The organism is Halorubrum aidingense JCM 13560 (assembly GCF_000336995.1).
GTDB lineage: Archaea > Halobacteriota > Halobacteria > Halobacteriales > Haloferacaceae > Halorubrum > Halorubrum aidingense.
Genome location: NZ_AOJI01000026.1, coordinates 55623 through 164934, shown reverse-complemented (window position 1 = coordinate 164934; position 109312 = coordinate 55623). Strand labels below are relative to the sequence as shown.

At 69.0% G+C, this 109312-nt stretch carries 119 protein-coding genes (2 of these 119 only partly in view); 54 read left to right on the top strand and 65 right to left on the bottom strand.

Translation table 11 applies throughout. The features are described from left to right. The 3 genes from C461_RS11140 to C461_RS11130 all read right to left on the bottom strand — a co-directional run. On the bottom strand, nucleotides 1-939 hold the 5' portion of the coding sequence (locus C461_RS11140) for a site-2 protease family protein (protein ID WP_008001283.1). It extends 213 nt beyond the left edge of the window; 939 of the gene's 1152 nt are visible here — the first part of the coding sequence; it begins with the start codon at nucleotides 937-939; its stop codon lies beyond the left edge, outside the window. 211 nt (nucleotides 940-1150) lie between these two features. Continuing rightward, a complete protein-coding gene (locus C461_RS11135; RefSeq protein ID WP_008001282.1) occupies nucleotides 1151-1411 on the bottom strand; it encodes a DUF7123 family protein in 261 nt (86 codons plus the stop codon). 564 nt (nucleotides 1412-1975) lie between these two features. Continuing rightward, entirely contained in the window at nucleotides 1976-2830 is an 855-nt protein-coding gene (locus C461_RS11130; protein WP_008001281.1) for a molybdopterin synthase, read from the bottom strand. A gap of 148 nt (nucleotides 2831-2978) precedes the next feature. On the opposite strand from C461_RS11130, the gene pyrH reads away from it, so the two are divergent. From pyrH to C461_RS11110, 4 genes are all read left to right on the top strand, one after another. Then, nucleotides 2979-3698: a UMP kinase gene (pyrH, locus tag C461_RS11125; protein WP_008001280.1), complete on the top strand. Its 720-nt coding sequence runs from the start codon at nucleotides 2979-2981 to the stop codon at nucleotides 3696-3698. Next, nucleotides 3695-5419 (top strand): lysine--tRNA ligase, encoded by a 1725-nt coding sequence (gene lysS, locus C461_RS11120; RefSeq protein ID WP_008001279.1) that lies wholly within the window; start codon nucleotides 3695-3697, stop codon nucleotides 5417-5419. The genes pyrH and lysS overlap by 4 nt, the downstream gene beginning before the upstream one ends. Further along, a complete protein-coding gene (locus C461_RS11115) occupies nucleotides 5420-5656 on the top strand; it encodes a DUF7573 domain-containing protein (RefSeq protein WP_008001278.1) in 237 nt (78 codons plus the stop codon). A gap of 75 nt (nucleotides 5657-5731) precedes the next feature. Continuing rightward, nucleotides 5732-6679, top strand: a complete 948-nt coding sequence (locus C461_RS11110) for a sensor histidine kinase (RefSeq protein ID WP_008001277.1) — start codon at nucleotides 5732-5734, stop codon at nucleotides 6677-6679. Nucleotides 6680-6713: 34 nt separating this feature from the next. On the opposite strand, the gene C461_RS16205 is transcribed toward C461_RS11110, so the two are convergent. From C461_RS16205 to C461_RS11070, 9 genes are all read right to left on the bottom strand, one after another. Then, nucleotides 6714-6848, bottom strand: coding sequence for a hypothetical protein (locus C461_RS16205; protein WP_008001275.1), 135 nt, complete (start codon nucleotides 6846-6848; stop codon nucleotides 6714-6716). Between the two features lie 119 nt (nucleotides 6849-6967). Beyond that, entirely contained in the window at nucleotides 6968-7267 is a 300-nt protein-coding gene (locus tag C461_RS11105) for a DUF5808 domain-containing protein (RefSeq protein ID WP_008001273.1), read from the bottom strand. A 73-nt stretch (nucleotides 7268-7340) separates the two neighbouring features. After that, on the bottom strand, nucleotides 7341-8993 hold the full coding sequence (locus C461_RS11100) for a bifunctional N(6)-L-threonylcarbamoyladenine synthase/serine/threonine protein kinase (RefSeq protein ID WP_008001270.1): 1653 nt from the start codon (nucleotides 8991-8993) through the stop codon (nucleotides 7341-7343). 11 nt (nucleotides 8994-9004) lie between these two features. Further along, nucleotides 9005-9310 (bottom strand): 30S ribosomal protein S24e, encoded by a 306-nt coding sequence (locus C461_RS11095; RefSeq protein WP_008001267.1) that lies wholly within the window; start codon nucleotides 9308-9310, stop codon nucleotides 9005-9007. Between the two features lie 94 nt (nucleotides 9311-9404). Continuing rightward, the gene (locus C461_RS11090; protein ID WP_008001265.1) at nucleotides 9405-9983 is read right to left on the bottom strand and encodes a GTP-dependent dephospho-CoA kinase family protein; all 579 of its coding nucleotides are present in this window, start codon (nucleotides 9981-9983) and stop codon (nucleotides 9405-9407) included. Nucleotides 9984-10031: 48 nt separating this feature from the next. Then, nucleotides 10032-10229: a transcription elongation factor subunit Spt4 gene (spt4, locus tag C461_RS11085; protein WP_008001262.1), complete on the bottom strand. Its 198-nt coding sequence runs from the start codon at nucleotides 10227-10229 to the stop codon at nucleotides 10032-10034. After that, nucleotides 10229-10804 (bottom strand): DNA-directed RNA polymerase, encoded by a 576-nt coding sequence (locus tag C461_RS11080; RefSeq protein ID WP_008001261.1) that lies wholly within the window; start codon nucleotides 10802-10804, stop codon nucleotides 10229-10231. Before C461_RS11080 ends, spt4 begins: the two co-directional genes overlap by 1 nt. A gap of 21 nt (nucleotides 10805-10825) precedes the next feature. After that, nucleotides 10826-11260, bottom strand: coding sequence for a PIN domain-containing protein (locus tag C461_RS11075; protein ID WP_008001259.1), 435 nt, complete (start codon nucleotides 11258-11260; stop codon nucleotides 10826-10828). 1 nt (nucleotide 11261) lies between these two features. Next, complete coding sequence (locus tag C461_RS11070) at nucleotides 11262-12506, bottom strand: translation initiation factor IF-2 subunit gamma (RefSeq protein WP_008001257.1); 1245 nt, start codon at nucleotides 12504-12506, stop codon at nucleotides 11262-11264. Nucleotides 12507-12677: 171 nt separating this feature from the next. Here C461_RS11070 and C461_RS11065 point away from each other — a divergent pair, with 171 nt between their 5' ends. Beyond that, nucleotides 12678-13196 (top strand): DUF5810 domain-containing protein, encoded by a 519-nt coding sequence (locus C461_RS11065; protein WP_049906584.1) that lies wholly within the window; start codon nucleotides 12678-12680, stop codon nucleotides 13194-13196. 36 nt (nucleotides 13197-13232) lie between these two features. Next, nucleotides 13233-13670: a DUF5809 family protein gene (locus tag C461_RS11060; RefSeq protein ID WP_008001253.1), complete on the top strand. Its 438-nt coding sequence runs from the start codon at nucleotides 13233-13235 to the stop codon at nucleotides 13668-13670. Between the two features lie 104 nt (nucleotides 13671-13774). On the opposite strand, the gene dpsA is transcribed toward C461_RS11060, so the two are convergent. Next, entirely contained in the window at nucleotides 13775-14323 is a 549-nt protein-coding gene (gene dpsA, locus C461_RS11055; protein ID WP_008001251.1) for a DNA starvation/stationary phase protection protein DpsA, read from the bottom strand. A 230-nt stretch (nucleotides 14324-14553) separates the two neighbouring features. On the opposite strand from dpsA, the gene C461_RS11050 reads away from it, so the two are divergent. After that, a complete protein-coding gene (locus tag C461_RS11050; RefSeq protein ID WP_049906554.1) occupies nucleotides 14554-15918 on the top strand; it encodes a HEAT repeat domain-containing protein in 1365 nt (454 codons plus the stop codon). A 63-nt stretch (nucleotides 15919-15981) separates the two neighbouring features. Beyond that, on the top strand, nucleotides 15982-17814 hold the full coding sequence (locus C461_RS11045) for a phospholipase D-like domain-containing protein (RefSeq protein ID WP_008001247.1): 1833 nt from the start codon (nucleotides 15982-15984) through the stop codon (nucleotides 17812-17814). A 40-nt stretch (nucleotides 17815-17854) separates the two neighbouring features. Here the strand turns inward: C461_RS11045 and C461_RS11040 are convergent, their stop codons facing one another. Then, nucleotides 17855-19801 carry a DHH family phosphoesterase gene (locus C461_RS11040; protein ID WP_008001245.1) on the bottom strand — a complete coding sequence of 649 codons (1947 nt, stop codon included), beginning with the start codon at nucleotides 19799-19801 and terminating at the stop codon, nucleotides 17855-17857. Between the two features lie 198 nt (nucleotides 19802-19999). Between C461_RS11040 and C461_RS11035 the strand changes: the two genes are divergently transcribed. The 5 genes from C461_RS11035 (at nucleotide 20000) to C461_RS11015 (ending at nucleotide 23933) form a co-directional block, all read left to right on the top strand. After that, entirely contained in the window at nucleotides 20000-20521 is a 522-nt protein-coding gene (locus C461_RS11035; protein WP_008001243.1) for a Mov34/MPN/PAD-1 family protein, read from the top strand. Continuing rightward, nucleotides 20518-20961 carry an adenylyltransferase/cytidyltransferase family protein gene (locus C461_RS11030; RefSeq protein WP_049906553.1) on the top strand — a complete coding sequence of 148 codons (444 nt, stop codon included), beginning with the start codon at nucleotides 20518-20520 and terminating at the stop codon, nucleotides 20959-20961. The genes C461_RS11035 and C461_RS11030 overlap by 4 nt, the downstream gene beginning before the upstream one ends. Nucleotides 20962-21030: 69 nt before the next feature. After that, nucleotides 21031-22434 (top strand): heme o synthase, encoded by a 1404-nt coding sequence (gene cyoE, locus C461_RS11025; protein WP_008001238.1) that lies wholly within the window; start codon nucleotides 21031-21033, stop codon nucleotides 22432-22434. Between the two features lie 102 nt (nucleotides 22435-22536). Next, nucleotides 22537-23619 carry a sensor histidine kinase gene (locus C461_RS11020; protein ID WP_008001237.1) on the top strand — a complete coding sequence of 361 codons (1083 nt, stop codon included), beginning with the start codon at nucleotides 22537-22539 and terminating at the stop codon, nucleotides 23617-23619. 71 nt (nucleotides 23620-23690) lie between these two features. Continuing rightward, complete coding sequence (locus C461_RS11015) at nucleotides 23691-23933, top strand: SelT/SelW/SelH family protein (RefSeq protein ID WP_008001235.1); 243 nt, start codon at nucleotides 23691-23693, stop codon at nucleotides 23931-23933. Nucleotides 23934-23997: 64 nt separating this feature from the next. On the opposite strand, the gene C461_RS11010 is transcribed toward C461_RS11015, so the two are convergent. Both C461_RS11010 and C461_RS11005 read right to left on the bottom strand, forming a co-directional pair. Continuing rightward, complete coding sequence (locus C461_RS11010; RefSeq protein WP_008001233.1) at nucleotides 23998-26451, bottom strand: heavy metal translocating P-type ATPase; 2454 nt, start codon at nucleotides 26449-26451, stop codon at nucleotides 23998-24000. A 36-nt stretch (nucleotides 26452-26487) separates the two neighbouring features. Beyond that, entirely contained in the window at nucleotides 26488-26694 is a 207-nt protein-coding gene (locus C461_RS11005) for a hypothetical protein (RefSeq protein WP_008001231.1), read from the bottom strand. Between the two features lie 97 nt (nucleotides 26695-26791). Here C461_RS11005 and C461_RS15855 point away from each other — a divergent pair, with 97 nt between their 5' ends. The 9 genes from C461_RS15855 (at nucleotide 26792) to C461_RS10965 (ending at nucleotide 33098) form a co-directional block, all read left to right on the top strand. Continuing rightward, complete coding sequence (locus C461_RS15855) at nucleotides 26792-26968, top strand: hypothetical protein (protein ID WP_008001229.1); 177 nt, start codon at nucleotides 26792-26794, stop codon at nucleotides 26966-26968. 6 nt (nucleotides 26969-26974) lie between these two features. Continuing rightward, nucleotides 26975-27490, top strand: a complete 516-nt coding sequence (locus tag C461_RS11000; RefSeq protein WP_008001226.1) for a cytochrome c oxidase subunit II — start codon at nucleotides 26975-26977, stop codon at nucleotides 27488-27490. Further along, nucleotides 27487-29280: a b(o/a)3-type cytochrome-c oxidase subunit 1 gene (locus tag C461_RS10995; RefSeq protein WP_008001224.1), complete on the top strand. Its 1794-nt coding sequence runs from the start codon at nucleotides 27487-27489 to the stop codon at nucleotides 29278-29280. Before C461_RS11000 ends, C461_RS10995 begins: the two co-directional genes overlap by 4 nt. Next, the gene (locus C461_RS10990) at nucleotides 29277-29492 is read left to right on the top strand and encodes a hypothetical protein (RefSeq protein WP_008001223.1); all 216 of its coding nucleotides are present in this window, start codon (nucleotides 29277-29279) and stop codon (nucleotides 29490-29492) included. Before C461_RS10995 ends, C461_RS10990 begins: the two co-directional genes overlap by 4 nt. A gap of 145 nt (nucleotides 29493-29637) precedes the next feature. Continuing rightward, nucleotides 29638-29883, top strand: a complete 246-nt coding sequence (locus tag C461_RS10985; RefSeq protein ID WP_008001222.1) for a DUF7542 family protein — start codon at nucleotides 29638-29640, stop codon at nucleotides 29881-29883. 119 nt (nucleotides 29884-30002) lie between these two features. After that, nucleotides 30003-30245, top strand: a complete 243-nt coding sequence (locus C461_RS10980; protein ID WP_008001221.1) for a sulfurtransferase TusA family protein — start codon at nucleotides 30003-30005, stop codon at nucleotides 30243-30245. Nucleotide 30246: 1 nt separating this feature from the next. After that, nucleotides 30247-31392: an NAD(P)/FAD-dependent oxidoreductase gene (locus C461_RS10975; RefSeq protein WP_008001220.1), complete on the top strand. Its 1146-nt coding sequence runs from the start codon at nucleotides 30247-30249 to the stop codon at nucleotides 31390-31392. Nucleotide 31393: 1 nt separating this feature from the next. After that, nucleotides 31394-32059 carry a DUF1641 domain-containing protein gene (locus C461_RS10970; RefSeq protein ID WP_008001219.1) on the top strand — a complete coding sequence of 222 codons (666 nt, stop codon included), beginning with the start codon at nucleotides 31394-31396 and terminating at the stop codon, nucleotides 32057-32059. A 40-nt stretch (nucleotides 32060-32099) separates the two neighbouring features. Next, entirely contained in the window at nucleotides 32100-33098 is a 999-nt protein-coding gene (locus tag C461_RS10965) for a Gfo/Idh/MocA family protein (RefSeq protein ID WP_008001218.1), read from the top strand. Nucleotides 33099-33222: 124 nt separating this feature from the next. Here the strand turns inward: C461_RS10965 and C461_RS10960 are convergent, their stop codons facing one another. Next, nucleotides 33223-33810: a DsrE/DsrF/DrsH-like family protein gene (locus C461_RS10960; protein WP_008001217.1), complete on the bottom strand. Its 588-nt coding sequence runs from the start codon at nucleotides 33808-33810 to the stop codon at nucleotides 33223-33225. A 1-nt stretch (nucleotide 33811) separates the two neighbouring features. Next, the gene (locus C461_RS10955) at nucleotides 33812-34066 is read right to left on the bottom strand and encodes a sulfurtransferase TusA family protein (protein WP_008001215.1); all 255 of its coding nucleotides are present in this window, start codon (nucleotides 34064-34066) and stop codon (nucleotides 33812-33814) included. A 234-nt stretch (nucleotides 34067-34300) separates the two neighbouring features. On the opposite strand from C461_RS10955, the gene C461_RS10950 reads away from it, so the two are divergent. The 5 genes from C461_RS10950 (at nucleotide 34301) to C461_RS10930 (ending at nucleotide 38438) form a co-directional block, all read left to right on the top strand. Continuing rightward, entirely contained in the window at nucleotides 34301-35503 is a 1203-nt protein-coding gene (locus C461_RS10950; protein WP_008001213.1) for an MBL fold metallo-hydrolase, read from the top strand. A gap of 117 nt (nucleotides 35504-35620) precedes the next feature. Further along, on the top strand, nucleotides 35621-36103 hold the full coding sequence (locus C461_RS10945) for a YeeE/YedE family protein (protein WP_193365812.1): 483 nt from the start codon (nucleotides 35621-35623) through the stop codon (nucleotides 36101-36103). Next, nucleotides 36100-36558, top strand: a complete 459-nt coding sequence (locus C461_RS10940; protein ID WP_008001209.1) for a YeeE/YedE family protein — start codon at nucleotides 36100-36102, stop codon at nucleotides 36556-36558. The genes C461_RS10945 and C461_RS10940 overlap by 4 nt, the downstream gene beginning before the upstream one ends. Before the next feature lie 181 nt (nucleotides 36559-36739). After that, nucleotides 36740-38047 carry a M20 family metallopeptidase gene (locus tag C461_RS10935; protein ID WP_008001207.1) on the top strand — a complete coding sequence of 436 codons (1308 nt, stop codon included), beginning with the start codon at nucleotides 36740-36742 and terminating at the stop codon, nucleotides 38045-38047. Nucleotides 38048-38069: 22 nt separating this feature from the next. After that, nucleotides 38070-38438, top strand: a complete 369-nt coding sequence (locus tag C461_RS10930; RefSeq protein ID WP_008001205.1) for a thioredoxin family protein — start codon at nucleotides 38070-38072, stop codon at nucleotides 38436-38438. 132 nt (nucleotides 38439-38570) lie between these two features. Here the strand turns inward: C461_RS10930 and C461_RS10925 are convergent, their stop codons facing one another. The 10 genes from C461_RS10925 to C461_RS10880 all read right to left on the bottom strand — a co-directional run bounded on the left by C461_RS10925 (nucleotide 38571) and on the right by C461_RS10880 (nucleotide 46313). Continuing rightward, on the bottom strand, nucleotides 38571-38837 hold the full coding sequence (locus C461_RS10925) for an elongation factor 1-beta (RefSeq protein WP_008001203.1): 267 nt from the start codon (nucleotides 38835-38837) through the stop codon (nucleotides 38571-38573). A gap of 1 nt (nucleotide 38838) precedes the next feature. Beyond that, nucleotides 38839-39018, bottom strand: a complete 180-nt coding sequence (locus C461_RS10920) for an HVO_2753 family zinc finger protein (RefSeq protein WP_008001202.1) — start codon at nucleotides 39016-39018, stop codon at nucleotides 38839-38841. Between the two features lie 133 nt (nucleotides 39019-39151). Continuing rightward, nucleotides 39152-40387 carry a tripartite tricarboxylate transporter permease gene (locus C461_RS10915; RefSeq protein WP_008001200.1) on the bottom strand — a complete coding sequence of 412 codons (1236 nt, stop codon included), beginning with the start codon at nucleotides 40385-40387 and terminating at the stop codon, nucleotides 39152-39154. Nucleotides 40388-40556: 169 nt separating this feature from the next. Beyond that, on the bottom strand, nucleotides 40557-40751 hold the full coding sequence (locus tag C461_RS10910; protein ID WP_008001197.1) for a 30S ribosomal protein S17e: 195 nt from the start codon (nucleotides 40749-40751) through the stop codon (nucleotides 40557-40559). Nucleotides 40752-40845: 94 nt separating this feature from the next. Continuing rightward, entirely contained in the window at nucleotides 40846-41586 is a 741-nt protein-coding gene (locus tag C461_RS10905) for a DUF447 domain-containing protein (RefSeq protein ID WP_008001196.1), read from the bottom strand. Further along, nucleotides 41583-42545: a triphosphoribosyl-dephospho-CoA synthase gene (locus tag C461_RS10900; protein WP_008001194.1), complete on the bottom strand. Its 963-nt coding sequence runs from the start codon at nucleotides 42543-42545 to the stop codon at nucleotides 41583-41585. Before C461_RS10900 ends, C461_RS10905 begins: the two co-directional genes overlap by 4 nt. Then, entirely contained in the window at nucleotides 42542-43357 is an 816-nt protein-coding gene (locus C461_RS10895; protein ID WP_008001191.1) for a tRNA-dihydrouridine synthase, read from the bottom strand. Before C461_RS10895 ends, C461_RS10900 begins: the two co-directional genes overlap by 4 nt. Next, nucleotides 43354-44391 carry a 2-phospho-L-lactate transferase gene (cofD, locus tag C461_RS10890; RefSeq protein ID WP_008001190.1) on the bottom strand — a complete coding sequence of 346 codons (1038 nt, stop codon included), beginning with the start codon at nucleotides 44389-44391 and terminating at the stop codon, nucleotides 43354-43356. The genes C461_RS10895 and cofD overlap by 4 nt, the downstream gene beginning before the upstream one ends. Nucleotides 44392-44494: 103 nt before the next feature. Then, nucleotides 44495-45229, bottom strand: coding sequence for an inorganic diphosphatase (locus C461_RS10885; protein ID WP_008001189.1), 735 nt, complete (start codon nucleotides 45227-45229; stop codon nucleotides 44495-44497). Between the two features lie 163 nt (nucleotides 45230-45392). Then, complete coding sequence (locus C461_RS10880; RefSeq protein ID WP_049906581.1) at nucleotides 45393-46313, bottom strand: isoaspartyl peptidase/L-asparaginase; 921 nt, start codon at nucleotides 46311-46313, stop codon at nucleotides 45393-45395. A 111-nt stretch (nucleotides 46314-46424) separates the two neighbouring features. Here C461_RS10880 and C461_RS10875 point away from each other — a divergent pair, with 111 nt between their 5' ends. Together C461_RS10875 and icd are read left to right on the top strand one after the other, a co-directional pair. Continuing rightward, on the top strand, nucleotides 46425-47348 hold the full coding sequence (locus tag C461_RS10875) for a glycosyltransferase (protein ID WP_008001187.1): 924 nt from the start codon (nucleotides 46425-46427) through the stop codon (nucleotides 47346-47348). A gap of 107 nt (nucleotides 47349-47455) precedes the next feature. Continuing rightward, nucleotides 47456-48718, top strand: coding sequence for an isocitrate dehydrogenase (NADP(+)) (gene icd / locus C461_RS10870; RefSeq protein WP_008001185.1), 1263 nt, complete (start codon nucleotides 47456-47458; stop codon nucleotides 48716-48718). A gap of 525 nt (nucleotides 48719-49243) precedes the next feature. On the opposite strand, the gene C461_RS10865 is transcribed toward icd, so the two are convergent. Further along, nucleotides 49244-49657 carry an Lrp/AsnC family transcriptional regulator gene (locus C461_RS10865; RefSeq protein ID WP_008001183.1) on the bottom strand — a complete coding sequence of 138 codons (414 nt, stop codon included), beginning with the start codon at nucleotides 49655-49657 and terminating at the stop codon, nucleotides 49244-49246. Between the two features lie 96 nt (nucleotides 49658-49753). On the opposite strand from C461_RS10865, the gene carA reads away from it, so the two are divergent. Both carA and surE read left to right on the top strand, forming a co-directional pair. Then, nucleotides 49754-50815 (top strand): glutamine-hydrolyzing carbamoyl-phosphate synthase small subunit, encoded by a 1062-nt coding sequence (gene carA / locus C461_RS10860; RefSeq protein WP_008001181.1) that lies wholly within the window; start codon nucleotides 49754-49756, stop codon nucleotides 50813-50815. Nucleotides 50816-50963: 148 nt separating this feature from the next. Beyond that, nucleotides 50964-51860, top strand: a complete 897-nt coding sequence (gene surE / locus C461_RS10855; RefSeq protein ID WP_008001178.1) for a 5'/3'-nucleotidase SurE — start codon at nucleotides 50964-50966, stop codon at nucleotides 51858-51860. 43 nt (nucleotides 51861-51903) lie between these two features. On the opposite strand, the gene C461_RS10850 is transcribed toward surE, so the two are convergent. Next, the gene (locus C461_RS10850; RefSeq protein ID WP_008001176.1) at nucleotides 51904-52134 is read right to left on the bottom strand and encodes a hypothetical protein; all 231 of its coding nucleotides are present in this window, start codon (nucleotides 52132-52134) and stop codon (nucleotides 51904-51906) included. A gap of 306 nt (nucleotides 52135-52440) precedes the next feature. Here C461_RS10850 and C461_RS10845 point away from each other — a divergent pair, with 306 nt between their 5' ends. Next, entirely contained in the window at nucleotides 52441-54213 is a 1773-nt protein-coding gene (locus C461_RS10845; protein ID WP_008001174.1) for a glutamate--tRNA ligase, read from the top strand. Nucleotides 54214-54294: 81 nt separating this feature from the next. Continuing rightward, nucleotides 54295-54624, top strand: a complete 330-nt coding sequence (locus tag C461_RS10840) for a 4Fe-4S dicluster domain-containing protein (protein ID WP_008001173.1) — start codon at nucleotides 54295-54297, stop codon at nucleotides 54622-54624. A 388-nt stretch (nucleotides 54625-55012) separates the two neighbouring features. Here the strand turns inward: C461_RS10840 and tmcA are convergent, their stop codons facing one another. Then, a complete protein-coding gene (tmcA, locus tag C461_RS10835; protein ID WP_008001171.1) occupies nucleotides 55013-57355 on the bottom strand; it encodes a tRNA(Met) cytidine acetyltransferase TmcA in 2343 nt (780 codons plus the stop codon). A gap of 157 nt (nucleotides 57356-57512) precedes the next feature. Between tmcA and C461_RS10830 the strand changes: the two genes are divergently transcribed. Then, nucleotides 57513-57962: a UPF0179 family protein gene (locus tag C461_RS10830; RefSeq protein ID WP_008001170.1), complete on the top strand. Its 450-nt coding sequence runs from the start codon at nucleotides 57513-57515 to the stop codon at nucleotides 57960-57962. 25 nt (nucleotides 57963-57987) lie between these two features. Here C461_RS10830 and C461_RS10825 read toward each other — a convergent pair whose 3' ends face one another. Next, entirely contained in the window at nucleotides 57988-58713 is a 726-nt protein-coding gene (locus C461_RS10825) for a nucleoside phosphorylase (protein ID WP_008001169.1), read from the bottom strand. A gap of 188 nt (nucleotides 58714-58901) precedes the next feature. On the opposite strand from C461_RS10825, the gene C461_RS10820 reads away from it, so the two are divergent. From C461_RS10820 to C461_RS10805, 4 genes are all read left to right on the top strand, one after another. Beyond that, nucleotides 58902-59108, top strand: coding sequence for a hypothetical protein (locus tag C461_RS10820; protein WP_008001168.1), 207 nt, complete (start codon nucleotides 58902-58904; stop codon nucleotides 59106-59108). A 138-nt stretch (nucleotides 59109-59246) separates the two neighbouring features. Then, a complete protein-coding gene (locus C461_RS10815) occupies nucleotides 59247-60503 on the top strand; it encodes a polymer-forming cytoskeletal protein (protein WP_008001167.1) in 1257 nt (418 codons plus the stop codon). Nucleotides 60504-60613: 110 nt separating this feature from the next. Continuing rightward, nucleotides 60614-61957 carry a hydroxymethylglutaryl-CoA synthase gene (hmgB, locus tag C461_RS10810; RefSeq protein WP_008001166.1) on the top strand — a complete coding sequence of 448 codons (1344 nt, stop codon included), beginning with the start codon at nucleotides 60614-60616 and terminating at the stop codon, nucleotides 61955-61957. A gap of 159 nt (nucleotides 61958-62116) precedes the next feature. After that, nucleotides 62117-62572 (top strand): 30S ribosomal protein S19e, encoded by a 456-nt coding sequence (locus tag C461_RS10805; RefSeq protein WP_008001165.1) that lies wholly within the window; start codon nucleotides 62117-62119, stop codon nucleotides 62570-62572. Between the two features lie 345 nt (nucleotides 62573-62917). On the opposite strand, the gene ppc is transcribed toward C461_RS10805, so the two are convergent. Then, nucleotides 62918-65620, bottom strand: a complete 2703-nt coding sequence (gene ppc, locus C461_RS10800; protein WP_008001163.1) for a phosphoenolpyruvate carboxylase — start codon at nucleotides 65618-65620, stop codon at nucleotides 62918-62920. A 148-nt stretch (nucleotides 65621-65768) separates the two neighbouring features. Between ppc and C461_RS10795 the strand changes: the two genes are divergently transcribed. Next, nucleotides 65769-66602, top strand: a complete 834-nt coding sequence (locus C461_RS10795) for a hypothetical protein (protein ID WP_008001161.1) — start codon at nucleotides 65769-65771, stop codon at nucleotides 66600-66602. 114 nt (nucleotides 66603-66716) lie between these two features. Further along, nucleotides 66717-67073, top strand: a complete 357-nt coding sequence (locus C461_RS10790; RefSeq protein WP_008001160.1) for a hypothetical protein — start codon at nucleotides 66717-66719, stop codon at nucleotides 67071-67073. 47 nt (nucleotides 67074-67120) lie between these two features. On the opposite strand, the gene C461_RS10785 is transcribed toward C461_RS10790, so the two are convergent. From C461_RS10785 to C461_RS10770, 4 genes are all read right to left on the bottom strand, one after another. Beyond that, nucleotides 67121-67630 (bottom strand): hypothetical protein, encoded by a 510-nt coding sequence (locus C461_RS10785; RefSeq protein WP_008001159.1) that lies wholly within the window; start codon nucleotides 67628-67630, stop codon nucleotides 67121-67123. Continuing rightward, nucleotides 67627-68661, bottom strand: a complete 1035-nt coding sequence (locus C461_RS10780; protein WP_008001158.1) for a DUF7490 domain-containing protein — start codon at nucleotides 68659-68661, stop codon at nucleotides 67627-67629. The genes C461_RS10785 and C461_RS10780 overlap by 4 nt, the downstream gene beginning before the upstream one ends. Before the next feature lie 126 nt (nucleotides 68662-68787). After that, nucleotides 68788-69318 carry a DUF5817 domain-containing protein gene (locus C461_RS10775; protein ID WP_008001157.1) on the bottom strand — a complete coding sequence of 177 codons (531 nt, stop codon included), beginning with the start codon at nucleotides 69316-69318 and terminating at the stop codon, nucleotides 68788-68790. 86 nt (nucleotides 69319-69404) lie between these two features. Further along, nucleotides 69405-70202 (bottom strand): inositol monophosphatase family protein, encoded by a 798-nt coding sequence (locus C461_RS10770; protein ID WP_008001156.1) that lies wholly within the window; start codon nucleotides 70200-70202, stop codon nucleotides 69405-69407. Nucleotides 70203-70365: 163 nt separating this feature from the next. Here C461_RS10770 and C461_RS10765 point away from each other — a divergent pair, with 163 nt between their 5' ends. Further along, on the top strand, nucleotides 70366-70623 hold the full coding sequence (locus C461_RS10765) for a hypothetical protein (RefSeq protein WP_008001154.1): 258 nt from the start codon (nucleotides 70366-70368) through the stop codon (nucleotides 70621-70623). A 120-nt stretch (nucleotides 70624-70743) separates the two neighbouring features. On the opposite strand, the gene C461_RS10760 is transcribed toward C461_RS10765, so the two are convergent. Next, on the bottom strand, nucleotides 70744-71403 hold the full coding sequence (locus tag C461_RS10760) for a hypothetical protein (protein WP_049906547.1): 660 nt from the start codon (nucleotides 71401-71403) through the stop codon (nucleotides 70744-70746). A 23-nt stretch (nucleotides 71404-71426) separates the two neighbouring features. Continuing rightward, nucleotides 71427-72191: a hypothetical protein gene (locus C461_RS16100; protein ID WP_239639117.1), complete on the bottom strand. Its 765-nt coding sequence runs from the start codon at nucleotides 72189-72191 to the stop codon at nucleotides 71427-71429. A gap of 452 nt (nucleotides 72192-72643) precedes the next feature. On the opposite strand from C461_RS16100, the gene C461_RS10750 reads away from it, so the two are divergent. After that, entirely contained in the window at nucleotides 72644-73231 is a 588-nt protein-coding gene (locus C461_RS10750; RefSeq protein ID WP_008001148.1) for a DUF7344 domain-containing protein, read from the top strand. Between the two features lie 16 nt (nucleotides 73232-73247). Next, nucleotides 73248-73835: a hypothetical protein gene (locus C461_RS10745; protein WP_008001146.1), complete on the top strand. Its 588-nt coding sequence runs from the start codon at nucleotides 73248-73250 to the stop codon at nucleotides 73833-73835. Between the two features lie 21 nt (nucleotides 73836-73856). Here C461_RS10745 and C461_RS10740 read toward each other — a convergent pair whose 3' ends face one another. From C461_RS10740 to priS, 4 genes are read right to left on the bottom strand one after another with little or no spacing between them, the layout of a single operon-like run. After that, nucleotides 73857-75146, bottom strand: coding sequence for an MBL fold metallo-hydrolase (locus C461_RS10740; RefSeq protein ID WP_008001145.1), 1290 nt, complete (start codon nucleotides 75144-75146; stop codon nucleotides 73857-73859). Between the two features lie 25 nt (nucleotides 75147-75171). Beyond that, nucleotides 75172-75831: a DUF998 domain-containing protein gene (locus C461_RS10735; RefSeq protein WP_008001144.1), complete on the bottom strand. Its 660-nt coding sequence runs from the start codon at nucleotides 75829-75831 to the stop codon at nucleotides 75172-75174. Nucleotides 75832-75846: 15 nt separating this feature from the next. After that, on the bottom strand, nucleotides 75847-76887 hold the full coding sequence (locus C461_RS10730; protein ID WP_008001142.1) for a DNA replication complex subunit Gins51: 1041 nt from the start codon (nucleotides 76885-76887) through the stop codon (nucleotides 75847-75849). Next, nucleotides 76884-78047, bottom strand: a complete 1164-nt coding sequence (gene priS / locus C461_RS10725; RefSeq protein WP_049906577.1) for a DNA primase small subunit PriS — start codon at nucleotides 78045-78047, stop codon at nucleotides 76884-76886. The genes C461_RS10730 and priS overlap by 4 nt, the downstream gene beginning before the upstream one ends. A 192-nt stretch (nucleotides 78048-78239) precedes the next feature. Between priS and C461_RS15850 the strand changes: the two genes are divergently transcribed. The 3 genes from C461_RS15850 to C461_RS10715 all read left to right on the top strand — a co-directional run bounded on the left by C461_RS15850 (nucleotide 78240) and on the right by C461_RS10715 (nucleotide 80607). Next, entirely contained in the window at nucleotides 78240-78386 is a 147-nt protein-coding gene (locus C461_RS15850; RefSeq protein ID WP_008001140.1) for a hypothetical protein, read from the top strand. 439 nt (nucleotides 78387-78825) lie between these two features. Beyond that, nucleotides 78826-79101 (top strand): PadR family transcriptional regulator, encoded by a 276-nt coding sequence (locus C461_RS10720; protein ID WP_008001139.1) that lies wholly within the window; start codon nucleotides 78826-78828, stop codon nucleotides 79099-79101. A 165-nt stretch (nucleotides 79102-79266) separates the two neighbouring features. Then, nucleotides 79267-80607, top strand: coding sequence for an aminotransferase class III-fold pyridoxal phosphate-dependent enzyme (locus tag C461_RS10715; protein WP_008001138.1), 1341 nt, complete (start codon nucleotides 79267-79269; stop codon nucleotides 80605-80607). A 62-nt stretch (nucleotides 80608-80669) separates the two neighbouring features. Here the strand turns inward: C461_RS10715 and C461_RS10710 are convergent, their stop codons facing one another. Beyond that, complete coding sequence (locus tag C461_RS10710; protein WP_008001137.1) at nucleotides 80670-81338, bottom strand: non-canonical purine NTP pyrophosphatase; 669 nt, start codon at nucleotides 81336-81338, stop codon at nucleotides 80670-80672. Nucleotides 81339-81446: 108 nt separating this feature from the next. Here C461_RS10710 and C461_RS10705 point away from each other — a divergent pair, with 108 nt between their 5' ends. Further along, nucleotides 81447-82772 carry a 5'-deoxyadenosine deaminase gene (locus tag C461_RS10705; protein ID WP_008001136.1) on the top strand — a complete coding sequence of 442 codons (1326 nt, stop codon included), beginning with the start codon at nucleotides 81447-81449 and terminating at the stop codon, nucleotides 82770-82772. Between the two features lie 313 nt (nucleotides 82773-83085). On the opposite strand, the gene C461_RS15845 is transcribed toward C461_RS10705, so the two are convergent. Then, on the bottom strand, nucleotides 83086-83247 hold the full coding sequence (locus C461_RS15845; RefSeq protein WP_008001134.1) for a hypothetical protein: 162 nt from the start codon (nucleotides 83245-83247) through the stop codon (nucleotides 83086-83088). 147 nt (nucleotides 83248-83394) lie between these two features. On the opposite strand from C461_RS15845, the gene C461_RS10700 reads away from it, so the two are divergent. The 3 genes from C461_RS10700 (at nucleotide 83395) to C461_RS10690 (ending at nucleotide 86862) form a co-directional block, all read left to right on the top strand. Continuing rightward, the gene (locus C461_RS10700; RefSeq protein ID WP_008001133.1) at nucleotides 83395-84495 is read left to right on the top strand and encodes an NADH:flavin oxidoreductase/NADH oxidase; all 1101 of its coding nucleotides are present in this window, start codon (nucleotides 83395-83397) and stop codon (nucleotides 84493-84495) included. A 43-nt stretch (nucleotides 84496-84538) separates the two neighbouring features. Next, on the top strand, nucleotides 84539-85813 hold the full coding sequence (locus C461_RS10695) for a GNAT family N-acetyltransferase (protein ID WP_008001132.1): 1275 nt from the start codon (nucleotides 84539-84541) through the stop codon (nucleotides 85811-85813). Nucleotides 85814-85965: 152 nt separating this feature from the next. Beyond that, nucleotides 85966-86862, top strand: coding sequence for a DUF7547 family protein (locus tag C461_RS10690; RefSeq protein WP_008001131.1), 897 nt, complete (start codon nucleotides 85966-85968; stop codon nucleotides 86860-86862). Nucleotides 86863-86886: 24 nt separating this feature from the next. On the opposite strand, the gene C461_RS10685 is transcribed toward C461_RS10690, so the two are convergent. The 3 genes from C461_RS10685 to C461_RS10675 form a co-directional block, all read right to left on the bottom strand. Then, nucleotides 86887-87636, bottom strand: coding sequence for a sugar phosphate isomerase/epimerase family protein (locus tag C461_RS10685; RefSeq protein WP_008001130.1), 750 nt, complete (start codon nucleotides 87634-87636; stop codon nucleotides 86887-86889). 127 nt (nucleotides 87637-87763) lie between these two features. Next, the gene (locus tag C461_RS10680) at nucleotides 87764-88837 is read right to left on the bottom strand and encodes a methionine synthase (RefSeq protein ID WP_008001129.1); all 1074 of its coding nucleotides are present in this window, start codon (nucleotides 88835-88837) and stop codon (nucleotides 87764-87766) included. Beyond that, the gene (locus C461_RS10675; RefSeq protein ID WP_008001127.1) at nucleotides 88837-89838 is read right to left on the bottom strand and encodes a hypothetical protein; all 1002 of its coding nucleotides are present in this window, start codon (nucleotides 89836-89838) and stop codon (nucleotides 88837-88839) included. The genes C461_RS10680 and C461_RS10675 overlap by 1 nt, the downstream gene beginning before the upstream one ends. 111 nt (nucleotides 89839-89949) lie before the next feature. Here C461_RS10675 and C461_RS10670 point away from each other — a divergent pair, with 111 nt between their 5' ends. Then, nucleotides 89950-90876: an ABC transporter substrate-binding protein gene (locus C461_RS10670; RefSeq protein ID WP_008001125.1), complete on the top strand. Its 927-nt coding sequence runs from the start codon at nucleotides 89950-89952 to the stop codon at nucleotides 90874-90876. Between the two features lie 2 nt (nucleotides 90877-90878). Here the strand turns inward: C461_RS10670 and C461_RS10665 are convergent, their stop codons facing one another. From C461_RS10665 to C461_RS10640, 6 genes are all read right to left on the bottom strand, one after another. Continuing rightward, complete coding sequence (locus C461_RS10665; RefSeq protein WP_008001123.1) at nucleotides 90879-91544, bottom strand: HemK2/MTQ2 family protein methyltransferase; 666 nt, start codon at nucleotides 91542-91544, stop codon at nucleotides 90879-90881. Then, nucleotides 91541-92731: a mechanosensitive ion channel family protein gene (locus C461_RS10660; protein ID WP_008001121.1), complete on the bottom strand. Its 1191-nt coding sequence runs from the start codon at nucleotides 92729-92731 to the stop codon at nucleotides 91541-91543. The genes C461_RS10665 and C461_RS10660 overlap by 4 nt, the downstream gene beginning before the upstream one ends. 8 nt (nucleotides 92732-92739) lie before the next feature. Beyond that, entirely contained in the window at nucleotides 92740-93654 is a 915-nt protein-coding gene (locus C461_RS10655; protein ID WP_008001119.1) for a 16S ribosomal RNA methyltransferase A, read from the bottom strand. Between the two features lie 74 nt (nucleotides 93655-93728). Next, nucleotides 93729-94313 (bottom strand): DUF655 domain-containing protein, encoded by a 585-nt coding sequence (locus C461_RS10650; RefSeq protein WP_008001117.1) that lies wholly within the window; start codon nucleotides 94311-94313, stop codon nucleotides 93729-93731. A gap of 169 nt (nucleotides 94314-94482) precedes the next feature. Further along, nucleotides 94483-94839, bottom strand: coding sequence for an RNA polymerase Rpb4 family protein (locus C461_RS10645; protein ID WP_008001114.1), 357 nt, complete (start codon nucleotides 94837-94839; stop codon nucleotides 94483-94485). A 1-nt stretch (nucleotide 94840) separates the two neighbouring features. After that, nucleotides 94841-95134 carry a 50S ribosomal protein L21e gene (locus tag C461_RS10640; RefSeq protein ID WP_008001112.1) on the bottom strand — a complete coding sequence of 98 codons (294 nt, stop codon included), beginning with the start codon at nucleotides 95132-95134 and terminating at the stop codon, nucleotides 94841-94843. Nucleotides 95135-95353: 219 nt separating this feature from the next. Here C461_RS10640 and mptA point away from each other — a divergent pair, with 219 nt between their 5' ends. After that, entirely contained in the window at nucleotides 95354-96283 is a 930-nt protein-coding gene (gene mptA, locus C461_RS10635) for a GTP cyclohydrolase MptA (protein WP_008001110.1), read from the top strand. Between the two features lie 505 nt (nucleotides 96284-96788). On the opposite strand, the gene C461_RS10630 is transcribed toward mptA, so the two are convergent. From C461_RS10630 to C461_RS10620, 3 genes are all read right to left on the bottom strand, one after another. Beyond that, entirely contained in the window at nucleotides 96789-97595 is an 807-nt protein-coding gene (locus C461_RS10630) for a TrmB family transcriptional regulator (protein ID WP_008001108.1), read from the bottom strand. A 164-nt stretch (nucleotides 97596-97759) separates the two neighbouring features. Next, nucleotides 97760-99418 (bottom strand): DUF255 domain-containing protein, encoded by a 1659-nt coding sequence (locus C461_RS10625; protein WP_008001106.1) that lies wholly within the window; start codon nucleotides 99416-99418, stop codon nucleotides 97760-97762. A 201-nt stretch (nucleotides 99419-99619) separates the two neighbouring features. Beyond that, nucleotides 99620-99841: a hypothetical protein gene (locus tag C461_RS10620; protein WP_049906575.1), complete on the bottom strand. Its 222-nt coding sequence runs from the start codon at nucleotides 99839-99841 to the stop codon at nucleotides 99620-99622. Between the two features lie 412 nt (nucleotides 99842-100253). On the opposite strand from C461_RS10620, the gene C461_RS10615 reads away from it, so the two are divergent. After that, a complete protein-coding gene (locus tag C461_RS10615; RefSeq protein WP_008001097.1) occupies nucleotides 100254-101420 on the top strand; it encodes an asparaginase in 1167 nt (388 codons plus the stop codon). A gap of 59 nt (nucleotides 101421-101479) precedes the next feature. After that, complete coding sequence (locus C461_RS10610) at nucleotides 101480-102682, top strand: hypothetical protein (protein ID WP_008001096.1); 1203 nt, start codon at nucleotides 101480-101482, stop codon at nucleotides 102680-102682. 17 nt (nucleotides 102683-102699) lie between these two features. Here C461_RS10610 and C461_RS10605 read toward each other — a convergent pair whose 3' ends face one another. From C461_RS10605 to C461_RS10570, 8 genes are all read right to left on the bottom strand, one after another. Next, nucleotides 102700-103782: a carbohydrate kinase family protein gene (locus tag C461_RS10605; RefSeq protein ID WP_008001095.1), complete on the bottom strand. Its 1083-nt coding sequence runs from the start codon at nucleotides 103780-103782 to the stop codon at nucleotides 102700-102702. Further along, nucleotides 103779-104750, bottom strand: coding sequence for a ribose 1,5-bisphosphate isomerase (locus tag C461_RS10600; protein WP_008001094.1), 972 nt, complete (start codon nucleotides 104748-104750; stop codon nucleotides 103779-103781). The genes C461_RS10605 and C461_RS10600 overlap by 4 nt, the downstream gene beginning before the upstream one ends. Before the next feature lie 88 nt (nucleotides 104751-104838). Beyond that, the gene (locus C461_RS10595) at nucleotides 104839-105525 is read right to left on the bottom strand and encodes a class II aldolase/adducin family protein (RefSeq protein WP_008001093.1); all 687 of its coding nucleotides are present in this window, start codon (nucleotides 105523-105525) and stop codon (nucleotides 104839-104841) included. Further along, on the bottom strand, nucleotides 105522-106235 hold the full coding sequence (locus C461_RS10590; protein WP_008001092.1) for an HAD family hydrolase: 714 nt from the start codon (nucleotides 106233-106235) through the stop codon (nucleotides 105522-105524). Before C461_RS10590 ends, C461_RS10595 begins: the two co-directional genes overlap by 4 nt. Before the next feature lie 88 nt (nucleotides 106236-106323). Continuing rightward, on the bottom strand, nucleotides 106324-107196 hold the full coding sequence (locus C461_RS10585; RefSeq protein ID WP_008001091.1) for a CheF family chemotaxis protein: 873 nt from the start codon (nucleotides 107194-107196) through the stop codon (nucleotides 106324-106326). Beyond that, entirely contained in the window at nucleotides 107197-108405 is a 1209-nt protein-coding gene (locus tag C461_RS10580; protein WP_008001088.1) for a HEAT repeat domain-containing protein, read from the bottom strand. Further along, complete coding sequence (locus tag C461_RS10575; protein ID WP_008001087.1) at nucleotides 108405-109220, bottom strand: CheR family methyltransferase; 816 nt, start codon at nucleotides 109218-109220, stop codon at nucleotides 108405-108407. The genes C461_RS10580 and C461_RS10575 overlap by 1 nt, the downstream gene beginning before the upstream one ends. Then, a protein-coding gene (locus C461_RS10570; RefSeq protein WP_008001086.1) for a chemotaxis protein CheA crosses the window boundary here: on the bottom strand, nucleotides 109217-109312 show its 3' end. 2151 nt of this gene lie beyond the right edge of the window; 96 of the gene's 2247 nt are visible here — the last part of the coding sequence; its start codon lies beyond the right edge, outside the window; the stop codon is at nucleotides 109217-109219. Before C461_RS10570 ends, C461_RS10575 begins: the two co-directional genes overlap by 4 nt.

The following is a 109312-nucleotide window of genomic DNA, read 5'->3' as shown; positions in this document are numbered from 1 at the left end:
CGCGGCCAGCGAGAACAGCGCGCCGGGCACCAGTGCGGCCACGGTCTCCTGTCGGGGGCCGAGCATCGCCCGGACCATGTGGCCTCCGTCGAGCTGGCCGACCGGCAGGAGGTTGAGCAGGGTGAAGAACATCCCGAGCCAGCCGCCGATGACGACGGGGTGGGCGGTTCGGCTCGCGTCGGCGTACCCCGTCGGTTGGCCGGTGAGGTCGGCGATGATCTCCAACAGCGGGGGGTTGTTGAACCGGATCACCGTTCCCGAGGAGTTCGCCACCTCGGACGGAACCTGAATGGGATCGAGCGAGAGTCCGATCACGGTGACGGCGACGGTGGCGACGAGCCCCGCTATCGGCCCCGCCGCGCCGATGTCGAACAGCGCCTTCCGGGAGGGCATCCGCCCTCGCATCCGTATCACGGCGCCGAGGGTGCCGAACGGGAAGACGAAGGGAATGACGTACGGCAGCGAGACGCTCACCCCGTGATAGCGGCCCATCGCGTAGTGCCCGAGCTCGTGGATCATCAGTACGCCGAGGACGGCGGCCGTGAACGGCCACGCCTGCAGCATCGTCAGCGGATTCGCGCGAATCTCCGCGAACGGGACGTAGTACCAGCCGACGGCGCCGACGAACAGCGTCGAGAGCACCGTCGCGAGGAACATCCCGACGTTGACCCAGGGAATCCCGTCCCGGCCGCGGTCGAACGGCGTCGCGACGACCACGTGCCGCCCCGCGACGGTCTCGACGTCGACGTCGTAGCCGGCCTCCCGGAACGGCGGCACGATCTTCCGCAGCAGCGTTCGCTCCGGGACGTACGACTCGCCGACGTATCGCACGCGACCGCCTTCCACGCGAACGTCGTCGATCCTGAAAAACGTCTGGAGGGGATCGGGACGCGGGACGCGGGCCGCCTCCGACGCCGCCCCGTCCTCGTGTTCTGCCATCGCCGATCGTAACCCGTCGTCGAGTATAAACCCCGCGTCGACCGAGAGTCTCGTCGCAAGCGGGACCCGTGTTCAAAAACCTCGTTCAGAGATCGGCTCGCCACAACTCGCGTGCGGGGACCGCGTAATTCGCGCGGTTTATAGAGCGAGCGGCCGGTGCGATCCGCGTTCGTCGGCGATCGGGCCGGTGCAGTTCGCGTTCGATTCCGCTTCAGGCCGGCTCGATGCGCCACGTCGTCGCGCCCGTGTACGACCACTTCTCGACGGTGAGTTCCGTGGCGGAGTCGCGGAGCTTCACCATCAGGGCGCCGATCTCTTTGGGCGAGAGGTCGACATCGTCGGCGATGAACTTCCCTTTGAAGTACATCTCGCCGTCCTCGGCGCGGTCGAGCAGGTACCGCTTCAGCCGCTCTTCCTTGCTGAGATCGGCGGTCGGGTTCGCGTTCGTGGAGGGGTTTGCGGTCGCGCTCATGGTACACTCCCCGCTTGTCCTCGGAGGGTGTTATAAAGGACAGACCGTTGGGCGGTGTTCAGGGCGTTTTAGGATATTGATCGGCGCTAAAACGTGTCTGACGAATCGTTCACAACGGTTCTAAAACACGCTAGACGTTTTATAATCTTGTTAGAACCGTTCGATCGACGATCCGAGATGGGTCAAGCGCCGACGCTCCGTGGTCCGATAACCCCGAAGTAAGCCGGCAAAAAAGCCCGGTAATTGCGGTCGATCGGTTCGCCCGCGCGTCCCGTTCCGGTTCGCCCGCGCCTGCACACATCGATCGCTCGGAGAGTGGAACGCCGCTGACTACCGATGTACTTTCGGCTACCTTCCAGTCGGCTCTCGGCTGGCGTCCGGTCAGTATCCGATCAGCGCTAGGTTAGTATCCGGCCAGCGCTAGGTCAGTATCCGGCCAGCGCCTGGTCAGTATCCAGTCGGTCTCGGATCGGTGCCCGACCCGTATCGGGTTCACGCGACGTGGGACGCGACGTGGAACGCCACGCGGAACGAGCCTCCGACGACACCTACGTCGAGTGCGAGCTACGAATCCCGTCGGTGTACCCAGAACTCCTCGGCTTCCGTGGTCTCTTTTTTAAATATCGGCACCTCGTCTTTCAGCCGGTCGATCCCGTCTTCGACGGCTCGGAACGCCTCCCTGCGGTGCCCCGCGAGGACGACGACGAACACGATGTCCTCGCCCGCTTCGATCACGCCGGTCCGATGGTGCATTCGGACGTCGAACACACCGTCTCGCTCCGCGAGTTCCGCGCTGATCGCCTCCATGCGCTCCGCGGCGACCCCCTCGTACTTCTCGAACGCGAGGTGCGTCGTCCGGTCGTCGTCGGGGGCGTCGCGGGCGCGAACGCGCCCCGTGAACGTCGCTATCGCGCCCGATCGGTCCGCGTCTGCGGACGTCTCGACCCGCCGCACGAGCGTCTCCCTGGTGATCCACGGCTCCGCACCGTCGAGTTCGACGACGAGGTCGTCGACGTCGACCCCGTCGGCCGAGTCTGCCGTCGCGATCACCGTCCCCGGGACGGTCGCCGGATCCGCGTCCGCCCCGAGCAGCACCGTCGGCACGCGCAGGCGGGATTCACCGACCGCGACGAGATACTCGTGGTCGGGTGCGAGTCCGTCGAGGAGGTCGTCGAGTCCCTCGACGCGACCGGCGCCCGTCCAGTCCCCGCTCGGTGCGAGCGACAGCTCCGTGTCGGCGCCGGCCGCGATGTCGGCCGCCCGTTCCGGCGCGGCGACCCCGCCGTCGGTGGCGTCGGCGCCGGTGGCGCTGTCGTCGTCGGACCCGCACGCCACGACGGCGACCCGTCCGTCGAGCCGGTCCGCGAGCGCGTCCGCGAGGTCGGCCGCCGCGGGACCCACGATCGATATCGGTTGCATACCCGAGGGCGGGGTGCGAGCGGCTTAGGCGTTTCCCGCTGTGCCGTTCGCTGTGAGCCGATCCGTCGGCCGTCGATCGGCGCCGCCGATCGGCTCCGGCGTCCGGGCTTGATAATCCTTAAGACCGCGACAGCGATATTCGACGGTAATGAGAGTCGTCGTTTCTATCGGCGGGAGCGTGCTCGCGCCCGATCTCGATCCCGGACGGGTGGCCGCGTACGCCGAGGCGATCGAACGGGTGGCCGCCGACGGCTGCGAGGTCGGCGTCGTCGTCGGCGGGGGCGGGGTCGCGCGCGAGTACATCGAGACGGCGCGAGAGCTCGGCGCGAACGAGGTTGAGCTCGACCAGCTCGGCATCGGGACGACCCGGCTCAACGCTCGGCTGCTGATCGCCGCGCTCGAAGACCGCGCGAACGTCTCGCCGGCGACGGGGTACGACGAGGCCGCGGAGGCCCTCCGACGCGGCGAGGTGTCGGTGATGGGCGGCGTCACCCCGGGACAGACCACGGACGCGGTCGCGGCGGCCTTCGCGGAGTCGGTCGACGCCGACCTGCTCGTGTACGCGACGAGCGCCGACGGCGTGTACGACGCCGACCCCAACGTCGACGCCGACGCGAGCCAGTTCGCGGAGCTGTCGCCCGCGGCGCTCGTCGACATCGTGCTCCCGATGAGCCGGAACGCCGGCGCCTCGGCCCCCGTCGACCTGCTCGCCGCCAAGCTGATCGACCGCGCGGGAATCCGGTCCATCGTCCTCGACGGCACCGACCCGAGCGCCGTCGTCGACGCCGTGCTCCGCGGCGATCACACCGGGACCGACGTGGTCCCCACCGGAACGGACGAGCCGAGCTACTGGACGGGGGACACATGACCGACGACCGACCCGATCCGGCACACGACGACTCCCCGCACATCCTCTCTGCGCAGGGGCGAGAGGGAGACGAGGGTGCCGACGGCGATGCTGCGTCCGGCGGTGACGACGACTTCCACGCCTTCTGGGCCGACGTCGTCGCCGACGAAATCGAAGCCCGTCACCCCGACGACCCGATCGTCATCAAGGGCGGCGTCTCCCCGTCGGGCGTCGCACACCTCGGAAACTTCAACGAGATCATCCGCGGCTACTTCGTCGCGGAGGTGCTCCGCGAGCGCGGCCACGAGGTCCGACAGGTGTTCACGTCGGACGACAAGGACCCGCTGCGCAAGCTCCCCCGCAAGCTGGCGAACGCCGACGGCGAGATCGTCGGGCTCGGCGAGGTCGACGCGGGCGCACTCGGTCGCAACCTCGGCAAGCCGTACACGTCGATCCCGGACCCGTTCGGCGAGCGCGAGTCGTACGCGGCCCACTTCGCGGCCCTGTTAAAAGCCGACGCCGACCGCCTCGGCATCCCGGTCGAGATGGTGTCGAACACCGAGCTGTACGCCGACGGTGCGTTCGACGACGTGACTCGAACGGTGCTCTCGGATCTGGACGGCGTCCGCGAGGTGCTCGCGCAGTACCAGGACAAAGTCGACGACGAGTACGTCCCGTTCAACCCGGTCTGTTCAGAGTGCGGGAAGATCACGGAAACGGTCACCGCGATCGATCTGGACGCCGAGACGGTGACGTACGTCTGCACCGACATGGACGTCGGCGACAACACCATCGAGGGCTGCGGCCACGAGGGGACGGCCACGTTCCGCGAGGGGAAGCTCCCGTGGCGGCTGGAGTGGCCGGGCCAGTGGGACGTGCTCGGCGTCGACTTCGAACCGTTCGGGAAGGACCACGCGGAGGGCTCGTGGCCGTCCGGCGTCGACGTGGCGCGGAACGTCTTCGGGATCGAGCCGCCGGTGCCGATGGTGTACGAGTGGTTCACGCTCAACGGGGCGCCGCTCTCCTCGTCGGCCGGCAACATCGTCACCGTCCCGGAGCTGCTCGAACTGCTCGAACCGGCCGTGCTCCGGTACTTCTTCGCGCTGCACCCGAAGAAGGCGCGGGACCTCGACATCGAGCGGCTCGACCAGCTCGTCGACCGCTTCGACCGGTTCGAACGCGCCTACTTCGGCGAGGTCGACGACGAGGATCTGACCGCCTTCGCCGAGCGCGCGTACCCGTTCGTCGTCGGCCGCGTGGACGACCCGCCGACCGAACCGCCCGTCCGACTCCCGTACACGTTCGCGGCCGTTCTCGGCATGGTCGACGACCCCGCGCTCCGCGAGCGCCTCGCCCGCGACGAGGGACACATCCCCTCGGACGCGTCCGAGACCGTGGTCGAAGCCGCGCTCGCCCGCGTCGAGAAGGCGCGCAACTGGGCCGAGCGGACGGCGAACGAGTACGACTACCGGCTCCAGACCGATCTGCCCGAGACTGACTTCGACGACGACGTGGCCGCCGCGCTCGACGACCTCGCCGACTTCGTCGCCGCGGGCCACGACGGCGAAGCGATTCAAGCGGAGATGTACGAGACCGCCCGGGAGCACGACATCGAGGTCAGCGAGTTCTTCTCGGCCGGATACCGGCTCTTCTTCGACGACACGCAGGGGCCGCGGCTCGGCGAGTTCCTCGGGGAACTGGAGCGCGACTACGTCGTGGCGCGGCTCCGCCGGGAGGCGTAGATGGTCGAGGACCGCTCGCTCGACGAGTTCGCGGGATCGGACGCCGGTGGTGTTTCCGACAGCGACGACACCGCGACCGACCCCGCAAGCGACGACACCCCGACCGACGTCGATCCGGCGGTCTCGACCTCGGCCTGGATCGACGCGGGGACCGACTGCGACCGCTGTGGCGAGCGAGCCACCCGCGGGTGGTTCGACGACGGCGATCTCCTCTGTGCCGACTGCGCAGAGTGGTAACGGCGATCGGATTTAATACGGACGGAACGACTCGTTCCGTACGAGACCGATCCGTTGAGGTCAAGTTGGATATTCATGGAATTTGACCCGGCCTCCCTCTTTGACCGATCGCCGCGGACCCTCGCGATCGCGTATCTCTGTCTCGGTGCGCTCTTCGTTCCCCTCAGCGATTTCGCGGTCGCGGTTGCGACCGGGACGACCGGTGCGCTCGGCGTCCGAGCGCCGGTGCGGCTCATCGATGGGTGGCTGCTCGTCGGCGCCTCGTCGCTGCTGCTGTACGGCGCGGCGGCACACCACCGTCAACGGGCCGTGTCTGCTCGGCGTGACCTCGAGACGTCGAATCAGCAGATACAGGTGCTCAGCAGAGTGTTTAGACACAACGTCCGCAACGACCTCAACATCATCCAGGGGTACGCGGACCTGCTCGCCGACCGCGTCGACGACGAGCGGAGCCGGGAGTGTTTAGAGACGATCCGTCAGACCACGGACGACGTGGTCGCGATCAGCGAGAAGTTGCGGGTCATCGAGGACGCGTCCACGGATCCACCGTCGAGCCGGATCGATCTCGTCGAAACGGTCCGCGAGGCCGCGGCGGACGTCGACGGTGATGGCGTGTGCGTCTCCGTGGAGTCGCCTTCGGCGGCGTGGATCCGCGCCGACCGGTCCGTCGAGTACCCGATCCGAGAGGTGTTCGAAAACGCCGTCACCCACAACGACGGGGCGACCTGCGAGGTCATTGCGCGGATAGAGACGACCGAAACGACGACCTGTCTGGCAGTCCGCGACAACGGGCCGGGGATCCCCGACGACGAGCGTGCGGTGTTGCAGGCCGAAGAGGAGACGCCGCTGTCGCACGCGAGTAGTATCGGGCTGTGGCTCGTCAAGTGGATGTGTGAGACGCAGGGAGGGACCGTCGGCTTCGAAACGACGGACGACGGGACCACGGTTCGGCTCCGATTCGAGTCGGCACGCGTCGACGCGCCGCCGTCGGATCGCGACACCGACACGGCAGCGGCTCGGTGACCGACGCCGGCCTGAGCGCCGGCCGCCGACCGCGCTAGTCGAGCTCCGTGATCGTCACTGCGTACACCGCACCGCAATTTCCGCACTCGACGTGGACACCGCGGCTCGTCTGACCGCGCGTGAACTCGGAGATATCCTCCGAACACGAGCACTCGAACTGCACTTTCATTGTCACAGCTATGTTGTTCTCGTATTTAAAAGAACGCGTCGAAGAATCGTTGCTGAGAACGGACGGCGGAGCCGCTCGTATTTTCCTCGGTTCGGACGCGGATCGGTCTGCGATCGCGTTCAGTCGTCGTCGACGATCACTTCGACGGGACCGTTGTCCGCCTCCTCCGCGTCATCGCTCGCACCGGATCCGGCGTTCGCGCCGGACTGCTGTTGCTGGTAGTAGAGCCCGCCGGCGACGACGAGGACGGCCCACGACCGCCAGTTAGCGAGGTTGAGCGTGTAGCCGATTCCGAACGGCTTCTCGACGAGCATTCCCTTCCCGGGCTGCCAGTACGACGAGAGCAGCCGACCGAGGCTCGGTCGCTCGAAGTTGTACGGGATACCGAGGATCTCTCCCGACGACGGTTTGTCTGCCATACCACCATGTTGGTCGCCGGGGATATAAATCGTGGCGCAACTCTCCCCCGGCCCGACGGACTGGCGCTCCTGCTCACCGGTACCGTCCGCGCCCCTCGACGTCGCCGAGCCGGTCGAGAACCACCTCCTCACCGACCGCCGAGTATCCCGACTCGAACGCCTCGATCAGCGGTTCGGGGTCGGTCGCGGTCGCGCGCACGGACCCCTCGAACACGTGCAGGTCCATCGCGTGGTCTTCGACGTGACCGGAGTGGAACGCGAGCCCGAAGTCGATGAGCGTCGCCGGGGCGGCGCCGTCGGCCGATCGGCTCCCGTCGCTTCCCGAGGTCCCGACGCGGACGTTCCGCGTCGTCGGGTCGCCGTGGACCATCCCGGCGCCGTGAAGCCGAGCGAGGTGTCGGCCCACCGCGCTCATCCACCGTTCGTCGAGATCGGCGGCGAGGTCGCGAGCCCCGACGTGTTGGAGCGTCAGCGTCGCGTTCGGCACGTCGACGTCGTACACCAGCGGGGTCGACACGCCGGCTCGACGCGCCTCGCTCGTCAGGCGGGCCTCCGCGACCGTCCGGTCCCGCCGCAGCGTCCGGTCCAGTTCCGGGTGTCGGTACGTCTTCGGGACGCGCCGCTTGATCACGCGGCGGGCGCCCTCGCTATCGGTCACGACCTCGACGGTCGCTTCCGCGCCCCGCGTCTCAGCCTCGCCATCGTCGCGTCCCCGGGCCACGGATCCGGTGGCATCTCGCCACGTCACCGGGACCTGATCGGGTCGGAAGTTCGGATCGATCGCCGAGTCAGGGATCGCGAGGGTGTCTCCGGCCCGCGCCATCTTCGCGCCCAACACGGCGATCATCCCCGCGTTGTCTCGGAGGAACCGCGGCTCCGGCGCGTGGAAGTCGGCGCCTCGGTCCGCACACATCCTCGACAGCATCTCGCGGAGCCGTTCGTTCTGCGCGACGCCGCCGCCCAGCACGAGCTCGTCGGCGCCGGTCAGCGAGAGGGCGCGCTCCGAGACCTCCGTCAGCATCGCGAACACGTGCTCTTGCAGGGCAAAACAGATCCGCTCGACCGGGACGCCGTCGTCGAACGCGTCGTTGGCGGCGGAACTGATCCCCGAAAACGAGAAATCCATCCCCTTCACGACGTACGGAAGCTCGAGGAGGTCGTCCGGGTCGGCGTCCGCCGCCGCCGCCTCGACCTTCGGCCCGCCCGGGTGGTCCCACCCGACGTGACGCGTGAACTTGTCGATCGCGTTGCCGACCCCGGCGTCCATCGTCTCGCCGAGCACGCGGTAGCGCCCGTCGTGGTACCCGAGCAGGTGCGCGTTCGCGCCCGAGGCGTTCAGACACACCGGGTTCTCGAAGCCGGACTGGTGCCGGCCGATCTCCAGGTGCGCGACCATGTGGTTGACGCCGACGAGCGGGACGTCGAGCGCGCCCGCGAGCGCGCGAGCCGCCGTCCCGACGGTGCGAAGGCAGGGACCGAGTCCCGGCCCTCGAGAGAAGGCGACGGCGTCGATCGCGTCCGCTCCGTACTCGGCTTCAGCGGCGGTCATCACCGCGTCGACGACCGCGGGGATCGCTTCGGACATGTGCTCGGCGGCCTCTCGCGGGTGAATGCCGCCGCTATCCGGTTCGTACGGGTCTGATTCGATGAGAACGGAGTCCGTCTCGGCGTCATACAGCGCGGCGCTCGCACACCACGCGGTACCTTCGATGCCGAGAACGCGCATTCGGCGGGCCGTTAGGCTTCCTCGGCGTCCGCGTCCTCGTCGCCGATCTTGTTCCGTTCGAGCATGTACTCCTGCTCGACGTCGAGCGCGTCCTCGGCGGAGTCGTACACCTTCGCGTAGCCGACCGTCTTTCGCATACCGAACTTCGTGTCGAGCTCGTGGACGACGACCTCTTCGGAGGCCTTGTCGAGTTTGGCCGCGAGCGAGTCGCGGACCGAGAGTCGGGAGGGCGTGGCCTCATCGTGGGTCGTCTCGAAACGGATGTCCGTGCGGTGCAACATCGGGTTCTCCTCTTCGGAGATGATATCGACGTCCATGGTTCAGTTAGGCGTATATCCCCTCGAAAGCTGTAAAAGGATTTCGAAGCGGGGGTGCCACCGGTGCCGAGCGTTCGGTGATCTTCGCCGTGCCTCACCGATCTCCGTCGGGAACGCGACCGAGCGCCTTGTAGGCCGCCTCAACATCTCCCTCGAGCGCCTCGAACAGCTCTCGTGCCTCCGTTCGGGACTCCGGCGTGACCGCGACCCGGACCATCCCCTCACCGGGCTGGCCGTACACGACGCTCGCGCCGTCGGGCGCGGCGAGGATCGCGGGGAGCGCGGCCAGATCCTCCTCACCGGTTACCTCGATGATGACCGGGTCGACGTCGGAGAGCGCCTCACTGAGCGCCTCGAGCAACTCTGTTGACAGCGACGCGGCGGGGTTCTCCACGGGGATCCGGCGGTCGTCTGCGGCCGCGAGTGCGGACTCGATCTCCGTGTCAACCGCCTCCCGCTCGGTCTTTCCGTCGATCAGCGCGACATCGGGGACGCGACCCGCCTCCCGTAAGTGGTACGTGACCACGTCGCCTACCGCGATGATCGGGGCATCAGGCGCGACCCGCTCACCGCGGGTCTCCGCTGCATCCGCGAGTAGTTCGTCGGTGTCGGTGGTCACCGGGCCGAGCGGCTGCTTGAACGTGTCGCGCAGAGAGTTGGGAAGTGTGAGCATGGATGGGGTAGTGGCTGAAAACCGAAAACCGTTACCGCGAACTGCCTCCTACCGGACCTTCAGGGCGTACGAGCCGGCCTTCGTGACGTTCATCTCCTCGGCGATCTGGCTCTCTTCGGGCTTCGTGATGATGACGTAGCCCGCCCAGTCCTCCGTCAGCGACGAGGACCCGCAGTGCTCGCAGGTCTGCGAGTCGGGGTCGTTGACGTGGTGGCACTCACGACACGCGAGGCGGTCCTCGGCCATCAGTCGGCCTCCTCACCGGTCTGTTCGCGGTGTTTTCGCTGGCCCTCCAGCCACTCGTGTTTCCCGAGGCCGGGCTGTTTGGCCGTGAGACCGATCTTCGAGTCGCGCGGGTTGCGCTCGTCGATGCTCTTCGTCACGACGCGGACCCGGACGGCGTCGTCGACGCCGAGGGTCTTATCGGAGTCCGAGGAGGCGAGCTGCTGATTCGCCCCGTCGAACGTGAGGTACTCGTCGGTGATCTGCGAGACGTGGAGCAGTCCGTCGACCGGCCCGATCCCGACGAACGCCCCGAACTCGACCGTCTCCACGACGGTGCCGTCGGCGACCTCCTGCATGTCGGGGTCGTAGGTCAGCGCGTCGAACTCCGCCTCGTAGTAGACGCCGGGGCGGTTGTGTAACACCGCGCCCTCGCCGACGTCGTGAACCTCGATGACGCTCACGACGCTGCCGACGTCCTCGTCCATTCGTCCTTCCAGTTTGTCCTGCAGCAGGGCTTTCACCCGCTCGTCGGTGACGTCCGCCAGGTGTTTCGGCGGTACCTCGACCGTATCCTTGAGTCGAACTCGTTTGTACATGTTCTTGGTTGTCCGCGTCCGCTAGGGTTCCGTTATTGCCAGTGTGTTCCGACCCCTTAAACCGATTACTGGTGCGCCCGCCTCCAGCACCCGGTTCGCCAGCGGTCGATCGTTGGTGACGACGCCGTCGACCCGGCCTTCGGTGACCAGCTCGACCAGCGCGTCGTCGGCGTACGATTCGTCCGTTTCCACTGTCTCCGCCCGCGCCGCGAGGTCCGCACCCACGCTCGCCGCGGTCGCCGCCGCGCCGTTTCCGCCCTGCAGCCCGTCGAGCTCCGCGAGCACCGCCGCGGGAACGACGGCCTCGTAGGCGCCGAGCACCCGATCGAGCTCCTCGAACAGCCGCAGGTTCGCCTCAACCGGGGCCATCAGCGCGCTCGCGTCGAGCGCGACGACGGGAGCCCGCTCGCCCGCGAGGCCCGAGCCCGATCCGGCGTGGCGGCCGTCGTCGGTCACGCTACGACAGCGTCCCGACGCCGATGAGCCGCCAACGCGCGCCGACGCGTCGGTTGATCGCGATCTGCGCGCCTTCGTCCGCACAGACGGGGCGTTTGAGCTTCACTTCGCACTCGCCGTCGCGAGCGCTCGTCACCGCGCCGACCGTGGTGGCGGTGCCGACCGTGAGCATCAGGGGTTCGCCGGTGGTGATCTCCTCGACGGCACCGTCGTCGTCGTCGCCCTCCTCGCTGCCGATGACGCGGTCGAGCAGGTCGACCTGCATCTCGAACTCGTTGCGCGTCGGCGGGAGCGTGCCGGGCTCGCCGGCGACCTGTCCCGCGAGCGCGTCGCCCTTCGTCAGGCTCGGGTCGAGTCCGGTGCCGACGCCGAGCAGACCGCCCGGCCGGGCGGTCTCGACGTCTTGGCTGCCGGCCTGCAGCGAGCGGACCGTCGTTTCGAGGGGGCGCCACTCCGTCTGGCCCTCCTCGTCGACCTCGCGGCCGGGACGGATCTCCAGTCCGTCGCCGATCGACAGCTCACCGCTGACGAGCGAGCCGCCGACGACGCCGCCTTTGAGCGTCTCCGCGGTCGCGCCCGGACGGTTGATGTCGAACGAGCGGGCCGCGTACATCCGAGCGTTCTCGCCCGGATCGCGATCGGGCGTCGGGATCTCCGTCTCGATCGCGTCGATCAGCAGATCGAGGTTGACCCCCTGTCCCGCCGAGACGGGGACGATCGGTGCGTCCTCGGCGACGGTTCCCTCGACGAACTCCTGGATCTGTCGGTAGTTGTCGACGGCGCGGTCGCGGTCGACGAGGTCGACCTTGTTCTGGGCGATGACGACGTTCTCGATCCCGATGAGATCGAGCGCCATCAGGTGCTCTTCGGTCTGCGCCTGCGGGACGTCCTCGGTCGCGCTCACGACGAGGACCGCTCCGTCCATGATCGAGGCGCCGGAGAGCATCGTCGCCATCAGCGTCTCGTGGCCCGGGGCGTCGACGAACGACACCGTCCGGACGGGCTCGCTCTTCGAGCCGTCTTCGCACTCTTCGTCGACGGTGTAACACTCGGGCGCGTCGACGCCGGGACAGCGACGGAACGTCGCGTCCGCGTATCCCAGCCGGATCGAGATGCCGCGTTTCATTTCCTCGCTGTGCTGGTCGGTCCACGAGCCGGACAACGCCTGCACGAGCGTCGTCTTCCCGTGGTCGACGTGACCGACGAGACCGATGTTCACCTCCGGTTGTGTGTTGGTGTTAGTCACTGTTGGACCTCCTAACGGAGTAGTCTTACCCGAATTTCGCCCCGTGCGAGTGATAAAGTTGCTGTTATAGTGCTGTCGCGCGCCCGCGAGTGGACCGATTCTCGGACGCGATCGGCCGACAGTACGGTTTCGTCCGACGCCGCTTTACGCCTCACGGCCGTCACCCCGGACATGGGATACGCGTGTCCGGTATGCGCAACTCCGCAGCGCGACGGCGAACACCTCGCCCACCACCTCGCGTTCACGGCGATGCTCCACGGTGACGAGCACGAGACGTGGCTCGACGACCACGTCACGGAATGGGTCGATCGCGAGCCCGCGGACCTCGCCGCGGCCGTCACGCCCCACGCCGCCGACGCCGAGTACCACGAGGTGTTCGAGGACACGGTCGACCGCGGGCGTCCGGATGTCGACGTCGAGACACACGCACGGGGCGGGCACGCTCACGGACACGCCGAAGGCGGTCACGCCGGTCACGGGCACGCCGGTGCGGCCGGCGGGCGAGGCGGAGTGGACGAAACGGGTGCGACCGACCCCGAGACTGCGGCTGCCCTCCGCGAAGCGAGGGACCTGACGCGCGAGATGCTGTCCGACGACGGCGCGGGCGATACTGACGAAGCCGACGACGGAGACGGTGGTACCGGCGACGGCACCGACGGCACCAGCGACGACGGCGACTCGTCCGCGTAACGGAACGCCCTTTCCGATCGCCGCCGAACGCGCGGTATGGAGACCAGCGGAACGTTCGCCCCGGAGACGCGCGCCGACGCACTTGAGTACTACGAGGATGTCGGCCCGGTCGCACAGGTCGTCGTCCGCGAGGCGACGAAGGCGATGTCGTTCGACGCCGAGGAGTACGACGAGCGGGTCACGCCCGAGGTGATCCGGACCGCCCGCGACGCCGTTTTCGCCGAACAGCTGGCGGTCCACGTCGGCGAAGACAGCGAGTTCGACGCGTGGCTCGCCGACAGCGAGTTCGACGATGACGACGTCGTCCGGATCGGGTCCGACAACGTCGACAACGTCGTCTGGCACCCGATCCCCTTCGCCGACACCGTGATCGCGGCGACGTATCAGGACGAGCCCGACGCGGCCGCCAGCACCCTTCGCCGGAACGCGTTCGGTCGCGTGTACCGCGAGGAGTTCTACGAATCCGGGAGGTAACCAGACGCGCCGTCCTGTCGCAGTCGCTCGGCAGTCGAAACTACGGAGGAATAGCCGATCGGAAGCGGTCCGGCGTCGACGGTGGCCGTTCCGCCGTCGTCGATCTACTCGAGCGAACCCTGAGTGACGAGCGTGTCGTCCTCCAAGTAGTGCTCGATGTGGTGGCCGTGTTTCTCGACGTCTTCGAGGATCTCACGGAGCTGTTCCTCGGTGTTGTAGTCGCCGAGGTTGTTGGCGAGCTGGATGTGCTCGCGGAGCATCTCCGTGATGTCGCCGAACAGCTCTAGGTCGTTCTCCAGAGAGGTCCGAATGTCGTAGGCGTCGGCGTCCTCGGGGCTCACCGGCGCGTGCTCCTCGTAGTTCGCGCCGCCCGACAGCGGCACGCCACCGAGCGCCTGCGCGCGCTCAGCTAACACGTCGGCACCCTCCTCGAGGTCCGCGGCCACCTCTCCGAGGTACTCGTGAATGCCGAGGAACTCCGCGCCCTCGACCAGCCAGTGGTGCTTTTTCACCTGGTGGTACAACACGTACGTCGCTGCGAGGTCGGTGTTGAGCGCGTCGACCAACTGCTCTGCCTTCTCCTCGGGGATGCGAAGCGCCTCGCTCTCGTGAACGTCTCCGTAGCGTTGACGGGCCTGTTTTTGAGTACTCATGACTGACTCAGCGTACGCGCGCTTCCCACTTAATAGTTCTCACTAACAAAAGCAGAGTTCGAAAATAAGAAATATATTTTTACACATTACGATCTCCATCTCGGCGCTTCTTTCGTCCCGGCTGTCGGACCGACTCGCTCGGGCACGCAGCGGACGGATCGTTGGGGTCGCTCAGTCGCCCCGCCGCGAAGGGAAACGTCTTAATGGACTACGCGCGCAGTTCGTGGTGTATGAGCAACGGCGACGACGACCCGGCCGACGCCTCCGAGGGGGCCGACGCCGCGGACGACGCGGAGGACGCCGGCGAGTCGACGGACGCGGCCGCCGCGCCGACCCTCCCGGACGAAGCGACCGAGGAGTCCCTGAACGAGTACCTCGACGATATCGAGGCCCTGCTTGACGACGCCGAGACCGAGGCGGATCTCGACGACGTCGACGCGCTCCTCGACGACGCGGAGGCCGGTCTCGACGAGGCCGACCTTCCCGAACCGGACGAGGACGACGAGGACGCAGACGATCCCCGCGGCGACCTCGAAGATCGGATCTCGGACCTCCGCGAGGGCGTCGAGGACGCCCGCGGTCCGTACGGCGAGGACGTCGTCGACGCGATCGAGGCCGCCGCCGCGACCCTCGAAGACACCGAGTGGACGGCCGACGGCCGCGACGACGCCGCGAACGCGGTCGACGCGTTCCTGGAGACTGCGTCCGATCTGATCGACGTCGATGCGTTCCCCGCCCACGAGGACCTCGACGACCTGATCGACGCGCTGGGTACCGTCGCCGAGGCGGTCGCGGACGCCGACCTCGACGCCGATGCCGACGCCGAAACCATCGCCGCGCTCCTCGAGGCGACCGACGCCCTTTCGGCGGGACTCGACGACGCCGAGGAGTGGGACGACCTCGAGACCCACGAGCAACTTCGCGCGCAGGGGTACTACGACGTGCTCGGCCACTACAAGGACTTCCCGGTCGAGTGGTCCGCGCTGAAAGAGCACGAGGCGCGCGGCAACGTCGACATGATCCTGCTCGCGCTCGACTCGCTCACGTCGGATTTCATGGAGCGCCACTGTCTCGAAGCGCTCGAACGCATGGGCAAGCGCGGGAAGACCGACGCCTCGCTCGAAATGCTCCTCGGCCGCGCCGAAAAGCGCGACCAGTTCGCCATCAGCATCCTCGGGAAAATGGCCGCCGAGGAGGCGGTCGAGACGCTCGTCGAATACGTCGAGGAGGACTCGAACCCGCAGCTCCAGAAGGTGACGTTCAAAACGCTCGGCGAAATCGGTGCGGCCGACGCCGTCCAGCCGCTCGCGAACGAGCTTCACCCCGACAGCGACACCGACGACCTCGTTCGCCCGCACGCCGCCCGCGCGCTCGGGCTCATCGGTGACACGCGCGCGATCGACCCGCTCGCGGATGCCCTCGCCGAGGACGAATCCGACGACGTGCGCGCTGCAGCGGGCTGGGCGCTCCGGCAGATCGGCACGCAGGAAGCCCTCGAAATCGTCGCCGAATACGGTGACGAACGCTCCTTTATCGTCTCGACCGAGGCGGAAAAGGCCGAGCGATCCCTCGACGCGGACTCGGCGACCGCGTAACGCGATACCTGCGTCTCTTTCCGTCGCCGACCTTTTTGACTGATAGCGGGAGGAATACCCCGCGTGCGGATCCCGACCCACTCGTCCGTATCGATCACGCGGACACCGTCCCCCGCAGCCGCGCGGCTCGTCGCCGTTCTCCTCCTCGTCGCGCTCGCGGCGGTCGTCCCGGCGGCTGCTCCGGCCGCTGCCGGCGACGTGGCCGGTGCGGACGACGCGGTCGGCGCGAGCGACACGACCGGTGCGGCTGACGCGACCGGCCGCGTCCCGATGGCGGACGCCGCCGTCGTCGACAACGGCACAGCCGCGGTCACCGGTCCCGGAATCGTCGAGCTGTACCCGAACCCGACCACCGACGAGAACCGCGGCGAGTACCTCGTCGTCCGGCTCCCCGAGCGGGGGAACTGGTCGCTCTCGGACGGCTACCACGAGGTCGATATCCCGCAGAACGCGACCGGGACGGTCGCGCTGTCGATGGCCCCCGAGACGACGGCGACTCTCCTCGGTGCCGGGTCGACTCACGCCGCCCGGTCCGACCGCACCGGCCACACCGCCCGCGTCGACCGCGAATCGATCGAACTGCGCGCGCTCGACGGGTACTTTCCGCTATCCGCGTCCGGCGATCGGATCGAACTCCGCCGGGACGGCGCGGCCGTGGACGTCGTCGAGTACGACCGCGTCCGCGAAGGGTATCGCTGGCGGGCGGGCTGGGGCGAGTGGCGCCCCCGCGGGTACGCCCCCCGGACGCCGGAACGGACCGAAAACGCGACGGCGACACCGTTCGTGCTGCCGGACGCACCGGGCGCTCCCGTCGACCCGTTACGCGGCGCCGACGAGCGCCTGCTCCTCGCCGGGTACACGCTCGAATCGACTCGCGTCGCCGATCTGCTCGTCGCCGCCGCCGACCGCGGCGTCACCGTGCGCGTCCTCGTCGAGGGATCTCCGGTCGGCGGCTTTTCGGCCCGAAGCGCGCGGCTCCTTGACCGGCTCGCCGCCAACGGCGTCGAGATCCGGGTTCTTGACGAAGACCCCGAGCGGTTCCGGTTCCACCACGCGAAGTACGCCGTCGCGGACGATCGCGCGGTCGTTCTCACCGAGAACTGGAAGGCGTCGGGTACGGGCGGCCGGACCAACCGCGGCTGGGGCGTCGTCACCGAACCGTCGTCGCCCGCGGGCTCTCCGACAGCCGTGAACGGGTCGACAACTGCCGACCATCTCGCCGCGCTCTTCCGCAATGACGCTACCGGGGCCGATGCCCGCTCGTGGGAGTCGTTCCGAGCAGACACCGAGTTCCACGACTCGGGCACGGCGAACGGGACGTACCCGACTCGCTTCGCGCCGCCCTCAAAACCGGCCGCAGCGGATGTCGAACTCCTCACCGCTCCCGGGAACGCGGCCGACCGGATGGTGGCTCGGATCGACGCCGCGGACGACCGCGTCCTCGCCGTGGTCCCGCGGACGGGTGGCCCCGACGATCGGATCGTTCGCGCCCTTCGACGGGCCGCCGACCGCGGCGTCGACACTCACCTCCTGTTGTCCAACGCGTGGTACGACCGCGAAGAGAACCGGGCGTTGGCCGACGAACTCGCCGACGAGCCGATCGAAGTCGCCGTCGCGGAGCCGCGCGGGCGGTACGGGAAGATCCACGCCAAGGGACTCGTCGTCGACGACACGGCGGTCGTCGGCAGTCTCAACTGGAACGAGGGCGCGGCGACGGAGAACCGAGAGGTGCTGCTGGCGGTAGAAGACGAGTCGGTCGCGGACTTCTACGCTCGCGCGTACGCCGCCGACTGGCGCGGCGGCGGCGTTCACCTCCCCGTCGGCCTGCTCGGTGGACTGTCCGTCGCGCTCGCGGGCGCCGGGCTGATAGCGCGTCGTAAGGTGGCGTTCTCGTGAGGAGCGCGTCGGAGGCGGGGACGACCGTTCCGGGGTCGGGTCAGTCCTCGAGCGCGGCCGTCGAGGAGAGCGCTTCGTCGATTTCCGCGTCGGCCATCTTCTCGATGAGCGTCTCGATGACCGCGCTGCGTCGGCCCTTCACGAACTTGATCGAGCCGACGACGAGGTGACCGCCGCCCGAGACGCCCGCCTCGGGCAGCTCTTCGTTCAGTTCGGTCACCATGTTCGGGATATCGAGGCGAACGCCGTCGGACCGGAGCACGCAGAAGTCCGGGCCGTATCCGATCGTGATCACCGGGTCGCCGGTCTCTTTCACCCGCGTGTCGTGCAGTTCGCCGGTCGTCTTGCCCGGTGCGGGGTACGTGAACCGGTGGGCGTACTCGTCCAGATCGATCCGGTAGAGGTGCGCGCCGGAGGCGAGCCGCTCGTGTTCGACGTGGTCGTCGAGCGCGTCGAGCTGGCGGTCCACGTCGCGGGCGGCCCGCTCGGAGAGGAACTCCACGAGCTCCTCGTGGCGCGCTTCGTCCTCACAGCCCACGTTGAGCGCGTCGTTGACGAGGGTCTTCCCCTCGGAGTAGCGTAGCCAGTGGGCGGCGTAGTCGAGCGCCTCGCCGATGTCGAGGAGGTCCTGCTCGTCGTAGCCGGCCGCTTCGGCGAGCGCGACGTAGTCGTCCATCGCCTCGGCCTTCGAGCGGTCCGAGAGCCCGGCGACCGCCGGGACGTGTTCGAGCTCCTCGGTGAGCGACGGGTCGATCAGTCGCGCGAGTTCGACGCACATCATCCCCGTCGTGACCCGGTAGTCCTCGCCGTGGAGGTACGGGTTGATGTGGGCGTCGAGCAGGGGCTCGACGGCCTCCGGGTCCGGGTGGTGGTGGTCGACTGCGGCGATCGGGATGTCGTAGTGCGCGAGGTTCTCGTAGGCCGGCACGTCCTCCTCCGTCGACCCGTTGTCGAGCATGAGGAGGAAGGGGAGCTTCTGGCCGTGGCGGGCCCGCCCTTCCAGCGCGAAGTTGAGGTCGCGAGTGACGTCTTCCATCTCGTAGTACGGCGCCTTGCTCGGGAGCCGCTTGAAGAGGTGTCGCGCCGCGTCCGGGTCTTCGTGGACGTCGCCGACGAAGTTCTCCAAGGCCAGTTGGACCGGAATCGCCGCGCACATTCCGTCGCCGTCGGCGTGGTGTCGGACGCGGATCGGTCGCCCGGAGAGGACGGTTCGGCGGAGGAGCCGAGCGAGGTCACGGAGGTCGTCGTGGATCGGCTCGAACGCCGCCCACTCGACGAGCGGGTCGATGTCGGCCGGCTCGGCGCGTTCGTCCAGCGCCTCCTCGAAGCGCGCTCGCGCTTCGGCGGCGCGCTCGTCAGGAAGTTTCTTGAGAGCGTCGACCTCCAGCTGGAGGGCGTTCTCGCGGGTTTCGATCGTCCCGCTGACGTGGACCATGTCGCCGACGGCGACTTCGGGGTACGCCCGGACGCCGGCCTCTTCGAAGGCCGCACAGGAGACGACGCCGGAGGCGTCGGAGACGGCGAAAATCGTCGGCCCGCCCGTCTGTTTCGCCTGCACGACCTCGCCTTCCACGGTCACCTCGTCACCGGGGGCGAGCCCGCGGATCCGCGAGATGGACGGCTCGTGCTCGACGGTCTCCGTCCGGTGGTCGTCGACCGTCTCGTCGTCGAACGCGACGTCGCCGTTCTCTTTCACCTCGGTCAGCCGGACGATCAGGCTATCGCCGACGTCGTACTCGCCGTCGAGGTTCGAGTCGTGGACGAGCCCTGAGACGGCGGCGGAGACGTCGACGAAGATGCCGTAGTCGACGACGCCGTTGACCTCGGCGTGGTACAGCGCACCGACGTCGACGTCTTCGAGAGTGCAGTCGGGTGCCAGATCGTAAACGGTCGGCCGCTCGTCGGCCGCCCCCTTCGCCGCTTCGGCGTCGGGTTCGGGGCTCGAATCGCCCCGCGTGCCGGAATCCCCGGCGGAGTTCTCGCTCATAGGGTGTCTTCGGGAACGGCCGGTGTTAAGCCTGTTCTCTCGGGCGTCTGCCGGTTGCGATGTCTCCCCGAAACGCCGGCGGAGATCCCGCTGGCGGCAGATCGCGACGCGTCCGGCCCGCAGTTCGCGGCCCGTCCGTTCGAGCGCCTGACGCCCGGGTCCGGAACCCCTATGAGGCGACGGCGACTTCCCTCCGGTATGCGACTGTTCCGTTCGGACGAGCTTCTCGGGATCGCCCGGGAAACGATGGAGTTCGTCCTCGAAGCGAGCGAGGAGAGCCATCCCAACGAGTACATGGGATTTCTCCGGGCGGACGACGCCAGGAAGCTCGATCTCGACCGGGACGGGCAGGTCATCACCGACGTTCTCGTCATCCCCGGCACGGAGTCGAACCCGGTCAGCGCCAGCGTCCGGACGCACATGAAGCCGAACGACATGCGCGCCGTCGGCTCAGTCCACTCTCACCCCAACGGTGTGCTCCGTCCGAGTTCGGCGGACCTGGCGACGTTCGGGCAGGGGCGGGTCCACATTATCGTCGGCGCTCCGTACGGATGGGGCGACTGGAAGGCGTTCGACAACGAGGGGAACCAGACGACGCTTGACGTGCTCGACGTGGAGGTCCCGGACGAGCACTTCTTCGATTTCACGCAGGAGGACATCGATCGGGAGATCAGCGAGGAAAACCGCGATGGCGGCCGCTTCCGCTCGTGGTTCCGATGACGCGGGTCGTCGCCCAGGGCACCTTCGACCTGCTCCACCCCGGCCACGTTCACTACTTGGAAGACGCGGCGACGTACGGCGACGAGCTGCACGCGATCGTCGCCCGCCGCTCGAACGTCACGCACAAGCCCGCGCCGATCCTCTGTGCCGAGCAGCGCCGCGACATGGTCAGCGCCCTCGCCGCGGTCGACGACGCGCACCTCGGTGATCCCGAGGACGTGTTCGTCCCCATTCGCCGGCTCGATCCCGACGTGATCGTGTTGGGATTCGACCAGCACCACGACGAGGGACAGATCGCCGACGCGCTCGCGGAACGAGGGATCGATTGCCGCGTCGAGCGCGCCTCCGGCCGCGAGCCCCGTTACGAGGACGAACTGCTCTCCAGCGGCGACATCATCGATCGGATCGTGCGGCGACGGGGCGGGTGCGGGGACGCGTAGCCGGTCGCGGCGGGCCGGCGGTTCGCGGAAGCGCGGGACATATATGGATCGGTTCCTAAGCGGTGTCAAGTGACGATACCCGACCGATTCCCCGCCGTGCTCACGGCGACGGCGATGGGCGTGTACCTCCTGCTCGTCGTCGGTGCCACCACCTCGCTCACCGAAGCGGCCGCCGCCTGTACGGGTTGGCCCGCCTGCGGTGACGGGACCGCGCTCCCCACCGAGACCGCGGGGTGGATCGCGCTCGGGCACCGCGTGCTCGCCGTCGCCGTCGGCCTCCTCGTCGCGGCCTCGGCCGCGCTCGCGTGGACCGACGGGGCGAGCCGTCGCGTTCGCGTCGCGCTGGCGTTCGCGCTCCTCGTCTTCCCGGCGCAGGCCGGCGTCGGGGCGCTGGTCGCCGTCGGCAGCCTCCCGGCCGCGCTCGCCCCCGTTCATCTGCTCCTCGGCGTGATCATCTTCGGCGCCGTCCTCGCCGGCCTCGCCTGGTGGCTAGAGGCCGAGACCGGCGACGACGACGACGCCCCCGTCGACTTCCAGCCGGGGACCGACGACCTCCCGCCCGTCGAGGAAGTTCCCGAACCCGACATCCCGACCGCGACGCTGCCGCGGCTCAGGCTCACCGCGGGCGCCTACTTCCGGCTCATGAAACCGCGGCTGATGTGGCTGCTCTGTCTCGTCGCCGCCGCGGCGATGGCGCTCGCCGGCGGTCCCGGATTTACTCCCTCCGTCGTGGCGGCCACGCTGGCCGGCGGCGCGCTCTCCATCGGCGCGTCCGGCACGTTCAACCACGTCCTCGAACGCGACGTCGACAAGCGGATGCAGCGAACCAGCGACCGCCCGCTCGCGACGGACCTCGTCCCCGTTCCGAAGGCGCTCGCGTTCGGGCTGCTGTTGACCGCCGTCTCGCTCGGTCTCTTCTGGACCGTGAATCCGCTGACGGCGGCGCTCGGGCTGATCGCCATCCTGTTTTACAGCGTCGTCTACACGCTCATTCTGAAGCCGAACACGGTCCAGAACACGGTCATCGGCGGGGCCGCCGGGGCGCTCCCCGCCCTCATCGGCTGGGCTGCGGTCACCGGCGAGATCGGTGGCGGCGGCCTCCTGCTCGCGTTAGTCATCTTCCTGTGGACGCCGGCGCACTTCTACAACCTCGCGCTGGCGTACAAAGACGACTACGAGCGCGGTGGCTTCCCGATGATGCCCGTCGTTCGCGGCGAGACGGCGACCCGCCGTCACATCGTCTGGTACCTCGGCGCGACGCTGATCGCCGCGGCGGCGCTGGCGGTCGTCGCCGAGCCGCTCGGCGGGCTATATGCGGCCGTCGGCGTCGTCCTCGGTGCGGTGTTCCTGTGGATGGTCGTCCGGCTTCATTACGAGCAGACGGAGGCGGCCGCGTTCCGCGCGTTCCACGCGTCGAACGCGTACCTCGGGCTGCTCCTGTTCGCGGTGGTGTTCGACGCGCTCGTCGTCTGAGCGGTCCGCCGTCGCTGCGGCAGTCCCTGACGCCCGATCCTCCGATCAGACGATCGACCGTGCGTGCTTTATATACCTCCGCGAGAAATCGCTCGTGTTCGAATGGACCCCACCACGAGAACGGACGTCGACTCGCTGTGGCCCGTCTGGGGCCTCGGCGTCGTCCTCAGCGCCTCGCTCGTCGCGGAAGCCGCGATCGCCGCGCGCGGGGCCGTCTCCGTTCCCGACGGCTACTGGGTCGGCTTCCTCTCGTCGGTGCTGATCGTGTTCGGGTTCGGCTACGCCGCCCGGTGGGCTCCGAGCGCAGACATCTCGACCGCGCGGTATCCTCGGCTCACCCGGTGGTGCTTTGCGGGCGCGGCGGCGTTTCTCCTCATCAACGTCGGGTTCATGGCGACGCTGCCGACGGAATCGACGTTTCAGGTGTTCGGGTGGACCCGCTGGGCGGTAGCCTTCGGGGGCGGGATCGGACTGGCCATCGGCCTGTTCGAGGCGAAGGCGATCGACCGCGAGGTCGCGGCCGAGCGGATCAACGTCCGACAGGCGGAACTCCGACGGGAGCGCGACCGACTCGACGAGTTCGCGAGCGTGGTCTCACACGACTTGCGGAACCCGCTCAACGTCGTTCGGGGACGGGTCGACCTCGCCAGAGGCGCTCACCCCGACGACGAGCACCTCACGGCGCTCGAACCGTCTCTCGACCGGATGGACGAGATCATCGACGAGACGCTCGCGCTCGCTCGTCAGGGCAAACGCGTCGACGAGACCGCCGACGTCGACCTCGGCGCGTGCGCCCGCGAGAGTTGGTCGCGGGTGGACACCATGGACGCGACCCTGCGGACCGAGGGTGCGGGAACGGTGCGAGCGGACCGCGGTCGGCTCTCTCACGTCTTCGAGAACCTCTTCCGGAACGCCGTCGAGCACGGCGGCCCCGACGTTACGGTCCGAGTCGGGGCGCTCGACGGAGAAGCGGGTTTCTACGTCGAGGACGACGGCTCCGGCATCCCCGAGGACGAACGAGCTCGCGTCTTCGACATGGGGTACACGTCGTCGCGCGACGGCAACGGATTCGGCCTCGCGATCGTCGACCGGATCGTCTCGGCTCACGGCTGGCAGATCCGTGTCACCGAGAGCGCGGACGGCGGGACGCGCTTCGAGGTTGCTGTCGCCGGGGGCTCGCCGTAGCGCGCCGGCAGATCCGGTGCGCGCTCGCCGTCACCCGTCTTTAATTGTATCCGCCCCCGATACGAGCGCGTATGACTCGCGTCGAGATCGAATACTGCGTGCCGTGCGGCATGTTGAACCGCGCACAAGACGTTTCGGCCGCGCTCCTCCGCCAGTTCGGCGAGGGGCTCGACGAGGTCGCGCTCGTCACCGGCGACGACGGCGTGTTCGTCGTGCGGGTGGACGAGGAGGTCGTCTTCGACAAGACGGAGGACGACTACGACGTCGACGCCATCGTTCGCGCCGTCAGACCCCACGTCGGGGCGACGGCCTAGTCGGTCCGAAGCGGTCGATCGGAACTCACGGGGAGAGGTCGCAGCCTCACGCGCTGGAGGACGGTCAATCGCCGTCGTACACCGGTCGCGAGGAATTCGTCACCACGAGGATGCTGCTCGTCGCCATCGCGAGCGCGGCGAGAAGCGGATTGAGGACGCCGGATATCGCCATCGGGATCGCGACCGCGTTGTAGACGAACGCCCAGCCGAGGTTCTGTTTCAGCCGGCGGTTCGTCCCGCGGGTGACGGCGAACAGCTCCGGGATCGCGGGCAGCCGGTCCTCCAACAGGACGGCGTCCGCGGCGTCGGCGGCGAGGTCCGTCCCGCTCGCGATCGACACGCCGAGATCGGCGGCCGCGAGCGCGGGCGCGTCGTTGCTCCCGTCGCCGACCATCGCGACGCGCTCGGTCGCGGCCAGCCGCCGGACCGTCTCGGCTTTCGCTTCCGGCGGGACTTCCGCGAACACTTCGTCGATGTCGGGGTGCGCCTCGAAGCGTCCCGCCGCCGCCGGCGAATCGCCGGTGAGAACGACGACGCGACGACCGCCGGCGGCGAGGTCGCTGACCACCGCCTCCCAGCCGTCGCGGACCTCGTCCCCGACGACGAGGACGCCCCGAACAGCCCCGCCCCAGCCGACGTACACCGGGACGTTCCCGTCGTCGCGGGCCGCCTCTCCGGCGGCGCGAAGTCGGTCCGAGACGGCCCATTCGTCGCCGTCGAACAGCGACGGGTGGCCGACGACGACCTCGTCGCCGTCGACGGTCCCCGAAACGCCTCGGTCCGTGACGCTCACCTCGGCGATCGACGGTTCGCGAGCGGTCTCGTTCCCGGTGCTCGGCGCCTCGCCGTCGCCGCCTATGGTCGTCCCTCCGTCGGCCGCGGCGACGCCGGAGCCGTCGGATTCGCCCTCGCCGCTCTCGCCTCCCTCGCCGACGCCGTCGACGCCGTCGACGATCGCCTCCGCGATCGGGTGGACCGAGGCCCGCTCGACCGCGGCCGCCCGTCGGCGGACTGCCCCCGCCGACGCGCCCTCCGCGACGGTGTCCAACAGCCGCATCTCCCCGTCGGTGAGGGTGCCCGTTTTGTCGAGCACGACGGTGTCGATGTCGGCGGCGTCCTCGAAGACGGCGTCGGAGACGATCACGATCCCGCGGCGGGCGGCGTCGCGAATCCCCGCGGCGATCGCGAGCGGGGTCGCGAGACCGAGCGCACACGGGCACGAGACGATGAGCACGGTGAGCCCGACGAGCGCGGCGTCGGTCGGCGCGCTGCCGAGCGCGAGGGTGGCCCCCGCGGCGAGGAGGGCGACCGCGACGACGAGCGGCACGAATATCGTCGCGAGCTTGTCGACGAGCCGTTGAATCCCCGACCGCGAGCTCTGGATCTCCCACAGCAGCCGAACGAGGGTGTCGAGCGTGCTCGCGGCGTCCTCGCCGACCTCGACGACGACGGGTGCGTCGGTGACGACGGTGCCGCCGCGGACCGCGTCGCCCTCGCGTTTCGTCGCCGGCAGCGACTCGCCGGTGATCAGCGCCTCGTCGACGGCGGCGGTCCCGTCGGCGACGACCCCGTCGAAGGGGACGCGTTCGCCCGGGCGGACGAGGAGCCGATCGCCCGGCTCGACCGCGTCCGCCGCGATCGGCTCGCCCCCCTCGGTCCGGACGTCGCGGTCCGCCGCCGTCGTCAGCTCCGAGAGCATTCCGGTGGCGCGCCGCTTGATACGCGACTCGTAGTGGTTGCCGGCGGTGACGACCAAGATGACCGCGATCGTCACGTCGAAGTACAGGTCTGTCCGGCCGATGAGTAGCGCGAGCGAGCTGTACGCGTACGAACTCACCGCCGCCAGCGACACGAGCAGGTCCATGTTCGGCTGTCGCGCTCGGAGGCTCACGTACGCGCCCCTGAGGATCGGATACCCCGTATAAAACAGGACGATCGAGGTGAACACCCAGATCTGCGCGAACAGGTACACGCCCGAGACGCCTCCGAGATCGAGGATCGGGTCGTACCCGAAGTAGGTGGGATATAAAAAGAGGACGTACCACAGCATCGCCATCATCCCGAAGAACCCGCCGCCGATCAGAAAGCGGACGATGGCGACGTCGTCGCCGTCCGGTTCGGGGTTCGCGCGGTCGCTGGCGGTGTAGCCCGCGACCGACAGGCGGTCCGGCAGTTCGGCGGCGTCGACGGTCTCCGGGTCGTAGTCGACACGGATCGTGTCGGTCGCGTAGCTCGCTTCGGCCGCCGCGACGCCGTCCTGTTTCCCCGCGGTGAGTTCGAGAAACGACTCGCAGGTCGCACAGTGCATCCCGTCGACGTGGAGGAACGTCGTCTCGCCGTCGAACTCGGCGGCCGGCTCCGCGTCGGGGCGCCGGTCGTCGAGGTCGTCGAGGTCGTCGACGTCGTCGAGCGAGCGGGCGACCGCGAGACAGCCGCGACAGCAGAACTCGCCGTCGACGTCGGGGGCCGTGTGGGGGTCGTCGCCCGTGGGCAGGTCACAGAGCGTGCAAGTCGACATCGTGGAGTCGATTCCGCTGCCGCCAGCGCGGCGGCGTTACGCCTCCTCTGGGTCTGTCGCGTCCGAGGCCGAAGAGCCCGGTCGGAGGCTGCCGCCGGTCGCGACATGGAGGCTTCCCCAGATGAGAAGCACGTTCACGAGCGTCACGGCGACGACGATCTCCGCCCGATCGGCGATGAACACCGCCGCGGGGATGAGTCCGCCCAACACGAGAAGGACGGCTTGCTGGAGCGAGAAGTCCATACGCCAACGCGGTCGCCGATAGTCATAGATAACGGCAAAGTTCCCACATCCTGAGAACGAGTCGATCGTATATATCCGGCTGTGTGTAACCGCTTCCATGGGCCAAAACGAAACCGCACACCCCTCGGCCGACGAGGTGGGCGGTGGCGACGAGGAGTTCGATCCAATCGGGACGCTCACGCTCATCGGGATCTACTTTGCGATCCTGGTGCTCTCGTGGCTGTTCATCTATTACATCGAGTTCCTCGGACGCGATCTCGTCGTGGTGGGGTGATCACGCATGCACATTCACGCCTACGAAAAACTCTGGTTGGCTGCTTCGATACTCCTCATTCTGCTCCTCATCGGCTCGGTCACGTACGGGGCGGTCGGCCCCGGCGTCGCGATGGTGAGCGACACCGAGCCGGCGATCGACGCCGGCGGGCTCGACGAGGACGAGCGGTTCTCCGAGCCGCGCGTCGAACAGGTGGGCGAGAACGAGTACGAGGCGTACGTCGTCGCCTACCAGTTCGGTTTCGAGCCGGACCCGATCGTCGTCCCCGAGAACAGCCGCGTGACGTTTTATGTCACGTCTCGTGACGTGATCCACGGGTTCGAGGTCGCCGGAACGAACGCCAACACGATGGTCGTTCCCGGCGAGGTCTCCGAGATCACCGTCGAGACCGACGAACCGCAGGAGTACGGACTCATCTGTAACGAGTACTGCGGCGCCGGACACCACGTGATGGAAGGGAAAGTGAACGTGGTGAGCCAGGCCGAGTTCGAGGAGCAGCAGAGCGGAGGTGAGGACGAATGAGCGAGGCCATCGAAGGCGAACGGACGTTCGTCGACAAGTTCCCCGAGGAGGCGGCCGTCGTCCGCGCGGCGATGCTCGGCTCCTTTTTGGCGCTCACGCTCGGCGCGATCTTCGGGATCATCCAGACGCTCCACCGGACCGACGTGTTCCGGGGGCTCATCAGCTCGACCGACTACTACACCTCGCTGACCGCCCACGGGGTGTTCCTGGCGCTCAGCTTCACGACGTTCTTCCTCGTCGGGCTGTTCACGTGGGCGATCGTGCGGAGTCTCGACCGGCCGCTTCTCAACATCAAGATCACGTGGACCTGGTACGGTCTGATGGCGGCGGGAATGACGATGACGGGGATCTCGATCCTCGCCGGGTTCGTCGACGCGCTCGATATGAGCGCGGACGTGCTGTTCACGTTCTACGCGCCGCTACAGGCGCACCCGCTGTTTTACGCGGGGCTCGCGGTGTTCATCGTCGGCTCGTGGATCGCGGGGGCCGACTGGTTCCGCACGTGGCTCGCGTGGAAGCGCGAGCACCCCGACGAGCGCATCCCGCTGCAGACGTTCATGGTGTTGACGACGATGGCGATGTGGTACATCGCGTCGTCGGCGGTCGCCGCGTCGGTGCTCATCTTCCTGCTCCCGTGGTCGCTCGGCTTCATCGATCAGGTGAACCCGACGCTGACGCGGACGCTGTTCTGGTTCTTCGGCCACCCGGTCGTCTACTTCTGGCTGATGCCCGCGTACCTGCTGTGGTACACCGTGCTGCCGAAGATCGCCGGTGGACGCCTGTTCAGCGACCCGCTCGCGCGCGTCGTGTTCGTCCTGTTCCTCCTCCTCTCGACTCCCGTGGGGATCCACCACCAGTACCTCGACCCCGGGATCGCGGAGGGCTTCAAGTTCATCTCGATGACGAACACGATGTTCCTGCTGTTGCCGAGCCTGCTTACCGCGTTCACGGTCGTCGCGAGCGTCGAGTACGGCGCCCGCCAGCGCGGCGGCACCGGGCTGCTCGGGTGGCTCACCGAGCTCCCGTGGCGGAAGCCAGAGTTCACCGGCATGATGCTCGCCGGGCTGATGTTCGCCGCCGGCGGGTTCTCCGGAATGGTGAACGCCGGCATGAACATCAACTACATGATCCACAACACGATCTGGGTCCCCGGCCACTTCCACCTCACCGTCGGGACCGCCGTCGCGCTCACGTTCATGGCGGCGACCTACTGGATCTGGCCGCAGATCTCCAACAAGCCGATCTACAGCCGTTCGATCGGTCTCTTTCAGGTCGTCCTCTGGTTCATCGGCATGGCGCTGATGTCCAACGCGATGCACGCGCAGGGGATCCTCGGCGTCCCGCGCCGGACCGCGGAGCCGGAGTACGCCGGCTTCGAGTACGCGGCCGGGTTCGGCGGCTTCGAGGAGCTGAACATCCAGATCGCCATCGGTGGGACCCTGCTGTTCCTCTCGACGGTGCTGTTCATCGGGAACCTCGTGCTCACGATGGGGAACCCGAAGGTCTCCGGACTCGCGGAGACGCTTCCGCCGGCGCTGTCCGGCCCCGACGACGCGCCGCGGGTGCTCGATAACCTCCGTCTGTGGGTCGGCATCGCCCTCGTGTTGGTCGTGCTCGCGTACGCGCTCCCGCTCGGGGCCATCATCAGCCGCGGCGGGCTGCTCGGGCCGGGCGTCGGCACCTACCCGGTGTGGCTGGTGCCGGCCGCCGACGCGCTCGCGAACGCACCCGCGCTGCTGACCGGCGTCGTCGTCGACGCGATCGCCGCGCTCGCGGAGGTGGGCCGGTGAGCCTGGACATCACCCGTGGCGGGCTGCTCGTCGCGCTCGCGATCTTCGGCGTGATAATCTACGAGCTCCGCACGGTGTTGGACTTCGTGGGGATCGAACTCCCGCTCATCCCCTACATGGCCGCCGTGTTCGCGCTGGCCGGCGTCACGATCTGGTTCATAACGCTCAAAGGCGGGTGGCGGCTCGAACCCGACGGCGACGAATCGGCATAGCGCCGCGGACCGCGTCACCGACGGCGTCGATCGCCTTTTCGCTGTTCTGTCGCTGCGGTTTCTCTCACCGTGAATCGTCGACCCCTTTCGATGCGTTGCATCGGCGCACCGCGAGCGTTATGTGTCGATGGGGCAAGACTCCTGTATGGCACGAACGCGCGTCACGGTTCGGTGTGCGGACTGTCCGTTCTCGGCGACGTACGACCGACTTCCCGACGCTCGAGCGGCCGTAGACGACCACGAGTCGACGACCGGCCACGACGTGGCGTGGAACATCGAGTCGCTCACTGACGGCGTCTCACAGGCGGGTGCCGACGCGGGCGTCTGCGGCCGTCCGGAGTGTGCGAACGAGGACTCTCCGCTCGTCGACCCGGCGCTGAGAGACCCGTAACCGGATCGCGTCGCCGCGGCCGAAACTGATGGCGGTATAAATATGTTCGCCTCCATTCCTCTGTCTTGGAACTGATGCACAATACTATATCTCTGGGGAACGAACGATCGTCTGTACCTATGTCCACCATCGATATCGAACCCACGGATACCGTCGACGCCCGCGGTGCGGCCTGTCCGGGTCCGCTGATGGACCTCATCGGTCGAGTCCGGTCCGCGAGCCCCGGCGACGTTATCCTCCTTTTAAGCGACGCCGAGCAGTCGCTGACCGACGTCTCCGAGTGGGTCGACGAGACCGACAACGAGCTCGTCGCGGTCGACGAGAGCGGCGACCACTACGGCTTCTACGTGGAGGTCGCGTGAGATGACCGAACGCGTCGCGATCCTCGGCGGCGGCACGGGCGGCGCGGTGCTCGCGAACAACCTCGCGGAGCGTCTCGGTCCGGAGATCGACGCCGGCGACGTCGAGGTCACGCTGATCAACGACGACCCCGACCACGTGTACAAGCCGGTGTGGCTGTACATCCCCTTCGGACAGCGCGAGCCCGCCGACGGGCGCCGCCCGCTCCGCGACCTCGTCGACGACCGGATCGATCTCACGATCGACCGGGTGACGGCGATCGACACCGACGGCAAGGAGCTGGCGCTCCGCGACGGCGCCGGGCCGCTCGGCTACGACTATCTCGTCGTCGCGACCGGATCGACGCTCGCCGACGATGAGATCCCGGGGCTCGCGGCGGGCGGGCACGACTACTACTCCGAATCCGGCGCGCTGGCGCTCCGCGACGAGTTGCTCTCGATGACCGAGGGCCACCTCGTGTTGAGCGTCGTCGGCACGCCGCACATGTGTCCGGCGGCGCCGCTGGAGTTCGTCTTCATGGCGGACGACTGGTTCCGGAAGCGCGGCCTGCGCGACGACGTCGAGATCACCTACACGTACCCGATCCAGCGCGTCCACGGCAACCCCCACATCGCCGAGTGGGCGGCGCCGATCATGGACGAGCGCGACATCAACGTGGAGACGTTCTTCAACGCCGAGTCGGTCGACCCCGACGCGAAGACGATCACCTCCATGGAGGGAACGGACCTCGACTACGACCTCCTCGCGGCGATTCCGCCGCACCGCGGCGTCGACGTCGTCGACGAGGCGGGGCTGGGCGACCGCGGCTGGGTCGACGTGGACAAACACACCCTGGAGGCCGAGGCGGCCGACGACGTGTACGCGCTCGGGGACGCCGCGACGACCGGCGTGCCGAAGGCCGGGAGCGTCGCCCACTACCAGGCCGGGGTCCTGAGCCAGCGGCTCGCGAGCGAGATCCGCGGCCGCCCCGCGACGGCGACGTACGACGGCAAGACGCTGTGTTTCGTCGAGACGGGGATGGACGCGGCGTCGTTCGTCGAGTTCGACTACGAGAACCCGCCGTCACCGGCGCCGCCGTCCGAGAAGCTCCACTGGTCGAAGCTGGCGTACAACGATTCGTACTGGCTCACCGCACGGGGGTTGCTCTGAGATGTCCGAGGAGTCCACACCGGTCGACGACGCCGTCGACGACGCTCCCGAAGCCCTCGACCGCGACGACCTCGAATCGATCGTCGCCGAGAACCCGGAGGCGGTCGCGGCGTTCGTCGAGCGGCTCGACGCGGTCAACGAGCTGCTCGACGTCGTCTCGCTCGGCGAGAGCGCGCTCACCGACGAGATGGTCGTCGAGCTCGCCGGAACCGCCTCGACGCTCGCGGAGTCCGCCGACGGGCTCGCGACCGACGAGACCGTCGCGCTCGCGGAAACCGTCGGCTCGAACGGCGACGAGCTCCGCGAGGCGATGGAGACGCTGACCGAACTCCAGCGGAGCGGCGCGTTAGACGAGCTCGCGGAGCTGGCGCAGGTCGGCTCGCTCGCGACGGCCGCCCTCGACGACGAGATGGTGCGGTCGCTCGCCGGCACCGGCTCGGCGCTCGGCGAGGTCGCCGACACCGCGGCGGACGACGACACGCGCGACGGGCTGAAGGCGATGCTCGAAGGGGTCGGCGCCGCTCACCGGAGCGATCCCGAACCCGTCGGCGCGCTCGGGCTGGCGCGGAGCGTCCGCGATCCCGAGGTCCAGTACGGGCTCGGCTACGTGCTCGCCATCTCGAAGGCGATCGGCCGGTCGCGGGCGGCGGTCGCGGACGAGGAGTGACACCGGCCCTTTTTATCCTCCGGGCTGTCGGCAGCCGTGTATGTCAACACAGGACGATCGGCTCACGTTCGGCGTGCTCGGAACCGCGGGAATCGCCCGCAAGGCGGTGATCCCGGCGATCGCGTCGAGCGACCACGCGGTCGGCGCGGTGGCCTCTCGCGACGACGACCGCGCGGCGCGGTTCGCGGCGGAACTCTCGATTCCCCGGAGCTACGGCTCCTACGAGGCGCTTTTGGCGGACGACGAGATCGATGCCGTCTACGTTCCGCTCCCGAACGGGCTCCACGCCGAGTGGACGATGCGAGCGGCCGACGCGGGGCTCGACGTGCTCTGTGAGAAGCCGCTCGCGAGCGACGCGGCGGAGGCGCGCGAGGTCGTCGACCACTGCGCGGACCGAGGCGTCACCCTGATGGAGGCGTTCATGTACCGGTACCACCCGCGCACCGAGCGCGTCCTCGAACTGGTCGATCGGGAGTTAGACGACGTGCGCACGGTGACCGCGACGTTCCGGTTCCCGCTGTACGACCGCCCGAACGACGTGCGGCTCGACCCGGACCTCGCCGGCGGGTCGCTGATGGACGTCGGCTGTTACCCGGTGTCGATCGTCGGGGCGGTACTCGGGAGTCCGGACCGGGCGTACGCACACGCGAACGACACTCGCGGGGCCGGCGTCGACACCGAACTTGCGGGCGTACTGGAGTACGAGGACGGTCGATCGGCGCGGATCGCGTCCGGATTCGACACCCGGCTCGTCCAGCGGTACCGGATCGACGCGACAAACGGGTGGATCGCCGTCGATCGGGCGTTCGACGCGCCCGCCGACGAGCCGGTGGAACTGACCTACGAGATCGACGGCCGACGCGGCGTCGAGACGTTCGGACCGGTTGATCAGTACCGGCTGCAGGTCGACCGCTTCGCCGACTGCGTCGCCGCCGGCGAGACTCCCCTGACCGACGGCGCCTCGGCGATCGAAAACATGCGGGTCATCGACGCGCTCTCGGAGAGCGCAGCCGCTGGTGACGCGGTGGATATCCGGTAGACGCAGTCGGCCGCGTCGGGACGGTCCTCCGGTGCCGCCGCTCTCGGCGATACCGATCGAAACGGGAGGAAAGAGCGTGTGTCTGCTGTCTGCTATCTCTGTTGTCTCCGCGGTCTCCGCGAGCTCAGACCAGCAGCTGGATGTCCGCCTCGACCATGTCCTGGAACGCCGAGGCGGCCCCGACGCCGGTGGTGACACCGTCGTAGAAGTCGTCCTCGTCGTAACCGAGGAGGTCGATCGTCATCTGACACGCCTGCAGGTCCACGCCGGTGGCGATGGAGGTCTCGATCAGCTCCTCGATCGAGGCGACTTCGTTCTCGGCGATCCTGTTTCGCATCATGCGGGTCGTCATCCGATCCATGCCGGGCAGCGCGGCGATCATGTTCGGCACCGGCATGTTCGGGTTCCCCACGGAGCTGAGCTGGAGGTTCTTCGAGTTCTCCTCGTGGAGGATCTCGAGTCCCCAGAACGTGTGGAAGACGGTGACGTCGTAGCCGAACGCGGCGGCGGTGCTCGCGAGGATGAGGGGCGGATACGCCATGTCGAGGGTCCCCTTCGTCGCGATGATCACCATCTTCTTGGGGCCGTCGTCGTCGACCTCGGTCCGGAGGTCCGACACCTCGGTTTCGAGCTCCTCGATCCGCGCCTGGAGGTCGGCGACGGCCTCGGGAGCGGGGTCGGCGTCCGACGACGCCGGTGTGTCCGCGCTCATTTCACTCGGTCTTCCGGACGTAGTGTTTGTACACGTCCTCGCCGCCCTCGGTCGCCTCTTCTTGGCCGACGAGCTCGGCGTTGTCTGTCGACTCCGCCCAGCCGGCGATGTCGCTCATGCTGCCGGAGTCGGTGGCGATCACTTCGAGCACCTCGCCGGCGGCGAGGTCGTCGAAGGCGCCGCGGGTCTTCACGACCGGCATCGGGCAGTTCTGTCCTTTCACGTCCAGCGTCTCGGCTGCGGTTTCCGTACTCATGATTGGTTCCCCCGTGTTGGGGCTATCACACAATACTGGTTTCCGCGGTATAAGTGTGTCGATACTTGTGGTTGACTTGAACAACTGAATTATTGAACGATATCAATATCCACTTATTGCGTCATACGTGCGTACGAAGGTTCTTTGAACGATACTCGCCTCATATTATATTGTGTATATAGTGAATTACTATACGAACTCTTAAGTTCCTCGCCCCGTTACGAGTGGATGTACATGGACGCAGACGAGATGGACTTTCCGACGCCGGACTCGGACGTTGACTCGATCGAACCCGAATCGCTCAAAGCTCGCATCGACGACGGCGAGGCGGTAACGCTGCTCGACGCCCGGATGTCGAGCGATTACGAGGAGTGGCGCATCGACGGCGAGAACGTCACCTCGATCAACGTGCCGTACTTCGAGTTCCTCGACGAGGAGATCAGCGAGGACGTCCTCGATCAGATCCCCGCAGACGAGCACGTCACCGTGCTCTGTGCGAAGGGCGGTGCCAGCGAGTACGTCGCGGGTGCGCTCGCCGACCGCGGCTACGACGTCGATCACCTCGAAAACGGGATGAACGGGTGGGCCTCGATCTACGAGGCGCACGAAGTCACCGAGTACGACGGCCCGGGGACGCTGCTGCAGTACCAGCGCCCCTCCAGCGGCTGTCTCGGGTACCTGCTGTACGACGACGGCGAGGCCGCGATCGTCGACCCCCTGCGCGCGTTCACCGACCGCTACCTCGCCGACGCCGAAGAGCTTGGTGTCGAGCTCACGTACGCGTTCGACACGCACGTGCACGCCGATCACATCTCGGGGCTCCGCGACCTCGCCGCCGAGGGCGTCGAGGCGATGCTCCCCGCGGCCGCCGCCGACCGGGGCGTCACCTACACCGACGACGTGACGCTGGTCGAGGACGGCGACGCGTTCGCCGTCGGCGACGCGGCCGTCGAGACGGTGTTCACGCCCGGCCACACGACCGGGATGACGTCCTACCTGCTCGGCGACAGCCTGCTCGCGACGGGCGACGGCCTGTTCATCGAGAGCGTCGCGCGTCCAGACCTCGAAGAGGGCGACGACGGTGCCCCCGAGGCGGCTCGCATGCTGTACGATTCGCTGCAGAACCGCGTGCTCGCGTTCGACGACGACGTACTCGTCGGCGGCGCGCACTTCAGCGACGCGGCCGAGGCCGCCGCGGACGGCACGTACACCGCGCCGATAGGCGAGCTCCGCGAGCGGATGGACGCGCTCTCGGTCGACGAAGACGAGTTCGTCGACATCGTCCTCGCCGACATGCCCCCGCGCCCGGCCAACTACGAGGACATCATCGCGACGAACCTCGGACAGAACGCCGTCGACGACGACGAAGCGTTCACGCTCGAACTCGGCCCGAACAACTGCGCCGCGAGCCAAGATGCGCTCACGAGCGACGACTGATCCCGCCGTGAACGGGATCGAAGCGGACGCCCCCGCGACGGGGACGCCGACGATCGCCCCCGGAGGTGACCGACGGTGATCGACGCCGCCGTCGCCGACCTGCTCGGCGCCGGAACCATGGAGGCGGCGTTTCCGAACGGCGTCTCTCGGTACGCGATCGGCGGACTCTTCGTCGGTCTCGGAACCGTCCTTATCTACATCGGGACGGGGATCACGGCCGGGGCGAGCACGTTCCTCGAGTCGACGCTGTCGTACGTCTCCGGGCAATCCCGATTCAAGCAGTACCGCCCGTCCCGCGACTGGCGCGTCGTGTTCACCCTCGGGATCGTCGGTGGCGCGGCGATCTACGCGCTGATCTATCAGGGCGACCCCTGGTCGCTCGCCGGCAGCGGCTGGACGACCGAGGTCTCGCCGTGGCGGCTGTTCGTCGGCGGGATCCTCGTCGGGATCGGCACCCGCGTCGGGAAGGGGTGTACGTCCGGTCACGGGATCTGCGGCGTCGGATCGGTCTCTCGTACGTCGCTGGTCGGCGTGGCGACGTTCCTCGTCGTCGCGATCGTGACCGCCAATCTCGTGTCGGCGCTGGGGGTGGGGCTGTGAGCCGGCATCCCCTCTTCCTGCCGCTGATCCTCGTCGGGGGGCTCGTGTTCGGCTTCGGGCTCGGCTTCAGCCACATGGCCCGGCCGGAGGTCGTCATCGACTTCCTGCTCTTCGACGACTTCGGGCTCCTGTTCGTGATGTTCGGCGGCTCGATCGTCGCCGGGATCGCGTTCTGGACGCTCCCGAAACTGCGCGGCTCGGCGCCGCTCACCGGCCGCCCGTACGGCCGCCGGCTGAAATCGTTCGACCGCAACGTCCTGATCGGCGGCTCGATCTTCGGCGTTGGCTGGGGGCTCTCCGGGATCTGCCCGGGCGCCGCCTACGCCAGTCTCGGCATCGGGAACTGGCCGATCCTCTACGCGATCGGCGGGATGTTCATCGGCGCGTACGCGCAGGGCGTCTGGCGCAGTCGCGAGGCGGACGCCGCCGCCGCGGCCGCGCCCGGCGACGACTGATCCGCGCCCCGTCGACACATACTCGCCTGTCGACACGCGTTTCCCTGTCGACACGCGCTTCGCTGTCAACGCGCGCTTCCCTCTCGTCGCGCTCCCTTCCCCACGCTCGGTTCACTCCGATCCACGCTCGACACGCCCTCGCCGTCGTCCGATTGATACCCTCACGACAAGATTCCTCACCATGACACACGACACGTCCGACCCCTCGCCGTCGGAGACGACCGACGCCGTCGACCGTCGTCTCTCGACCGAACGCGTCGTCGAGATCGCGACCGACCTGATCGCCATCGACACCCAGAATCCTCCCGGTGACGTCCGCGAGATCGCCGACTACATCGACGACTTCCTCGCGGGGCTCGGGTTCCACACCGAGCGCGTCGCCACCGACCCGGCGAAGCCGAACGTGCTCGCGACGCTGCCGGGTTCGAGGGACCGGACGCTGCTGTACAACGGCCACGTCGATACCGTCCCGTTCGACGCGAGCGCCTGGACGCGCGACCCGCTCGGGGAGCGCGACGAGGACCGGCTGTACGGCCGGGGTGCGACGGATATGAAGGGGCCTCTCGCGGCGATGCTCGCCGCCGCGGAGGCGCTCGTCGCCCCCGACGGCGACCCTCCGGTGTCGCTCGCGTTCGCGATCGTGAGCGACGAGGAGACGGGAGGCGCCGCGGGCGTCGACACCCTCGTCGAGAGCGGTGCGCTCGACCGGCTCGCTCCGGACGCCTGCGTCATCGGCGAGACCACCTGCTCGGGCGGGCACCACTCCGTCACGGTCGCCGATCGCGGGAGTATCTGGCTCACGCTGCGCGCGACGGGGACCGCCGCGCACGGCTCCCGGCCGTCGCTCGGTGACAACGCGATCGATCGGCTCTGGGAGGCGGTCTCGCTGCTCCGGTCGCGGCTCCCCGCCCGCGAACTCCGTCTCGACGAGGCGATCCGGCCGATTGTCGAGGAGTCGGTCGAGTACTACGAGCCGACGCTGGGCGCCGACGCGGCCCGCGACCTCTTCGAGCACCCGACGGTGAACCTCGGAACGATCGAGGGCGGCGACGCGATCAACACCGTCCCGGACGCGGCGACCGCTCGGCTCGACGCCCGGTTCACCGCCGGCGTCGAGACGGCCGACGTGCTCGCGGACGTCCGCGACTGCCTCGCCGAGTTCCCGGCGGTGTCGATCGCGGACGTGAGCTGGTCGGTCGGCAGCCACGAACCGGTCGACAGCCCGCTCGTCGAGGCCGTCACCGCGACCGCGGCCGACGTCTCCGGCGATCGCATCTTCCGCCGGAGCGCCACCGGCGGCGGCGACGCGAAGACGTTCAGACACGCGGGCGTGCCGACCGTCGAGTTCGGCTTCGGCACGGACACGGTCCACGCCGTCGACGAGTACACGACGACTGAGGCGCTGTCTCGAAACGCCGCGGTGTACGCGCGATTGCCCGCGATCTGGGCGGCGACGCTCTCGGATCCGGCTCGAAGCGAGCCTTTATGAGCGCTCGCCGCCAATAGTGTGTATGAGTTCCAATACTCCGTCCGACGACGCCGCGACCGGCCGGAGCGCCCGACGGCCGACGTCCCTCGCGGACGAGGACGCGCTCGACGCGTTCGTGGCCGACGCGGACGCCGCGCTCGTCGAGTTCTACACCGACGGCTGCGGCATCTGTGCGAGCATGGAGCCGGTTCTCGGCAACGTCGCTCGCGCGGTCGACGTCGAGGTCGCACTGATAAATCCCCGCGACGACCCGCCCCTGATCGAGCGGTTCGACGTGCGGAGCGTTCCGCTGTTCGTGCTGTTCGTCGACGGCGAGCCGGTCGCGCGCCGCGCCGAGGGGTTCATCCCCGGCGACGACCTCGCCGACTGGGTCACCGACCACCTCGCCTGAGACGGGCGCTCGCGGTCCGTCAGTGCCTTTTTATTGCGACTGTCGCGTGCGGAGACGGATAGCCGTCGCTCACTTCGAGAAACGGCGTGTGAAAATCGGTTCGCGTCGATCGCAGTCGGACGGTCGGTCCGGTTACAGGCGACCGACGTTCTCGACGGCGACGGATTCGACGTCGTCGACGCCGGCGAACGCCTCTTCGACGGCCTCGGTGCCGCCCGCGCCGTCGGGGACGATGACGGTGGGGAGGAGGGCGACGAGTCCGAACGCGACGTCGTCACGCTCGAAGCCGCGGATCTTCGCACCCTGCGGGAGCGACTCCTCGAGTTTGTCCTGCAGTTCGTCGAGGTCGACGTCGGGGCTGTTCGGCATGACCTTGATCTTCGCGGCGACGTCGCCCATCTTAGGGCCCCCGGAAGCCGCAGTCGTGACACTCGTAGAGGTTGCTCTGCTTCCGGCACTTCGAACAGCGGTGGATCGTTGCGCCGCAGTCCGGGCAGGCGAAGCGCGCGGCGTTCATGCCGGCCACTTGGATACCACAGGAGACACACTGTCGGGTGCCCTGCGTTTCACTCTCGCTCATACAGTAAATCACCACCGCGCGACTTTTAACCGTTGTTCTTTGCCCTCGCTCGTCCGCCCCGGACCCATCCCGCACCCGTCCCGTACCCGTCCCGGCCCGACCACGGCCCTGCCCTGCCCCACCGCCGTCGCGATCACCCGAGGATCAACGGCCCGATAAGCACGCCCATCAGGTGGACCCGCCGCGCCCCGATCCGCGGCGGGACGAGCCCCAACGCCCCGGCGACGATGAAAACGCCGACGCCGAAGGAACCGGCGAACGCGAACGAGAGCCCCACGAGCAGCGTCAGGACGCTCACCGACAGGCGCGTGTAGTCCGCGTTTCCCACGACGCGGAGATACGCGTCGCCGACCAGCAGCACGAGCGCGAACCCGCAGGCGGCGGCGCTCGCGGCGGCGACGAGCAGGATCGGGAGCGCGAACGGGACCTCCGCACGGTCGAGCGCGACCGTCACTCCCGTTCGCGGCGTCCCGAGGGCGACGAGCGCGAACAGCGCGAAGATCGTGTTCGCCGTGTTCGCCCCGCTCGTGGCGACGATGAAGCCGCGGTCGGCCTCGGAGCGCGGCACGGCCGGGAGCGCCGCGACGGCGGCGATCGCGGCCGAGACGCCCGGGACGTATCCGACGACCGCGCCGGCCAGCGACCCCGCGCCCGCGCTCACCCCGAGATCGCGTCGACCCATCGTGATCCGCGCGTCGGACTGCGGCGGGACCCCCTCGCCCCCGAGCGCGTCGACGAGCACCGGCGCGCCGAACAGCCCGGCGAACAGCGGCGCGAGAATACCTCCGGCGTCGAGCGGTGCCGTCGGGTCGACGTCGAGGGTCGCCAACCCGAGTGCGGCGCTCGCGAGGAACGCGAAGAGGCCGCCGACCATCGCCCGCTTCGACGACTCGGTGAGCACGAGCGAGGCGACGACCCCCGCCAGCAACCACGGCAGGTGCGCTCGGACTGCGGGGTACCACCGGATCATGGCCCACGTTATCGGGACGGCGAGCGGAACCGCCAGCGCGACCGCGGCGCCCGACCCGACCGCCGACAGCCGCACCGCCTCTCGCCCCCGTCCCGCGATCACGAGTCGGTGGCCGGGAAGCGCGGCTATCGCCGTCGCGGCGTCGGGGACGCCGAGCGCGAGCGCGGGAACGATGTCGAGGAAAGAGTGAACGACGCCGGCGCCGAGCATCGCGATGCCGACGAGCAGCGGATCGGCCGGGATCGACGGGGCGAGCCCCGCGAGCAACAGCGCGAAGTTGTTCGCGTGGAGTCCCGGGACGAGCCCGCTCACCGTGCCGAGCGCCACGCCGCCGCACAGGAAAGCGAGGGCGGCCGCTGTGAACGTCGGATCGAACACCGGGCGGACCAACGCGTCCATCTCGACCGAGTGGCCGCGCTTTCGGTGATAAAGCCCAGGGCGATCTCAGACGACCCCGGACGACCCCTGACGGATCAGGACGCCCCCGACGACCTCTGACGCCCCCGGAGCCAACGGCGCGGCCGCTCTGCGGTCGGGAAGTGCGGTGATCGAGAATTCGACGACCGATTTACGCGGCCTGAGCGGCCTGCGCCTTCTTCTGGGTGACGTAGCCGGCGATGCGGTTGCGGACGCCCTTCGACTCGACGGTCGTCAGGGCGGTGACGCTCTCCTTGTTCGTCTCGAAGTCCGTGTTGAACGAGTCGGGGTAGCGCTCCAACAGGACGTTCCCGAGCTGCTTGATGTACTTGGGTTTGATAGCCATACCGAGCGATACCGGCGGCCCGAACTAAAAGGGTTCGTTCCGCCGCGAGCGGCCGCGAGCCGGTTTCACGCCGGTGGGGTCGACGCCGAGGCAGTCACGACTCGTCGCCGGTCTCTCCCGCGGTGAGACTCCGCCAGCCGGTCTCCTCGTCGATCCGCGCGAACGCCTCGCGCTCCGCCGGACCGCCGCACCGTCCAACCACGTCGTCGAAGTACCGCAGCCGATCGAGGAGGACGGTCGTGTCGAATCCCGGCACGTCGAGCCGCGAGGCCGCCACCGTCGCGTCGACGACCGCGCCGAACCCCCGGTTGATCGTCGGGACGGTCCGCCGCCGCACCTCGCTTTCGACCGGCGTGAGCGCCCACGTCCGGATCGTCGTGTCCCCGTCGGCCTCGGTCGCGATCTCCTCGACCGTCACCTCGACCCACGCGTCGGCGTCCGGGAGGACCGGATCGTCGATCTCGCGAACCGCGAGCGCGGCGTCGACGAACGTCCGCGGGTCGGTCGTGAACTGGACCACGCCGTGCCCCCGCTCGGTGAAGTTGCGCCACGTTCGCGTGCGCCCGTACGTCCGCGCGGTGACGAGGTCGGCCGGGGCGTGAGCGGTCGGATCGTTCGGGGCGTCGGATTCGTCGCCCTCGTCGGTCCCCGTTGTGACGTCCGGCGCGTGGAGCCCGAGCGCGGCGACGTTCCAGCGGTCGTTCGGACCGAGCGTCGTCACGATCGATTCGGTGACGCCGCGCAGCGGAACCGGCCATCCGTCGGGGACGACGCCGCGGTGGTCGCTCCCATCGGCACCGTTGGCGTCTCGGATATGGCTCGCGTCGTCGGTCACGCCGACACCTCCGCACCTCGTCTGAGCGCGACGTACAGCGCCGCACAGGTGAGGTCCGCCGTCGTCCCGGGGTTGATCCCCTCGTCGACGAAGGCGGTCGCGAGCGCCTCCGCGGCGTCGAGGTCGGCGGCGTGCACCGCGTCGGCGTCGACGGCCGCTGCATCCCTGTCGCCGACGGCTTCCGCAGTCTCGCGTTCGCCCCCGAGCAGCGCGGCCGCGCGCCTGCTCGCGTTTCGGGCGGTCTCCGCGCCGTGGTTCGCCGCGATCAGCGTGTCGGGCTCGGCCGCCAGCAGCCCGAGGAACGCCCTGGCGGCCCGGTCCGTCAGCGGCCCCTCGTCGCGGCCGATCCACGCGGCCGCGCGGAACGTCCGCGGGAACCCCTCGACCCACTCCTGCGCGTTGCGGTCGGGGACCCTGTCCGGATCGTCGGGCGCCGCCGAGAGCGCTATCACGTCCCGCAGCGTCGCTCCGCGGGCTCTGAGCGCCGCTTCCGCGCCGCTTCCGCGGCGCACGTCGAGTTCGTCGGCCTCCGGAGGCGGGTCCGCGACGGCGACGTCGACGTGCTCGAACGCCCGGTAAAACGAAACCGCGTCGTCGACGGTCGTCCCGCCGGTCACCCGGTCGAGGCCCGCGGGCGAGAGGTCGCCCGCCGCTGTCGCTCGGAGCAGGGGGACGAGAAGCAGGAGACAGCCGAACTGGGTGTTCGTTCCGGCGCGATCCGCCATCCCGGCGACGCCGCGCTCGAAGGCGCGCCCGAGCGCCGGCGAGTCGCCCCCGAGACTGCCGCTCGCGGCCAGTTCGAGCCCCTCGCGGGCGCCGACCGCGCCGCCGAGGAACGACTCGAACCGGAGGTCACCGAGGTCCCGGTTGCGGTCGACGTTTCCGGGCTTCGGCGTCCCCGCCACTTCGAGGAGGAGCGCGAGGGTCGCGTCGTCGACTGGGTCGCCGTCGACGGTCACGGCGAGGCCTCCGGACGGGTATCCGTCTCGGCACCGTCAAGCGAGCCCTCCCGCCACGCCGCGACCGCCTCCGCGACCCGTGCGAGCGCGTCCGGTCGCTCGCTCGGCCGCCCGACGCTGACGGTGTCGGCGCCGTACCTCGCGTACTCGGCGACAGTTTCCCGCCCGCGCACTCCGTTGTTCGCGATCACCGTGAGGCCCGCGCGAGGGGTCTCGGGGTCGCCGTCGGTCAGCTCCCGAACCACCGCCTCCGAGTCCATCGCGTCGACGTGGAGCCAGTCGGCGCCCGCGGCCGCGACCCGATCCGCGACCGCGACGAGGTCGACGCCGGGGACCTCCGCGCGCACCTTCACGCTCGTCGTCGCGCCCGCCTCGGTCGCGGCCGCGACGAACGCCGCGAGCCGGTCGACGTCCCGCAGGAGCGACTCGCCGCAGCCGACCGCGCGGAGTTCGGGCTGTCGGCAGTGCGCGTTGATCTCACAGACCGCGTCGCGATCGGCACAGACCGCGGCCGCCTCGCGAATCGGCTCGACGGTCGCGCTCCGGACGTTCACGCCGGAGCGGAGCGGCGCGTCGGCGACCGCCGCCAACTGCCGATCGATCCACGCGATCGGGTCGTCGGGGAGGAACTCCTCGCGCTCGCGGGCGACGAGGTCCCGTGCGGCCGCCCGGCTGGCCGGATCGAGCGCGATCCCGCCCAGGACCGCGGCGTCGACGTGGGGCGCCGCGGCGCGAGCCCAGGCCGCGTCCGCCGCGCCGCTGAGGCTGGCGGCGACGAGGAAGGGACCGTCGCCGGTGGCGGGGTCGATCACGAGCGGCTCCCCACCGCTTCGAGCGCCCGCCCGCAGGCCCTGGCGACGCGCTCGGCGTCGTCGGCGTCGTCGATCCGAGTGTCGGTGTACTCGACGTGCGGGGCGGGCCGTCGGTCGATGTCGCGCACGACGGCGGCGACGTCCGTCTCGTCGTCGCCGTCGAGGACGAACGCGTCCGCGAACGGGTACGCCTCGACGATCCCCGCGGTCGAGGGGTCGTAGCCGACGCCGGCCATCAGGTCGGCGGCCGGGCCGGAGAACACCTCGTCGCCGACGAACGGGGAGACGGCGACGACCGGTGTCTCCGCGAGCGCGTCCGCGATTCCGGGGACCGCCAGCATCGGGCCGATACTCGTCACGGGGTTCGAAGGCCCGATCACGACGGGATCGTCGAGCGCGGCCCGGACCGCGTCGGTCGGCTCGGCGTCGGCCGCGCCGCGGAACTCGACGTCTTCGACGGTCGGCTCGCCGCGCCGGGCGACCCAGTACTCCTGGAAGTGGATCATCTCGCCGGCCTCGGTGTGGATCAGCGTCGCGACCGGGTCGTCGGACATCGGGAGGAGGTCGGTGTCTAGATCGAAGGCGTCGGCGAGCGTTCGGACGACTTCGGTGAGCGAGCGCCCCTCGTCGAGCAGGCTCGTGCGCGTGACGTGGACTGCCCGGTCGCGGTCGCCGATCTCCATGAACTCGCCGACGCCGGAGAAGCGTCGCCAGCTGGCGATCTCTCGGCCCGCGGTCTGCGCCTCGGGACCGAGATAGCGGGGCGCGGTTCCGAGGCCGACCTCGTCCGCGAGCCGCCGGAGCTCCTCGTGGGTCGCCGTCGTGTCGTCGGCGATCCCCCACCACGTCTCGCGGTCGAGGACGCCGCCGCCCGCGAACAGCACGGTGTCGACGTCGGGGCAGACGAGGTGGCCGCCGAGCTCGACGTCGTCGCCCGTGTTGGCGACGACCGTCACCTCGGCGGGGTCCCACAGTCGGGTGGCCCCGTCGAGGAGCTTCGGCGTCCCCGTGCCGCCGGCGAGGAACGTAACCATACGCCTGCAACGCGACGGGCGGATTTGTATCCTCGGCTCCGCGGGCGGGGACGCGGATCGGGATGAGTGTGAACTCGAACGGGGAAGAGTGGTCCCGTGCCGCTCAGGCGTTCTCGCCCGCTACTTTCCCGTTGCCGTTCCCTCGTTGGAGGTCCCTCCACTTCTGGTGTCCTTCTTCGAGGATGTCGTAGGCGGCGCCGCGCGTGTCCCACCCCTCAATCACGACCTCTGCGTCGTCGGGTTCGAGGTTCTTGTAGGTGCGGAAGAACTCCTCGACGACGTCCTGGTGGTGTTCGGGAATGTCCCCTCGACCCTCGATGTGATCGAATCGCGGATCGTCGGCGGGGACACCGATGATCTTGTCGTCTGTCTCGCCCGTATCGGTCATGCGGATAACAGCGACTGGCCGGAGATCGAAGACACAGCCCGTGAACAGGCCGTCATCGGTCAGTGCCAAGAAGTCGAGCGGGTCACCGTCGCCGCCCGCCGTCCGGGCGAAAAAGCCGTAGTCACCCGGGTAGACGACCGAACTGTACAGCGCGCGGTCGAGGATGAAGCCCGGAATCTCTTTCCGATACTCGTACTTGATCTGCTCTCCTTTCGGTATCTCGTCGACGACCGTTGCCGTCTTCGGAAAGTTGTCGTGCTGTTCGACACCGTCGATCAGGTTCACGGGATCGTGGTTCATTGGGTCGGATTCGTCGTGGTTCGCGTGCGCTTCGCCGTCCGCCGAGGCCGCTGCGCGCTCGACTGTCGACAGACCGGCGAGGCTTCCGACGCCCGCGAGGAACGAGCGACGGGGGCCCGACGGTGACAGTCCGCTTCGGTCATCTGCCATGCGACTAAATCCAGAGCTAATTAATTATTGAATTTTTATAATATATGTATATATGAATAAACGATGGCACTTACTGATGCGGAGACGGGTCGCTCCCCGTCTTCACGGGCGGACGAAGCGGAAGCCCACGACGCCAGTCGCGGGTCACTGTCCGTGACAGCGGCTATGTAGAACCAACGCTCGTCTGCATCCCGTCCGTGTTGAACGCGCTCCCGGCGCCGTCGTCGCCGAGGACGATCACGCCCGCGCCCGATTCGGTGATCTCCTCGAACTCCTCGATCGCTCGGTCGGCCGCGGCCTGCGCGTCGAGCCCGTCGTCGAGGAAATCGACGGCCCGCCGCGAGAGCGTGACGCGCGCGATGTCCTCGCCGGCCCCCGTCGCGCTCGCGCCGCCGGCCTCTGTACAGAAGAAGCCGGAGCCGACCTGCGGCACGTCGCCGACCCGGCCGGCGAGCGCGAACGACCGGCCGCCCGTCGACGTCGCCGCCGCGAACGTCTCGCCGTCGGTCGCGACCGCGCCGACCGTGTCGTGGTCGGGGGCTTCGCGCTCCTCGCTCCGCTCGGCGCCCCCATCGTCCGACCGCTCCCCCGCCTGATCGTCGCCCGACCCGAACCGCGTCGCGAGCCAGTCGAGGTGCTCGCGGGGGCCGCCCTGCGGCGGGTCCTCTTTCTCGTACCGCGCGCGCTTCTCGTCGGTGAGCAGGTCGACGCCCGTCTCGATCCCGAAGTCGTCGGCGAGTTCGACGGCGTGCGAGCCCGAGACGAAGATGTGCGGCGTCTCCGAATGAACGACGCGGGCGACGCTCGCGGCGTGTTCGACGCCGGGCATCGAGCAGACCGCGCCGAGCTCGCGGTCCGACGTCATCACGCCGGCGTCGGTGCGGACGACGCCGTCCGACTGGACCGCGCCGCCGACGCCGGCGTTGAACCGGGGGTCCGATTCGAGGACTGCGAGGGCGGCCTCGACCGCGCCGAGGGGCGTCTCGCGTTCGGTGCCGCGCTCGACCGCCCTGTCGAGGACCGCCTGTCTCGGCTCCGGCTCGTCGGGGGCGCCGCCGGCGCCGCCGTGGACGATAACGCGGATCGAACCGGATCGCGGTGCGGGTTGCGTGGGCATAGGTGCCGGTCCCGCGGCGCGCTCATAAGCGTCGGGAAAGCGGCGGCCCCTAAGTGGGTCGGGCGCGTCAGGCCGCTCATGCACGCGCCGCCGACTTCCGTCCTCCTCCCGACGGTCCGCTGGACCGACGCCTGCGAGGAGGTGGCGGCACAGTTGGGCGCGGGCGACGAGCTGCTCGTGATCTGTGACACCGCGGACGACCCGGTCGCGGACCGCCGTGGCGAGACGCCCGACGGGGCCCGGATCGTGCTCGCCGGCGAGCCCGAGGGCTGCTCCGGCAAGGCCAACGCGATCGCCGCGGGGATGGCGGCGGCGACGAACGACCGGATCGTCTGGACCGACGACGACTTCCGGCACCCCGACGACTGGCTCGCGACGCTCGCCGCCGACTACGAGCGACAGGGACCGACGACGGAGATACCGGTGTTCGTCGGGCTTGACCCGCTCGCACGGCTGTTCGAGCCCGCGTACGCCATCGGCGGAACCGCGGCGGTCGCCGCCGGCGGGATCGCGTGGGGCGGTGCGGTCGTCTTCGAGCGTGCCGACCTCGCAGACGGTGAGGACGCCTTCCTCGCCGACCTCCGGCGAACGGTCAGCGACGACGGGACGCTCTCGGAGCACGTCGACGTGACGGCCGTCAATCGGACGCGTACCGTCTCGGCAGGCGGGTCGCTTCGCGAGTCCGTGGAGCGATTCGTCCGCTTCGTCCAGATCGTCCGGCACCACGCGCCCGCCGCGATCGCGTTCGACGTCGCCCTCTCGGTCGGCTTCGCCGCGCTCGTGCTGTTCGCCCCCCTCGTCGGCGTCTCGCTCGTCACGGCGATCTCGGGAGCGGTGTACGCTCGGTTCGGAATCCGTCGGGCGACGTTCCTGCTCGCCGCGCCGGCGGTACTCGTCTCGCCCGCGCTCATCGCGTACGCGCTCGCGCGCCGGACGTTCGTCTGGGGCGGCCGACGCTATCGCTGGCGATCGCTGTTCGACGTGGCGGTGGAGCCGGTCTGATCCTCGCGTTCGATCGAGTCCGCGCTCGCCTTTCGATTCCGGCGAAATAGACGGCCAGCGGCAAAGCGGCAGGCACTTTAGGTGGGTCCAACAACGCACGAACGTTCATGAGCTACGACAAGGTCGACGTCCCGGAAGGCGGCGAGGCGATCGAGCTGGCGGACGAGGAGACGGGCGAGCTGAACGTTCCCGAGAACCCGATTATCCCGATCATTTACGGCGACGGAATCGGCACCGACGTCGGACCGGCCGCACAGCAGGTACTCGACGCGGCCGCCGAGGCGACGGGCCGCTCCATCGCGTGGATGCGGGTATTTGCGGGCGCCAGCGCCCGCGAGAAGTACGGCGAGAACCTCCCCGAGGACACCGTCTCGGCCATCCGTGACCACCGCGTCGCGATCAAGGGGCCGCTGACGACGCCCGTCGGCGCCGGCTTCCGTTCGCTGAACGTCGCGCTGCGAAAGACGCTCGACCTGTACGCGAACGTCCGCCCGACCTACTACATCGACGGCGTGCCGTCGCCCGTCACGAACCCCGAGAAGATGGACATGGTCACGTTCCGGGAGAACACCGAGGACGTGTACGCGGGCATCGAGTGGGAGGCCGGCACGGACGAGGTCGAGCAGGTGCGCGACTTCGTCGAAGACGAGATGGGTATCGACGACATCATCCACGACGGGCCGGTCGGGATCGGCGTCAAGCCCATCTCGGAGTTCGGTTCGAAGCGACTCATCCGCGAGGCGATCGACTACGCGCTCGCGAACGACCGCGACTCCGTCACCCTCGTCCACAAGGGGAACATCATGAAGTTCACCGAGGGGGCGTTCCGCGACTGGGGCTACGAACTCGCCGAGGAGGAGTACGGCGAGGACGTCATCTCCGAAGACGAGCTGTGGGAGGCGCACGACGGCGAGCAGCCCGACGGCACCCTCGTCGTCAAAGACCGTATCGCGGACAACATGCTCCAGCAGGTGCTGACGCGCACGGACCAGTACGACGTGGTCGCGACGATGAATCTGAACGGCGACTACTTCTCGGACGCGGCCGGCGCGCAGATCGGCGGACTGGGCATCGCGCCCGGTATCAACCGCGGTCACGGCCGCTGTCTCGCCGAGCCCGTTCACGGGTCCGCGCCCAAGTACGCCGGCGAGGACAAGGTCAACCCCACCGCGATGATCCTCTCGGGCCGCGAGATGCTCGAGTACCTCGGCTGGAACGACGCGGCGGACCTGGTGCGTGACGCCGTCGAAGAGACGATCTCGTCGGGCAAGGTCACCTACGACCTCCACCGGCAGATCGAGGGCGGCGAGAAGCTCGCGACGAGCGAGTTCGCCGACGCCGTCGTCGAGAACATCGACGAACTGGCGTAAGCGAGTCCTTCGAGCGCCCGGAAATCACGGATTTTCGGGACCAGCCGCGAACTGACTGAATCGGGTCGTCGGCGTCGGCGTCGCGGTCGACATTTGACCCGATCTTCTGCAGTTTCGTTCATACGTAGCCGCTAGCGTGGGGCGTCTCTCGATACTGTTCCAGTCGTCTGGTTCACCGTCGCTGCCGCGCTCTCGTTGTAAACACCGCCGATATCCCGACAGTCGTTTATAACTGGTCGGCGCGAAGAACCCCGCTAACGCCCTGAAAAGCCCCCTACAGCCCCGCGCAGCCCGCACACCTCCGCACAGCCCGCACACCTCCGCACAGCCCGCACACCTCCGCACAGCCCGCACACCTCCGAACAGCCTCGCTCCGCCCTCACGCCTCCCCAGCCTCGTCGGTGGTCCTCCGCTTCGCTTCGGACCACCGACTCCCTCGCGCTCCGCTCGTGCCTTATAAAGGCACTCGCGGGAGCGCGCCACCGCCAGATCCGTTATTTATAAAGAACCGCCACGCTCGTCGCCTCACCCTAATCGCTCGTCGAGGATGAGGCGCGTCTTCGTCGATTTGACCTCGTCCATCTCTCTCGCCTGCGAGATGAGTTCGTTGACCGCGCGCGTGTCGACGGCGTCGACGACGAGCACCACGTCGTCCTCCCCGGAGACCTGCCAGACGAAGTCGACTTCCTCCCAGTCGACCATGCGCTCGCCGACGGCGGCGGTGTCGACGTTCATCTCGACCGAGATCTCGATCATCGCTTTCACGTTGCCGGTGCGGGTCGTGACGGTGAACCGCTCGATGATTCCTTCATCGGTCATCCGATCGACGCGGTTGCGCACGGTCCCCTCGGAGGTCCCCACGCGGTCCGCGATCTCCGTGTACGGAGTCCGCGCGTCCCGTCGCAGGATCGAGAGGATCCGACGGTCGAGGTCGTCCATACCCGACCCACACCCTCCGCCGCCTTACTCGTTACGAATATCGTAACGAAGCTACGAACGACGCATTTATTACCCTTTGCGCGTACGTTTCTCGTAATGTCGGACGCCTACATCGCGCTGGCCGACGGACGCGTGTTCGAAGCACGCGCTCGTTCGCCGGGGCGCACCCGTGGCGAACTGGTGTTCACGACCGCGTACACCGGCTACGAGGAGTCGCTCACCGACCCCTCCTACGCCGAACAGATCCTCACCTTCTCGTACCCCTTGATCGGGAACTACGGCGTCCGAGCCGAGCGATTCGAGTCCGAATCGGTCCAGCCGCGCGCGGCGATCGCCCGCGAGCTGACCGACGACGTCGCCGAGTGGCTCGCCGACGAGGACGTTCCCGCCGTCGACCACGTCGACACCCGCGAGATCGTCATCAGCGTCCGCGAGGAGGGCGCGATGGCCTGCGGTATCGCCGCCGGGCCGGACGCGACTCCCGAGGACGCGGTCGAGGAGATGGAGGCGTGCAAGCCGATGAGCGACCACGTCGACATCGGCGCACAGGTGTCCGTTTCCGAACCGACCGTTCACGAGGGCGACGGCGTCGCGGACGTCGCCATGATCGACTGCGGCGCGAAGGGGTCGATCATATCCTCGCTCACGGAGCGCGGCGCGGACGTGCACGTCTTCCCGTACGACGCGACCCCCGAGGACGTGGCGGGCGTCGACCCCGACGTGCTCTTCGTCTCGAACGGACCGGGCGACCCGGAGAACTTCGTCGCCGCTCAGGAAGTCGTCGACGCCTTCGCGGGCGACCTGCCGATGGCCGGCATCTGTCTCGGCCAGCAGGTGATCACGAGCGCGCTCGGCGGCTCGACGGCGAAGATGGCGTTCGGCCACCGCGGCGTCAACCAGCCAGTCAAAGACCTCCGCACCGATCGAGTCGTGATGACGACCCAGAATCACGGCTACACCGTCGACGACACCGGCCCGCTGGAGGTGACGCAGGTGAACGTCAACGACGACACCGTGGAAGGGCTCGACAGCGAGGAGCTGAACGTCATCACCCGCCAGTACCACCCCGAGGCGAACCCCGGCCCGCACGACTCGCTCGGCTTCTTCGACGAGGTGCTGGAACTGGCCGACCCCGTCCCGCGCGTCGCCGCCGACTGACCCGACTGCGACGATTTTTCCGCCTGCTGACCGCCGACTGACCGCCCGGAGTACCACTGCGGCTGATGCCTACTTGTCCTCGTCCCCGTTTTTTGTCCGCCCGTGAGCGACCGGCGACGTTTTCCCCCGCCCGCTCGCACACAGGGCCATGACGAAGGAGATCCTCCTCACCAACGACGACGGGATCGACGCCGTCGGGATACGGGCGCTCTCGGACGCGCTCTCTCGCGAGCACGACGTGACGGTCGTCGCGCCCGCCAGCAACCAGTCCGGCGTCGGCGGCGCCCGATCGTGGTGGGAGACCACGGTCGAGTACGCGGAGACGGACGCCGGCTACGCGGTCGAGGGGACCCCAGCCGACTGCGTCGCCGTCGCCGACGTCGCGCTCGAACTCGACCCCGATATCGTCGTCTCCGGCTGTAACCACGGGCCGAACATCGGCGCGCACATCCTCGGCCAGTCGGGGACGGTCGGCGCCGCCATGGAGTCGTCGTTCCTCGGCACGCCGGCGATCGCCGTCTCGCTGTACGACCGCGGAAACCTCCCCGTGCCGCCGACGCTGAACAACGGCGACTTCGCGCTCGCGGGGGCGGTCGTCTGTGACCTCATCGACCGAGTCGAAGCGACCGCAGACGGGCTCGTGCTCCCGTTCGGCGCCGACGTGCTGAACGTCAACGTCCCGGCGGCGGACGACGAAACGGCCGCCGACCCGACCTACCGGCTCACGGAGCCGGCACGGGGGTTCGACGTGATCGAGTTCCACCCCGGAACGGATGAGTCGGACGAGTCGGACGAGCCGGACGAGACCGCCGCAGGCCGCTTCGACGAACGCCGCGGCGAGATGGGGATGGAGCTCCGCGACCGCTTCTGGCGGGAGTTCTTGCGCGGCGACGTCGCCGACGACCCCGGCTCCGACCGGCTCGCCGCGATCGACGGCGAGGTGAGCATCTCGCCGCTGTCGTCGTCGCGCTCGATCGCCGGTGACCGCGCCGGTGAGGTGGTCTCGATCGGCGAGCGGCTGACCCCTCGAATCGAACAGGACTGAGCGATCGCCATCGACGCTCGCGGGCGCGGCCCGCTCGGTGCGCCTACCGTCGTCTCCGTCGGCGGCGTCCCGAACTGGCGGTGAACTCCGCGGCGAGCCGTCCGAGGTACCACACCACGACCACTCCCAAGACGAGTCCGCCGCCGAACGCGGCGAGCAGTTCGATCGGGGAGGGATCGAACTGCATCGCGATCAGCGGCGGCGAGACGCCGATGAGGAGCAGAAACGCGGCCTTGATCTTCCGGTTGCCGGCGTCGCGCTCCGCGTCGGGCATCGGTCCTACCACGCCCACCCCTCCGCGCGCCGCGGCCGGCGACCGGTCGCTCCCGTGTTCATGTCCGATCCACGGGACGGATGAGTATGAAGCCGGCGGACCGATCCGATCAGTACGGCGCCTGCCCCTGATAAGGGTCTCGACCGTTCACGTCCGATAACGGCCGCCTACCACGCGTCGGTCGCCGGGCCCGGCGTGAACGGTCTCGACACTTTAACTCCGGTCGCGCCCTCCGAACGGTCACCCCTGCCCGCGGATGCCCCTCGTTCCGCGGCGTTTTTCTGCCGACCCCGACAACCGATGGTCATGGACGACGAACTCCGCGAGCGCGTCGAGGCGGCCGGCGAGGCCGCCGCGCTGTTCAACGCGCTCAAACACGACAGCGACCCGGACGTGGGCGCCATCATGGGGCCGCTCATGGGTGAGAACCCCGACTTCCGACCGCACGGCGACGAGATTCCGGGGGTCGTCGCGCCAATCGTGAACCGGGTCGCGGGGATGGACGAGCAGGAGCGCCGCGAGCGACTCGACGAGCTCGCGCCCGACATGCTCGCGGAGCTGGACGCCGACGACGAGGAAGACGAGCACGTCCTCCCCGACCTCCCGAACGCGGAGGAGGGGGCGGTCGTGATGCGCGCGGCTCCCAACCCCAACGGGCCGTGGCACGTCGGGCACGCCCGGATGCCCGCCGTTATCGGGACGTACAAGGAGCGCTACGACGGCGAGTTCATCTGCCGGTTCGACGACACCGACCCAGAGACCAAACGGCCAGACCTGAACGCGTACGACGCCATTCTGGAGGACATCGAGTACCTCGGCTTCGAGGCGGACCGCGTCCTGAAGGCGTCCGACCGGCTCGACATCTACTACGAGCACGCCCGCGACCTCATCGACGCCGGCGGCGCCTACACCTGCTCGTGTTCCGGCGAGGCCTTCTCGGCGCTCAAAAACGACGGTGAGGCCTGCCCGCACCGCGAGAAGGATGCCGAGACGGTCCACGAGGAGTTCGACGCCATGGTCGCCGGCGAGTACAGTGCGGGCGAGATGACGCTCCGCGTCCGCACCGACATCGAACACAAGAACCCGGCGCTGCGCGACTGGGTGGCGTTCCGGATTATCGACACCCCGCACCCGCGCGAGGTGGCCGCCGACTACCGCTGTTGGCCCATGCTCGATTTCCAGTCGGGCGTCGACGACCACCTCACCGGCGTCACGCACATCATCCGCGGCATCGACCTCCAGGACTCCGCGAAGCGCCAGCGGTTCGTCTACGACTACTTCGACTGGGAGTACCCCGAGGTGCTCCACTGGGGTCACGTGCAGGTCGACGAGTACGACGTGAAACTCTCCACCTCGACGATCAAGGAACTCATCGAGACTGGCGAGCTGACCGGCTGGGACGACCCGCGCGCGCCGACGATCCAGTCGATGCGTCGCCGCGGGATTCAGGGCCGGGCGCTCGTCGACTCGATGACGGATCTGGGGATGTCCACCTCCGACGTCGACCTCGCGATGTCGTCCGTCTACGCGAACAACCGCGATCTGGTCGACGACGGCGCGAACCGCTACTTCCTCGTGCGTGACCGCGAGGACGACCCCGCAGTGACGCTCTCCGTCGTCGACGGCGACGCTCCCGCGCCCGAGGCCGGGCACCCGCCGCTCCATCCCGACCACCCCGACCGCGGCGACCGCACCGTCCCCGCCGGACGGGTCGTCGTCGAGTCCTCGGACCTCCCGAGCGAGGGCGAGCGCGTCTGGCTCAAGGGGTACGGCTGCGTCCGCCACACGGGCGACGAACTGGTCTTCGTCGACGCCGATATCGACGTGGTCCGCGACGGCGACGTGGACGTGATCCACTGGGCGCCGGCCGACGAGGGGCTCGAAACCCTGCTCCGCACCGTCTCCGGCGACGTGCGCGGGTACACCGAGCCGGCGGTCGCCGACGTCGATCCCGACGCCGTCGTCCAGTTCGAGCGCGTCGGCTTCGCCCGGATCGACGCCTTCGAGCCCGCGGCGACCGACGAGCCCGACGGCCCGACCGGCGAGGAGGACCTCCTCGCGTACTACGCGCACCCGTAGGCGCCTGAGTCCGTCTTTTTGCGGCGTCGTGCCGCCGCCCGCCGCGGGGGTTAAATACCGAGAACCGAAACGACGAGCAAGATGGCTATCGATCCGAACTTCGAACAGAGCCGCGAGCGAGTCGGCGAGGAGGACAACGTCGCCGTGTGGGGGCCGATCGATCCGCCGGAGGAACTCGGCATCCGCGGGACGCACGTCGCGGTCGACTTCGACATCTGTCTCGCCGACGGCGCGTGCTTAGAGGACTGCCCGGTCGACGTGTTCGAGTGGGTCGACACTCCCGGCCACCCCGAGTCCGAACTGAAGGCGAACCCGACGAACGAGGACCAGTGTATCGACTGCATGCTCTGTGTCGACGTCTGTCCGGTCGACGCGATCGACGTCGATCCGGGTCGCGAGAATCGGGTCTGACGCGTCAGTCTCGCTGCTCCCGGCATGTCTCAGTCGTTGCTGGCGCGGTATCGTCGCTACCGCTCCGGCTGTTTGCTTATAAACGGCCGCCGACCGATCGGCGGCGAACGCACCTGTCCTTCGAGTCTCGTCTGCACAGCACCGCACCCGCACCCGCACCTCACGCCTCCCCAGCCTCGTCAGTCGCCCTCCGCTTCGCTCCGGGCGACTGACTCCCTCGCGCTCCGCTCGTGCCTTTATAAGGCACTCGCGGGNTCCCCAGCCTCGTCAGTCGCCCTCCGCTTCGCTCCGGGCGACTGACTCCCTCGCGCTCCGCTCGTGCCTTTATAAGGCACTCGCGGGAGAGCGCCACCGCATATCAGTTATAACCGCTTGCTGCCGCTCCCGCTCAATCGCTTATAAATCGCTCCCGTTCTTCGAGCGCGAACTCGGTCCCGTACCGCTCGACGAGCGGTTCGGCGGCGTTCCCGAGCGCGCGCATGCAGGCGGCCGTCGAGACGTACCCGAGTTCCTCAGCGACCGACTCCCACGGGCGACCCTGTAACACTTTCCGGACGAGGAGCCGGCGTTCGCGCCCGTCGAGCACGGAATCCGCTTCGGGGTCGCCCTCGCCGCCGACCAGCGCCGCCAGCGCGAGGTCCCTGAACGCGCCCGGGGCGCTGTCGTACATTCCGGGGCCGAACGACGCTCCGACGACGGACCGCCACTCGATCTCCGTCAGGTCGACCGACACGGGCGCGGGGCACGCGCGGAGCGCGCCGATCACCACGTCGGGATCGACGTCGCGGTGGGCGTCCGAGAGCCCGTCGCGTTCGCGGTCGCGGAACGCGGCGGCGTGACGCCGGAGCAGCGACGCGCCCGACTCGTTCGCCCCGCCTACCCCCTCTGTCCCGTCCATCCCGACCGCCCCGTCCATCCCGACCACCCCGTCCGATCCGTCCCCACCGGCGGGCCGCACCATGATCGCCGAGTGCTCGCCGGAGGCGTCGTTGCGGGACGTCGAGAGGTGGACGGTGCGGTAGCCCGCTCGCCGCCAGAAGCGGAGCAGTCGCGGGGTCGCCCCGTAGCCGACGGCGAAGTAGTCGACCGCGTCCCCGAACTCGGCGTGGACCTCGTCGAGCAGGCGGGAGCCGAACCCCGCGTCCCTGACGGCGTGGTGGGTCGCGATCCGGACGGTCCGGAGCCCCCGGGGCTCGGCGGCGCGCTCGTCGCGAAGCTGGCTCGTGAGCACGTCCGGCACCATGTTGCCGCGGACGCGCTCGCCCTCGTACATCCGTCGCCGGGTGTCCGCGTCCAACCCGCCCTCGCGGGCGAGCAGCGCGACGGCGACGACCCGTCCCCCGGCGACGAGCGCCCGCGCCGAGAGGTTCGGCGCGTCCAGCAGCCGCGCGAGGTCGTTCGGCTCCGTCCGGTAGTGGGCCGCGACGAGCAGCCCGAACGCCTCGCCGAGCAGCGTCTCGTCCGCCAGCAGCTCGTCGGGCGGGAGCGCCCGGTACGTCGCGTCCGCGACGGACGCCCCGGCGACCGCCTCGTCGACGGCGGGCCGCGCGTCGAGCAGCAGCGCCCGGGCCGCCCACGCCTCGACCGGGTCGCCGCGGGCGTATCGGATCGGCTCGTCGAGCCGGACGTCTCGGACCGCGAACGGCCCCGCGAGCAGTCGCTCGCGGAACCGGATCGCGAACCCCCTCCCGGCGCCCTCGTAGCCGTGAACGGTGGTGCAGAACGCGACCGACAGCGACTCGTCGAGGAACCGTTCGAGCAGCCGAACCGGCAGGGCGGCCGCCTCGTCGACGATCACCGCGTCCGGATCCTCGGGGAGATCCGCGGCCTCCGCCGGTGGGAGATACCGCACCCGACCCCCGGACGCCGTTTCGAGGGTGCGAGCGCCCGGTTCCCCGCACCCGAGTCGCTCGCTCGCCCGCGCGAATATCTCGGCGGCGTTGCGGAACGCCGGCGCGGTGACGAGCACGTCGCCGCCGGCGAGCGCGAGCGCACCGGCCGCGATCCCCGCGGCGCTCGACTTCCCGCGTCCCCGGTCCGCCTCGACGACGACCGCGTTTCCGGGCGTGGCGAGCCGCTCGAACGCGCTGACCGCTCGGACCTGGTCGCCCGTGAGACACGCCTCGTAAGCGGCGGCCGGAAACGTCGCGTTCGGCGGTGTGGTCGGTCGCCACCCGTCGGTTTCCGGGGTCGTCCCCGAGCCGGCAGCGTCGTCGACGAGTCCGTCGCGCTCGACCGAATCGGCGGCCGGCGTCTCGCCCAGCGAGACGATAGCGATCCCCGGATGCGACCGCAGCGTCTCGCAAAACCGCTCGCGGAAGCGCCCGGTCACGTCGTCGATGCCGTACGGCGGCACCGCGAGCGAGTCGTCGAAGCGGTCGCGGACCCCCGGCCACGCGTCGAGATCGGGCGCCAGGAGGACGAGGAGGCCGCCGCCGTCGACCGCGCCGACGCTCCGGCCGAGCGCGTTCGGCACGAACCGCTCGTGGCAGTCGAGGACGACCACCTCGCGGGTGCGGCCGAGGAGCTCGTCCGCGTTCCGGGGGCGATGCTCCTCGAACCGGAACCCCTCGCGGGTCGACACGATGGAGGTCGAAGCGGGATCGACCGCCTCGATCACGTCGTAGGCGGCGTCGATCCCCCGATCGCGGTCGCCGGCCAGCACGACCACGCGCCGCTCGTTCGCGGTCTCGGCCTCCCGTTTCGCCGCACGCGCCAGCGTCGCGATCATCGTTCGGTCGTCGTTGCCGGCGGCGGGAGATGTGTCTTGTCCTCCGGACCGAACCGGTCGGCCCCGGCGGCGACTCCTCCCCCCACCGTCGTCGCCGCCCGAATCGGGCTCCTCGCGAGGCGGGAGGCTTACAGCGTTTCGGGACCTCACGTCGACTATGACCACGGTCACGCTCATCGGCACGCGGCTCGCGGACACCGGTCGCGAGTTCGTGTATCAGGGGGAATCGGTCGACTGCGAGGGGTGTCCCTACCGCGGGCAGTGTCTCAACCTCTCCGAGGGGACTCGGTACCGCGTGACCGGGATCCGCGAGAACGCGCAGACGCTCGACTGCGCCGTCCACGACGCCGGCGTCCGGGCGGTCGAGGTCGAGCCCGCGCCCGTCCCCGCTAACGTCCTCTCGAAGCAGGCGTACGCCGGCGGCCGCGTCTCGCTCGCCGGGCCGTGCCCGCACACGGAGTGCCCGAGTCACGGCTACTGCGTCCCCGACGGCGCGGACTTCGACGAGGAGCGCGTGATCGACCAGGTGCTCGGCGAGCCCCCACACGACGAGTGCGCGCTCGACCGGGAGCTGACGCTGGTGGAGTTCAGAGCGGAAGACGGGTAGCCGCGTCGACTCTCGGAACCGCCGTCTACAGTGCAGTGACCGCGTTCAGCGTGATCCGGATCGCGCGCTCGACGTTGTCTTTGGCCTTTTCGGGTAGCTCGTCGTCAGAGTCCGCGCCCTTCTGGGTCCCCGCGACGAGGTTGCCGTCGACGGTGCAGATGGCGCCGGCGCGCAGCCCCTTGCGGCGAGCCAGCGAGAACACCGTCGCCGCCTCCATCTCGATCGCGAGGAGGTTCGCGTCGTTCCAGTCGTCGACGTACTCGTCGCTCTCGTTGTAGAACGCGTCGTCGGAGACGATCGGGCCGACGTGGACGTCTTCGTCGTTGTCCTCGGCGGCGCCGACGAGCTCGGTGAGCGCGTCGTAGTCGGGGACGGCCGGGTACACCTCATCTTCGTACCGCTTGCTCGTCCCCTCCTCTTTGGCCGCGCCGGTCGCGACGACCATGTCGCCGACCTCCATGTCGGCCTGCAAGGCGCCGCAGGTGCCACACCGGAGGAACGTCTCGACGCCGACCCGCGAGAGCTCTTCGACGGCGATGGCGGCCGACGGGCAGCCGATCCCGGTCGAACAGATCGTGAGGTCGGTCCCCTCGTAGCTCGCGTTGACGATCTTGTACTCGCGGTTCTCGGAGACGACCTCGCTGTCGTCACACAGGTCCGCGATCCGGTCGACGCGGCCCGGATCGCCGGGGATGACCGCGATCTCGTGGACGTCGCCTTCCTCTACCAACAGGTGCGGCTGTTTCGCCATGTGCGCGGAGACACCCGCCGCGCGCAAAAACGGACCGGTCGGAAGTCGCGACGGCGGCCGCGATAGCTATTTAATATCGCGATATGGGATTTATACGTGCTGTGCTCGCGACTGGACCGGACGCGCCGTCGCCGACAAGGACGCCGCCGATCGGCCGGTTTATCGCCCGGCGGCGGCAGGACCCGGCCATGACCGATTCTGACGACTCGGGCGGCGCGTCGCTCGCCTCGCTTCTCGGTGCCGTCGTGTCCGCTTTCCTCGTGGTCACGCCGGTGTCGGCGCTGCTGCTCGGGTTCAACTGGACGCAGGCCGTGCTGATCGGCGGGTTTGGGAGCGTCGTCGCCGTCGCGTCGGCGACGGTGACGGCTCGGCGAGCAGGGGACGGCGACGACTGAATCTGGTAATTGAGGCAGCAGCCACTACTGCCCGGACGCGGTTATCGAGACTGAGAGATCGGACGGAGGATTTTATACCTGTCCGACGCCGTATTCCTCGTAATGCGTTTTAGTCGCGACCGTCGGGGCCAATCGGTCGTGATCGGGACGGTGATTCTCTTCGGCTTCTTGATCCTCGCCCTGTCGCTGTATCAGGTTCAGGTCGTTCCACAGGAGAACGCACAGGTGGAGTTCCAGCACTTCGAGGAGGTTCAAAACGACCTCGTCGAGGTCCGTAATGCGGTTTCCTCCGCTGGGCAGTCTGAACGACCCCAGTTCGTCGACGTGAGACTCGGAACGAACTACCAGACCAGACTGTTCGCGATCAATCCACCCGCACCGGCGGGGACACTCCAGACGAGCCGACCGTACAACATCACGATAACCGACGAATCCGGCGAGACCGAGAACGTCTCGACCAGATTCGTCCGATATCGGCCGGGGTACAACGAGCTACAGGTGGGGTCAATCTGGTACGATAACTCCGCTCTATACCTCGACGAACGAGAGTCCGGAAGTCGCGCGGTAATCATCGAGGATCAGAACCTCGTGACGGATAACGACACCCTCCGGATAACCGCCCTCCAGAACGAGTTTCAGGCCTCTGGAACGCGTAGAGTCGCGCTTGAACTGTATCCGGCGGACGACGCGGCCACTCTGTCGCAACTGGACGGCGAGCTCACCGTCTCGATACCGACCAGACTCGGCGCAGACGACGGCTACTGGAACGAGTCGATCGAAAACGGCTCTGTCACGTATCTCGGCGTCGACGACGACGGATACCCCTCTTCGGACGATGTCTCCGCACTCCGGCTACGCGTCGACAGCCCCGACAACATTACCGTGAATTCGGTCGGGGTTCAATCGGAGCCTTCGGAGGGTGCGGTGAGGGACAATATCGGTCCCAGTAGCGGTCGAGAAACAGACGACAGCAATGATCACGACGGCAGCACCAGCGTCTGGACTGATTGTCCCGTTCCGCCCTCACCTCCCGCCGAGGGTGAGGACGGTGTGAGATACGTCTCCAGTAGTCCGGCGAGCAATATTAATGCGGGAGGTGACACGGTCGTTATTGAAGACGGAGTTTCCGTTTCAACCAATATTAATAATCCTGGTGACGTGTTTATTGGTACGGGAGCATCTGTCAGCACTAATATTGGCGCGTCAGGAGTGATTGTTCTTGGCGAGAACGCACAAATAAGTGGGAATGTCAACAGTGGTACTGACTTCTATCTGCTTCCGGGTTCGTCAACATCGTCTAACGTTGGCGTAAGTGGGACGATCTACCTTGATAACAGGGGTCAAATCGGGGGGAATGTCAACAGTGGAACTGTACAGGAATGTACGGTTGCTTAGTATGTGATCCACTGCCCGCGATACGCTTCCGCACTGTTACGAGTTTATGACGACGATCGACGTAACACCCCATCGACAAAGCCAAATGCCCGCCCCATGAACAACCGTCCATGACTGAAGTCGGCATCGACGCCGTCGAGATCTGGACCGGGAAGCTCAAGCTCGACTTGCCGGGCACGTTCGCCCCGCAGAAGGGCGACGACCCGGAGAAGTACACGAAGGGGCTCGGGCTCAACAACTCCTCGTTCCCGGACGTCTACGAGGACATCGTCACGATGGGCGCGAACGCCGCGAAACAGCTGATGGACCGAAAGGGGCTCGCTCCCGAGGACATCGGTCGGATCGACGTCGCCACGGAATCGGCGTTCGACCACTCGAAGCCCGCTTCGACGTACATCGCCGGCTGCCTCGAACAGGTGTACGACGGCGACTTCACCCACGCCAACAAGGGCGAGCGCAAGTTCGCCTGCCTGGCCGGCACGCAGGCCATCGACGACGCGTACAACTGGATCCGGGCGGGACGGAATCGCGACCGCGCGGCGCTCGTCATCTCGACGGACACGGCGCTGTACGCCCGCGGTGACCCCGGCGAGGCGACGCAGGGCGCCGGCGCCGTCGCGATGCTGATCGACGAGGACCCCTCGATCGTCTCGCTCTCGATGGAGCAGGGGTACGGCTCGAAAGACGAGACGGACTTCCTGAAGCCGAACCAGCAGTTCCCCAGCGTGGACGGCAAACGCTCGGTGCAGGTGTACCTCTCCCGGATGCGCGAGGCCCTCGAAGACTACGAGTCCGTCACGGACGACATCGAACTCGACGACTTCGTGTATGCCCCGTTCCACACGCCGTTCCCCGGGATGGTTCGGAAGGCGGCCCTGCTCGCGTACCGGCACGTCATCCGCGACACGACGTACGAAGACGACCTCGCCGGCGAGATCGGGCGCCAGCCCCGCGAGGACGACTACGACGACCGAGAGGCCTACGAGGAGGCGATCCGCGAGTACATGGACGCGCTGAAGACGACCGAGCAGTACCAGACGTGGTACGACACCGTCGTGGAGCCGACGCTCGGACTCTCCCGCGAGGTCGGCAACTGGTACACCAGTTCGGTCCACATCGCCCGTGTGAGCGCGCTCCGCGACGCGCTGACCCGTGACCGGTCGTTCGTCGGTGACACGCTGCTCGTCGCCTCCTACGGCTCCGGCGCCCAGGCGGAGATCCACGCGGAGACGATCCGCGAGGGCTGGCAGGCGGAGATCGAGGGGCTCAACATCGACGACCAGCTCGCGGCCCGCTACGAGCTCACGTGGGACGAGTACGAGGACGTCCACGACGTCCACGAGTACGACATGGAGGTCGAACGCGAAATCGAGGAGTTCACGCAGCCGGAAGCGGAGTTCGTCTTCACCGGCTGGGGCCGGATGAACGAGCGGAAATACGAATACGTCGAGTAGCCGAGCGCAGCCGGACGCCGGTGGACGCGACCGACGTGATTTGACTGCAGTCTCGGCCGATCGGTTCCGCTCCGTGGCCCCGCTTCCCCGTGAAAACCGGTCACACGACGCTTCTCGAATACGATGGGTTTAAACGACGTTAGGCTGAATTTCACCTCAATGGTAACCATCTACGACGTGCCGGCCGACGCCCTCATCGAGGAGGTCGCCGCACGACTCGAGGACCGGATCGAAGAGCCCGCGTGGGTCGAGTTCGCCAAGAGCGGCGCCGGCAAGGAGCTTCCGCCCGAGCAGGAGGACTTCTGGTACGTGCGCTCCGCCAGCCTCCTCCGGAAGGTCGCTCAGAACGAGCCGATCGGCATCGAGCGGCTCGCCACCGAGTACGGCTCGAAGAAGCGCGGCTCGAACCGCTACTCCGTCCGCCCCGGCGAGCACGAGGGCGGCTCCCGCAAGCTCATCCGCGCGTCGCTGCAGGCGCTCGAAGACGACGGACTCGTGACGACCGCCGCCGGCGAGGGTCGCCGACTCTCCGACGACGGCGAGGCCTTCCTCTCGGAAGTCGCCGCTGACGTCCTCGAAGACCTCGACCGGCCGGAACTCGAACGCTACGCGTAGATCGCCGATTCGCTTTTTGTACGTCGCGCTCGCTTCTGAGCCGCGGCGCTCGCAGTGACATTCCGTCCGTTTCTGCCGATAGTCGGTCGTTCAGTGGCTCTGCTCTCGTGGTGGCGATCGGCAACTCTCGCGTCGTGCTCGGTCCCATATACCGTATATCGCGATATGAATTCTCGTAGGCGGCCAATCCGGTACGGTCCGTCGGGGTCGACGTCGCGATCAGATCGGCGGAGCGTCGGCTGTCGGCTGCAGTCGGCGGGAGAAACGGTTGCGGGCGGTGCGTCAGCGGGGCGTTTCGTCTGGGAGGGGCGAGGGATCGCGTCTTCGAACGGCCCCGTGTTCGAGTTACCCCGTGTTCTTCATCCCGGCGGCGATACCGTTGACCGTGAGCCGGAGCGTGCGCTCCTCTTCTTCGGTGCGGTGCGTGCGCCCGAGGAGGCTCGCCTGCAGCAGGTTCAACGGGTCGACGTAGGGGTTCCGACGGTCGAGGCTCTCGGACAGCCACTCGCGACGCAGCAGTTGGTCGCGGCCGCTGATCGAGAGGACGAGTTCGCGACCGCGTTCGTACTCGCCGATCAGCTCGGGGAAGAAACGCTCGCGGAGGTCGTCGTCAGCGAGGTCGGCGTACTCGGCGGCGATCTCGGGATCGGTGCGCGCGAGCGCGAGCCCGGCGTTGTCGAGCGTCGTCCGGAAGAACGGCCACTCCTCGTACATCTCGCGGAGGGTTTCGAGTCCGTCCTCCTCGCCGACCGCGTCGAGGTAGGCGTCGATGCCGGAGGCGAGCGAGTACCACCCGGGGAGGATGAGCCGGGTCTGCGTCCACGAGAACACCCACGGAATCGCTCGAAGGTCCTCGACGGTGCGCTCGCCGGAGCGAGAGGCGGGACGCGAACCGAGGTTCAGGTCCTCGACGACGGAGATGGGCGTCGCCTGTCCGAAGTAGGAGACGAATCCGTCGGTGTTCAACAGGTCGCGGTACGTTTCTCGCGCGACGGGGACCATCGTCTCCATCGCGTCGACCCAGCGGTCCGGGACGACCTCGGTCGGCTCCTCGTTGGCCTCGTGGCGCGCGCGGATCTGCGCGTCGAGCATCTGTTCGAGTTCGCGCTCGGCGATCCGGGGGTTGGCGTACTTCTCGGCGATCGCCTCGCCCTGCTCTGTGAACTTCACCTGCCCGGTGACCGTCTCGTTGGGGAGTGCGAGCAGCGCCTCGTTCATCGGTCCGCCGCCGCGCGAGATGGAGCCGCCGCGGCCGTGGAACAGCCGGAGGGTGACGTCCTCTTTCCGACAGAACTGCGCGATCCGGCGCTGGTTCTCGTAGAGGTCCCAGTTGGCCGCGAGGAACCCGTTCTCCTTGTTCGAGTCCGAGTACCCGAGCATGACCTCTTGGACCGACCCGCGGACGTCCAGCGCGGTCGCGTACGCCTCGTTGTCGAACAGCGTCCCGAGGATGCGCTCGGCGCCGTTGAGCGCCGACTCGGTCTCCAGCAGAGGGACCACGTCGAGCCCGCAGTGGTCCGGAAGCGAGACGGCGCCGACCTGATCGGCCAAGAAGAGCACTTCGAGCACGTGGCTCGGCTCCTCCGTCATCGAGATGCAGTAGGTGTCGATCGCCTGTTGACCGTACTCGTCTTGCCACTCCGCGAACGCTTGGAAGCGTTCGAGGACGCGTTCGGTGGTCTCGGAGACGTCGCCGGGCTCGTCGGCGTCGACGACGGGGTCGTCTTGGAGGATGGCTTGAGTGAGGAACTCGGTCCGCGCCTCCTCGTCCATCTCGCGGTAGTCGACGCCCTCGATCGCGACGGCCTCGGCGACGGCTTCGGTGTGGTTCTCGCGGTGGTCACGGAGGTCGAGCGACGCGAGCGTGAAGCCGAACGTGTCGACCTGTCGGCGGAGCGGTTCGACGAACGACTCGTGGACCGCGTCCTGTCCGTCGGCGATGAGCGAGTCGGCGATCACGTCGAGGTCGGCGAGGAACGCGTCTCCGTCCGGGTACTCGCCGGGTCGCACGTCGTCGACGCGGTCGAGTCGCTCGCGCATCAGGCGGAGCTTCTGTCGGTACGGCTCGTCCGGGTACCGCTCGCGGGCCTCCTCGACGACGGTCGGGAAGCGCTCGGCGTCGGCGGCGAGCGATTCGGCGAGCGCGTCGTCGATAGCGTAGCGCTCGCCGTCCTGGCTCAGCACGGCCGAGAGCCGCTTACACCGGTCGCGGTACTTCTCGATGGCGACCGCGCGCTGGCGTTCGAGGGTCTCGTCCGTGACCTCCGGCGTGACGAAGGGGTTGCCGTCGCGGTCCGACCCGGCCCACGAGCGGAACTCGAACAGCTTCGGGCAGTCGACGTCGTTGTACTCCTTCGAGATCGTCTCTTCGAACTCCTCGTACGCGTCGCCCACGACGTCGAAGAGGGTGTTCTCGAGGTACCAGCCCACGTTGCGCGCCTCGTCTTCCGGCTCCGGAGGGCGCTGGCGCACCTGCCGGGTGCCCCAGAGGCTCGTCACCTCGGCGGTGACGTCTCGCCAGATCGCGTTGCGCTCGCGCTCGGTGAGGTTGCGCTCGTCGAGCTCCTCGAGGTGGTTAGCGATCGACCGAAGTTTCGCTTTCACCGTCGCCCGTCGGGCCTCGGTCGGGTGGGCGGTGAACGTCGGCTCGATGAGGACGTCCGCGAGGAGGTCTTCCAGCGTCTCCGGGTCGACGCCCTGATCGGCGAACTCGGCGATCGTGGCGTCGAACGAGTCGTGGAGGGAGCCGTCGTCGTCGGCGTTCCGGATGGACCTGACGCGCTCGCGCTCCTCGGCGAGGTTGATGAGCTCGAAGTAGGTGGTGAACGCGCGGGCGACGATCCCTTCTCGGGTCGTCGACAGCTCCTCGACCGACTCGTGGAGTCGATCGCGGTTCGACGCGTCGCCACGACGGTAGTGGATCGCCGCGTTGCGCAACTCTTCGACCGTCTCGTACGCCTCCGTCGAGGCTTGTGCAGCGAGGACGTCCCCCACGAGCGCGCCGAGCTCCCGAACGTCCGTCCGCACGTTTCGATTGTGCAACTCCATACCACAGATACAGTCCGCGAGGTCGGTTAAAACCGATGTCCGAACGAAGGTTTGCCTCAGTTGCGAGTGAATATCCTGATCGATCGTGCGTTCTCACGCGGATGGAGGGTTCGCCACCCTTTTTACCGGTCCACCCTGAACGACGCCTATGAGTAAGTCCGACAAGTATCCGGCCGAATCCGGACGGCGGCGCTTCGTTAAGGGCGTCGTCGGCGGCGCGGCCCTCGCGGGCGTGGGTGCGATGGGTTCCGCGACGGTGAACACCCTGACCACCGCGGGCGGCGTCGGCGGTGGCTCGACGATCGCGATGTCGATCGCGCACACCGGCGGGCCGGCACCGCGTGGCCTCCCGCAGATCCCGCTTCGCGTTACCGACGACGGGTACATCGAGGGCATCTGGCCGGAGACCACGACCATCACGCAGGAGGGCCAGGAGATCGAGGTCGCTCAAGAGGAGCTCGGCGGCCGGACCTACGCCGGCGAGTGGTTCCAGTACTGCGGCGTCGAGTCCCAAGAGAACATCGAGCCGAACTTCGAGTCGGATAACCTGTTCCGTGCGGCGACGGGTTCCTACGAGTGGCAAGACGAGACGTACGACGCGGGCGATCGGATCCACATCGACGACTTCGACGACTACACCGAGTGGGGCAACGGTATCGGAACCGACGGCGCCGGGAAACCCGCTTCGGTTCGCTGGCGCTCCGAGGACTCCGACGCCAACCTGAACGCGGTCGTCATCCGGTCCGAGCAGATCGAGCAGGCCGCCGAGAACGACGAGTGGCTCTCGGCGTCGACGGACCAGGGGTTCCTCGCGTACCTCAACGTCTGTACCCACTTCTGTTGTATCCCCGGCTACAAACAGCTCGCAGAGTCCGCCCGGTACGACGCGGCCGACGGAACCTACTGCGTCTGTCACCAGTCCGTGTACGACCCGTTCACCATCGAGGAGTCGCTGTTCATCGCTCGGCCTCGGCCTGACTGATCCCGCCTCAGTCGCGTGCGATCTGGGCGACCCGTCACCACTATCTACTCTCGCTACCGATCGACCGCCGTTCCCGACACCGCGTTTTTATTCCGACCGCTCGTTCGTTCCCGTATGAGCGACGATGACGCGACTCGCGACACCCAGACGGACGACCGCGGCGCGGCCGGCTCCGAGGACGTGTTCGCGGCCGAACTGGCCCGCGCTCGCGACCTCCTCGACGGCGAGGGGATCGAAGCGCTCCACGTCGGGGTCGTCCGCGACGGCGAGATCGACACGACGTTCGCGCAGCGGACCGGCGGCGATCCCGAAAACGAGGGGCTTCGCGCCCTCGCGTTGCTTGCCGCGCACGTCAGAACCGTCGCGAACGAGGCCGGCGTCGACGCCGCCACCGTCGCGGGCGACGCGGCGACGCTCGCGGGTCGCGTCGAGCGTCTCCCCGCCGACACCGACGACCTCCCTGACGAGTAGCGGGACGCGACTCGGCCGGGCGTTTCCGAGCCTCCGCGCTCGTCCCCCTACTCGGTCGGTTCGCTCTTCCTGATCCGCGAGAGCTGGTGGGCCACGCCGGCGAGCGCGACGAGCAGCACCGCGAGATTGAACGCCGCGAGCGCGATCGGTTGGTAGGCGGGGTCGAGCCACGTTCGGATCGCGGTGCCGGTCTGGCTGTAGAAGCTCCAGCCGGCGATCAGCGCGAGCAGGACGAGCGCGGCGAGCCCGACCCGATCAAGGAGTCCGCGGAGGTACGGCGTGGAGAACCGATCGAACCGTGCGGTCGACTGGTCGGACCGGTCGGAATCGGACGGCGCGCGAGAGCCGGTCGCGGTCGATTCGGGCTTCGGATCGGCCTCAGCGGGGTTGTCGGTAGGAGCGTTGGTGGGGTTGTCGGCGGCGGTCTCGGTAGGGGTGTCCGTGGGGTTGTCGGTAGGAGTTTCGGTCATCGGGTTGGGAGCGGGTGTGTCGGTCGTGTCGGCCGTGTCGGCGGCGGTTCCGTCGGCGTAGCCGTCGTCGCGGCGGTCGTCGGTCATCGGCGCCTCCGTGCGAAGAGCGCCGCGCCGAGGAGCGCGACCAGCGCGGCGACCACGCCGAAGCCGGGGGTCTGATCGTCGCTCGCGTCGCGGCTGTCTTCGGCGTCTCGTCCGTCGCCTCCGCTGGCACCGTCGTCTACGCCCCCTTCGGCGGCGTCGTCGCCGGCGAAGTCCTCGACGGCGAACTCGACGTCTTCGACCGTCTCGTCGGCGCTGATCGTCTCCCGCGGGTTCAGGTTGGCGACGCCCTGCGTCTCGTCGATGCGGACGCCGTCGTCGAACAGCGCGGCGTCGATGTAGTAGTTGTACCCCGCGGGCACGTCGACGGTCGTCGTCACCCGCTCGGTCCGACCGGGCCGCACCGAGCCGACGGACTCGCCCGCCTCGGCGGCGATCACGTTGGACTCGGCCTGTCGCACCAACAGGCGGAGGTCGACGCTCTCGGAGGCGTCATCGCCGCGGTTCGTGACGGACGCCGACACGGACAGCGTCGCGCTCTCGTTGTCGGCCTCGACGACGCTGACGGCGACGGTCGGCCAGACCGTCTCCTCGGTGAATCCGACGCGCGAGTCGGCGTACTCGGGCGTGAGCGCCTCGACCCCGCCGACTCTGGTCGTCCGGTCCGCCCGCCGCTCTCCGTCGGCGAACACGACGGTCTCGATCCGGTACCCGCCCTCGCGCTCGACGTTCACGGAGCCGTTCACCGTCCGCTCCCCTTCGTCGTCGACGTCGCCGACGTCGACCGTGGTCTCGTCGACGAGGAGCCCGGAGTCGGCGCCGATCGCGCGGTGGCGCACGGTGACGTTTTCGACGGTCGACCCGTAGTGCGCGAGGTCGACGCCGAGTCGGAGTTCTGCGGTCTCGCCGCGCACCTCGTCGGGCGCGACGACCGTATCGACGATTCGAATATCGCCCGGACGCTCGTCGGTCTCCCGCGGATCGACGAGGGCGTCCGGCGCGGCGACGACGCCGATCGCGCTGACGAGAAGCAGCGCGGCCGCCGCCGCGAGGAGGGCTGATCGCGTGTCCATACGGCGTACGTCAAACGGATAATATAAGTGCTTTGTCCGGTTCGCCCCGTTGCGTCGTCGCCTCCGCTGATCCCGATCGTCCCGTCGCCTCCGCTGATCCCGACCGCCCCGCCCTCCCGCCGATCCTCACAGCACCCGGTACGTCCCGCGCGACTCGGTGAGGTCGCCGCGCCGAGTGAGTTTCGCGAGGAGGTCGCGGGCCGCCTCGGCGGGGACCCCGTGTTCGACCGCCCGGGCGACGACGTTCTCTTCGGTCGGTTCGTCGGCCGCGCGGACGGCGTCACAGACGATCTCCGTCCGGCTTCGCGACCCCGACCCGCCGCCCTCCGCGCGGGCGCCGGCGTCCGCGACGGCGTCGGCGTCGATCCCCGAGGCCTCAAGATACTCGCGGTCGTCGACGCCGGCGTCCTCGGCGGCGCGTTCGAGGTCCGAGACGTGATCGACGTCCGCGAACGCCGCGCTCTCGCCGCGCTTTTTGGCGAGTAGCGCCGCTCGGGCCTCGCGGGCCGCGTTTCGATCCGCCGACTCGTAGAAGCGCTTGAGCTTCGCCGTTCGGTGCGTCTTCCCGCAGCGCGGGCAGGTCGCGCTCTCGCTGGTTCCGGGGTCCGTGAGGAGCCACATGGCCGCACACTGGTTGCAGCCGACGACCGCGTACATACGGCGCGGTTCGTCGGCGTCGGATTTGAACCCTCGGCTGTCCGCGACCTCGTCGCCGGCGCTCAGCTAGTTATACGCAAGCGGATTCACTCTCGATCCTCGATCGCTCGCGCCGCGGCGAGCACCTCGTCGTGGAGGTGCCCGTTCGAGACGACGAGCCCCGTCGAGTCGTGTCGCCAGCGGTCGCCCGCCAGGTCGGTGGCGCGGCCGCCCGCCTGACGCACCATGAACACGCCGGCGACTGAGTCCCACGGGTTCGCTCGCAGGTTCGAGAGCGTTCCTTCCAGCCCCCCGGCGGCGACCGTCGGCAACACGATCTGTGCGGCGCCGAGCCGACGCAGGTCGTTGAACCGCCGCACGACCGCCTCGCAGGCCCGCGCGTACTCGTCGCGCGAGTCGAAGTCCCACCACAGCGTCGGGTCGACGGCGCCGCGCCGGGGATCGTCGACGTCGCTGACGGTCATCGGCTCGCCGTTGCGGTACGCGCCGTCGGCGTCGGCGGTGTAGACGTCGTCGAGCGCGGGTGCGACGGTGGCCGCCGCGACGGGTTCGCCGTCGACGACGGCCGCGACCGCAGTCCCCCACACCCGAATGCCCCGGACGTAGTTGTTGGTGCCGTCGATCGGGTCGATCACCCACGCCGCGCCCTCGTCGGGAACGGTCTTGCGCTCGTCTTCTTCCTCGCCGACGATCGCGTCGTGCGGGAACGCCTCGCGGATCGCCTCGATCACGGTGCGCTGGGCGGCCCGGTCCGCCTCGGTGACCACGTCGTCTTTCCCCTTGCGCTCGACGGCGATGTCGCTCCGGAAGCGCTCGCTCGCGACCGCGGCCCCCGCCCGCGCCGCGCGCTCGGCGACGGCGGCGCGCTCGGCTGTGTCGCTCATACCCGTGCTCCGACCTCCCGACGCCTATACACGTCGATCTGCCGACTCGTCCGAGTCGGTCGATCCGACTCCGTCGAACGCTCGCGCGGTGGGTCGTGCCGCGAGAATTAACTCAATTCCGAATCCGAGTACCTTTAAGTGTATCGGAGTGCGAGTGAGGTGTATGCAACCCGAAGAAGCGGTCCGTCAACTGGAGTACGCCATCGACGCCTCGCTCGACGAGATCGGACAGCGCGCGGCCGCCGGCTACCGGCCGACCTTCGAACGCGTCGCGGCGGACGCCGACGGGGCCGCCGTGTACGACCTCGCCTCCACGCTCTCCGACGAGGTCGCCGACGGCGACTGTCCGACGCCGGCCGAGGCGAACGCGACCGCCGAGCGCGTCCTCGGCGACCGGGCGTACACCGACGGCGGGGCGTAGGCGTCTCTCGGCGATTCTGCGCGATTTTTCGAACACCGAGTGAGGATATTTGCTACCGTACCGATCCGCGTTCTCGTTCGCGTCTGCTTTCCGACGGCAGTACTCTAAAAATAGGTGTGGTTAGACGGCCGTCGCAGAGACGCTCAGGCTCCCCGAGATCTCGTCCGCCGTCGTGCCGTCCAGCGCATTGACGATGAACGAGAGCCCGATCGACTCGCCGGTAGCCAACTGAGCGGTGAGTTGACCGGTTATCGGGCTCGTCGCGAGTCCCTCCCGCGTACCGCTTCCGTTTCGGGAAGACTGTAGCTCGAAGGCGTACTCGGTGTTGCCGTCGGTCTCATCGCTGTTGTCGTCCAGCTCGAAGTCGATCGTGATTTCGAGGTCTTCTGCGGACTGATTCACGACGGCGAGCGCGGATTCGAGGGAGTTCTGCCCGTCGCTCATATCTGACGGGTCGTCGTCTCTGACCACCGAGAACGTGTCGCCCGTGATGTCCTCGACGCCGCCGTCGGAAACGAACGCTCCGAACTGATACACCGAACTGACGTTCACTCCGGGGTCGTCGTCACCGAGCGAGATCGTCAACTCGCCACCGGCGTCCATCCGAACGCCCGCGATCGCCTCGTTGGCGACCAATCCGATCAGCCCGTCGCTGTCGTCGACGACGTCGATCGTCGCCTGCCGGGACACCTCCGCAGCGCCGAACGCGCCGGTTCCGGAAACCGCGGCTCCCGTACCGACCAGCGTTCCCAGCCCGACCACGACATCGCGTCTGTTCATCGGTAGTAATCCTTACTCCGTGTTCAGTCGTCGGCGTTCGTGAACTCGTCGTGACTCCCAGCGCGGACAGTGAGAGTACCACCAAGATCGGTATCGGTGGGGGCCCCGCCCACATCGACGAGAATTGTGACGTAGAACTCTTCTCCCGAAGCGATAGATGATGACCACTCTTGATCGCTGTCAAAAATGATGCTGGCGGCTTTGTCGTTCGGGGCGGCAACGTCGCTGACAAGAAGCCCCTCTTCCTTTTCGGAATCATCGCTTCCACCTGGGTAGTAGGCGACCAAGAAGAGATGCGTATCCTCCGGGAACGGTTCGTCGTTGGCGTTGTAGGCGACCTCAATGTCTTTTGTATCGCCCGTCTGATTCATCACCTTGAACGCGTACTCACCGTTCTCGCCGTAGATCGGCGTCGCCGTGTCAATGGCTTTTTCACCGACTGATGGGCTTGTCGTCGGAGCGCCTGGGACTTGGTTGATGTTGTTATCGTCAAAGCTTCCAAGTCCACCGACTTGGTAGGTGGAATTCGGATTAACACCCGTACCGCCACCGCCATTCTCACCCGTCGAACTGAAGTCGATCATCAGTTCATTCCCGCTGCCACCTTCATTGGTAACGTATTCGGAGGTACCAGCCTTGAGCCCGATGAGGCCGTTGCTGTCGTTGACGACTCCGATATTTGCTTGCCGACCGTCGAGTTCTGCGGCCGTAAACGCTCCAGTACCCACAGCAGCTGCGCTTCCCGAAGCCAATGCACCCAGACCGATCACGAATTTGCGTCGTTCCATGTCGTATCTCACCTGTGTTCACGCACCCCCGCAACCCGGACGTCCGGGCCGGGAGCGCTTGGATATCCCATACAGGGGGAGGTACATTGTTATGAAATTCTCGACATGATCGCGGGATCGTCTCATTGGGTCCGCGAGCGTGTCTCGTTGCGCTGCAGGCCCCCATCGCGGTCTCCATCGGAAGCGCCCGTGAACCGTATAGGATCAGCATAACGGCCTTCAGACCGCTATTGATACGCAGTTGTTTACATCGGCTGAACCGACAGAACCCCATACTCTGATTTAGGGATCGCCTCGCAAACGACGAGAGACTCCATCTATTATCAGCTCGGCTACTGTAACAGATAAACTATCCAACCTATTTATGACACTTCTCCGCACACGCTACAAGCGAAATTCACCGATTCGGGGACGCGGATCCTCGATCGGTGAACCACGGGGGACCACCATCGATGCAATCCACTATCGCCGCAGCCGACGGATCGAACTCGAACACGGGTGAACTGTCCGAAGACGAGATATTCGAGGTGCTCTCGAACCGCCGCCGACGGTTCGTTATCCACGCGCTCAAGCGCACCGCGGAGCCGATCGAGGTGTCCGAGCTGTCCACGCACGTCACCGCGTGGGAGGTCGGCGTCGACCCTGCCGAGGTGACCTACGAGGACCGTCGGAACGTGTACAGCACGCTCCAGCGAACTCACCTCCCGAAACTGGCGGAAAAGAACGTGGTGACGCTCGACGAGGAAGAGAACCTCGTCCGGGCGACGCCGGCGCTGGAGAATCTGGACATCTACGTCGAGGTGTTGGGCAGCAAGGAGATCCCCTGGAGCCTCTATTACCTCGGGCTCGCGGGCGTCGCGGTCTCGCTCCTCCTCGCGGTCGCGACCGGCACGCCGGGGTTCGCCGCGCTCGCCCCGCACGACGTCGGCATCTTCACGATCACCGCCTTCGGCGTGTCGTCGATGGTTCACCACGTCGTCGGCCGCCGCACCCGCCTCGGCAACACGGAGCAGCCGCCGGAGCTCCGCAAACGCGACTGAGCAAACGATCCCGCGAATGAGCACGACCACCCGAACGCCGGTCCGCGCGAGCGCCCTGCGCACCCTGAGCGTCCTGCTCGCGTTCACGGCGGTGGTCGGGCTCGTCCTCGGCACCGCGGGCTTCTCCGCGATGGAGGCGGACCGCGGGCTCGCGGTCAACGTGACCGACGACACGAGCGCGTACCTCGGCTACGAGCCGGTCGTCGCCGAGTCCGCGGCGATCGAGGCGGGGCGGCCCGCGGTCGCCGTGACCTACCGAAATCAGTTCAGCGGCGATCTCACGGCGTTCGACGTCGACGTGTCGACCGACCATCCGGACGTAACGGTCGCGTCCGTCGACGCTCCCGAGACGCTACCGGGGGGAACGGAACGCCCGGTTCGCGTCACGCTCGAGTGTGATCGGGAAGCGCCCGTCGAACTCCGATTCGACGCCGACGGGAGTGGAGGGGGAGTCAGCGTCTCGCTGAACCGAACCCACGAGGTGACGTGCGCGCCGGGAGCGCCCGCCGAGGCGATCGGCAGACTCACCGACGGCAACCTGGATGCGAGCGGTGACGAACCGCTCACCTCCGAGATGGTTTCGAAGACCGACCGCGGCGGCTGACTCGCCTACCGGTCCATCCACCTACAGCTCGACGCGATCCCCGATTGCCGGTGCGCTCGCCGCGTACCCGTCCGCCCGGAGGTCCCCGGCGAACGCCTCGCAGCGGTCGCCGTGGTTCACGAGCACGCGGGCGTCTTCGTAGTCGCTGAGGAACGACTCCAACCCCCCGCGGTCGGCGTGCGCCGAGAAGTCGTAGGAGTCCACGCGGGCGCTCACGGGGCGCACCGTCCCGTTTATCGCCAGCCGACCGTGGTCCTGTAGCTCCCGGCCGGGCGTCCCCTCGACTTGGTACCCGGTCAGCGTCACCGCGTTCGTCGGGCTCCCGCGGATCTCGGGGAGATACGAGTGGACGGGGCCGCCGGCGAGCATCCCCGACGTGGTGACGATCAACTCGTTGTCACGGGCGATCCGCTCGCGCTGGCCGTCTCGTCCGGTCACGAACCGCGCGGCGCCCTTCGCCCGGCGAAGCGCCTCGGGGTCGCGGAGGAACTCGGGATACTGCCGGACCAGTCGGGTCACCTCGACGCCCATCCCGTCGACGTACGGGGTGAGACCGTTGGCCTCGGCGACGAGCATGAGCTCCTGTGTCCGACCGATCGCGAACGCGGGCGCGACGACGGTTCCGCCCTCCCAGATCGTCGTCTTCACGCGCTCGGCCCACCGGTCCTCCACCGCCCGGCGGTCCTCGTGGGTCACGTCCGCGTACGTCGCCTCGCAGATCACGGCGTCCGCGTCCGGCCGGGCCGTCGTGCCGGCCACCAGCCGCTGGTCGTCGGTGTGGAAGTCGCCGGTGTACAGCAGGCGGGTGTCGCCATTGTCGGACTGCGTCCGATCGCCCGTGGGACTCCGTCCCACGCTGTCGTCGATCAGGACGTGCGCCGACCCGGGGATGTGGCCCGCGTTGAACAGCGTCACCTCGTAGTCGGTCCCCCCGGCCGAAACGACGAACGGCTCCCCGTAGCCGTGTCGGTGTTCGACCTCGCCGAGCCGCGCGACGTGCTCGGCCGAAAACGGGCACAGGGGACTGTTCCCGTGCAGTTTGAGGGTGTCGCGCGCCAGCGTCCGCGCGAGGTCGGCGGTCGGCGGCGTCCAGTGGATCGCGGGTCGGCGGTCGCCCTTCAGCAGGGCCGGCACCGCGCCGACGTGATCGAGGTGGCCGTGCGAGACGACGACGGCGTCGGGTTCGGGGTCGCGAACGGGGTACTGCGGCGGGTCCGCGGTCAACAGGCCGTAGTCCAGAAGCAGCGCGTCGTCGACGAGGACCGCGCTCCGACCGACCTCGCGGGCGCCGCCGAGGAACTCGACCTCCATTACCGGAGTGTACCCGGCCGCGGCGTTAGTGTTCGTCGGTCGCGAGCGCGCCGAGGACCGGGGGCGGGTTGAGGACCGGGAGCGGACCGACGAGCCACACCCACGCCGCGAGCATGAGCGCCCCCGGCAACTCCGGCAGGGCGAGCCCCGTCACGGGCCACCAGCCGGCGATGAACGTCGCCCAGACCAGGACGTGGGCCGACGCGAACGCGAGTACCGCGCGCCCGCTTCGCGTGTCGCGGCGGGCGACCCCGTCGATCGCGAACACGGCGGTGACGAGCGCGTAGAACCCGACCGCGGCCGGCCCGTGGAGGGGGCGCGTGAGGTCGACGGCGCCGACGCCCGCCATCGCGACCATCGCCAGTCCGAGGGCGGCGGCACAGAGCGGGGAGGTCACACGAGTCGGCGAGCGGTCCCCACCGCTGCCGGCTCTCTCCGCGGGACGAGGCGTCGCTCCGAGCGCGACGGCGTAGCCGACGCCGACGGCGCCGCCGAGGATCAGCCCCCAGTTGAACGCGACCGCGCTCCGGGGTCGCACACCGAGGTCAGAGAGCGCGTCACCGGTCCACGAGAACGTCGGGTCCAGCAGTATCGCGACGGCGATGCCGCCGAGCGCGAGGAGCGTCGCCGCCGCTCCGAGGGATCGGGTCCGAACCGCGGTCACGCCGCCGACGCTGTCCTCCATACGGCGGCCGTCCCCTCAGTCGAGTCGCTCCGCGGCGTCGCGCGCGACGAGGGGGTCGGCGTTCTCGACGGGGAGCGTCACCACGTCCTCGCTCGCGAGGTCGTACTCCCGCTCGTCGACGCCGAAGATGGCGCCCACGTCGCGGGTGATCCGCACGGTCGCGCGATCGTCGTCGAGCGCCGCGGCCGAGGGGTCAGCATCGTCGGGGGCGTCCGGGTCAGCCCCTCCCTCCTCGGACGGGTCGCTCGGCGCCGCCGCCCCTCCGTCGCCCTCCGTCACGCCCGGCGCGCCGGGCGGTGCGGGCTCCGGCGGGACCGCTGTCGGGCCGTCGTCGGCTTCGGTCGGGTCCTCCGGCGACCCGTCGAGGGCCGCGATCTCGTCGGTGACCGCGTCGTCTGGCTCGTTCGCGTCGTCCGCGTCGGCGATCGCGTCGAAATCGTCACCCGATTTGTCGGCGTCGACCGTCTCGTCCGCGCCACCCATGGCCCCGGCCAACGCGCCGGCCTCGTCCGCGGTCGATCGCGGCTCCGAGTCGGGCGACCGCGGTTCCGAGTCGGGCGACCGCGCCACCGGTTCCTCGTCGGCTGCGGCCGGTTCCGGTGGCGCCGGGCCGTCGGCCTGCTCGGTCGTCCGGGGGTCGACGGGGCCGGGGTCGCCGGCCGGCGACGCCTCCCCGGAGAGCACGTCGAGGACGCGCGATTTGTTCTCGCTGATCCGGTCGACGAGGTCGTCGAACAGCTGCCGCTCTTCGGTCGTCATCCCGTCGGCGTCGACGGGCATGTCGGCCGCCGCGAACGACGCGAGCTTGACGACCTTGCCGACGCGGCGCTCGTAGAGGGCTTCCGCGACCTCCTCTGCGGTCTCGACCTCGTCCGACATCCGCCGGACGTCGTCGTCCGAAAAGGGCTTCGCGACCTGTTCGGCGCGGCGGTCGCGAGCCGCGCGCAGATCGGCGACGTAGGCCGCCACGTCGTCGTAAAACGAGTCCCGCAGGTGCTGGAGGCTGTCCTTGCGGCGTTCCTTCGCCTGGGCCGATCTGAGCTCGTCGAGGTTCATCGTTCGGGGGCTTTCCGCGCCTCGTCGCGGGCCATCAGGAAGACCCCCGCGAACTCGGGCACGGTGTTTCTACCGGGTTCAACTCTGACGCGCTCGCCGTTTAATTCTACCGTCCGATCGGCGTCCGTCTCGATCCGGATCTCCCGACCGACGAACCGATCGGGGACGGCGTCCCGAAGCGGGTCGAAGTCGTCGAGGTCGTCCCGGTCGATCGGCGTGACGACGAGCCCGGACCCGCCGTGGAGCGTCCGTGGTAGGCGGATGAGCCGCCGGGTGTCGGTCGTGACGGGCTCGTCGATCGGCGCGGTGTCGGTCGCGGCCACGCGCGCGGCGAGCGCGGAGACGAGCCGGCGCACGCCCGGCCCGCCGGCCTCGACGTTGCCCTCGCGGACCGCGGTCGGGTTGCGATCGAACGCGCCGAGGATCGTCTTCGCGCGCCCCTCGCCGATCCCGTCGAGCTCCATGAGACGCTCGCGGGCGTCGTCGTCGTCCATATCCCGGAGGTCGTCGGCGTACTCGATCAGGGCCGCGTGGACGCGCGCGCCCCACCCGCCCTCGGTTCGGAGCACGCGCTTCGTCGTGCCGCGGTCGGAGACGGTGCGGATCAGCCCGTCGGTGTCGAGATCGATCGCGCGGACGTAGTCGACGATCTCCCGGCGCGCCTCGCTGTCGAGGTCGCGCACGCTCTCGTCGCGGACGTGGACGTGGTATCCGCGGCCGCCGGAGAAGACCACCGTGCAGTCGTCGAACGAGAAGTCGTCGTCGAGGAAGTCCAGCAGCCGGAGCAGCGCCTGCTTGCACTCGGCGAGCATCTCGGGGTACGTCGTCGTCTCCGGGTCGACGCCGGGGAGGTGGTCGGCGTCGAGGTCGAAGACCAGGTCGGCGTCTCGCCAGCCCTTCTTGGACATCGTCGACGCGCCGGGATCGTCGTAGCGCGCGGCCGAGAAGTACGCGTGTCGGGGCGCGTTGTCGGCGAAGAACGTGTCCACGTCGCCCAGATCGAACAGCGACTGGTGGCGAACCATCGTCGTCCCGGAGCCGGGCGTCCACGGGATGTGGCCCCACTCGCGGAGGTTCGCGTCCGGCGGAAGCGCCGGCGAGGCGTGGCGGTAGTAGTCGCCGAACCGCCCCTTCAGGTACTTTCGCGTCCGATCGTCCATCGTCTCCACGTGTATCCGCGGTCGACGTATCAACGTATCGTTCGCGAACGCGACCGCCGCGAGAGGAGGCCGTCGGGCGGGCGTCCGCGGGGCCGCGAGGAGCGGCGTCGGCTCCACGGCGGCCACACCGCGGCCACACCGCGGCCACACCGCGGCCACAACACTATCCCGACACCCGCCGTACCCGAACCCATGCGCTCCGAAGCGGAGATCCGCGAGCAGTACGAGTTCCTGTGCGAGCAGTTGGACGACGAGGAGATGACGCATCGCGGCGTCGAAGAGCTGTTCACCCACTACAAGCGCGCGCTCGGTTGGGTGTTAGAGGAGGAACACATGTAGCCGCCTTCGATACATGTGGCTGCACAGACAACAGTAGCGCGCGCTCGTTAAGTTTATCAATGACAACCCTGTACCGACTGGTGACGCTTCGTCTGGAGGGCCGAAGCGTCAGCGGGGACCAACTGGCAGGCCTGACGCGGCTTTTTTCCGCGTCGGGCGTGCCACTTTCCGAGACCGCATCCACGTGACACAACCCGACGAGCGGTATCGCCGTCGACGGCGCGGTCGACGATCCGTTTCGGCGCCGGATCCCGCCAACGTATCTTATATGTGAAACGAAGCGGACGCCCGGCGGAGTCGTCCGGATCGCGACGGATGGTTATCAGACTGACAAAACGGATCGCCGGGGATCGTCCCACGCGCCGGGGCTGACGCCCGGATCATCTCTCTTAGTAACGATATATTTATTTATTTACAATGGGTATGTGTGGACAGTTGCATGTACGACCTCACAGGTTTCCAGCGTGATCTGCTCTACGTGATCGCCGGCTTAGACGAGCCGCACGGGCTGGCCATCAAGGAGGAACTCGAAGACTACTACGAAAAGGAGATCCACCACGGGCGACTGTACCCGAACCTCGACACCCTCGTCGAGAAGGGGCTCGTCGAGAAGGGCCAGCGCGACCGGCGCACGAACTACTACACGCTGACTCGCCGCGGGCGACGCGAGATCGACGCCCGAACCGATTGGGAGTCGCAGTACGTCGACCACTGATCGGTCGACGCGTCTCCGCCGCTTTCGGCCGTTCTCTCTCCGTTTCACCTCACTCGATCGGTCGTCGATCGGCGCTCCGCCGCCCCCGGACCGCCGCCGTTGGACGTTTCTCCAAGTATTCCGCGAGCGCCTTGCCTTTATTCGATCCGGGTGCCACGTGGCGACATGGATCGCGATACGGCCGCGCCCGACGTCACGGATCTCCCGGGCGACCGCGCGCGGGAATGGGTCGAGTACCACCACGAGTCGGCCGCACCGAGCACCTACGTCTACGAGTTCGTCTGGGACCGAAACGCGCCCGCGGAGGGGCCGTTCTGCACCGACGTCGACGGCAACGTCCTCATGGACTTCACGAGTCACGTCGCCGCCGCGCCCCTCGGGTACAACAATCCGCTCATCATGGAGCCGCTCGCGGAGTTCGACCTCGTCGACCCGCTGAAGATCGCCGGCCAGGACTTCTACGTCGCCGGCGGCGAATCGCCGGACGACGGGGTCCCCGGCCCCTCCGGGCTGATGGACCGGCTCACGGATATCACCGACCACTACGACATGGACACCGTCTTCCTCTCGAACTCCGGGGCGGAGGCGGTCGAGAACGCCATCAAGATCGCCTACGACGAATCGGGCGGCGCGAAACACGCCATCACCTTCGACGGGGCCTTCCACGGGCGGACGCTCGGCGCGCTGTCGCTCAACCGCTCGAAGTCCGTGTACCGTCGGGACTTCCCGGAGATCAGCGGCGTCCACGACGTGCCGTTCTGTGACGACCGGCACTGCACCGCCGAGACGTGCTCGTGCGGCTTCTTCGCCGACGGGGTCTCCCAACTCCGCCGCAAGCTCGATCCCGACCGCGGCCACATCGACCCCGACGACGTGGCGTACCTGATCATGGAACCGATTCAAGGCGAGGGCGGCTACCGCTTCCCCTCCGACGCGTTCACCGACGAGATCGCGGCGCTCGTCGACGAGCACGACATCACGCTGATCGCCGACGAGATCCAGTCGGGCGTCGGTCGCACCGGCGAGCTGTGGGGATCGGACCACTACGCGATCGAGCCGGACGTGATCTCCAGCGCGAAGGGGCTCCGCGTCGGGGCGACGGTCTCCCGATCGGACGTGTTCCCCGAGGAGACGAGCCGGATCTCCTCGACGTGGGGGGCTGGAGACATCATCGCGTCCGCGCAGGGTGCGCTCACGCTCGATGCGATCCGCGAGCACGACCTGATGGACAACGCCACCGTTCGGGGCCGCCAGTTCAAAGAGACGATGCGCGACGCCGACCTCCCGGGCGTGACCGACATCCGGGGGAAGGGGCTCCTGCTCGCCGTCGAGTTCGACTCGAAAGAGCGCCGCGACGCGGTCCTCGACCGGGCGTTCTCGCGCGGGCTGCTCACGCTGGCGTGCGGCTACGACGTCCTCCGGATCCTCCCGCCGCTCGACGTCACCGACCGCGAGATCGAACTCGGCTGTGAGCTACTGACCGCGGCGATCGAGGACGCGGCCTGAGCGGGCCGCCGTCTCGCGCCGACCCTTGTCGGCGTTCGCCGTCCGTACCCGCTCACCGTCCCTCACCGATCCGCGTACCACTCGGCGAACTTCTCCAAGGCGCGTCCGCGGTGTGACACGGCGTTCTTCCGGTCCGTGTCCATCTCGGCGAACGTCTCGCCGTCGTGTTCGAAGATCGGGTCGTAGCCGAAGCCGCCGTCGCCGCGGGGCGCGACGATCCGGCCGGGGACGTAGCCCTCGAACAGCTTGACCGGGAGCGCCTCGCCGCCCTCGCGCACCCTCTCACCGCCGCTCTCGTCGTCTCCGCCGCGGTCCCCGTCTCCCGGTCCAGCGGCCGCGGCTGCGCCGCGGTCCCCGCGATCGACGGGGTCCGGGCTCGCGGCGAAGTCGTCGCCGTCGCAGTATCCGAGCGTACAGCGGAAGGCGGCCCGGCGGTCGTCGAGGTCGGCGGCGATGTCGCGGACGCGCTCGATCCCGAGCGTCTCCTCGACGTACGCGGAGTAGGGGCCGGGGAACCCGTCGAGCCCCTCGATGAACAGACCGGCGTCGTCGACGAGCACCGGCTCGCCGGCGTGTCGGTACGCCTCGCGGGCGCCGCGCGCCGCGATGGGACCGAGCTCGTCGGCCTGGATCTCCGTGTAGTCGAAATCGAGCCGCTCCACCGAGCCGTCCGGGAGGTAGCGCTCCGCCTCGCGCACCTTTCCCGGGTTCGTCGTCACGTATCTGAGCACGGCTCTCGGTGCGGGCGGGCGAAACGAATAGCCGTCGGTCCGGGCCGGCGTCGCGGACCGATCCGAACGGATACCCTCTTAAGAGCCGGCCGTTAGGAACGGACGGACATGTTGATCGCCGGAACCGTCATCGCGGACCCCGAGACCGTCGTTCCCGAGGGCGCCGTCGTCGTCGAGGGAGCGCGGATCGCCGCGGTCGGCGACGCAGCGACCCTCCGTGAGCAGTACCCCGACCACGAGCGGCGCGCGGTCGACCTCGTCGCGCCCGGACTGGTCGGGGGCCACGTGCACTCGGTGCAGTCGCTCGGCCGCGGCATCGCCGACGACGCCGCCCTGCTCGACTGGCTGTTCGACGCCGTGCTCCCGATGGAGGCGGCGATGGACGCCGAGGCGACGCGCGCCGCGGCCGAACTCGGCTACCTCGAGTGCCTCGAATCCGGGACGACCACCGTCGTCGACCACCTCTCGGTGAACCACGCGGGCGAGGCGTTCGAGGCCGCGATCGAGACGGGGATCCGCGCCCGGCTCGGGAAGGTGCTCATGGACAAGGACTCGCCCGACGGCCTGTTGGAGGACACCGACGCCGCGCTCGACGAGAGCGAGGCGCTGATCCGCGAGTACCACGGTGCCGCCGACGGCCGGGTGCGGTACGCGGTCACGCCGCGGTTCGCCGTCACCTGCTCGGAGGCGTGTCTCCGCGGGTGCCGCGACCTCGCCGACCGGTACGACGGCGTGACGATCCACACCCACGCCAGCGAGAACGAAGACGAGATCGAGACGGTCGAGGCCGACACCGGTCGCCGGAACCTGCTCTGGCTCGACGAGGTCGGCCTCACCGGCCCCGACGTGACGCTCGCGCACTGCGTGCACACCGACGAGCGCGAGCGCGAGGTGCTCGCCGAGACGGACACGGTCGTCACCCACTGCCCCTCCTCGAACATGAAACTCGCCTCGGGGATCGCCCCCGTCCACGACTACCTCGACCGCGGGATCACGGTCGCGCTCGGCAACGACGGCCCGCCGTGTAACAACACGCTCGACCCCTTCACGGAGATGCGGCAGGCGAGCCTCCTCGGGAAGGTGGACGCGAAGGACCCGACTCGGCTCCCCGCGGCGACGGTGCTGGAGATGGCCACGACGAACGGCGCGCGCGCCGCCGGCTTCGACCGGCTCGGCACCCTGCGGGCGGGCCAGCGCGCCGACGTGATCGGGCTCACCACGGACCGCACCCGCGCCACCCCGCTCCACGACCCGCTGTCGCACCTCGTTTACGCCGCTCACGGCGACGACGTCGTCTTCACGATGGTCGACGGCGAGGTCCGGTACGACGACGGCGAGCACGTCGGGATCGACGCCGACGCCGTCCGCGAGCGCGCCACGCGGCAGGCGAAGCGAGTCGTCGAAGCGGCCGGCATCGATGTCGCCGAGGTCTGAGGGCGACGCCGCGGCCGTCACCGATTTATCAGTAATCGGGCGGCGCTCATCGGTGGCCGCCGCATCGGCGATTTATAAACGACATTGAGCGGGAGCAACGAACGGAGGCACCGGACGGGAGCAACGAACGAAGGCAAGCGCGGCGGACACCCCGCCGTCGATCGCTTATAAACCGACGGCCGAAGAAATCCGCTGCTGTGAATCCGTATCGGAGCAAACCGACGGTCTGAGAGGTGCGGAAGACGACGCTTCGCTCGTTGGTGAATTTATAAAGGGCACCGCCGCCGTCGACGCCCGCTGCCCTACCGCCGTCCTACCGCTGCAGATCGACGGTCAGGTCGGTCGCGATCCACGCGTCCGTGTTCCCCCGTTCGGTGAAAACGGTTCGATCGGGCGAGCAGCGACTCGCCGCGACAGTCGGTCGTGCGTCCGCGGGCTCCTCGGCGTCGAGTTCGACGCGGTCACCGGTACTCATTGACGGTTCGTCGGCGACGCCGGAGGATATAGGTTTCGGTCGGCCTAAATTAGATCCCCCGATATCGACTGGCCGCCGAGTTCCGGCCTCGGCGATCCGTGCGGGGAACCGGAGCGCATTACCCGTCGGCCCCCCTCGCGTGGAACGATGACGGAATCGCTTTTCACGCCGTTCTCGCTGCGCGACACGGAGTTCCGCAACCGAGTGATGCTCTCGCCGATGTGCCAGTACTCCGCGGACGACGGGTTCGCGAACGACTGGCACCGAACTCACCTCGGGACCCGCGCCGTCGGCGGGGCCGGGGTCGTGATGACCGAGGCGACCGGGGTCGAAGAGCGCGGGCGTATCACGCCCGGCTGTCTCGGGATCTGGTCGGACGAGCACGCCGAGGCGATCGAACCGATAGTCGAGTTCGTCAAATCGCAGGGCGCGACGCCCGGGATCCAGCTCGCACACGCCGGCCGGAAGGGCTCGCACAGTGCGCCCGCGAAAGGCGGCGACCCGATCCCCCTCGACGAGGAGGATGGGTGGGAGACGGTGTCGGCGACCGACGCGCCGTACCCGGATCCGGGCGCCGACGCCGACGAACTGGCCGAAACTCGACGAATGGACGCCGCGGACATCGCGGATGTGACCGACGCGTTCGCGGCCGCCGCGGAGCGCTCGCTCGACGCCGGCTTCGAGATCGCCGAGGTCCACGCGGCCCACGGCTACCTGCTCCACCAGTTCCTCTCGCCGGTCACCAACGACCGCGACGACGAGTACGGCGGGAGCTTCGAGAACCGAACCCGACTGGTCCGCGAGGTCGTCGCGGCGGTCCGCGACGTGTGGCCCGACGGCAAACCCGTCTTCGTCCGGATCTCCGCGACCGACTGGCTCCCCGACCGCGACTCGTGGGACGTCGACGACTCGGTTCGACTGGCCCCGCTGCTCGCCGACGCCGGCGCCGACCTGATCGACGTCTCCGGCGGCGGGATCCATCCCGACCAGCGGCTTCCCGGGACCGGCCCCGGCTACCAAGTGCCCTACGCCGAGGCGATCCGCGAGGCCACCGACGTGCCCGTCGCCGCGGTCGGCGGGATCACGGAGCCGACGCACGCCGACGCGCTGGTGCGCAACGAGCGGGCCGACCTCGTCGCGCTCGGCCGCGAGCTGCTCCGGAACCCCTACTGGCCGCTCGAAGCCGCCCACGAACTCGGCGCCGAGATCGAGTGGCCGGTGCAGTACCGGCGCGGCCGCTTCGACTGAGCGCTCCGAGAAGACTTATTTTCCTCCCGCGTGCCGACCGCGTATGGAGTACCGACCGTTCCCCGACGAGCGCGCCGACGAGTTCCGCGCGTTCATGCGGTACGCCTTCTCGCCCGCCGACGGCCCCTACGACCCCGACGAGGAGGACGACCGCGAGACGATCGCCGACCGGTACGGGCTGTTCGACGACGACGGAGACCCCGTCGCCGTCTGCGCGCACCACGACCTCTCGCTGCGGATCCGCGGTGCCGACCGCGCGGTCGCCGGACTGTCCGCCGTCGCGTCGCCCCCGGAGCACCGCCGGCGCGGGAACATCGCCCGGATGCTCAGGGAGGCGCTCGACGAGTACCGCGACCGCGGGGTCGACTTCTCCGCGCTGTGGCCCTTCGAATACTCGTTTTACGCCCGGTACGGCTGGGCGACCGCGAGTCGGCTCGCGCTCATCACCGCCCCGCCCGACCAGCTCGGGTTCGTCGACGACCTGATCGCGACGACGGGCGACGCCGCCGGGACCTTCCGACGGCTCGACGGGGCCGATTATCCGGCGGTGACGCCGGTGGTGCGGGCGATGGCCGACCGCTACGACCTCACGATGGACTGGACCGAGGAGTGGTGGCGCGAGCGCGTCCTCGAGGGATGGAAGACCGACCCGTTCGTGTACGGGTGGGAGCGCGACGGCGACCTCCGCGCGATCTGCGCATATACCTTCGGGGACGCGGACGACGGCGACGGGGACGCGCTGCGCGTCTCCGACGCCCTCGTCGCCGACGACGAGGCGTGGTTTCAGCTGCTCCGCTTCTTCCGCAATCACGACTCGCAGGTCGACGAGGTGCGGATCCGCGCCCCGCCGGACGCGCCGCTGCTCGACCTGGTCGAGGACCCGCGTGCGGTCGACTGCGAGGTCCGGACGGGACCGATGATTAGGCTCGTCGACGCGCCCGCGGCGCTCACCGCGCTCGGCGTGCTCGGACTCGACATCTCCGTCGAGGCGACCCTCTCGCTCGCGATCGAGGACCCGCTGGCCGACTGGAACGACGGGCTGTTCCGCGTCGCCGTCGCGGACGACGCCGTGACCGTCGATCGGATCGACGACGGCGACGGCGGCGACGTTGACTCCGCCGACCCAGCCGACTCCGCCGACCCCGACGCTCGGGTCGACATCGGGACCCTCTCGCAGCTGGCCGTCGGCTATCGGACGGTCGAGGAGGCGCTGCGATCGGGCGGGCTCTCGATCGACGCGGCCGACCGGCCCGAGATCACGGCCCGTCTCGACGCGCTGTTCCCGCCGCGATCGACGCACCTCCGAGAGGGGTTCTGATCGGCCGGCGGAGGCTTTGCTCCGCCGGCAGGGGGCGTCTGCTCCGCCGGCGAGCGAGAGATAGCGGATTCTGAACGGCTCGGAGGCGCTCTCCCGGTCGAGCGCGAAGCGACCGGCCTGGGTTTTTATCCGCCGACCGCCTACGTGGCGCCATGAGTTCTCGCGACGACCGACGCGACGACGACCTCGAGGCCCGGCTCGACGACCTCGAGGACGTCCTGACCGAGCTTCGCCGCGACCTCCGCGAGACCGAGCGGGACCGACGCGGCCCGCCGCGACCGCCCCGCCTCTCGGAGCTCGTCCGGTTCACCGAACAGTACACGATCCCGACGATCATCGCCCTCTTGGAGACGACGATCAAGTCGCTCGAACTGCTGCAGGGGACCCTTCGGCTCGCCGACCCGGGCCGAAGCCTCGCCGACGGCGCGGCTCCGGCGACCGATCGCCTCGGCGACGTGCGAGACGGCGCGAGCGCCGGGCTGGCGCGGTCGCTCGGCGAGCTGCGAACCGCGCTGTCGGAGGCCGACCTCCCCGAGGAGGCGGCCTCGCGGTCCATCATCGCCGACGCCCGCGACCTCACCGCGGAGATCGAAGCCCGGATCGAGGAGAGCCGCCGCGAGGCCGATTCGGCCCGCCGAGGAGAGCGGCGCGACCCGAGCGAACGGACCGACAGTCGCGGCGACGACAGCCGCGGCGACGACGGGGACGGTCGCGGCGACTCCGGCGGGATTCGGATCGACGTGACCGATCCGAACGACACCGGCGACGACCCGCCCGGGACGGCCGTCGAGCGCGACGCGGCCGACCCGGGCGACGATTCGCCTGCGCCCGAGGTCGACGTCGAGTCCGAACTGGAGTCGATCAAACGGCAGATCGACGGCGACGGAGACGACGAGGACACCGACGGCGTTGTCGACAGCGACGGAGACGACGAGGATAGCGACGTCGAATCGGGCGACGACGCTGACGGCGACAGCGAGTCGGACGGTGTCAGTTCGAACGACGACGCTGAGAGCGACGACGCTGACGGTGGCGAACGCGCCACGTAACGCGCCACCTAACGCGCCCGAGAGTCAGAATTCGGTCCCGAGTCGGTCGGCGATGCGCTTGCCGGAGTCGATGAGCAGCGTCTCGTCGTTCGTGAACACCTCCAGCGCGACGGTGCCGTCGAACCCCGACAGCTCCGATTCGACGATTCCGTAGTCGACCTCGCCCGCGCCGATCGGGAGGTGCGTGTCGCCGCGACGGCGGACGTCGTGGCAGTGCAGGTGCGAAATTCGGTCGCCGTGGCTCCGGAGGAACCGTTTGACGGCCTTGTTGTCGCCCTCCATGTAGGCGTGGCCGACGTCGAAGCAGATCGGGGTGTCCGTCTCGCGGGCGATGTCGCCGAGCACCGAGAGCTGGAGCCCCCTGTGCTGGTGGCCGACGTTCTCGACCACGACCTCGACGCCCGCCTCGCGGCCCGCGTCGGCGACCCGGCGGAGCTGGTCGGCCGCCACCTCGCGGAACGCGATATCGTCGCGGTCGGCGGAGGTCGCGTGGAGCACCGCCTTCTCCGCGCCGAGGTCGCCGGCGGCGTCGAGGAGGCGGCGCTGGTAGGCGACGATGGCGTCGTTGATCTCGGGCGCGTAGCTGGTCAGCGGCTGGCTGTACGGCAGGTGAACGAAGAGGTCGCGCCCGGCGAGGGCGTCAGTGACTCGCCCGCGATCGAGGTCGCTCGGGACGAGCGTCGGCTCGCCGACCCCGAGCTCGCAGAAGTCGAACCGCTGTGGCGCCGCCGCGAGACGATCGATATCGTCGCCGACGGTGAGACCGATGTCCATGTCGGCGGTGGGGGCGGCGGCGAGTTATAAGTGGTGTCGCAGAGCGCAGCCGGGGTGCGCCGCCGAGGCGGCGGGATACGAGCGGACGCAACCGGCTCGGCCGTCCGCAAGCGGGTACGCAGCCGGCTTAGTCGTCCGCGAGCGGGTTGTCGAGGTCGATCTCGCCGGCGTCGATCTCGGCTTCGACTTCGCGCACGGCGGTGACCATGTTCTCGGTCTTCCCGTAGGCGATGTCGCGCGGGAGCAGCTTCAGCCCGCAGTCGGGCGAGATGGTGAGCTTCTCCGGCGGGACGACGCGGAGGCCCTGCCGGATGTTCGCTTTGATCTCCTCGACCGGCTCGATCTCGGCGGTGTGAGCGTCGACGACGCCGAGCGCGAGGTCGGGCTCGAACTCGGGGTCGGTGAACGTCGGGATCTGCTCGAAGTCGCCGTTACACAGCTCCACGTCGAACTCGTCGATCGGGTAGTCGTTGATCTCGGGGTAGATCCGCGAGTAGTCGCCGTAACAGACGTGGAGGCCGATGCGGACCTCCTCGTCGATGCCCGAGACGATGCGTTCGAGCGCCTCGCCGACGATGGCGTGGTCCTCCGGCGTCGTCGCGAGCGCGGGCTCGTCGATCTGGATGTAGCGGGCGCCGGCCTCGACGAGCTTCTCGACTTCCTCGTTGACGAGGTCCGCGAGGTCGTAGACCAGCTCCTCGGTGGAGGGGTACGCCTCGTTGAACGCCCAGAACCCGAGCGTGTACGGTCCTGTGATGGGGACTTTCACCGGGCGCTCGGCGACGTTCGAGGTGAACTCGAACTCGTCGACGAGCCACGGCTCGTCGTACTCGACCTCCTCGACGACGCTCGGCTTGTCGAAGTAGTTGTGCCCCCACACCTTCACGGGGCCGTTGAACTCGTAGCCGTCGATGCGCTCGGCGAAGAACTCGACCATCTCGTTGCGGCGCATCTCGCCGTCGACGACCGTGTCGAGCCCGGCGCGCTCGTGTTCGTGCGTGATGAGCCGACAGGCGTCGTCGTGCGCCTCCTCGAGGTCCGTCGCGTCGAACTTCGAGTCGGGGTCGTCGACGAGCTCGTCCGCCCGGTTGAGCCACTTCGGCTTCGGGTACGAGCCGACGACGGTCGTCAGCAGGAACGCGTCGTTCGGGTGGTCGTTCGGGCGGAACTGTTCGCGGTTGGCAGACGGGTTTCGGACCATTACTCGAGCACCTCCGTGGCGGCGGTCAGCGCGTTCAGCTTCGCGCGGTACTTGTTAGCGGGCAGGTAGAACAGCTCGGTGTTCGGCGTCAGGTACGTCCGATCGAACCCCTCCGCCGGGATCTGCGACTCGAACCACTCGACGCGCTCGGCGATCGTCTCCGGCTCCTCGACGAGCGTGTTCTGCCCGTCGACGAGCCCGAGCGCGAGCGAGTCGGTCGAGCCGAACTCCTGGACGTTGTAGACGGTGTCGTCGCGGTCGCCGGCGACGAGGTCGAGTCCGAGCGCGTCCGCGCCGGCCTCGTCGACGAGGTGCGCGTACAGCTTCTCGCCGAGCGCGCCGTAGAACGTCTGGACGACGACGTCGGCGTCGGTGGCGTCGGCGACCGTCGCGATCGCGTCCGTCGCGGCCGACTCCTCGCCCTCGGCGGGCGGGCTCGTCACCAGCGACGGCTCGAGGAGGAACAGCGTCTCGTGGGCCGGGAACGCCTCGACCTCGCCGGCGAGGAACTCGGCGATGGCGGCCTGGAACGCGGCCTCGTCGCCGTAGTGCTCGTCGGTCGCGAGCTCCGCGAGCGAGTACGGGCCCGGGAGCGTCGCCGCGAGCGGGGCCGCGCCGTCGATCAGGTCGGTCGCCGACTCCAGCTCGCGGGCCACGTCGCCGGAGAAGTCGAGGTCGTCGACGACGCGCGGATCGCGGTAGAAGTTGTTGTTGTCGTAGTAGCGAACGATCCCGCCGGTCTCGACGCTGTCGTGGACCGTCAGCGGGTGCGCGATCATGTCGTCCCAGCGGCCCTGCCCCTCGACGACGCGGTCGAGGCCGGCGTCCAGTTGGTCGTCGACGTACTCCGCACGCACCTCGTCGTACTGCTCGACGATGGCCTCGCTCTCGTCGCCGCTCAGCAGGTCACCCTTCTGGTGGCCTTTGAGGTCCGAGAGGGTCTCTTTCGCCCAGTCCGGAAGCGGGTACAGCCCCGGCGTGGCTGCGACTCGTTCAGTCATCACCGTTGGTTCGATATGCCGCCGTATAATATTTGCTAATATGTTTTATGAGTGTTAGTTATTTCTAGCGGCGGACCGAACAGTTACCACGACGGCCGCGGATCCGAACGCATGACCGTCGTTTCCCTCTTCCCGTCCGCCACTGAGGTGGCCGCGGCGCTCGGCGCGACCCCCGCCGCGGTCTCCCATCAATGCGACCACCCGCCCTCGGCGGCGGCGCGCCCGACGCTCACCGGGCTCGTTCGCGATCTCGACGACGACCCCGAGACGATCGATCGGATCGTCGCGTACGACGACGTGTACTACCTCGACGGCGACGCGCTGGCCGCCGCCGACCCGGACGTCGTCCTCACGCAGGGCGTCTGCGGCGTCTGCGCGCTCGACGCCGGGCTCGCGCGCCGGGGCGTCGACCGGCTCGACCTCGACGCGACGGTGTTGGACGTCCACGCGGACGACCTCGACGACGTCCTCGCGAACGTCGAGCGTGTCGCGGAGGCGATCGGACGACCCGAAGCCGGGGAAACCCTCCGCGGGCGGCTCGAATCGCGGATCGGCGCCGTCGCCGACGCCGTGCCCGACGGAGCGTCCGCGGATCTCCCTCGGGTCGCCGTCCTCGACTGGACAGATCCCCTCCGCCACGGCGGCCTGTGGGTGCCCGACTTGATCCGGATCGCCGGCGGAGAGCCCGGGATCGTGGCGGCCGGCGAGCGGTCGAGGAAGATCGACCCCGAAGCGCTGCGGGGCTTCGACCCCGACGTGATCGTCGTCGGTCCCTGCGGCGCCGACGTCCGCGAGGCCGAGCGGGCAGCCGTCGATCTGCTGGACCGGGCGCGGTTCGACGACGTCTCGGCGGTGCGCGCCGGGCGCGTGTACGCGATGGACGGCACCGCGTATTTAAACCGCCACAGCCACCGCGTCGTCGACACCCTGGAGGCGCTGGCGGCGCTGCTCCACCCCGATCGGTTCGAGGGGCCGGGAGAGAAGGTGCGGCGCGTCGACGCGACAGCGGCGACCGGACCGGCGGACCCGACCGACTGAGTCTACGGACTGGCCGGGCCGCTCCCGCGGTTGAGCCGCAACACGGTGAGCGTCTCGAACGGGAACGAGTCCTCGACGACGACCTCGTGGTCGAACCCGGACGCTTCGATCAACTCGAGCACCGCGTCGTACCCGGTCAGCGAGGAGACGAGCAGCAGGACGACGCCCTCGGGCGCGAGCACCCGGCCGACGTCGGCGAGGAACGGCTCGATGAGTTCGCGGCCGGACTCCCCGCCCGAGAGCGCGTGCTCCATCCAGTCGTCCCACTCGTTGTCCGGGTCGGTCGGGAGGTACGGCGGGTTGAAACACACGGTGTCGAACGCGTCCGCTCGGAACGGCGCGAGGAGGTCGGCGACGACGGCCTCGACGCCCCTGTCTCGCGCCTGCCGAGCCGCGTGCGGGTTGAGGTCGCTGCCGACCACGTCGAGTCCTCGATCCGCCGCGATCCGTTCCGCGACCCACCCGGACCCCGTCCCCACCTCCAACACCCGGCCGTGCGCCGCCTCGACGGCCGCCTCCGCGAGGAGTCCCGAGTCCTCTGCCGGTTGGTAGACGACGGCCTCGTCGAGCCCCCGACGCGCCGCGAGGTCGGAGCCGCCCTCCTCGCCGCCCTCCCCGCCTTCCGTCCCGTCGGCGCGCTCCCGATCGACGCCCGATCGGTCGCTCATCGGTCCGCCCCCTCCTCGCCGTCGGCGGAGCCGCGCCTCTCGCCCCGAGTCGCCGCCCGTTCCTCGACCGACGCGTCCAACTGCGGGCCGGACACGTCGGACGCGCCGGGCTCCCGGGCGGAGAGCGTCTGCTGCGGGAAGGGGATGGTGATCCCCTCGGACTCGAGGGCCGTCTTGATCGCGTTCATCGCGGCGGTCTGCGTGCGCCAGCGCTTGCGCATGCTCGGGTTGCGGATCCAGTACCGGACGCCGAGGACGACCGCCGAGTCGGCGAACCGCTTCGTCACGACCGCCGCTTCCGGCATCGAGGCGACGTCGTCGACGGCCCCGACGGTCTCTTCGATCACCGTCGACGCCCGTTCGATGTCGGTGTCGTAGTCGACGCCGACCTCGACTTCGATCCGCAGGCGGTTCCGGCGCGATCGGTCGATGATGGACCCGGACCGGACGGTGTCGTTCGGGAGCGTCACGACCTCGCCGTCGAACGACCGGAGTCGCGTGCTCATGATCGAGATCTCCGTGACCGTCCCCTCGTGCTCGCCGACCTCGACCCAATCGCCGACCTCGAACGGCCGCGAGAACATCAGCACGAACCCCGCGAGCACCGCACCGAGCGTCTGTCTGGCGGCCATCCCGACCACGATCCCGAGGAATCCCGCCCCGACGAGGAGCCCGCCGACGTTGTCGGTGAACAGCCCGACCACGACGAGCAGGGCGAACGTGTACACCGTCAGCTGTGTGATCCGCCGGATCACCTCCTCTTGGTGATCGGTGAGGGCCGCGCTTTCGGCGGACACCTCCCGGATGACGCCGCCGAGGAAGTCCGTGACGGCGTACGCGCTCGCCAGGAGGACGACCGCGAGCACGACGTTCGACAGCTGATCGGTGATCGCCGCCGCCTCGTACGCGTCGAGGAGCGCGCCGCTGCGGTCCCACACCGCGATCAGCGAGAGGGCCCCGAGCGCGGTCGCGCTGGCGACGGTCGTCGAGAGCAGGAGTCGCTGCTTCGAGGAGAGCTCGCCGTTGCGGCGCTTCGCCCAGTCGATGAGGTACCGGACGCCGAGCACGGCGGCGACGATCAGCAGCGACGCGACGACCCGCTCGACGTTCCCCGTCACCGTTCCGTAGAGGTCGCCGATCGGTCCGGGAAGCGCGCTCCCGGTCGCGACGACGGCTGCGAGAGCCATCCTCGCGGTCACGCCTCCGTCGGCGATCCGTGTTCGCGCGCCAGCTCCGCGAGCGCGGCGAACGCCGTCGGATCCAGCGTTCCGGGGCGCCGACTGAGGAGGTCCTCGTCCGCGGCGTCGACGACGGCGTCCGGATCGTCTAGCCCGGAGATGTGGCCGGTGTTGCGGATCGCGTTCCGGACCGTCTTGCGCCGCTGGGTGAACAGCGCCTTCACGAACCGGAGAAAGAACGCCTCGTCGCCGACCTCGTAGTCGGGATCGCGCGGCGTACACCGGACGATAGCGCTCTCGACCGCGGGCTGCGGGTCGAACGCCTCCTTCGGGACCCGCTCGACGATCTCGACGGCGGCGTAGTGCTGTGCGGAGACGGAGAGTCGGCCGTACTCGGACTCGCCCGCCGAGGCCACCATCCGCTCTGCGAACTCGGCTTGGAACATCAACACCAGCGGCTTCCTCTCGGGGAGCAGCCGGAACGCGATTTCAGAGGAGACGCCGTACGGGAGGTTGGCGACGCAGGCGGTGAACGGCGGGAGGTCGACGTCGAGTGCGTCGCCCTCGATCACGTCGAGGAGGCCGTCGTCTATCGCCGCGGAGAACTCCCGACGCAGGAAGTCGGCGAAGGCCCCGTCGCGTTCGATCACGGAGAGGTGGGAGGCGGGGGCGGAGCCGGCGGTCTCGGCGTCCACCGCGGCGGCGTTCGCCAGCAGCCGGTCGGTGAGCGCGCCCGCCCCGCCGCCGATCTCTAGGAGGTGGCTCGCGTCCGTGTCGTCCGGCAGGTATCCCGGAATCCGGTCGAGAACGCGGTCGTCGACGAGGAAGTGCTGGTCGCGGTCGGGGTTCGCGCGCTCCCCGGCGCGCCGCGCGAGCGCGTCGGGGTCGCGGTCCCCGTACGCCGCGTTCGCGCCCGTCGATGAGTCGGTCATGGCAGCGTTACTGCGTCACTCCGGGTAAAAGTCCCGTTTCGGCGCGTGAGCGCGGATCCGACGTTCGGCGGCGTTCACTCCTCGCGGCCCGCGAACCGCCGGTACTTCAGGTCCTCCTCGCGGATCTCCTCGACGATCCGCTCGACGATTACGTCCCGCGGGCGGTGGAGTCCGGGAACGCGTTCGGACACCTCCTCGAAGCTCTCGAACGGGCCCCGCTTTCGCTCGTCGAGGACGCTGTTCCGGAGCTTCTTGCCCACCCCCGGAAGGAGGTTGAGCTGGTGGAGCCGGAGCGTGATCGGGCCGGCCTCGTTGTAGAAGTCGACGAACCGCTGCTCGTCGCTCTCGACGATGTCCGCGACGGCGTACTCGATCTCCGCGGCCGCGTTCCGGGTGATATCGTCGACCGACACCTCGTGGTACCGCCCCACAGACGGTCCGTCGATGTCGATCCAGTCGCTCACCGAGACGTCCGCCTCGTCGGTGAGCGAAAGCTCGTACAGCCGGAACGACGCCGTCCCGAGCCCGTACGCGACCGGCGACTTCCGGTGTGGCGGGCGGTCGTCGTCGGGGCGCCCGTTTGGCAACACGTCCAGCAGGACGACCGTCGGACCGGCCTCCGCCTCGGGCGCGTCGGTGTCGGGGTCGGGATCGCTCATGGTTGTATTACGGTTCTGAAACGTGAAAAAACCGCCGCCGGACGGCGTTTGTGTGGGTCGAGCGTGCGTCGGCGTCCGGGACGCGGTGTGGGTGCGAACGGACGATACGAACGGAGGCGAGCGCTCGCGTTCGGCAGCGATCCGCCGTCGAAAAAAAAATCCGTCCGTCTCAGGCGTACTTCGCGACGATGTCGAGCACGGCGTCGAGCTCGTCGCCGTCGAGCGAGTACCGCTCCTGGGCGAACACCGAGCGCAGCTCGGTGCGGTCCGCGGGGAGCAGGTCGGCGATCTTCACGGCGGTGGGCACGTCGATCTGCTCGAGCTCGGACAGCTCTTCGACGAGCTCGCGGGACTCCTCGGCGTCGAGGAGCGCGAACCGGTTCACGTGCTCGATCGCGCGGGCGAGCTCGTAGCGGAGGTCGCGGTCCTCGTCTTCGGCGCGCTCCGCCTCGATGTCCACGAGGATCTCTTTCGCCTCCGACGTGGTGACGTACTCCTCGTCGATCTTCTCTTTGAAGATCGTCATCTCAGTTCTTCTGGGCGCTCATGTGGGCGGCGCGCACGATGAGCGTCTTCGTCTTACCGCCGTCCGGGATCTCGACTTTGAACGCGGCGCCCTGCTTGCCCGTCACGGTTCCGGTGCGACCGTCGAAGCGCGGGTGGAACCGACCCTCCTGCACGCTGGGGTCGATCTTGAGGTGGACCTGCGTGTCCGCCTCGAACTCCTGAATCGCTCGCTGCGGCGGCGACGTACCGCGGTCGCGAGGTTTGTTCGAGAGCTTGTCGCGAGTGGCCTTCTGGGGTCCATTGGAACTCGGCATGGTCTTGGGCTACCTTCCGCTGCCGCCGTTATAAATGGTGCGTTACGCCCCTCGACCGGGATCGGGTACCACACTCGAACGCGGGCCGATCGTGAGCCGTACGCGGACCCACCGCGGGCCGATCGCGTGTCGATCGCGCGGCGCCGGCGCCGCGAGAACACCCCGCTCGAAGCCCCCCTTTCGAAAGTGCTAATCCCCTGACTCCCTACCCTATTCGTAATGAGTCACCAGCTGCCGGACGTGCAGGCGTCGGCGCCCGACGTCAGCGTCGGGCTCTCGCAGGTCGGCGTCACCGGCGTGGAAAAGCTCGTCAAGCTCGCCCGCGGCGACAAGCGCCCGATCGTCCTCATGGCGGAGTTCGAGGTGTTCGTCGACCTCCCCAGCGGCCGAAAGGGGATCGACATGTCACGGAATCTCGCGACGATCGACGAGATCTTAGAAGAGATAACCCGCGACGAGGCGTACCGCGTCGAAGACGTCTGCGGGGACGCCGCGGAGCGGCTCCTCGAAAAGCACGACTACACCACCACCGCCGAGGTGTCGATGACGGCGGAGCTCGTCACCCGCGAGGACACCCCCGCGTCCGGCATCGAGACGCAGAGCACGGCGACGATCATCGCCAGCGCGACCGCGACCGAGGAGGGAACTCGCGAGGAGATCGGCGCGGAGGTCACCGGGATGACCGTCTGCCCCTGCTCGCAGGGAATGAGCGAGTCTCGGGCCCGCGAGAAGCTCGCCGAGCTCGGCGTCGACGACGAGACGACCGAGGCGTTCCTGGACGCCGTCCCGCAGCCGGGCCACTCCCAGCGCGGCCACGCGACGCTGACGGTCACCACCGACGGCCACCCCGACATCGACCTCCGCGACCTGATCGACGTCGCTCGCGACTCGATGAGCGCTCGCATCTACAACATGGCGAAGCGCCCCGACGAGGACTACATGACCTATCACGCCCACGCGGACGCGAAGTTCGTCGAGGACTGCGTCCGCGCGCTCGCCGAGGGTACCATCGAGGAGTTCGATCACCTGCCGAACGACGCCGTCATTCACATGAAACAGTCGAACGACGAGTCGATCCACCAGCACAACGCCCACGCCGAACGCGAGGTCACGATGGGCGACCTGCGGGACGAACTGGACGCTAGGTAAGCGCGGTCCGCCCGCCGCTCGTAGACTGGCCCCGGCGTCTCGGTTCTGTTTCCCTCGTCTTCGGAGCGACTCGCGCGCGACCCGGCCGCCGAACGGTGCTTTCTGATCGCTGACGGGAATTGGTGTCGCAGACCGCCGCCAGCGACGTAGTATATATACAAACACGAGCGGCGGCGACGACTACTTATAACCGAACGAGGTGGTGCGGTCGGCGCGCTCCGGTGAGCGCCGCAACGCGGCGCGAATCCGAGCGCGAGGGAGTCGCTGGCGCGGAACGCGCCAGCGACGAGGCTGGGGAGGTGTGAGGCTGCGGTTGCGGGGCGAGCGGGTTGGGACTCAAAGGGGCAGTCGCGAGGACTCGCGACTGGGGCTTTTGGAGGTGGTCACCGCAGAGCCGTCAATCACTTATAAACAGCCGACAGCAACACCACTCATTCACTTATAAACGGCACGCTGACTCACTGACACACGTACTCCCGCTGTCGATCGTTACACCGAGGTCGGCTCACCCGAACGTCAGCGGCTCCGCGTCGGCCCATCGCGGCTCGAACTGGTCTTTCACGCTCGCCGCGAACTCCGCGTCCTTCACGTCGATCATCGCGAACGGCTCGTCGCCGGACAGCGGGTGCGGCACCTCGATGCACACCTCGATCCCGTCGAAGACGTTGAACGTCCCGTCGACGCCCGGAGCGGTCCGCACCTCGAACCCGTCCACCTCCGCGAGCTCCGCGGTGTACCGCCGACCGACGCTCCGCGGCAGCGCGTCCACCGTCGCCGGCGAGAGCAACACCCGGATCTCGACGCCCCGTTCGAGCGCCGCCTCCAACTCCGCCGTCACTTGCTCGCCGATGGTGCCCAGATCGAACCCCGTCGCCGGCGCGCCGGCGACGACAACCATCCGCCGCTCGGCGGCCGCGATGCGCTCTAAGAGCAGGTCCGTCGCGTCCTCGGCGCCGACGGCGGCGGTCCAGAACTGCCCGTCCACCGGCTCGCCCGCGTCGAGCTCCGTCGAGAGGTCCGACACGACCTCCTCGTACTGCTCCGCCCGCGTCTCCAACTCCCGCTTTTTCTCGTCGAGCAGCCGATCGAGGGCCGCGTCCGGCTCGACCGCGGCGTACTTCTTCGGCCGGCTGGCCGCCTGACTCCGGACGAGGTTGTGCTGCTCTAAGCTGTTGAGCACGTCGTACACCCGACCCATCGGGACCTCGCTGGCGCGAGACAGATCCTTCGCCGTCGTCGGTCCGGTCCGAAGGAGCGCGCGATACGCGCGGGCCTCGTACTCAGAGAGACCGAGATCACGGAGAGATGCCATGTGCGGAGATCAGTTGGCAGCGTGATAAACGCGTCGACGGTTTACACGAAGCGGTGACGGCCGGCGGCGACTGGCGGTCGATACTGCCGCAACTGAGCGTCAAGAATCCCGCTCGATACGACTGCGAACGTCGAGAGCTAGCGAGCGGCGTCCGTCGGTGCCGCCTACTCGGCCGACTCGGCGACCCGCGTCATCAACTCGTCAGGCGTTTCCGCGGGCTCCGAGACGGCGTCGCCGGCGATCACGACGGCCGACCCCTCGGGGACCGACCGCGGCGCCGGCGCGTCCGTCACGTGGGCGTTCGGCGCGACGACCTTCTCGTGGTCCGCCACCCGCCAGGCCGCCCGGTGGAGGTCGCTGCCCGGCTCGTCGCCGACGGCGATGACGGTCGTTCCGCGGCACAGTCGCCCCGCGAGGCTCCCGTAGCCGGCGACCTGTACGCCGAGCCGCTCGGTCGCGCCGGCGAACGATTCGGCCGTCTCGCGGGCGACCGACCCGTAGCGCTCCTCGCCGGTGAGGGCGGCGAGGTCGAGCAGGGCGGTCGCCAGCTCGACGTTGCCGTCGAGCGGGCGGAACGGACGGTCGAGCAGTCCTGCGCCCGACCGCGGTCCGTCGACGAAGGAGCCGTCGACGCGGAGCCGATCGATCGCCCGATCCGCGACGGCGCGGGCGACGGCCGCGCCCTCGCCGAGCACGCCGGCCGCGCGGGTGTACGCGCTCACGACCCGCGCCGCGTCCTCCAGCAGATCGGTCTCGCCGGCCTCGTCGTGTCCGCGGTAGTGCGTCACCGCTCCGGACTCGGTGTCGATCAGGTCGCGTTCGAGCCCGTCGAGGATCCGCACCGCGTACTCGCGGGCACGGTCGTCGTCGGTGTAGGCGGCGACCGCGAGCAGCGCGTCGGCCGCGAGGGCGTTGCCGCCGGCGAAGACGGTGAGGTCGCGGCGCGGCGAGTCGAGGTCGGCGCGGTCGTCGGCCGCGGCGGCGTAGTACGCGCGACCGAGCCCCGGCCCGAGGCTGCCGCCGACGCCGTAGCCGGTCCATAACTCGTCGGTCAGGAACTCGACCGCGTCGGTCGCGGGAGAGAGGTACGCCTCGTCTCCGGTGTAGAGGTACGCGTTCGCGAACGCGCGCGTGACGGCGGCGTTCGTGTCGAGCGGCTTCTCGTAGGCGATGTCGCCCCAGTCGCGGGTGCCGGCGAACCGGAAGAAGCCGCCGGCGACCTCGTCGGCGAGGTGATCGCGCACGGCGTCGAGCGTTCGGAGGGCGCGGTCGCGGTCGCGCTTCAGCGCGAACTCGAGGGTGCGAGGAAGCGGGAACTTCGCGTCCGAGCCCCACCCCGCGTACTCCTCGTCGTACTTCACCTCGATCTGACCGGCGAGGTGGCTCTCGATGGCGTCCGTCACCTCGCCGCTCGGCGGCAGGTCGCCGTCGAGCGCGCGGGGGATACGCCCCGCGTCTCGGCCCTTTTCGGCCCACATCGTCCGCACCGATTCGAGCACCTGCCGCATTCCGTCGACGTCGAGGTACCCGGCGCCGGTGAGCAGTTCGCCCGTCGGAGTGAGGAAGGCGGTCGTCGGGAACCCGCCCATGTTGTACCGCTCGCGCACCCGAGGGTGTCGGTCGACGTCGACGCGCACCGGGACGAACCCCTCGTTGACGTTGGCGGCGATCCGCGGCTCGGCGTACGTGATCGCGTCCATCTCGTGACAGCCCTCACACCACGTCGCCGACAGCGAGAGGAGCACGGGACAGTCGCGCTCGTCGGCCTCGGCGAACGCCTCGGCGCCCCAGTCGCGCCACTCGACGTGCATCTCGTCGGTCATGCCGGCAGTCGGTCCGGACCGCGGGTAAGCGCTTCGAGACGGTGCGGATGCGGAGGATCGCTCGGAGTGGGCACTCGCGGAGAGGGGGGAGGGCCGTGAAGAGCCGCGGAGGCCGTGAAGAGCCGCGGAGGGAGCGGCACGATTCGCCCGGCGTCAGGCGACGTCAGCGCCCGTCGCCGTCACCGATCCGTCACCGATCCGTCACCGATTGTAGTCGTGTCCGAGCGCGAGCGCGAGGGCGTTGGCGATCAGCAGGGCGACGAACAGGAGACCGGTGGTCCCCTCGAGTCCCATGTACAGCAACACGGGGTACGTCGCCGGGATCGCGATGGCCGCCCAGAAGGCGGCGGCTTTCATCGTGCCGGTCATCAGCCCGGCGACCTGTCGGCCGGACGCGAGTCGGGTGGGAGCGGGGGTTGACATGGACATATCTCCGTACGACCGACCACCCCATATAGCCCGCAGAGGGTTCGGGAGATTTCACCACGTTTCTCGACGCACACCGGACGTTTCAAAACGCGACGAGAGGCGGTTTAACTCTTTATTGGGCCCGTAGATTCTTTTTCTCACGGATCGCGGTGATTGCCGTTAGATCGCTCACGACCGGTCTCGTCCGCGCTCGAACGCGCCCAACTGTGCTCGACTGCTCCAGCTCGTTCTCGAGCGTTCTCAAGCGTTCTCGACCGGTTTTGATCGCCCTCTATCGGACCCGATCGCTATCGAACGGACTCTCGCTCTCGAGCACTGTGGACGACGGTCGGATCGCCGTCGGTCCGAACTCGCCCGACCCTGCCGCAGGACCAACCGCTTTGGTGCTCGGCGGCCACCCTCGCGTATGCACCCATCCGACGCGGCGACCGGAGCCTGGACGGCGGCCGACCGAGAGCGGGAGTCGACGACCAGCGGGGATCGGCGATCGCCCGCCGCGACCGACGGCGGATCGCTTCCCCATGTCGCCGTCGTCGCCTGCGGCGGGACCATCGCCTCCGAGCCGGGCGAGGGCGGCGCCGCGCCGGCGAAGACGGGCGACGACCTCGTCGCCGCGGTCCCGGGCGTCGAGCGGTACGCGACGGTGACCGCCCGCGAGGTCTGCGCGCAGCCGGGGTTCGACGTCCGGTGGCGCGACGTGCTCGCGACCGCGACCGCCGCCCGCGAGGCGGTCGCAGAAGGAGCCGACGGCGTCGTGGTCACCCACGGCACCGACACCCTCGCGGACACCGCGTTCGCGCTCGATCTCCTGACCGATCTGCCCGCGCCGGTCGTGGTGACGGGGGCGCAGCGGCGGCTGGACGAGCCGTCGAGCGACGCGCCGGCGAACCTGACGCTCGCGGTTCGAGCGGCCGCTGACGACCGATTCGCGCCGGGCGTCCACGTCGCGTTCGACGACGAACTCCACGCCGCCCGCGACGCGATCAAGGGCCACAGCAACGCGCTCTCGACGATGACCTCGCCCGGTGCCGGCCCGGTCGCGACGTTCACCCGAGCCGACGAGCGCGTGCTCCGCGAACCGAGCCGAGGGGTCGCCGTCGACCCGCTCGCGGACGCGATCGACCCCGCGGACGGGCACACGGAGACGTCCGAAACGTCCGAGATGTCCGCGGCGTCCGAGGCCTCAGCGGTGCCCGAGGCACCCGAGGTGCCTGCAGTCCCGGTGATTCACTCCGGAACCGGCGCGGGCGCCGGCCAGATCGAGCGCGCGGTCGACGCCGGCGTCGGCGGGATCGTGATCGAGGGGACCGGGCTCGGGAACGCCACCGCCGCGATCGGCGACGCCGTGGCCGAGATCGTCGACGACGTGCCGGTCGTCGTCGCCGGACGACCGCCCGCAGGCCCCACGGAACCCGTGTACGGGACGCCCGGCGGCGCCGTCACCCTCGCGGGCCACGGCGTCGTCTTCGCCGGGACGCTCCCGGCGTCGAAAGCGCGGATCGCGCTCGCGCTCGGCCTCGCGTCCGGCCTCGGCCGCGCGGAGCTTCGGGGGCTGTTCGACCCGACGAGGTAACACAGAGCGGCGTTTGTGTCTACGGGAAGCCCTTATGCGGGCGCGTCGAAGGGACCGGCATGAGCGAACCCGAACCCACGCGACGACGGCTCCTGTGGGGAATCGGCGCAGGCGGCTCCGTGGCTCTCGCCGGCTGCACTAGTGGGTCCGGAAGCGACGGCGGGCCCGGAAGCGATGACGGGTCCGGAAGCGACGACCCCGACGCCTCGGTTCACCAGGTCGGCCGGGCGCTCACCGGTCCCGCCTGGGACTCGAATGTGCGGCGCGGGTTCTGTGCGCTGCTCACCGACGAGGACGGGGATCCGTGGCTGCTCCGGGAGGCCGACGCGGAGACGCGAGCGTTCGTCGAGGAGACCGACTTCGACGCGTCGGTGCTCGCGTACGCGGAGTCGGTCGGTCCCACGACCTGCCACAGCGAGATCTCGTTCGCGGACGTCGCCGTCGAGGACGGGACGCTCGTCGGGGCCGCGACGGTCGAGGACACCGCCGAGGCGAACGAGGCGTGCGGGGAGGCGATCACGTACTCCGGGGCGCTGCTCCGTGTCACGACCGACCCGCTCCCCGACGCGATCCGGCTGTCGATCACCGACGGCTGGGGCGAGACGGCCGAGGTGTCCGGGGAGGACGGCGTCCTCGATGCCGAGGCGCTCCCCGGCGGCGTCCGTCCCGACCGCGATCCGGCGTCGATCCCCGCCGCGTTCGAGTGCGAGACGGAGGGATTCGAGCGCCACCCGCAGGCGTACGAGGGCGAGGTCAACTGGGGCGACGACGGCGGCGTCAGCGGGGGCGACGACGGCGGCGTCAGCGGGGGCGACGACAGCGACGGCGAGGGCAGCGGAGGCGACGGCCCGCTGGCGCTTCGGGCCGTTATCCCCGGAGACGACGATCCCGCCTCCGAGCCGTTGACGATCGCCCGCGGGACCCGCTTCCGGATCGAGTTGACGAACGTCTCAGCCCGAGCGGTTCACGTCGGCAACCAGGGGAAGTACAACCTCGAACTGCGCACCGAGTCGGGGTGGACGGAGATCCGCGGGGGCGACCGCGACGACACGTTCGAATACACCGACGAGGCGATCGGCGTCCGCCCCGGCGAGACGCTCCACTGGGAGTTCGAGATGACCGAAGCCGGGCTCGTCGAGGGCGGCCCGCACGCGGACACGCTCCGGGTGTGCCCCGACCTGCTTCCGGGCCGCTATCGGTTCGTCTTCTGGGGCGCCGACGACCTCGCGGTCGCGTTCGATTACGTCGGTGAAAGAGACTGAGACACCGCGAGCGGCGATCAGACCCGGATCTCGATCAGCAGATCCGACTCGGGCGAATCGCCCATCGTCTCCCGGATCCGGTCCCACGAGAGGGACGTCCGGGCGGTCACGGTCTCGGCCGCGATCGCGCCGCAGGCGTTGCCGACGAGCAGGGGGACCTGATAATCGCGAGGGTCGTGCGAGAACCCGTCGCCGGTGATCTCGGGCTCGCGCAGCGCGGCGCCGAGGAATCCGGCCGCGAACGCGTCGCCGGCGCCGGCCGTGTCGACCGGATCGACGCCGAACCCGGGGTGCGACACGTCGCCGTGGGGCGTCCGGACCGTCGCGCCCTCGCTCCCGAGTTTGATCGCGACGACGCGGTCGTCCGGCTCCCACGGGTCGATGTCGGTCGCGTCGGCGAGCGCGTTCGCCTCGCGGGCATTTAAAAAGAGCACGTCGGTCGCGTGGAGCGCGGCGTCGAACTCGCGGTCGCCGACGCGTCGGCCGGGGTCGAAGCTGCGGGTCGCGCCCGCCTCGCCCGCGGCCGTCGCCAGCGCGGCCGCCGTCTCCGGCTGCTGGCCGGTGAGGTGGAGGTGGTCGGCCGCCGCCAGCGTATCGCGGTCGAGTTCGGCCGCCGTGAACGACTCGTTGGCCCCGTCGTTCGCCAGCATGAGCAGCTCGCCGCCGCCGTCGACGATCACGTACTTCACCGACGTCGGCTCGTCCGCGTCCACGAGCACCTGCCCGGGGTCGACCCCGGCGCTCGCGAGCTCGCGGAGCGCGAGCGCGCCCGACTCGTCGCCGCCGACGCTCCCGTAGACGACCGACTGGCCGCCCAAGTCGACGAGTCCGACCGCGACGTTCGCGGCGCTGCCTCCGCCGGACTGTTCGAGCCGCTCGATCCGCGTCTCGCCGTCCGGCTCCGGCAGCTCCTCGACGTGGATCGTCACGTCCCAGTTGATGTGGCCCGCCGAGATCACCTTCGGGACGCGGCTGGACTCCTCGGGCGCGAGGTCCGGGTCCGGGTCAGGTGCGTGATCCGCGTCCGGGTCAGGGGCGTGATCCGCGTCCGAGTCGGGAGCGCGGTCCGAACCCCCGTCCGGCGACTCCCCCTCGCTCATGGCTCGGCCCACGGCTCTTCGGCGCCCTCGCCGAACAGCTCCCGCATCAGCGTCACGATGCTCTCGGGCGGGAACTGGCCGTGTTCCGTGACGATCGCGTCCATGTATCGCGGCGGCGTCACGTCGAACGCCGGGTTCTCGACGGCGATCTCGCCGATCGCTTCGCGGTCGTCGGGGGAGATGACCTCGGTCTCGTCGCGCATCTCGATCTCGACGGTGTGGCCCGTCAGCGTCTCCGGGTGAAGCTTGATCGTCTGTGCCGCGGTCATGATCGGCACGCCGCGCTCGCGGGCGTTGACGGCGAGCCCCGAGGTGCCGATCTTGTTGATCACCCCGCCGTCGGCCGCGATGGAGTCGGCGCCGACGACGACGTGGTCGACTTCGTCGAGGTACCGACGCGCCGCAGAGTCGACGATGAGCGTGACCGGGACCCCGATGTCGCGCAGCTGTTCGGCGGTGATGTGCCCCTGCTGACGCGGGCGCGTCTCTTTGACGACCGCGGATATCGACTTCCCCTGGTCGACGGCGGCCTCGATGCACGCGAGCGCGTCCGTCGAGTGGCAGTGCGTCATCACCGTGTCGCCGTCGGCGAGGCGGTTCGCGCCGACCTGTCCGAGGTCGTCTTGGGCGCGGTCGAGCTGGCGGACGAACGCCTCGCTCGCGTCGACGACGTTCCGGCGCAGGTCGTCGACCCCCTCGCCGTCCATCCGCTGGAGGACGTACCTGAGCGCGTTCGGCAGCGAGACGGCGGTCGGGCGCGTCTCGCGCAGGGTCCGCCCCGCCGCGCGCATCGACGCCCGGAAGGCCTCGGGGTCGCTCGCGGTCGGCCCCTCCGCCGCGGCCGCGCGGGCCTGTTCGGCGAGCGCCTCGGCGGCCGCCGAGGCGATGGTCGCCGCCCCGCGGATCTCCATGGTCGCGATCTCGTCGGCGGTCTCCCGCACCGCGGCCGCCGGCTCGTGCTCGGTCATACCGATCCCGTAGCCGCCGCGGTATTTATAAAACCGGGCGATGGGTGGGGAAGCGGGAGGTGGAGTCGATCCGGCGAGATGCCGCCGGTTACCCGCCGTCAGCGTCCGGCTGTTGCCCGTAGCTCTCGAAGCGCTCCTCGACGGTCGCCATCTGCTCGTCGGTGAGGACGTGGGGCTCGCCGACGGACGACGCCCGGAGATAGAGCCGACAGAGGTCCTCGACGTGGTGGGTGTTCTCGACCGCCGTCTCGACGTCGGGGCCGGTGACGACGAGCCCGTGGTTCGCGAGGATCGCGGCGTCGGAGTCGGCCTCCGCCATCGCGGCGACCACGTTCGCGGCCAACTCCTCGGTGCCGTACGGCGCGTAATCGGCGAGCGGGACCGTCCGACCGACGGCGGCGATCATGTAGTGGACGGGCGGGAGCGCCCGGTGGAGCGTCGCCATCGTCGTCGCCCACGGCGAGTGGGTGTGGACGATCGCGCCCGGCCGGTCGTGTTTATAAATGCCCGTGTGCATCGGCACCTCGCTCGACGGCGCCATCCGCCCCGCCAGCCGCTCGCCGTCGAGGGCGACGACCGGCACGTCGACGGCGTCGAAGGAGTCGTAGGGGACGCCCGTCGGAGTGACCGCGACCGCGTCGCCGTCGCGGACGCTGAGGTTGCCGGTGCGCCCGGGCGTCAGGTCGGCGAGCGCGGGCGCGTACTCGACGACCGCCTCGCGGGCGTCTCGCAGCAGGTCCGGATTGCCGCCGCTGTCGCCGCCGCCGTCGCTCATACCGCCACCTCCGTCAGGTCGGCGAACTCGCTCAGCCGATAGTCGGGCCGCTGTGAGTCGCGAAGCTCGTCGTCCGCCGGCGCGTCGCCGTCGGCGACGAACAGGGCCGTGTCGATCCCGAGCGCGTTCGCGCCCGCGATGTCCGCCTCCGCGTTGTCGCCGACCACGAGGACCTCACTCGGGCGGAGGTCGAGCGCCGCGAGCGCCGTCGTGAACGGGACCGCGCTCGGCTTCTCGCGGCCGACCTCCTCGGAGGTGACGAGCCGGTCGACGTGCGCGTCGATCCCCAGCCGCGTGAGCTTCTCCAACTGGACGCGAGTGACGAGGTTCGTGACGATCGCGACCGACGTGTCCGCCTCGGAGAGCGCGGTGAGGACTCCCTCGACCCCGTCACAGAGCGACATCTCGTCCATGTAGCCGTCCCAGTACGCCTCGCCGACCGCGAGCGCGGCCGCGGCGTCGTGAACGTCGGCGTGGTTTCGGAGCGCCCGCTTGAAGTAGATCACTCGCTCGTGGGACGCCGCGGTGTGTCTGACCTCGCGTTTCGCCTCTCGGCGTCCGGTCGCGTACAGCTCGTCGAACGTCTCCCGATCCATGTCGTACCCGTGCTCGCGGAACGCCGCGAGCGCCGCCCGTTTTCCCGCCTCGTTGCAGGGCGAGTACGGGTACAAGGTGTTGTCGAGGTCGAAAAAGACCGCCTCGTAGCTCATGTCGTCACCTCGGTCGGGCGGCGACTTAAATATGGGTCGACGGCGTCGGCGCCTTCGGGACACCGAGACGAACGCGACGGCGACCCGGCTACTGTTCGTTCATCGCCTCGCTGGCGATGTTGCGCCCGCGAGAGTTCAGCGCCACCTCGCGGCGGATCCGCACCTCTTCGACCACTTCGAGGTCGACGAGCCGCTCGAACGTCTTCTCGACGTCGTCGACGTCCATCCCGAGGAACGACGGGATCTCGAACGGGGAGACGCCCGAGTACAGCGCCATCAACACCTCCCGATCGCGGCTGGACAGGTCGACGTTGGTGGAGCTCCGCTCTTCGCCCTTGTGGAGCCACGCCTCGACGAAGCGCATCCGACTCGGATCCCCGGCGATGTGCGTCTCGATGCTCGTCCCCTCGTCGTCGGTGTGCGACACCTCGATCACGGGTTTCTTCTCGCCGCTGACGGTGCGTTTGGCGGCGTCGAGTCCGCTGATGTCGTCGAGGTCGAACTTCACGAACGCGCCGCTTTCCAACGCCGCGTTGAGGCCGTTTTCGTCGATCTTCACGCGCGCTTGCTCCCACTGGGTGTCCTGTACCACGCCTCCCTCGATCGCGGGGTGTTTCGCCATCACCGTCCGCTGGTCGAGCAGCGCCCGGTACACGTCGCGTTCGAACTCCTCGTGTTCCGCCGCCGCGACGAGCAGCACCTGGTCGCCGAGGTCGAAACTCACGTAGTTCGAAACGCGCGCGACCGACTGGTTGGCGTCGTGGCGGCCGCCGAGCCCGCGGAGCTTCGAGAGCGGGACCGTTCGCTTCCCGTCGTTGCCCGCGAGGATCAGCCGCCGGTTCGAGAGGAGCACGCGCCCGGTGGTCCACGAGACGTCGTTCATCTTTCGGCCGTCGCGGACGGCGACCGCGAATCGCCCCTGCGTGTCGGTGATCTTGTACTCGCCCTGGTTGTCGCTCATTTAGGGTCCCCCCGCTCGGAGCTTGGACACCGCCGAGAACACGCGCTTTCTGACTGCCGTGCTGTCGTCGTCGGTGAACGATTCGAGCCGGTTCAGCGACTCTTGGCCGCCGATCTGTCCGAGCACGAACACCGCCTTCGCTCGCGCGTCCTCGGGGTGCTCCGTTCCGACTCGGTCGAGGAGCCGGTCCTCGACGACCGGCCCGCCGAGGCTCTTGAGGCTCGTGGCCGCGAACTGGGCAGTTTGGGGGTCGTCGTCCGCGAGCGCGTCCGCGAGCGCCTCAACCGCGAGCGCCGACTGCGGCTCGGCGATACGCCCGAGGATCCACGCCGCGTTCCGCCGCTGGCGGGACTGCTGTCCCTCGGTGAGGATCTCGACTAGGGGCTCGACCACGGTGTCGTCGTCGGCCGCCTTCAGCTCGGAGACGACGCGGTCACGCACCGCGTGGCTGTGCTGGGTCGGCACGTTCGAGAGCAGCTCGATGATCGAGTAGACGGCGGCGTTGCGGACGACCGCGCTCTCGTCGCCGAGCGCCCGCGCCAGCGGCTCGACCGGCTCCGGGTTGTTCGCCTTCCCGAGCGCACCGGCGGCGATACGGCGGATCGACTCGTCGGAATCGCCGAGGAGATCGAGCAGGGGCGCCAGCGCCCCGTCGGTGCCGATGCTTCCCAGCGCGTTCGCCGCGGCCCGCTTGACGCGGGGCTCGTCGTCCAATCGCTCGGTCAGCCCGGGGACCGCCCGGGGGTCCGCGAAGGTTCCGCAGGCCTCACACGCCCGGAGCCGGACCCGCGGGTCCTCGTCCGAGAGCGCCTTCACGAGGTGTTGGAGCCCGCTCGCGTCGTCGAGCCGCCCGAGGGCCCGCGCGGCCGCCATCCGGAGCTCCGGTCGGTCGGCCTGCAGCGCGCGGGCGAACTTGCGGGCGGTGACCCACTCCGCCTCCGAGCCGCTGGTTCCGGTGAGTTCGGCGAGGAGCTGTTCGAGCGCTGCCTCGCCGATCTCGTCGAGCGCGTCGACGGCAGCCCCGCGGACCTCCGGGTCGTCGTCGGTCGTCGCCGCCCGCAGGAGGCCGTCGATGGTCGCCTGCTCGTCGACGTCACCGAGTTCGCCGAGGAACTCGACGGCGCGTTTCCGCACCGCGGCGCTGTCGCTGCCGAGCGCGTCTCTGAGCCGTTCGACGTTGCCGTCCCGCGCGTGCTGATATAGCGACATCAGGCCCTCCGGAACACCCGCCGGCGCTTGTCGATCGCCTCGTACCGGTCCGTGCGGTCCGGCGGGACGCTCTCGGTCATCCCGAGCACGAGCACGCCGTCGTCGGCCAGCGACGCCTCCAACGTGTCGAACAGCGCGCCCTTGTGGTCGACGTCGATGTAGATGAGGAGGTTGCGACACAACACCACGTCGAAGGGATCGCGCGCGCCGTCGCGGATGAGGTCGTGCGTCTCGAAGTCGACGAGCCGCTGGACCTCTCGTCGGACGCGGAACGCGTCCTCGTCGCGTTCGACGTACCGGTCGGGGTCCGAGAGCGGTTCGAGCTCCGCCGCGATGTCCGTCGTCCGGGTGGTGTGGTAGACACCGTCGCGGGCGTTATCGAGCGCCTCCTCGCTGATGTCCGAGCCGAGCACCTCGACGCGCGACTCGTCTATCTCGGGGTCGTCGCACGCGAGCATGGCGACCGAGTACGGCTCCCGGCCGTCCGCGGACGGCGCCGACCAGACGCGGACGCGCCGCTGCTCTGCGGTCCGCTCGCGGAGCACGCCGCGGAGCACGTCCCACATCTCCGGGTTGCGGAAGAACTCCGTCACGTTGATCGTGAGCGCGTCCATCAGCGCCTGCCGTTCGCCGTCGTCCTCGCGAAGCAGCCGCTCGTACTCCGTGTGCGACTCGGTGTCGCGGCGGCGCATCCGGGCGGTGATCCGCCGGTCGAGGTACGACTCGTTGTAGTACCCCGGCTCGAACGGGACGGTGTCGTCTATCTGCCGGAGGACGCCCTCGAAGGCGGTCTCCGTCTCGGTGTCTCTGGTCATAGGCTCACCACGTCGAGGACGGCCACCACGTCGCCGTCGCCGAGGACGGCCGTTCCGCTGAGCCCCGGCGTCCCCGACAGCGGCCCGTCGAG

What these genes read in the sequence shown, in the direction of transcription:
- C461_RS11135 (WP_008001282.1), bottom strand. Translation starts at nt 1,411, where the DNA reads ATGAGCGCGACCGCAAACCCCTCCACGAACGCGAACCCGACCGCCGAT.
- C461_RS11130 (WP_008001281.1), bottom strand. Translation starts at nt 2,830, where the DNA reads ATGCAACCGATATCGATCGTGGGTCCCGCGGCGGCCGACCTCGCGGAC.
- pyrH (WP_008001280.1), top strand. Translation starts at nt 2,979, where the DNA reads ATGAGAGTCGTCGTTTCTATCGGCGGGAGCGTGCTCGCGCCCGATCTC.
- lysS (WP_008001279.1), top strand. Translation starts at nt 3,695, where the DNA reads ATGACCGACGACCGACCCGATCCGGCACACGACGACTCCCCGCACATC.
- C461_RS11115 (WP_008001278.1), top strand. Translation starts at nt 5,420, where the DNA reads ATGGTCGAGGACCGCTCGCTCGACGAGTTCGCGGGATCGGACGCCGGT.
- C461_RS11110 (WP_008001277.1), top strand. Translation starts at nt 5,732, where the DNA reads ATGGAATTTGACCCGGCCTCCCTCTTTGACCGATCGCCGCGGACCCTC.
- C461_RS16205 (WP_008001275.1), bottom strand. Translation starts at nt 6,848, where the DNA reads ATGAAAGTGCAGTTCGAGTGCTCGTGTTCGGAGGATATCTCCGAGTTC.
- C461_RS11105 (WP_008001273.1), bottom strand. Translation starts at nt 7,267, where the DNA reads ATGGCAGACAAACCGTCGTCGGGAGAGATCCTCGGTATCCCGTACAAC.
- C461_RS11100 (WP_008001270.1), bottom strand. Translation starts at nt 8,993, where the DNA reads ATGCGCGTTCTCGGCATCGAAGGTACCGCGTGGTGTGCGAGCGCCGCG.
- C461_RS11095 (WP_008001267.1), bottom strand. Translation starts at nt 9,310, where the DNA reads ATGGACGTCGATATCATCTCCGAAGAGGAGAACCCGATGTTGCACCGC.
- C461_RS11090 (WP_008001265.1), bottom strand. Translation starts at nt 9,983, where the DNA reads ATGCTCACACTTCCCAACTCTCTGCGCGACACGTTCAAGCAGCCGCTC.
- spt4 (WP_008001262.1), bottom strand. Translation starts at nt 10,229, where the DNA reads ATGGCCGAGGACCGCCTCGCGTGTCGTGAGTGCCACCACGTCAACGAC.
- C461_RS11080 (WP_008001261.1), bottom strand. Translation starts at nt 10,804, where the DNA reads ATGTACAAACGAGTTCGACTCAAGGATACGGTCGAGGTACCGCCGAAA.
- C461_RS11065 (WP_049906584.1), top strand. Translation starts at nt 12,678, where the DNA reads ATGGGATACGCGTGTCCGGTATGCGCAACTCCGCAGCGCGACGGCGAA.
- C461_RS11060 (WP_008001253.1), top strand. Translation starts at nt 13,233, where the DNA reads ATGGAGACCAGCGGAACGTTCGCCCCGGAGACGCGCGCCGACGCACTT.
- dpsA (WP_008001251.1), bottom strand. Translation starts at nt 14,323, where the DNA reads ATGAGTACTCAAAAACAGGCCCGTCAACGCTACGGAGACGTTCACGAG.
- C461_RS11050 (WP_049906554.1), top strand. Translation starts at nt 14,554, where the DNA reads ATGAGCAACGGCGACGACGACCCGGCCGACGCCTCCGAGGGGGCCGAC.
- C461_RS11040 (WP_008001245.1), bottom strand. Translation starts at nt 19,801, where the DNA reads ATGAGCGAGAACTCCGCCGGGGATTCCGGCACGCGGGGCGATTCGAGC.
- C461_RS11035 (WP_008001243.1), top strand. Translation starts at nt 20,000, where the DNA reads ATGCGACTGTTCCGTTCGGACGAGCTTCTCGGGATCGCCCGGGAAACG.
- C461_RS11030 (WP_049906553.1), top strand. Translation starts at nt 20,518, where the DNA reads ATGACGCGGGTCGTCGCCCAGGGCACCTTCGACCTGCTCCACCCCGGC.
- C461_RS11020 (WP_008001237.1), top strand. Translation starts at nt 22,537, where the DNA reads ATGGACCCCACCACGAGAACGGACGTCGACTCGCTGTGGCCCGTCTGG.
- C461_RS11015 (WP_008001235.1), top strand. Translation starts at nt 23,691, where the DNA reads ATGACTCGCGTCGAGATCGAATACTGCGTGCCGTGCGGCATGTTGAAC.
- C461_RS11010 (WP_008001233.1), bottom strand. Translation starts at nt 26,451, where the DNA reads ATGTCGACTTGCACGCTCTGTGACCTGCCCACGGGCGACGACCCCCAC.
- C461_RS11005 (WP_008001231.1), bottom strand. Translation starts at nt 26,694, where the DNA reads ATGGACTTCTCGCTCCAGCAAGCCGTCCTTCTCGTGTTGGGCGGACTC.
- C461_RS15855 (WP_008001229.1), top strand. Translation starts at nt 26,792, where the DNA reads ATGGGCCAAAACGAAACCGCACACCCCTCGGCCGACGAGGTGGGCGGT.
- C461_RS11000 (WP_008001226.1), top strand. Translation starts at nt 26,975, where the DNA reads ATGCACATTCACGCCTACGAAAAACTCTGGTTGGCTGCTTCGATACTC.
- C461_RS10995 (WP_008001224.1), top strand. Translation starts at nt 27,487, where the DNA reads ATGAGCGAGGCCATCGAAGGCGAACGGACGTTCGTCGACAAGTTCCCC.
- C461_RS10985 (WP_008001222.1), top strand. Translation starts at nt 29,638, where the DNA reads ATGGCACGAACGCGCGTCACGGTTCGGTGTGCGGACTGTCCGTTCTCG.
- C461_RS10980 (WP_008001221.1), top strand. Translation starts at nt 30,003, where the DNA reads ATGTCCACCATCGATATCGAACCCACGGATACCGTCGACGCCCGCGGT.
- C461_RS10975 (WP_008001220.1), top strand. Translation starts at nt 30,247, where the DNA reads ATGACCGAACGCGTCGCGATCCTCGGCGGCGGCACGGGCGGCGCGGTG.
- C461_RS10970 (WP_008001219.1), top strand. Translation starts at nt 31,394, where the DNA reads ATGTCCGAGGAGTCCACACCGGTCGACGACGCCGTCGACGACGCTCCC.
- C461_RS10965 (WP_008001218.1), top strand. Translation starts at nt 32,100, where the DNA reads ATGTCAACACAGGACGATCGGCTCACGTTCGGCGTGCTCGGAACCGCG.
- C461_RS10960 (WP_008001217.1), bottom strand. Translation starts at nt 33,810, where the DNA reads ATGAGCGCGGACACACCGGCGTCGTCGGACGCCGACCCCGCTCCCGAG.
- C461_RS10955 (WP_008001215.1), bottom strand. Translation starts at nt 34,066, where the DNA reads ATGAGTACGGAAACCGCAGCCGAGACGCTGGACGTGAAAGGACAGAAC.
- C461_RS10950 (WP_008001213.1), top strand. Translation starts at nt 34,301, where the DNA reads ATGGACGCAGACGAGATGGACTTTCCGACGCCGGACTCGGACGTTGAC.
- C461_RS10945 (WP_193365812.1), top strand. Translation starts at nt 35,621, where the DNA reads ATGGAGGCGGCGTTTCCGAACGGCGTCTCTCGGTACGCGATCGGCGGA.
- C461_RS10935 (WP_008001207.1), top strand. Translation starts at nt 36,740, where the DNA reads ATGACACACGACACGTCCGACCCCTCGCCGTCGGAGACGACCGACGCC.
- C461_RS10930 (WP_008001205.1), top strand. Translation starts at nt 38,070, where the DNA reads ATGAGTTCCAATACTCCGTCCGACGACGCCGCGACCGGCCGGAGCGCC.
- C461_RS10925 (WP_008001203.1), bottom strand. Translation starts at nt 38,837, where the DNA reads ATGGGCGACGTCGCCGCGAAGATCAAGGTCATGCCGAACAGCCCCGAC.
- C461_RS10920 (WP_008001202.1), bottom strand. Translation starts at nt 39,018, where the DNA reads ATGAGCGAGAGTGAAACGCAGGGCACCCGACAGTGTGTCTCCTGTGGT.
- C461_RS10915 (WP_008001200.1), bottom strand. Translation starts at nt 40,387, where the DNA reads ATGGACGCGTTGGTCCGCCCGGTGTTCGATCCGACGTTCACAGCGGCC.
- C461_RS10910 (WP_008001197.1), bottom strand. Translation starts at nt 40,751, where the DNA reads ATGGCTATCAAACCCAAGTACATCAAGCAGCTCGGGAACGTCCTGTTG.
- cofD (WP_008001190.1), bottom strand. Translation starts at nt 44,391, where the DNA reads ATGGTTACGTTCCTCGCCGGCGGCACGGGGACGCCGAAGCTCCTCGAC.
- C461_RS10885 (WP_008001189.1), bottom strand. Translation starts at nt 45,229, where the DNA reads ATGGCAGATGACCGAAGCGGACTGTCACCGTCGGGCCCCCGTCGCTCG.
- C461_RS10875 (WP_008001187.1), top strand. Translation starts at nt 46,425, where the DNA reads ATGCACGCGCCGCCGACTTCCGTCCTCCTCCCGACGGTCCGCTGGACC.
- icd (WP_008001185.1), top strand. Translation starts at nt 47,456, where the DNA reads ATGAGCTACGACAAGGTCGACGTCCCGGAAGGCGGCGAGGCGATCGAG.
- C461_RS10865 (WP_008001183.1), bottom strand. Translation starts at nt 49,657, where the DNA reads ATGGACGACCTCGACCGTCGGATCCTCTCGATCCTGCGACGGGACGCG.
- carA (WP_008001181.1), top strand. Translation starts at nt 49,754, where the DNA reads ATGTCGGACGCCTACATCGCGCTGGCCGACGGACGCGTGTTCGAAGCA.
- surE (WP_008001178.1), top strand. Translation starts at nt 50,964, where the DNA reads ATGACGAAGGAGATCCTCCTCACCAACGACGACGGGATCGACGCCGTC.
- C461_RS10850 (WP_008001176.1), bottom strand. Translation starts at nt 52,134, where the DNA reads ATGCCCGACGCGGAGCGCGACGCCGGCAACCGGAAGATCAAGGCCGCG.
- C461_RS10845 (WP_008001174.1), top strand. Translation starts at nt 52,441, where the DNA reads ATGGACGACGAACTCCGCGAGCGCGTCGAGGCGGCCGGCGAGGCCGCC.
- C461_RS10840 (WP_008001173.1), top strand. Translation starts at nt 54,295, where the DNA reads ATGGCTATCGATCCGAACTTCGAACAGAGCCGCGAGCGAGTCGGCGAG.
- tmcA (WP_008001171.1), bottom strand. Translation starts at nt 57,355, where the DNA reads ATGATCGCGACGCTGGCGCGTGCGGCGAAACGGGAGGCCGAGACCGCG.
- C461_RS10830 (WP_008001170.1), top strand. Translation starts at nt 57,513, where the DNA reads ATGACCACGGTCACGCTCATCGGCACGCGGCTCGCGGACACCGGTCGC.
- C461_RS10825 (WP_008001169.1), bottom strand. Translation starts at nt 58,713, where the DNA reads ATGGCGAAACAGCCGCACCTGTTGGTAGAGGAAGGCGACGTCCACGAG.
- C461_RS10820 (WP_008001168.1), top strand. Translation starts at nt 58,902, where the DNA reads ATGACCGATTCTGACGACTCGGGCGGCGCGTCGCTCGCCTCGCTTCTC.
- hmgB (WP_008001166.1), top strand. Translation starts at nt 60,614, where the DNA reads ATGACTGAAGTCGGCATCGACGCCGTCGAGATCTGGACCGGGAAGCTC.
- C461_RS10805 (WP_008001165.1), top strand. Translation starts at nt 62,117, where the DNA reads ATGGTAACCATCTACGACGTGCCGGCCGACGCCCTCATCGAGGAGGTC.
- ppc (WP_008001163.1), bottom strand. Translation starts at nt 65,620, where the DNA reads ATGGAGTTGCACAATCGAAACGTGCGGACGGACGTTCGGGAGCTCGGC.
- C461_RS10795 (WP_008001161.1), top strand. Translation starts at nt 65,769, where the DNA reads ATGAGTAAGTCCGACAAGTATCCGGCCGAATCCGGACGGCGGCGCTTC.
- C461_RS10790 (WP_008001160.1), top strand. Translation starts at nt 66,717, where the DNA reads ATGAGCGACGATGACGCGACTCGCGACACCCAGACGGACGACCGCGGC.
- C461_RS10785 (WP_008001159.1), bottom strand. Translation starts at nt 67,630, where the DNA reads ATGACCGACGACCGCCGCGACGACGGCTACGCCGACGGAACCGCCGCC.
- C461_RS10780 (WP_008001158.1), bottom strand. Translation starts at nt 68,661, where the DNA reads ATGGACACGCGATCAGCCCTCCTCGCGGCGGCGGCCGCGCTGCTTCTC.
- C461_RS10775 (WP_008001157.1), bottom strand. Translation starts at nt 69,318, where the DNA reads ATGTACGCGGTCGTCGGCTGCAACCAGTGTGCGGCCATGTGGCTCCTC.
- C461_RS10770 (WP_008001156.1), bottom strand. Translation starts at nt 70,202, where the DNA reads ATGAGCGACACAGCCGAGCGCGCCGCCGTCGCCGAGCGCGCGGCGCGG.
- C461_RS10765 (WP_008001154.1), top strand. Translation starts at nt 70,366, where the DNA reads ATGCAACCCGAAGAAGCGGTCCGTCAACTGGAGTACGCCATCGACGCC.
- C461_RS10760 (WP_049906547.1), bottom strand. Translation starts at nt 71,403, where the DNA reads ATGAACAGACGCGATGTCGTGGTCGGGCTGGGAACGCTGGTCGGTACG.
- C461_RS16100 (WP_239639117.1), bottom strand. Translation starts at nt 72,191, where the DNA reads ATGGAACGACGCAAATTCGTGATCGGTCTGGGTGCATTGGCTTCGGGA.
- C461_RS10750 (WP_008001148.1), top strand. Translation starts at nt 72,644, where the DNA reads ATGCAATCCACTATCGCCGCAGCCGACGGATCGAACTCGAACACGGGT.
- C461_RS10745 (WP_008001146.1), top strand. Translation starts at nt 73,248, where the DNA reads ATGAGCACGACCACCCGAACGCCGGTCCGCGCGAGCGCCCTGCGCACC.
- C461_RS10740 (WP_008001145.1), bottom strand. Translation starts at nt 75,146, where the DNA reads ATGGAGGTCGAGTTCCTCGGCGGCGCCCGCGAGGTCGGTCGGAGCGCG.
- C461_RS10735 (WP_008001144.1), bottom strand. Translation starts at nt 75,831, where the DNA reads ATGGAGGACAGCGTCGGCGGCGTGACCGCGGTTCGGACCCGATCCCTC.
- C461_RS10730 (WP_008001142.1), bottom strand. Translation starts at nt 76,887, where the DNA reads ATGAACCTCGACGAGCTCAGATCGGCCCAGGCGAAGGAACGCCGCAAG.
- priS (WP_049906577.1), bottom strand. Translation starts at nt 78,047, where the DNA reads ATGGACGATCGGACGCGAAAGTACCTGAAGGGGCGGTTCGGCGACTAC.
- C461_RS15850 (WP_008001140.1), top strand. Translation starts at nt 78,240, where the DNA reads ATGCGCTCCGAAGCGGAGATCCGCGAGCAGTACGAGTTCCTGTGCGAG.
- C461_RS10720 (WP_008001139.1), top strand. Translation starts at nt 78,826, where the DNA reads ATGTACGACCTCACAGGTTTCCAGCGTGATCTGCTCTACGTGATCGCC.
- C461_RS10715 (WP_008001138.1), top strand. Translation starts at nt 79,267, where the DNA reads ATGGATCGCGATACGGCCGCGCCCGACGTCACGGATCTCCCGGGCGAC.
- C461_RS10705 (WP_008001136.1), top strand. Translation starts at nt 81,447, where the DNA reads ATGTTGATCGCCGGAACCGTCATCGCGGACCCCGAGACCGTCGTTCCC.
- C461_RS15845 (WP_008001134.1), bottom strand. Translation starts at nt 83,247, where the DNA reads ATGAGTACCGGTGACCGCGTCGAACTCGACGCCGAGGAGCCCGCGGAC.
- C461_RS10700 (WP_008001133.1), top strand. Translation starts at nt 83,395, where the DNA reads ATGACGGAATCGCTTTTCACGCCGTTCTCGCTGCGCGACACGGAGTTC.
- C461_RS10695 (WP_008001132.1), top strand. Translation starts at nt 84,539, where the DNA reads ATGGAGTACCGACCGTTCCCCGACGAGCGCGCCGACGAGTTCCGCGCG.
- C461_RS10690 (WP_008001131.1), top strand. Translation starts at nt 85,966, where the DNA reads ATGAGTTCTCGCGACGACCGACGCGACGACGACCTCGAGGCCCGGCTC.
- C461_RS10685 (WP_008001130.1), bottom strand. Translation starts at nt 87,636, where the DNA reads ATGGACATCGGTCTCACCGTCGGCGACGATATCGATCGTCTCGCGGCG.
- C461_RS10680 (WP_008001129.1), bottom strand. Translation starts at nt 88,837, where the DNA reads ATGGTCCGAAACCCGTCTGCCAACCGCGAACAGTTCCGCCCGAACGAC.
- C461_RS10675 (WP_008001127.1), bottom strand. Translation starts at nt 89,838, where the DNA reads ATGACTGAACGAGTCGCAGCCACGCCGGGGCTGTACCCGCTTCCGGAC.
- C461_RS10670 (WP_008001125.1), top strand. Translation starts at nt 89,950, where the DNA reads ATGACCGTCGTTTCCCTCTTCCCGTCCGCCACTGAGGTGGCCGCGGCG.
- C461_RS10665 (WP_008001123.1), bottom strand. Translation starts at nt 91,544, where the DNA reads ATGAGCGACCGATCGGGCGTCGATCGGGAGCGCGCCGACGGGACGGAA.
- C461_RS10660 (WP_008001121.1), bottom strand. Translation starts at nt 92,731, where the DNA reads ATGGCTCTCGCAGCCGTCGTCGCGACCGGGAGCGCGCTTCCCGGACCG.
- C461_RS10655 (WP_008001119.1), bottom strand. Translation starts at nt 93,654, where the DNA reads ATGACCGACTCATCGACGGGCGCGAACGCGGCGTACGGGGACCGCGAC.
- C461_RS10650 (WP_008001117.1), bottom strand. Translation starts at nt 94,313, where the DNA reads ATGAGCGATCCCGACCCCGACACCGACGCGCCCGAGGCGGAGGCCGGT.
- C461_RS10645 (WP_008001114.1), bottom strand. Translation starts at nt 94,839, where the DNA reads ATGACGATCTTCAAAGAGAAGATCGACGAGGAGTACGTCACCACGTCG.
- C461_RS10640 (WP_008001112.1), bottom strand. Translation starts at nt 95,134, where the DNA reads ATGCCGAGTTCCAATGGACCCCAGAAGGCCACTCGCGACAAGCTCTCG.
- mptA (WP_008001110.1), top strand. Translation starts at nt 95,354, where the DNA reads ATGAGTCACCAGCTGCCGGACGTGCAGGCGTCGGCGCCCGACGTCAGC.
- C461_RS10630 (WP_008001108.1), bottom strand. Translation starts at nt 97,595, where the DNA reads ATGGCATCTCTCCGTGATCTCGGTCTCTCTGAGTACGAGGCCCGCGCG.
- C461_RS10625 (WP_008001106.1), bottom strand. Translation starts at nt 99,418, where the DNA reads ATGACCGACGAGATGCACGTCGAGTGGCGCGACTGGGGCGCCGAGGCG.
- C461_RS10620 (WP_049906575.1), bottom strand. Translation starts at nt 99,841, where the DNA reads ATGTCAACCCCCGCTCCCACCCGACTCGCGTCCGGCCGACAGGTCGCC.
- C461_RS10615 (WP_008001097.1), top strand. Translation starts at nt 100,254, where the DNA reads ATGCACCCATCCGACGCGGCGACCGGAGCCTGGACGGCGGCCGACCGA.
- C461_RS10610 (WP_008001096.1), top strand. Translation starts at nt 101,480, where the DNA reads ATGAGCGAACCCGAACCCACGCGACGACGGCTCCTGTGGGGAATCGGC.
- C461_RS10605 (WP_008001095.1), bottom strand. Translation starts at nt 103,782, where the DNA reads ATGAGCGAGGGGGAGTCGCCGGACGGGGGTTCGGACCGCGCTCCCGAC.
- C461_RS10600 (WP_008001094.1), bottom strand. Translation starts at nt 104,750, where the DNA reads ATGACCGAGCACGAGCCGGCGGCCGCGGTGCGGGAGACCGCCGACGAG.
- C461_RS10595 (WP_008001093.1), bottom strand. Translation starts at nt 105,525, where the DNA reads ATGAGCGACGGCGGCGGCGACAGCGGCGGCAATCCGGACCTGCTGCGA.
- C461_RS10590 (WP_008001092.1), bottom strand. Translation starts at nt 106,235, where the DNA reads ATGAGCTACGAGGCGGTCTTTTTCGACCTCGACAACACCTTGTACCCG.
- C461_RS10585 (WP_008001091.1), bottom strand. Translation starts at nt 107,196, where the DNA reads ATGAGCGACAACCAGGGCGAGTACAAGATCACCGACACGCAGGGGCGA.
- C461_RS10580 (WP_008001088.1), bottom strand. Translation starts at nt 108,405, where the DNA reads ATGTCGCTATATCAGCACGCGCGGGACGGCAACGTCGAACGGCTCAGA.
- C461_RS10575 (WP_008001087.1), bottom strand. Translation starts at nt 109,220, where the DNA reads ATGACCAGAGACACCGAGACGGAGACCGCCTTCGAGGGCGTCCTCCGG.